129 protein-coding genes and 1 other RNA gene (1 of these 130 only partly in view) are annotated in these 113688 nt (G+C 42.0%); 40 read left to right on the top strand and 90 right to left on the bottom strand.

Annotation, left to right across the window (positions count from 1 at the left end):
- The 6 genes in view from murF to mraZ are tightly spaced (at most 30 nt apart) and all read right to left on the bottom strand, a layout consistent with a single transcriptional unit that may run on beyond the window.
- On the bottom strand, positions 1–239 hold the start of the coding sequence (murF, locus tag MTF66_RS20220) for a UDP-N-acetylmuramoyl-tripeptide--D-alanyl-D-alanine ligase (RefSeq protein ID WP_248528266.1). 1150 nt of this gene lie to the left of the window's left edge; only the first 239 of its 1389 coding nucleotides appear in the window; its start codon is at positions 237–239; its stop codon lies beyond the left edge, outside the window.
- Complete coding sequence (gene murE / locus MTF66_RS20215; protein WP_248528264.1) at positions 236–1714, bottom strand: UDP-N-acetylmuramoyl-L-alanyl-D-glutamate--2,6-diaminopimelate ligase; 1479 nt, start codon at positions 1712–1714, stop codon at positions 236–238. Before murE ends, murF begins: the two co-directional genes overlap by 4 nt.
- Complete coding sequence (locus tag MTF66_RS20210; RefSeq protein WP_054561055.1) at positions 1707–3524, bottom strand: penicillin-binding transpeptidase domain-containing protein; 1818 nt, start codon at positions 3522–3524, stop codon at positions 1707–1709. Before MTF66_RS20210 ends, murE begins: the two co-directional genes overlap by 8 nt.
- Positions 3521–3847, bottom strand: a complete 327-nt coding sequence (ftsL, locus tag MTF66_RS20205) for a cell division protein FtsL (RefSeq protein WP_054561056.1) — start codon at positions 3845–3847, stop codon at positions 3521–3523. The genes MTF66_RS20210 and ftsL overlap by 4 nt, the downstream gene beginning before the upstream one ends.
- Positions 3847–4782 carry a 16S rRNA (cytosine(1402)-N(4))-methyltransferase RsmH gene (rsmH, locus tag MTF66_RS20200; RefSeq protein WP_058585900.1) on the bottom strand — a complete coding sequence of 312 codons (936 nt, stop codon included), beginning with the start codon at positions 4780–4782 and terminating at the stop codon, positions 3847–3849. Before rsmH ends, ftsL begins: the two co-directional genes overlap by 1 nt.
- 30 nt (positions 4783–4812) lie before the next feature.
- Entirely contained in the window at positions 4813–5271 is a 459-nt protein-coding gene (gene mraZ, locus MTF66_RS20195) for a division/cell wall cluster transcriptional repressor MraZ (protein ID WP_054552739.1), read from the bottom strand.
- Positions 5272–5731: 460 nt separating this feature from the next.
- Here mraZ and MTF66_RS20190 point away from each other — a divergent pair, with 460 nt between their 5' ends.
- From MTF66_RS20190 to MTF66_RS20175, 4 genes are all read left to right on the top strand, one after another.
- Positions 5732–6073 (top strand): DUF883 domain-containing protein, encoded by a 342-nt coding sequence (locus tag MTF66_RS20190; RefSeq protein ID WP_248528262.1) that lies wholly within the window; start codon positions 5732–5734, stop codon positions 6071–6073.
- A 5-nt stretch (positions 6074–6078) separates the two neighbouring features.
- The gene (locus MTF66_RS20185) at positions 6079–6528 is read left to right on the top strand and encodes a hypothetical protein (protein WP_248528259.1); all 450 of its coding nucleotides are present in this window, start codon (positions 6079–6081) and stop codon (positions 6526–6528) included.
- A 3-nt stretch (positions 6529–6531) separates the two neighbouring features.
- Positions 6532–6789 (top strand): hypothetical protein, encoded by a 258-nt coding sequence (locus tag MTF66_RS20180; RefSeq protein WP_054561060.1) that lies wholly within the window; start codon positions 6532–6534, stop codon positions 6787–6789.
- 89 nt (positions 6790–6878) lie between these two features.
- Complete coding sequence (locus MTF66_RS20175) at positions 6879–7454, top strand: AAA family ATPase (protein WP_130166196.1); 576 nt, start codon at positions 6879–6881, stop codon at positions 7452–7454.
- Positions 7455–7494: 40 nt separating this feature from the next.
- Here the strand turns inward: MTF66_RS20175 and MTF66_RS20170 are convergent, their stop codons facing one another.
- From MTF66_RS20170 to MTF66_RS20160, 3 genes are all read right to left on the bottom strand, one after another.
- A complete protein-coding gene (locus MTF66_RS20170) occupies positions 7495–8466 on the bottom strand; it encodes a glutathione S-transferase family protein (RefSeq protein ID WP_248528256.1) in 972 nt (323 codons plus the stop codon).
- A gap of 9 nt (positions 8467–8475) precedes the next feature.
- Complete coding sequence (locus MTF66_RS20165; protein WP_054561063.1) at positions 8476–9318, bottom strand: pirin family protein; 843 nt, start codon at positions 9316–9318, stop codon at positions 8476–8478.
- An 88-nt stretch (positions 9319–9406) separates the two neighbouring features.
- A complete protein-coding gene (locus MTF66_RS20160) occupies positions 9407–10369 on the bottom strand; it encodes a YihY/virulence factor BrkB family protein (protein WP_058585905.1) in 963 nt (320 codons plus the stop codon).
- A 122-nt stretch (positions 10370–10491) separates the two neighbouring features.
- On the opposite strand from MTF66_RS20160, the gene MTF66_RS20155 reads away from it, so the two are divergent.
- Positions 10492–11571 carry a mechanosensitive ion channel family protein gene (locus MTF66_RS20155; protein ID WP_248528253.1) on the top strand — a complete coding sequence of 360 codons (1080 nt, stop codon included), beginning with the start codon at positions 10492–10494 and terminating at the stop codon, positions 11569–11571.
- A gap of 12 nt (positions 11572–11583) precedes the next feature.
- Here MTF66_RS20155 and tatA read toward each other — a convergent pair whose 3' ends face one another.
- From tatA to agaR, 3 genes are all read right to left on the bottom strand, one after another.
- Positions 11584–11739, bottom strand: coding sequence for a twin-arginine translocase TatA/TatE family subunit (tatA, locus tag MTF66_RS20150; protein WP_082401550.1), 156 nt, complete (start codon positions 11737–11739; stop codon positions 11584–11586).
- A gap of 70 nt (positions 11740–11809) precedes the next feature.
- A complete protein-coding gene (locus tag MTF66_RS20145; RefSeq protein ID WP_055020779.1) occupies positions 11810–14626 on the bottom strand; it encodes a TonB-dependent receptor in 2817 nt (938 codons plus the stop codon).
- Positions 14627–14941: 315 nt separating this feature from the next.
- Positions 14942–15706: a transcriptional repressor AgaR gene (agaR, locus tag MTF66_RS20140; protein WP_248528251.1), complete on the bottom strand. Its 765-nt coding sequence runs from the start codon at positions 15704–15706 to the stop codon at positions 14942–14944.
- A 160-nt stretch (positions 15707–15866) separates the two neighbouring features.
- Here agaR and MTF66_RS20135 point away from each other — a divergent pair, with 160 nt between their 5' ends.
- Positions 15867–17198, top strand: coding sequence for a sugar MFS transporter (locus MTF66_RS20135; RefSeq protein ID WP_248528248.1), 1332 nt, complete (start codon positions 15867–15869; stop codon positions 17196–17198).
- A 30-nt stretch (positions 17199–17228) separates the two neighbouring features.
- Here MTF66_RS20135 and MTF66_RS20130 read toward each other — a convergent pair whose 3' ends face one another.
- From MTF66_RS20130 to MTF66_RS20105, 6 genes are read right to left on the bottom strand one after another with little or no spacing between them, the layout of a single operon-like run.
- On the bottom strand, positions 17229–17741 hold the full coding sequence (locus MTF66_RS20130; RefSeq protein WP_248528245.1) for a hypothetical protein: 513 nt from the start codon (positions 17739–17741) through the stop codon (positions 17229–17231).
- Entirely contained in the window at positions 17734–19428 is a 1695-nt protein-coding gene (locus MTF66_RS20125) for a GMC oxidoreductase (protein ID WP_248528242.1), read from the bottom strand. Before MTF66_RS20125 ends, MTF66_RS20130 begins: the two co-directional genes overlap by 8 nt.
- A 13-nt stretch (positions 19429–19441) precedes the next feature.
- Positions 19442–20605, bottom strand: a complete 1164-nt coding sequence (gene nagA / locus MTF66_RS20120; protein WP_248528239.1) for an N-acetylglucosamine-6-phosphate deacetylase — start codon at positions 20603–20605, stop codon at positions 19442–19444.
- On the bottom strand, positions 20583–21506 hold the full coding sequence (locus MTF66_RS20115; protein ID WP_248528236.1) for an ROK family protein: 924 nt from the start codon (positions 21504–21506) through the stop codon (positions 20583–20585). Before MTF66_RS20115 ends, nagA begins: the two co-directional genes overlap by 23 nt.
- A 16-nt stretch (positions 21507–21522) precedes the next feature.
- A complete protein-coding gene (locus MTF66_RS20110) occupies positions 21523–22641 on the bottom strand; it encodes an SIS domain-containing protein (RefSeq protein WP_248528233.1) in 1119 nt (372 codons plus the stop codon).
- A 23-nt stretch (positions 22642–22664) separates the two neighbouring features.
- Complete coding sequence (locus MTF66_RS20105) at positions 22665–23930, bottom strand: D-tagatose-bisphosphate aldolase, class II, non-catalytic subunit (protein ID WP_248528230.1); 1266 nt, start codon at positions 23928–23930, stop codon at positions 22665–22667.
- A gap of 274 nt (positions 23931–24204) precedes the next feature.
- On the opposite strand from MTF66_RS20105, the gene MTF66_RS20100 reads away from it, so the two are divergent.
- The gene (locus tag MTF66_RS20100; protein ID WP_248528227.1) at positions 24205–25665 is read left to right on the top strand and encodes a Gfo/Idh/MocA family protein; all 1461 of its coding nucleotides are present in this window, start codon (positions 24205–24207) and stop codon (positions 25663–25665) included.
- Positions 25666–25888: 223 nt separating this feature from the next.
- Here MTF66_RS20100 and MTF66_RS20095 read toward each other — a convergent pair whose 3' ends face one another.
- The 4 genes from MTF66_RS20095 to MTF66_RS20080 all read right to left on the bottom strand — a co-directional run bounded on the left by MTF66_RS20095 (position 25889) and on the right by MTF66_RS20080 (position 33102).
- Positions 25889–27337: an amidohydrolase gene (locus MTF66_RS20095; protein WP_248528224.1), complete on the bottom strand. Its 1449-nt coding sequence runs from the start codon at positions 27335–27337 to the stop codon at positions 25889–25891.
- A 274-nt stretch (positions 27338–27611) separates the two neighbouring features.
- Positions 27612–30290, bottom strand: coding sequence for a M14 family metallopeptidase (locus MTF66_RS20090; RefSeq protein ID WP_248528221.1), 2679 nt, complete (start codon positions 30288–30290; stop codon positions 27612–27614).
- 139 nt (positions 30291–30429) lie between these two features.
- On the bottom strand, positions 30430–32676 hold the full coding sequence (locus tag MTF66_RS20085) for a S46 family peptidase (protein ID WP_248528218.1): 2247 nt from the start codon (positions 32674–32676) through the stop codon (positions 30430–30432).
- 183 nt (positions 32677–32859) lie between these two features.
- A complete protein-coding gene (locus MTF66_RS20080) occupies positions 32860–33102 on the bottom strand; it encodes a YdcH family protein (RefSeq protein WP_055020789.1) in 243 nt (80 codons plus the stop codon).
- Between the two features lie 246 nt (positions 33103–33348).
- Here MTF66_RS20080 and MTF66_RS20075 point away from each other — a divergent pair, with 246 nt between their 5' ends.
- Together MTF66_RS20075 and MTF66_RS20070 are read left to right on the top strand one after the other, a co-directional pair.
- Positions 33349–33978 carry a response regulator transcription factor gene (locus MTF66_RS20075; protein ID WP_248528214.1) on the top strand — a complete coding sequence of 210 codons (630 nt, stop codon included), beginning with the start codon at positions 33349–33351 and terminating at the stop codon, positions 33976–33978.
- Positions 33965–35530 (top strand): MASE1 domain-containing protein, encoded by a 1566-nt coding sequence (locus MTF66_RS20070; protein WP_248528499.1) that lies wholly within the window; start codon positions 33965–33967, stop codon positions 35528–35530. Before MTF66_RS20075 ends, MTF66_RS20070 begins: the two co-directional genes overlap by 14 nt.
- Before the next feature lie 10 nt (positions 35531–35540).
- Here the strand turns inward: MTF66_RS20070 and MTF66_RS20065 are convergent, their stop codons facing one another.
- From MTF66_RS20065 to rsmI, 3 genes are all read right to left on the bottom strand, one after another.
- Positions 35541–36062 (bottom strand): hypothetical protein, encoded by a 522-nt coding sequence (locus MTF66_RS20065; RefSeq protein WP_054561081.1) that lies wholly within the window; start codon positions 36060–36062, stop codon positions 35541–35543.
- A 358-nt stretch (positions 36063–36420) separates the two neighbouring features.
- An RNA gene (gene rnpB, locus MTF66_RS20060) (RNase P RNA component class A) lies at positions 36421–36772 on the bottom strand.
- A 42-nt stretch (positions 36773–36814) separates the two neighbouring features.
- Positions 36815–37672 (bottom strand): 16S rRNA (cytidine(1402)-2'-O)-methyltransferase, encoded by an 858-nt coding sequence (rsmI, locus tag MTF66_RS20055; protein WP_135923454.1) that lies wholly within the window; start codon positions 37670–37672, stop codon positions 36815–36817.
- 61 nt (positions 37673–37733) lie between these two features.
- Between rsmI and MTF66_RS20050 the strand changes: the two genes are divergently transcribed.
- From MTF66_RS20050 to dolP, 4 genes are read left to right on the top strand one after another with little or no spacing between them, the layout of a single operon-like run.
- Positions 37734–39611: a penicillin-binding protein activator gene (locus tag MTF66_RS20050; protein WP_248528211.1), complete on the top strand. Its 1878-nt coding sequence runs from the start codon at positions 37734–37736 to the stop codon at positions 39609–39611.
- 38 nt (positions 39612–39649) lie between these two features.
- A complete protein-coding gene (locus tag MTF66_RS20045; protein WP_063528301.1) occupies positions 39650–40021 on the top strand; it encodes a YraN family protein in 372 nt (123 codons plus the stop codon).
- 32 nt (positions 40022–40053) lie between these two features.
- A complete protein-coding gene (locus MTF66_RS20040; protein ID WP_054561085.1) occupies positions 40054–40641 on the top strand; it encodes an SIS domain-containing protein in 588 nt (195 codons plus the stop codon).
- Positions 40641–41207 (top strand): division/outer membrane stress-associated lipid-binding lipoprotein, encoded by a 567-nt coding sequence (gene dolP, locus MTF66_RS20035; RefSeq protein WP_175078727.1) that lies wholly within the window; start codon positions 40641–40643, stop codon positions 41205–41207. The genes MTF66_RS20040 and dolP overlap by 1 nt, the downstream gene beginning before the upstream one ends.
- 65 nt (positions 41208–41272) lie before the next feature.
- Here the strand turns inward: dolP and MTF66_RS20030 are convergent, their stop codons facing one another.
- The 8 genes from MTF66_RS20030 to zapE all read right to left on the bottom strand — a co-directional run bounded on the left by MTF66_RS20030 (position 41273) and on the right by zapE (position 47954).
- Positions 41273–41713 (bottom strand): ClpXP protease specificity-enhancing factor, encoded by a 441-nt coding sequence (locus MTF66_RS20030; RefSeq protein ID WP_054554182.1) that lies wholly within the window; start codon positions 41711–41713, stop codon positions 41273–41275.
- Positions 41713–42339 (bottom strand): stringent starvation protein SspA, encoded by a 627-nt coding sequence (gene sspA / locus MTF66_RS20025; protein ID WP_054554181.1) that lies wholly within the window; start codon positions 42337–42339, stop codon positions 41713–41715. The genes MTF66_RS20030 and sspA overlap by 1 nt, the downstream gene beginning before the upstream one ends.
- Before the next feature lie 79 nt (positions 42340–42418).
- Positions 42419–43156 carry a cytochrome c1 gene (locus tag MTF66_RS20020; protein ID WP_054554180.1) on the bottom strand — a complete coding sequence of 246 codons (738 nt, stop codon included), beginning with the start codon at positions 43154–43156 and terminating at the stop codon, positions 42419–42421.
- A complete protein-coding gene (locus tag MTF66_RS20015) occupies positions 43153–44418 on the bottom strand; it encodes a cytochrome b N-terminal domain-containing protein (RefSeq protein ID WP_248528209.1) in 1266 nt (421 codons plus the stop codon). The genes MTF66_RS20020 and MTF66_RS20015 overlap by 4 nt, the downstream gene beginning before the upstream one ends.
- Positions 44418–45008, bottom strand: a complete 591-nt coding sequence (gene petA, locus MTF66_RS20010; RefSeq protein ID WP_054554178.1) for a ubiquinol-cytochrome c reductase iron-sulfur subunit — start codon at positions 45006–45008, stop codon at positions 44418–44420. Before petA ends, MTF66_RS20015 begins: the two co-directional genes overlap by 1 nt.
- A gap of 653 nt (positions 45009–45661) precedes the next feature.
- Positions 45662–46054 (bottom strand): 30S ribosomal protein S9, encoded by a 393-nt coding sequence (gene rpsI / locus MTF66_RS20005; protein ID WP_095209788.1) that lies wholly within the window; start codon positions 46052–46054, stop codon positions 45662–45664.
- Between the two features lie 8 nt (positions 46055–46062).
- Positions 46063–46491 carry a 50S ribosomal protein L13 gene (gene rplM / locus MTF66_RS20000; protein ID WP_054561088.1) on the bottom strand — a complete coding sequence of 143 codons (429 nt, stop codon included), beginning with the start codon at positions 46489–46491 and terminating at the stop codon, positions 46063–46065.
- 374 nt (positions 46492–46865) lie between these two features.
- Positions 46866–47954, bottom strand: coding sequence for a cell division protein ZapE (gene zapE / locus MTF66_RS19995; protein WP_054561089.1), 1089 nt, complete (start codon positions 47952–47954; stop codon positions 46866–46868).
- A 178-nt stretch (positions 47955–48132) separates the two neighbouring features.
- Between zapE and MTF66_RS19990 the strand changes: the two genes are divergently transcribed.
- The 3 genes from MTF66_RS19990 (at position 48133) to MTF66_RS19980 (ending at position 51233) form a co-directional block, all read left to right on the top strand.
- Positions 48133–48576, top strand: coding sequence for a YhcB family protein (locus MTF66_RS19990; protein WP_054561090.1), 444 nt, complete (start codon positions 48133–48135; stop codon positions 48574–48576).
- 123 nt (positions 48577–48699) lie between these two features.
- Positions 48700–50052: a Do family serine endopeptidase gene (locus MTF66_RS19985; RefSeq protein WP_054561091.1), complete on the top strand. Its 1353-nt coding sequence runs from the start codon at positions 48700–48702 to the stop codon at positions 50050–50052.
- A 98-nt stretch (positions 50053–50150) separates the two neighbouring features.
- Positions 50151–51233, top strand: a complete 1083-nt coding sequence (locus MTF66_RS19980) for a trypsin-like peptidase domain-containing protein (RefSeq protein ID WP_248528206.1) — start codon at positions 50151–50153, stop codon at positions 51231–51233.
- 68 nt (positions 51234–51301) lie between these two features.
- Here the strand turns inward: MTF66_RS19980 and murA are convergent, their stop codons facing one another.
- The 7 genes from murA to MTF66_RS19945 are packed head-to-tail and all read right to left on the bottom strand — an operon-like array spanning position 51302 to position 55958.
- Positions 51302–52561: a UDP-N-acetylglucosamine 1-carboxyvinyltransferase gene (gene murA / locus MTF66_RS19975; protein WP_055199193.1), complete on the bottom strand. Its 1260-nt coding sequence runs from the start codon at positions 52559–52561 to the stop codon at positions 51302–51304.
- Positions 52562–52576: 15 nt separating this feature from the next.
- A complete protein-coding gene (locus tag MTF66_RS19970) occupies positions 52577–52834 on the bottom strand; it encodes a BolA family protein (RefSeq protein ID WP_054554171.1) in 258 nt (85 codons plus the stop codon).
- A 5-nt stretch (positions 52835–52839) separates the two neighbouring features.
- Entirely contained in the window at positions 52840–53133 is a 294-nt protein-coding gene (locus MTF66_RS19965; protein ID WP_054561094.1) for a lipid asymmetry maintenance protein MlaB, read from the bottom strand.
- Positions 53126–53803: a phospholipid-binding protein MlaC gene (locus MTF66_RS19960; protein WP_248528202.1), complete on the bottom strand. Its 678-nt coding sequence runs from the start codon at positions 53801–53803 to the stop codon at positions 53126–53128. Before MTF66_RS19960 ends, MTF66_RS19965 begins: the two co-directional genes overlap by 8 nt.
- A 2-nt stretch (positions 53804–53805) precedes the next feature.
- Positions 53806–54354 carry an outer membrane lipid asymmetry maintenance protein MlaD gene (mlaD, locus tag MTF66_RS19955; protein WP_054561096.1) on the bottom strand — a complete coding sequence of 183 codons (549 nt, stop codon included), beginning with the start codon at positions 54352–54354 and terminating at the stop codon, positions 53806–53808.
- 13 nt (positions 54355–54367) lie between these two features.
- A complete protein-coding gene (gene mlaE, locus MTF66_RS19950; protein ID WP_054554167.1) occupies positions 54368–55147 on the bottom strand; it encodes a lipid asymmetry maintenance ABC transporter permease subunit MlaE in 780 nt (259 codons plus the stop codon).
- Positions 55140–55958, bottom strand: coding sequence for an ATP-binding cassette domain-containing protein (locus MTF66_RS19945; RefSeq protein WP_082665651.1), 819 nt, complete (start codon positions 55956–55958; stop codon positions 55140–55142). Before MTF66_RS19945 ends, mlaE begins: the two co-directional genes overlap by 8 nt.
- A gap of 248 nt (positions 55959–56206) precedes the next feature.
- On the opposite strand from MTF66_RS19945, the gene MTF66_RS19940 reads away from it, so the two are divergent.
- From MTF66_RS19940 to mgtE, 12 genes are all read left to right on the top strand, one after another.
- Positions 56207–57175: a calcium/sodium antiporter gene (locus MTF66_RS19940; protein ID WP_248528198.1), complete on the top strand. Its 969-nt coding sequence runs from the start codon at positions 56207–56209 to the stop codon at positions 57173–57175.
- A 3-nt stretch (positions 57176–57178) separates the two neighbouring features.
- Positions 57179–58150, top strand: coding sequence for a KpsF/GutQ family sugar-phosphate isomerase (locus MTF66_RS19935; RefSeq protein ID WP_062566529.1), 972 nt, complete (start codon positions 57179–57181; stop codon positions 58148–58150).
- 3 nt (positions 58151–58153) lie between these two features.
- Positions 58154–58705 (top strand): 3-deoxy-manno-octulosonate-8-phosphatase KdsC, encoded by a 552-nt coding sequence (kdsC, locus tag MTF66_RS19930; RefSeq protein ID WP_054561100.1) that lies wholly within the window; start codon positions 58154–58156, stop codon positions 58703–58705.
- Positions 58702–59256, top strand: a complete 555-nt coding sequence (gene lptC, locus MTF66_RS19925; protein WP_058585932.1) for an LPS export ABC transporter periplasmic protein LptC — start codon at positions 58702–58704, stop codon at positions 59254–59256. The genes kdsC and lptC overlap by 4 nt, the downstream gene beginning before the upstream one ends.
- On the top strand, positions 59246–59767 hold the full coding sequence (gene lptA, locus MTF66_RS19920) for a lipopolysaccharide transport periplasmic protein LptA (RefSeq protein WP_217875674.1): 522 nt from the start codon (positions 59246–59248) through the stop codon (positions 59765–59767). The genes lptC and lptA overlap by 11 nt, the downstream gene beginning before the upstream one ends.
- Positions 59764–60489, top strand: a complete 726-nt coding sequence (gene lptB, locus MTF66_RS19915) for an LPS export ABC transporter ATP-binding protein (RefSeq protein ID WP_054561103.1) — start codon at positions 59764–59766, stop codon at positions 60487–60489. Before lptA ends, lptB begins: the two co-directional genes overlap by 4 nt.
- Positions 60490–60604: 115 nt before the next feature.
- The gene (locus MTF66_RS19910; RefSeq protein WP_248528195.1) at positions 60605–62101 is read left to right on the top strand and encodes an RNA polymerase factor sigma-54; all 1497 of its coding nucleotides are present in this window, start codon (positions 60605–60607) and stop codon (positions 62099–62101) included.
- Positions 62102–62128: 27 nt separating this feature from the next.
- On the top strand, positions 62129–62416 hold the full coding sequence (gene hpf, locus MTF66_RS19905) for a ribosome hibernation promoting factor (protein ID WP_058585935.1): 288 nt from the start codon (positions 62129–62131) through the stop codon (positions 62414–62416).
- 3 nt (positions 62417–62419) lie between these two features.
- On the top strand, positions 62420–62872 hold the full coding sequence (gene ptsN, locus MTF66_RS19900) for a PTS IIA-like nitrogen regulatory protein PtsN (RefSeq protein ID WP_054561106.1): 453 nt from the start codon (positions 62420–62422) through the stop codon (positions 62870–62872).
- A complete protein-coding gene (gene rapZ / locus MTF66_RS19895) occupies positions 62873–63718 on the top strand; it encodes an RNase adapter RapZ (RefSeq protein ID WP_054561107.1) in 846 nt (281 codons plus the stop codon).
- 13 nt (positions 63719–63731) lie between these two features.
- Entirely contained in the window at positions 63732–64004 is a 273-nt protein-coding gene (locus tag MTF66_RS19890) for an HPr family phosphocarrier protein (RefSeq protein ID WP_054561108.1), read from the top strand.
- 211 nt (positions 64005–64215) lie between these two features.
- The gene (gene mgtE, locus MTF66_RS19885; protein WP_054561109.1) at positions 64216–65574 is read left to right on the top strand and encodes a magnesium transporter; all 1359 of its coding nucleotides are present in this window, start codon (positions 64216–64218) and stop codon (positions 65572–65574) included.
- Positions 65575–65652: 78 nt separating this feature from the next.
- Here the strand turns inward: mgtE and MTF66_RS19880 are convergent, their stop codons facing one another.
- On the bottom strand, positions 65653–67830 hold the full coding sequence (locus MTF66_RS19880) for a YgiQ family radical SAM protein (RefSeq protein ID WP_248528191.1): 2178 nt from the start codon (positions 67828–67830) through the stop codon (positions 65653–65655).
- 120 nt (positions 67831–67950) lie between these two features.
- Positions 67951–70146, bottom strand: a complete 2196-nt coding sequence (locus MTF66_RS19875; protein WP_248528189.1) for an EAL domain-containing protein — start codon at positions 70144–70146, stop codon at positions 67951–67953.
- A 259-nt stretch (positions 70147–70405) separates the two neighbouring features.
- On the opposite strand from MTF66_RS19875, the gene MTF66_RS19870 reads away from it, so the two are divergent.
- Both MTF66_RS19870 and MTF66_RS19865 read left to right on the top strand, forming a co-directional pair.
- The gene (locus MTF66_RS19870) at positions 70406–70912 is read left to right on the top strand and encodes an SRPBCC family protein (RefSeq protein ID WP_248528187.1); all 507 of its coding nucleotides are present in this window, start codon (positions 70406–70408) and stop codon (positions 70910–70912) included.
- Positions 70881–71768 carry a TIGR03899 family protein gene (locus tag MTF66_RS19865; protein WP_248528185.1) on the top strand — a complete coding sequence of 296 codons (888 nt, stop codon included), beginning with the start codon at positions 70881–70883 and terminating at the stop codon, positions 71766–71768. The genes MTF66_RS19870 and MTF66_RS19865 overlap by 32 nt, the downstream gene beginning before the upstream one ends.
- Positions 71769–71801: 33 nt before the next feature.
- Here MTF66_RS19865 and MTF66_RS19860 read toward each other — a convergent pair whose 3' ends face one another.
- From MTF66_RS19860 to dusA, 7 genes are all read right to left on the bottom strand, one after another.
- Positions 71802–72569 (bottom strand): TIGR04219 family outer membrane beta-barrel protein, encoded by a 768-nt coding sequence (locus MTF66_RS19860; RefSeq protein ID WP_054561114.1) that lies wholly within the window; start codon positions 72567–72569, stop codon positions 71802–71804.
- A 4-nt stretch (positions 72570–72573) separates the two neighbouring features.
- Positions 72574–73560 carry a DUF2333 family protein gene (locus MTF66_RS19855; RefSeq protein WP_054561115.1) on the bottom strand — a complete coding sequence of 329 codons (987 nt, stop codon included), beginning with the start codon at positions 73558–73560 and terminating at the stop codon, positions 72574–72576.
- An 8-nt stretch (positions 73561–73568) separates the two neighbouring features.
- Positions 73569–74075: a copper chaperone PCu(A)C gene (locus tag MTF66_RS19850; RefSeq protein ID WP_248528182.1), complete on the bottom strand. Its 507-nt coding sequence runs from the start codon at positions 74073–74075 to the stop codon at positions 73569–73571.
- Positions 74076–74155: 80 nt separating this feature from the next.
- Positions 74156–74482, bottom strand: a complete 327-nt coding sequence (locus tag MTF66_RS19845; RefSeq protein ID WP_054554146.1) for a hypothetical protein — start codon at positions 74480–74482, stop codon at positions 74156–74158.
- A 9-nt stretch (positions 74483–74491) separates the two neighbouring features.
- Positions 74492–74698 (bottom strand): PspC domain-containing protein, encoded by a 207-nt coding sequence (locus MTF66_RS19840; protein ID WP_054554145.1) that lies wholly within the window; start codon positions 74696–74698, stop codon positions 74492–74494.
- Between the two features lie 10 nt (positions 74699–74708).
- On the bottom strand, positions 74709–75383 hold the full coding sequence (locus MTF66_RS19835; RefSeq protein ID WP_130166183.1) for a PspA/IM30 family protein: 675 nt from the start codon (positions 75381–75383) through the stop codon (positions 74709–74711).
- Positions 75384–75619: 236 nt separating this feature from the next.
- Positions 75620–76633 (bottom strand): tRNA dihydrouridine(20/20a) synthase DusA, encoded by a 1014-nt coding sequence (dusA, locus tag MTF66_RS19830; RefSeq protein ID WP_282454149.1) that lies wholly within the window; start codon positions 76631–76633, stop codon positions 75620–75622.
- 108 nt (positions 76634–76741) lie between these two features.
- Here dusA and MTF66_RS19825 point away from each other — a divergent pair, with 108 nt between their 5' ends.
- Positions 76742–77812: a site-specific integrase gene (locus MTF66_RS19825; protein ID WP_248528179.1), complete on the top strand. Its 1071-nt coding sequence runs from the start codon at positions 76742–76744 to the stop codon at positions 77810–77812.
- On the opposite strand, the gene MTF66_RS19820 is transcribed toward MTF66_RS19825, so the two are convergent.
- From MTF66_RS19820 to MTF66_RS19705, 24 genes are all read right to left on the bottom strand, one after another.
- A complete protein-coding gene (locus MTF66_RS19820; RefSeq protein WP_248528176.1) occupies positions 77805–78011 on the bottom strand; it encodes a hypothetical protein in 207 nt (68 codons plus the stop codon). The two genes, MTF66_RS19825 and MTF66_RS19820, sit on opposite strands and share 8 nt — an antisense overlap.
- Positions 78012–78526: 515 nt before the next feature.
- Complete coding sequence (locus MTF66_RS19815) at positions 78527–79288, bottom strand: hypothetical protein (RefSeq protein WP_130167149.1); 762 nt, start codon at positions 79286–79288, stop codon at positions 78527–78529.
- Between the two features lie 2 nt (positions 79289–79290).
- Entirely contained in the window at positions 79291–79980 is a 690-nt protein-coding gene (locus MTF66_RS19810; RefSeq protein WP_248528174.1) for a hypothetical protein, read from the bottom strand.
- Positions 79980–80471 (bottom strand): adenine glycosylase, encoded by a 492-nt coding sequence (locus tag MTF66_RS19805; protein ID WP_248528171.1) that lies wholly within the window; start codon positions 80469–80471, stop codon positions 79980–79982. The genes MTF66_RS19810 and MTF66_RS19805 overlap by 1 nt, the downstream gene beginning before the upstream one ends.
- 4 nt (positions 80472–80475) lie before the next feature.
- Complete coding sequence (locus tag MTF66_RS19800; RefSeq protein WP_248528169.1) at positions 80476–82803, bottom strand: phage tail protein; 2328 nt, start codon at positions 82801–82803, stop codon at positions 80476–80478.
- A gap of 13 nt (positions 82804–82816) precedes the next feature.
- Positions 82817–83449 (bottom strand): phage tail protein, encoded by a 633-nt coding sequence (locus tag MTF66_RS19795; protein ID WP_248528165.1) that lies wholly within the window; start codon positions 83447–83449, stop codon positions 82817–82819.
- Positions 83446–84642 (bottom strand): baseplate J/gp47 family protein, encoded by a 1197-nt coding sequence (locus MTF66_RS19790; protein WP_248528163.1) that lies wholly within the window; start codon positions 84640–84642, stop codon positions 83446–83448. The genes MTF66_RS19795 and MTF66_RS19790 overlap by 4 nt, the downstream gene beginning before the upstream one ends.
- A gap of 2 nt (positions 84643–84644) precedes the next feature.
- A complete protein-coding gene (locus tag MTF66_RS19785) occupies positions 84645–84977 on the bottom strand; it encodes a DUF2590 family protein (protein WP_248528159.1) in 333 nt (110 codons plus the stop codon).
- Positions 84974–86728, bottom strand: a complete 1755-nt coding sequence (locus MTF66_RS19780; protein WP_248528156.1) for a phage tail tape measure protein — start codon at positions 86726–86728, stop codon at positions 84974–84976. Before MTF66_RS19780 ends, MTF66_RS19785 begins: the two co-directional genes overlap by 4 nt.
- Entirely contained in the window at positions 86725–86874 is a 150-nt protein-coding gene (locus MTF66_RS19775) for a hypothetical protein (protein ID WP_248528153.1), read from the bottom strand. The genes MTF66_RS19780 and MTF66_RS19775 overlap by 4 nt, the downstream gene beginning before the upstream one ends.
- Positions 86875–86915: 41 nt before the next feature.
- Complete coding sequence (locus tag MTF66_RS19770) at positions 86916–87179, bottom strand: putative phage tail assembly chaperone (RefSeq protein ID WP_248528151.1); 264 nt, start codon at positions 87177–87179, stop codon at positions 86916–86918.
- Complete coding sequence (locus MTF66_RS19765) at positions 87176–87430, bottom strand: hypothetical protein (protein WP_065978200.1); 255 nt, start codon at positions 87428–87430, stop codon at positions 87176–87178. Before MTF66_RS19765 ends, MTF66_RS19770 begins: the two co-directional genes overlap by 4 nt.
- Positions 87427–87981, bottom strand: a complete 555-nt coding sequence (locus tag MTF66_RS19760; RefSeq protein WP_248528148.1) for a hypothetical protein — start codon at positions 87979–87981, stop codon at positions 87427–87429. Before MTF66_RS19760 ends, MTF66_RS19765 begins: the two co-directional genes overlap by 4 nt.
- A 10-nt stretch (positions 87982–87991) precedes the next feature.
- Positions 87992–88540 carry a glycoside hydrolase family 108 protein gene (locus MTF66_RS19755; protein WP_248528145.1) on the bottom strand — a complete coding sequence of 183 codons (549 nt, stop codon included), beginning with the start codon at positions 88538–88540 and terminating at the stop codon, positions 87992–87994.
- A 4-nt stretch (positions 88541–88544) separates the two neighbouring features.
- Positions 88545–88745: a TraR/DksA C4-type zinc finger protein gene (locus MTF66_RS19750; protein WP_248528142.1), complete on the bottom strand. Its 201-nt coding sequence runs from the start codon at positions 88743–88745 to the stop codon at positions 88545–88547.
- 12 nt (positions 88746–88757) lie between these two features.
- Positions 88758–89207, bottom strand: coding sequence for a phage protein (locus MTF66_RS19745; protein ID WP_065978204.1), 450 nt, complete (start codon positions 89205–89207; stop codon positions 88758–88760).
- A gap of 11 nt (positions 89208–89218) precedes the next feature.
- Positions 89219–90325, bottom strand: a complete 1107-nt coding sequence (locus MTF66_RS19740; protein ID WP_248528139.1) for a DUF2586 domain-containing protein — start codon at positions 90323–90325, stop codon at positions 89219–89221.
- A 4-nt stretch (positions 90326–90329) separates the two neighbouring features.
- Positions 90330–90986, bottom strand: a complete 657-nt coding sequence (locus MTF66_RS19735) for a phage virion morphogenesis protein (RefSeq protein WP_130167134.1) — start codon at positions 90984–90986, stop codon at positions 90330–90332.
- Positions 90983–91465 (bottom strand): phage tail protein, encoded by a 483-nt coding sequence (locus tag MTF66_RS19730; RefSeq protein WP_065978207.1) that lies wholly within the window; start codon positions 91463–91465, stop codon positions 90983–90985. The genes MTF66_RS19735 and MTF66_RS19730 overlap by 4 nt, the downstream gene beginning before the upstream one ends.
- A complete protein-coding gene (locus MTF66_RS19725; RefSeq protein ID WP_248528135.1) occupies positions 91462–91911 on the bottom strand; it encodes a head completion/stabilization protein in 450 nt (149 codons plus the stop codon). The genes MTF66_RS19730 and MTF66_RS19725 overlap by 4 nt, the downstream gene beginning before the upstream one ends.
- A 108-nt stretch (positions 91912–92019) precedes the next feature.
- Positions 92020–92676 (bottom strand): phage terminase small subunit, encoded by a 657-nt coding sequence (gene gpM / locus MTF66_RS19720; protein WP_248528132.1) that lies wholly within the window; start codon positions 92674–92676, stop codon positions 92020–92022.
- Positions 92677–92678: 2 nt separating this feature from the next.
- Entirely contained in the window at positions 92679–93257 is a 579-nt protein-coding gene (locus MTF66_RS19715) for a hypothetical protein (protein ID WP_248528130.1), read from the bottom strand.
- Positions 93258–93329: 72 nt separating this feature from the next.
- Positions 93330–94358, bottom strand: a complete 1029-nt coding sequence (locus MTF66_RS19710; protein WP_248528129.1) for a phage major capsid protein, P2 family — start codon at positions 94356–94358, stop codon at positions 93330–93332.
- A gap of 44 nt (positions 94359–94402) precedes the next feature.
- Positions 94403–95338, bottom strand: a complete 936-nt coding sequence (locus MTF66_RS19705; RefSeq protein ID WP_248528127.1) for a GPO family capsid scaffolding protein — start codon at positions 95336–95338, stop codon at positions 94403–94405.
- A gap of 197 nt (positions 95339–95535) precedes the next feature.
- On the opposite strand from MTF66_RS19705, the gene MTF66_RS19700 reads away from it, so the two are divergent.
- From MTF66_RS19700 to MTF66_RS19690, 3 genes are all read left to right on the top strand, one after another.
- Positions 95536–97311 (top strand): terminase large subunit domain-containing protein, encoded by a 1776-nt coding sequence (locus tag MTF66_RS19700; protein WP_248528124.1) that lies wholly within the window; start codon positions 95536–95538, stop codon positions 97309–97311.
- A complete protein-coding gene (locus tag MTF66_RS19695; protein ID WP_248528121.1) occupies positions 97290–98324 on the top strand; it encodes a phage portal protein in 1035 nt (344 codons plus the stop codon). The genes MTF66_RS19700 and MTF66_RS19695 overlap by 22 nt, the downstream gene beginning before the upstream one ends.
- Positions 98325–98398: 74 nt before the next feature.
- Positions 98399–98641 (top strand): ogr/Delta-like zinc finger family protein, encoded by a 243-nt coding sequence (locus MTF66_RS19690; protein WP_248528119.1) that lies wholly within the window; start codon positions 98399–98401, stop codon positions 98639–98641.
- Positions 98642–99141: 500 nt separating this feature from the next.
- On the opposite strand, the gene MTF66_RS19685 is transcribed toward MTF66_RS19690, so the two are convergent.
- The 10 genes from MTF66_RS19685 to MTF66_RS19640 are packed head-to-tail and all read right to left on the bottom strand — an operon-like array spanning position 99142 to position 105604.
- A complete protein-coding gene (locus MTF66_RS19685) occupies positions 99142–99396 on the bottom strand; it encodes a hypothetical protein (protein WP_248528116.1) in 255 nt (84 codons plus the stop codon).
- Between the two features lie 2 nt (positions 99397–99398).
- A complete protein-coding gene (locus MTF66_RS19680) occupies positions 99399–99659 on the bottom strand; it encodes a hypothetical protein (RefSeq protein ID WP_138558071.1) in 261 nt (86 codons plus the stop codon).
- Positions 99660–99672: 13 nt separating this feature from the next.
- Entirely contained in the window at positions 99673–102834 is a 3162-nt protein-coding gene (locus MTF66_RS19675; protein WP_248528114.1) for a replication endonuclease, read from the bottom strand.
- The gene (locus MTF66_RS19670; protein WP_248528113.1) at positions 102835–103386 is read right to left on the bottom strand and encodes a 3'-5' exonuclease; all 552 of its coding nucleotides are present in this window, start codon (positions 103384–103386) and stop codon (positions 102835–102837) included.
- A 14-nt stretch (positions 103387–103400) separates the two neighbouring features.
- Complete coding sequence (locus MTF66_RS19665) at positions 103401–103685, bottom strand: hypothetical protein (RefSeq protein WP_248528112.1); 285 nt, start codon at positions 103683–103685, stop codon at positions 103401–103403.
- Positions 103686–103708: 23 nt separating this feature from the next.
- The gene (locus MTF66_RS19660; RefSeq protein WP_248528110.1) at positions 103709–104017 is read right to left on the bottom strand and encodes a hypothetical protein; all 309 of its coding nucleotides are present in this window, start codon (positions 104015–104017) and stop codon (positions 103709–103711) included.
- Positions 104017–104616 (bottom strand): phage N-6-adenine-methyltransferase, encoded by a 600-nt coding sequence (locus MTF66_RS19655; RefSeq protein WP_248528109.1) that lies wholly within the window; start codon positions 104614–104616, stop codon positions 104017–104019. Before MTF66_RS19655 ends, MTF66_RS19660 begins: the two co-directional genes overlap by 1 nt.
- 9 nt (positions 104617–104625) lie before the next feature.
- Positions 104626–105054, bottom strand: a complete 429-nt coding sequence (locus MTF66_RS19650; RefSeq protein WP_248528108.1) for a hypothetical protein — start codon at positions 105052–105054, stop codon at positions 104626–104628.
- A gap of 11 nt (positions 105055–105065) precedes the next feature.
- Positions 105066–105320, bottom strand: coding sequence for a pyocin activator PrtN family protein (locus MTF66_RS19645; protein ID WP_248528105.1), 255 nt, complete (start codon positions 105318–105320; stop codon positions 105066–105068).
- On the bottom strand, positions 105317–105604 hold the full coding sequence (locus MTF66_RS19640) for an AlpA family transcriptional regulator (RefSeq protein ID WP_248528103.1): 288 nt from the start codon (positions 105602–105604) through the stop codon (positions 105317–105319). The genes MTF66_RS19645 and MTF66_RS19640 overlap by 4 nt, the downstream gene beginning before the upstream one ends.
- Before the next feature lie 161 nt (positions 105605–105765).
- Here MTF66_RS19640 and MTF66_RS19635 point away from each other — a divergent pair, with 161 nt between their 5' ends.
- Both MTF66_RS19635 and MTF66_RS19630 read left to right on the top strand, forming a co-directional pair.
- Entirely contained in the window at positions 105766–106224 is a 459-nt protein-coding gene (locus tag MTF66_RS19635; protein WP_248528100.1) for a DNA-binding transcriptional regulator, read from the top strand.
- 407 nt (positions 106225–106631) lie between these two features.
- Entirely contained in the window at positions 106632–107318 is a 687-nt protein-coding gene (locus MTF66_RS19630; RefSeq protein ID WP_248528099.1) for a DUF4760 domain-containing protein, read from the top strand.
- A 22-nt stretch (positions 107319–107340) separates the two neighbouring features.
- On the opposite strand, the gene MTF66_RS19625 is transcribed toward MTF66_RS19630, so the two are convergent.
- Both MTF66_RS19625 and MTF66_RS19620 read right to left on the bottom strand, forming a co-directional pair.
- Positions 107341–107688 carry a hypothetical protein gene (locus MTF66_RS19625; protein WP_248528096.1) on the bottom strand — a complete coding sequence of 116 codons (348 nt, stop codon included), beginning with the start codon at positions 107686–107688 and terminating at the stop codon, positions 107341–107343.
- A complete protein-coding gene (locus MTF66_RS19620) occupies positions 107689–108240 on the bottom strand; it encodes a hypothetical protein (protein ID WP_248528094.1) in 552 nt (183 codons plus the stop codon).
- A gap of 432 nt (positions 108241–108672) precedes the next feature.
- Here MTF66_RS19620 and MTF66_RS19615 point away from each other — a divergent pair, with 432 nt between their 5' ends.
- Positions 108673–109098 carry a helix-turn-helix domain-containing protein gene (locus tag MTF66_RS19615; RefSeq protein WP_248528091.1) on the top strand — a complete coding sequence of 142 codons (426 nt, stop codon included), beginning with the start codon at positions 108673–108675 and terminating at the stop codon, positions 109096–109098.
- On the opposite strand, the gene MTF66_RS19610 is transcribed toward MTF66_RS19615, so the two are convergent.
- From MTF66_RS19610 to MTF66_RS19590, 5 genes are all read right to left on the bottom strand, one after another.
- On the bottom strand, positions 109095–109481 hold the full coding sequence (locus tag MTF66_RS19610) for a hypothetical protein (RefSeq protein ID WP_248528090.1): 387 nt from the start codon (positions 109479–109481) through the stop codon (positions 109095–109097). The two genes, MTF66_RS19615 and MTF66_RS19610, sit on opposite strands and share 4 nt — an antisense overlap.
- Positions 109478–110062, bottom strand: a complete 585-nt coding sequence (locus tag MTF66_RS19605) for a hypothetical protein (RefSeq protein WP_248528089.1) — start codon at positions 110060–110062, stop codon at positions 109478–109480. The genes MTF66_RS19610 and MTF66_RS19605 overlap by 4 nt, the downstream gene beginning before the upstream one ends.
- A gap of 84 nt (positions 110063–110146) precedes the next feature.
- The gene (locus MTF66_RS19600) at positions 110147–110323 is read right to left on the bottom strand and encodes a hypothetical protein (protein WP_248528088.1); all 177 of its coding nucleotides are present in this window, start codon (positions 110321–110323) and stop codon (positions 110147–110149) included.
- Between the two features lie 494 nt (positions 110324–110817).
- On the bottom strand, positions 110818–111240 hold the full coding sequence (locus tag MTF66_RS19595) for a hypothetical protein (RefSeq protein WP_248528085.1): 423 nt from the start codon (positions 111238–111240) through the stop codon (positions 110818–110820).
- A gap of 155 nt (positions 111241–111395) precedes the next feature.
- Positions 111396–112016 (bottom strand): MarC family protein, encoded by a 621-nt coding sequence (locus tag MTF66_RS19590; RefSeq protein WP_055020798.1) that lies wholly within the window; start codon positions 112014–112016, stop codon positions 111396–111398.
- 94 nt (positions 112017–112110) lie between these two features.
- Here MTF66_RS19590 and MTF66_RS19585 point away from each other — a divergent pair, with 94 nt between their 5' ends.
- From MTF66_RS19585 to MTF66_RS19575, 3 genes are all read left to right on the top strand, one after another.
- Complete coding sequence (locus tag MTF66_RS19585; RefSeq protein WP_054554141.1) at positions 112111–112545, top strand: transcriptional repressor; 435 nt, start codon at positions 112111–112113, stop codon at positions 112543–112545.
- 73 nt (positions 112546–112618) lie between these two features.
- Positions 112619–113086, top strand: coding sequence for a chemotaxis protein CheX (locus tag MTF66_RS19580; RefSeq protein WP_054554140.1), 468 nt, complete (start codon positions 112619–112621; stop codon positions 113084–113086).
- The gene (locus tag MTF66_RS19575) at positions 113083–113508 is read left to right on the top strand and encodes a secondary thiamine-phosphate synthase enzyme YjbQ (protein ID WP_217875662.1); all 426 of its coding nucleotides are present in this window, start codon (positions 113083–113085) and stop codon (positions 113506–113508) included. The genes MTF66_RS19580 and MTF66_RS19575 overlap by 4 nt, the downstream gene beginning before the upstream one ends.
- Positions 113509–113688 lie beyond the last annotated feature (180 nt).

Here is a 113688-nt window from a genome sequence, read left to right as displayed (position 1 = left end):
ACCACAAACTGCACAATATCGACATTAACAGGACGCGCTACGATGGCAGCTATCGCGCCTTTTTCTTTAGCTTGCGCAACAAATTTGTGACCATCAAAATTAGGCCCTTGTAGCGCTAAAAACACTTCACCATCGCACAAAGTACGGGTGTCTGTGTTAATATTTTTTACCGTTTGATTACCACCTTGGTAATCGGTTGCTAGAACTTTAGCTAGCCAATCAAAATCCATAGGGATCATAACTGCGCCCCTTGCGATTTTTCATTTAATTGTTGTTGTACATATTGACGATCGCAGAAGTCGATTCGTTGGTCGCCAATAATTTGATAATCTTCGTGGCCTTTACCCGCAATAAGAATGACATCATCAGCACCTGCTTGCGCAATGGCATAACTAATAGCCAGCGCGCGGTCTGCTTCACAATGTGCGCGTTCAGGCTGCTCAAGCCCCGCAACCACATCAGCAATAATTGTGTCAGGGTCTTCACTTCTTGGGTTGTCGCTGGTGACAATAATACGGTCTGCATTAGCTTCAGCAGCTTTTGCCATCATCGGGCGTTTGCCTTTATCACGGTCACCACCACAGCCAAACACACAGCTGACGCCACCTGGGACATGCTTTTGCAATGCTTGTAATGCTAGTGCTAACGCATCAGGTGTATGGGCATAGTCAACAATACAAGTCGGTTGACCTGGCGCACTAAATGCCTGCATGCGCCCAGCAACAGGCTGCAATGATTTACACCCTTCAACGAGTAAATCAAGTGGGTAACCCATACCTAATAAAGTGGCCATTGCAGCGGCTAAATTATATAAGTTGAACTCGCCGAACAGTGTGCAATTAACTTCAGCCTGTCCCCAACTGGTATCGAACTTCGCCGATATACCGGCATTATCATATGTTACATCGCTGAAATAAACAAAACGTGCATTTTTAGGCGTTAGGTTTTTATGGCCGTAACAAATTAGGTTATTGAAGTCGTATTTTTCTAACCATGCTTCAACTTGCGCATCATCTTGATTAAGCACCACAAGCTCAGGCATATGGTCACGCATTAACATCAACTTCGCATCACCGTAGGCATCCATCGTGCCATGATAATCTAAGTGGTCACGCGAAAGGTTAGTAAACACAGCGGCTTTAAATTTACATTGATCAACACGTTGCTGAACTAAGCCATGAGATGAGACTTCCATAGCCACAACATCATGCTGTTCTGTTACAAGTTCAGATAAAATACGCTGTAAATCAACGCTCGATGGTGTAGTGTTTGCAAGCTCAGTCAGGTTATCAGGGTGCCCATAACCGAGCGTACCAATCACAGCCGCACGTTTATGACAGTGCTGTGCTAAATGCGCGATCATCGCTGTGGTCGTTGACTTGCCATTGGTGCCTGTCACACCCACTAAATCCAACAGCTTTGATGGTTGCTGGTAAAAAGCAGCTGCAAGTGCAGGCAGCTTTTTCGCTAAATCGGTAACTAAATAAAGTGGTTCAAACTCACTTTCGAACTCACATAAACGGTCAGCAATAACTGCCACCGCACCATTTTCAATGGCTTTTTCAATAAACTGTCCGCCATCAAGCTGATGACCTTTTATGGCGACAAACACATCGCCAGCTTTTACATCTCGGCTATCAAGACGTAGTTGATTGACCACTAAACTATTGGCCTCAACATCAATATGATTAAGAATCGGTTTTAAATCACGCATCGTTATCTTTGCCTTCTACGTACGCAACCGCATCTTTGTCCGGTGCAACGTTTAGAATTCTTAAGGCATTGGAGACAATCTCTGCAAATGCAGGACCTGCCGTCGCACCGCCGTAATAAACATCTCCACCCGGCTCATTAATCAATACTACTACCGCTAAACGCGGGTTGCTTGCAGGTGCGATACCAGCAAAATAACCAACGTATTCGTCACCGTAACCACCAACAGCGGCTTTTTTAGAGGTACCTGTTTTACCTGCAGCACGATAACCATCAACGTGAACTTTTTGTGCAGTTCCACCTTTCTCAAACACGCTTTCCATCATGTGAACAACAGCTTCAACATCTTTTTGTTGAAAAACGCGTTCACCTTCTGGTACCGACTCTTGTTTAAGTACAGTCAATGGGCGCATAACGCCGCCTGAACCTAACATGGCATAAAAACGTGCCATTTGTGCGGTACTTACTGCTAAGTTGTAACCAAATGATAGTGCCGCAATTTCATGATCAGACCAGCGGCGATTTGGATAAAATAAACCACTGCTTTCACCAACCATGCCCGTGCCACTGTCGCTGCCAAAACCAACTTTTTGATAAAGACCAACAAAGTAATCTTTTGGTAACTCTTGGCTGACCTTAGTCACACCCATATTGCTTGAATATTTTAAGATCTCTCTTAAAGTCATCTCACCATGATTACGAGTATCTTGCACAAGGCTTCCACCTACTCGCATCCAGCCAGGGTAAGTATCAACAATTGAATCCGGTTGAATTACGCCGTAGTCTAAACCAGCTAAAATGGCTAGCGGCTTAACAGTTGAGCCTGGCTCAAATAAATCGGTGATAGCACGGTTACGACGCTTATGCGGCGCAGCATCTGATAAGTTATTTGGGTTAAACGATGGGCTATTTACCATAGCCAACACTTCACCGGTTTTGACATCCACAACCATGGCTGAACCTGAGGTCGCTTTGTACGATAAAACTGCTGATTTCACTGCCTTATAAGCAATTGCTTGAATACGTTGGTCGATACTTAAATGAATACTCTCTGGCTCTACACGCTCGCGCTCATCAAGAACTTCTACTTCACGGCCTTGCGCATCTTTACGAATAGTACGCTGACCTTCAACACCGGTTAACGCCTTTTCATAAAGCTTTTCGATCCCCTCAATACCATGACCATCAATGTTAGTAAAACCAATAACATGAGCTGTCACTTCACCGGCAGGGTAATAACGTTTTGACTCATCAAGTAAGTGGATACCTGGTAAACGAAGATCACCAATATAGTTAGCTACAGCAGGGGTAACCTGACGTTTTAAGTAGACAAAACGACGCTTTGGATTATCACGAAGGCGAGAGTTAACTTTACTTGGGTCAATACGTAATACATCCGCAAGTTCACGCCAGCGAATATCATTATTGTAATAAGCGGCAATACGTTTATCTAACTCAACAGTATTTTCAGCAAGCGCTTGTTGATCTTCACCATTTTTACGTGCTTGACGCAGTACCTTACTGATCAGTGATTTATGTAGTGCTTTAGGATCGGCATACACACTCACCACAGGCACGCTGACTGCCAACTCTTTACCATTGCGATCGAAGATCATGCCTCGCTGCACATGTTGTTTTTCAACTCGAACAGTACGTTTATCACTTTCTGAACGCGCTTTATCTGGCTCAATGACCTGTAAAAAAGCGGCACGCGCAACCAGCGTCATAAAGACTAGCAACACCACTGAGCACACGAGCAAAAAGCGCCATGTTATCAAGGTATTCGTTGGCTTTTTCCCTCTGCTTCTCATTGCAGTACCACCACCTGTTCGTCTTGGCTAGTTGGCCGTTTCATTTCTAATTGCATGGTTGCGACTTCTTCAATACGCGCATGCTGCGAATAAAATTCTTCTTCTACAAGCAAGTAACGCCACTCAAGATCAAGTTCATCGCGCTCTTGCAGTAATTTATCTTGTTCAATCAATTGTTGACGCGCTAGGTGCGTCACTTGAACCACACTTAAGCTCGAAGCAAGGATCACAACCAACAAGGCCAAGGTCAGCTTATTAGCTCCTAGGCCTTTAAAAATCTCTACAAATAAATTGGGTTGGCGATGTGTCGCTTTAGCTTTCATTACAACCTCTGAGCAACCCTTAACACAGAGCTACGTGAACGCGGGTTAGCTTCTATTTCCGCCTTACTCGGCTTAATGGCTTTACCCACTGCCTTTAACGTCAGGTTTTTGTTTATTTGTGCGTCCGTCAAAGGCAGACCTCTGGGTATCGCCTCTCCCTTACTCTGTTTTTTTATAAACTGCTTAACAATGCGATCTTCTAACGAGTGGAACGAAATAACGACTAGACGCCCACCTGGTTTTAAAACGTCAACAGCGGCTTGCAGTGCAGTTTGAATTTCTTCAAGTTCACTGTTGATATAAATACGGATCGCTTGGAATGTACGTGTAGCTGGGTGTTTGTGTTTATCTTTCACTGGCACCGCTTCATCGACTAACTCAGCAAGCTGCTTTGTGCTTGTGATTTCAGTGTGCTCACGTGTTTCAATTATTTTATGAGCTATACGGCGACCAAACTTTTCTTCGCCGTAGGTTTTAATCACATGAGTGATATCTTCAAGTTCAGCTTCAGCGAGCCATTGTGCAGCACTGCGACCACTGGTTGGGTCCATGCGCATATCAAGCGGACCATCTTTCATAAAGCTAAAACCGCGTTCAGCATCATCAAGCTGTGGCGAAGAAACACCGATATCTAACAAAATACCGTCTACTTTACCGATTAAATCGTTATCTTCGGCAACTGTTTTAAGGTTTGAAAAACGAGTGTGGGCAATCGAAAAACGTGCATCATCAGCAAACTTTTCTGCGGCTTTAATAGCTTGTGGATCTTGGTCAATTGCTTGTAAACGACCTTGCTCACTTAAACGCGCAAGAATTTGTCCAGAGTGCCCACCGCGACCAAATGTGCCATCCATGTAAATGCCTTCGGGTTTAATATCCAAAGCATCTATGGTTTCGTCCATCAGTACAGAGACATGTTCAAATTGCGCTGTCATTAGCTATTTTTTGCCTTTTTATTATTGTGGTTAGAGTGAGAAATTATCGAACTCAGGATTCGCCTCAAAATCGCCTAGGCGTTCAATTTCAGTATCTTGGCGCATTTGTTCATGCCAACGATCTTCATCCCAAATTTCAAACTTGTTCATCAAGCCAACCAACATGATTTTTTTTCCAAGTTCTGCATGTGCGCGTAACGACGGCGCCAGCAAAATTCGGCCATTTTTATCTAGTTGATACTCTGTAGCGTTACCGAGCAGCATACGTTGCATACGGCGAGCGCGTGGATTCATGTTCGAAATCTTTAATAATCGTTCTTCAATTTCGAGCCATTCTGCTAGCGGGTATAACCACAAACAAGGTTCATTTAAGGCCACGGTGCAGATAACCGTTCCCTGATCTTCAGACAAGATCGCATCTCGGTACTTAGTTGGTACCGCAAAGCGTCCTTTATCATCCAAACTCAGAGAGCTCGCACCCCGAAACATAACTTGCCTTAAAAATAGGTTGTTAATCGTTAATGATTATTTCCGATCCAGTTTGATCCACTAAAAACCACTTTTTACCACAGTGCTCCAGTTTAGGGCTTGACAAGCCATTTTGTCAAGTAAGCAGATCATCATAAGCGCCTTGTGAAGCCAGAAAAAATAAGGCCTCAAGCAAAGCCTATGAATTACGTGGGAAAAAGTGGAAAACATCGAAAAAAAATATTTTTTCAATTTTCTTGGCGATGTATTAGGGAAAAATGGTTAATGAATAACCAATGAATAATTACAAAATTATCGAATGTTGTAATTTTTACTTAATCACCCTGCAAGAGTTACGAATGTTCTCCCTCCAATGGCTGATTAAAAATTATAACGCATTGAAAAAATTAGTTTTTATTATTTGGTATGAAGGTTGCGATAGGTTAGCTACCAATTAAATGGCAATTTTTAAGGAATGATTATGACTACCGCAACTTCTAAATCGAACTCAAGCACTGAAACTAATAGCAGTGCAAACTCGAACGCGGCTCAAGTAGAGGCGCCATTCACAGAAAAAGCAACTGAAGCAGCACATCACGCTGTTGATGCACTTTCAACTCGTGCAGCAAGTGCTGAACATAATGTTCGCCAAGGTGCATCGAGCTCTGCTCAAACGCTTTCTGAAAAGCAAGCTGTAGCACGCGCTAAAATTAATGAGTACAGTGGTAAAACTCGTAAGCTTGCATCAGAAAACCCACTTGCAACAGCAGGTATTGCCTTTGCTGCAGGCATGTTAGTAACTGCTCTTATTCGTCGTAAGTAATTGTTATGCAGTCTTCTCAATCTACAGATGAGAAAACGCAAGATGCCACTGAACAGCCGTTAAACGCTGATCAGTGGCAAGATCATCTTGCTAAATTATCTGATTACGGCAAACAGCTATACATTGACTACCGTGAACAAACTGGAACTTGTAAAAAGCTTGCAGCTGCTGAGTGGCGCTTATCAACACGCTCACTCGCCTTAACGATCATCCTACTCGTCTGTTTTGCAGGCGGCTTGGTGCTACTTTGGGCTGGTCTACTTGCTACTGTCGGTATCGCAATATTTAGCTTTAGCCAATCATTGTGGTTAGCCGCTATTTCACTGATTGCATTACAACTGCTATGCCTTGCATGGCTTTGGAAAAACATTGGTTATGTAAGTAGTAAGATAGGCTTTGATCACACGCTAAAAAGCGTTCGTCAATTATTTAATATTAATAAGGATGAAGGATGAATGATGTTAATTGATTATTTTATTAATAAACCACAGCACAGAGTGACTGAACTAAGCCAACAAATGGATCTACAAGATGAGCTTAAACGTCAACACCATCAAGCATTCAAATACCGTTTAAAACGCTTTGCAGTAAGTAAAGTAGGTATTGCCAGTGCCTTCACTGCGGGAATGGGCTACGAAGCACTTAATAACTCAGACCACAAAGACGGTAAATTGAAACAAGTCAGCCGCTTCAGCTGGTTACTGCGTTTGTTGTGATCTTTATCATGTAATGTTTGCTTTTTACTTCTCTTTGCCACCTATTTTCATTACCTTAAACACAAACGAGCAATTTGTGAGAATGTAAGGTGAAAAAAAGGATTGTATTAACAGGCGGCCCTGGCGGTGGTAAAACAACAGCCATCGATCTATTAAGACGTGAATTTTCTAATCAAATTGTTGTTGTACCAGAGTCTGCGACCATGCTGTTCAGCGGTGGTATAGAACGTGGTGATGCAACTCACCTCATTAAAGCTCACCAACAAGCTATCTTCAGCTTACAAAAACACCTTGAACATATTCAGCGAACCATGCACCCAGATCGTTTAATGCTTTGCGATCGTGGTAGTTTAGATGGGCTTGCCTATTGGCCCGGTGAGCAAGATGAGTTTTTTCAGTGTTTAAACACCAGCCTAGAAATCGAACTTAACCAATATGATGCGGTGATCTTTTTTGAAACAGCTGCTAAGTCTGGGCAAAGTATTCATTCTAATAACCCTGTAAGAAACGAATCTGATCAGCAAGCTATTTTGCTTGATGACAAACTACAAGCTGTTTGGTCACAGCACCCTAATTTTAATTTAGTGAAAAGTTCAGAGTCATTTATTCAAAAGGTGATGTTTGGCATCGACACTATCCGCAAGGTCATGGATAGTTATAACTAACAGCTTAATCAGTCATTAAACTGTTAGTTATCAGAGTCTATTAACCACGATTATGTGGTCGAGCGTAGTCTATATCAGGCCCTTTTGGCACAACTTGAGTTGGGTTGATCATGGTGTGGCTAAAATAGTAATGACGTTTTATATGATAAAAATCAACGGTCTTACTTACACCTTCAATTTGATATAACTCACGTAAATAGTTGCTGATCGCCGGATAACTCTCAATAGTACGTAAATTACATTTAAAGTGGCCCACATAAACACTGTCGAAGCGAATTAAAGTGGTAAATAAACGCCAGTCGGCCTCAGTCAATGTCTCACCCACTAAATAACGATTAGCTGTTAAACGTTGCTCAATCTTATCTAGAGCGGCAAAAAGATCATCAAAGGCTTCTGAGTAAGCTTCTTGCGTTGTCGCAAAGCCTGCACGATACACCCCATTATTAATGTTGTGATAAACAAACTCATTAACTTCATCAATTTCAGAACGTAACGATTGCGGATAAAAGTCGCGTTCATTACCTGTTAGGGCATTAAACGCGCTATTAAACATTCTGATAATTTCAGCAGATTCGTTGCTAACAATACGCTGCGTTTTTTTATCCCAAAGCACGGGAACCGTAACACGACCTGAATAATCGGCTTTGTTACGCGTATAAATTTGATGCATAAATTCGCTATCGAAAAGTGCATCACCGGTGCTGTGATTGTCTTTATCAAAGGTCCAGCCATGCTCTAGCATGTCAGGACTTACAACCGACACACTTATATAATCTTCAAGGCCTTTTAAATGGCGAAAAATCAAAGTGCGATGAGCCCAAGGGCAAGCTAAAGAGACATAAAGATGGTAACGATCTTTCTCAGCTTTAAAGCCCGCATCACCACTTTGCCCTGCACTGCCATCTTCGGTAACCCAGTTACGCAACTGGGCTGCCTCACGTTTGAACTCACCTTGATTGTTATCGGTGTCGTACCATTTATCTTGCCATTGGCCATTTACTAGTAATCCCACAATAACCTCCTATAGTGTGCCAAATTTACCTAGCTGATAGTCACGCACTGCTTGCTGTAACTCAGCTTGGGTTGTCATTACAAACGGGCCCATATGAGCGATTGGTTGCTTAAGCGGCTCACCGGCTAGGATCAACGCCCCGGCACCAGTTTGCGAGTTAAACTCAATGTTACTGCCTGGCTCTAAAATCAATAAGCTGCCTGCTTTAACTGGGCCGCCCTGTTCAGTATGAATTTCTCCAGTATGGATATAAATCATCACCTTAGTTTGCGCTAATGGTGCATGGTAAAACTGCGTACCAGCCGGTAAAGTTACATCGGCAAGCATGCCATCAGCTGCGAGGTCTTGCAGGCTTGATACCTGCTCTTCACCGGCAAACTGCCAGCTTCCTGCCAACGCTTTAAGCTCAACACCTTGCTCATTTTGAGTCGTTGGTGCTGGCGCTTCAGTGGTATCTTGATAGCGTGGTGCTCTTAGTTTCTCGGCACTTGGCATATTGAGCCAAATCTGAAAACCGTGCATGCCTTCTTTAGCATCTGCTAATGGCATTTCACTGTGGATCACACCAAAACCGGTACTCATCCATTGCACATCACCAGCACGAATCGCTTTTTTGTTACCCATTTGATCTTGGTGCTCAAAGCCACCTTTAATAATATAAGTAAAGGTTTCGATACCACGGTGAGGATGCGCAGGAAAGCCGCCCATAAAATCACTGTGATCATCTGACTTAAGCTCATCGATCATTAAAAAAGGGTCTAAATACTTGCCATCAAAGCCAGGAATACGACTGATGTTTACGCCATCACCATCTTGTGTGGCATGGCTATTTAATTGTTGAATCACTTTCATAACTTTACTCCCGTAAATTGTATGAAATGATTGTAGGCGCTAATTTAACTAACAACCATGAGTAAAATTAGCGCCAATCATTCTATTTTTAAGAATGCTCATTTTGTTGTCTGGTTAACCTATCAGCCACTGTAGCACCCCGCTCTCCAACTTCTTTCTCTGGCCCTATGGTGCTATCGACTAAGGTTTGTTGTTCAGCACTAGCATTAATTGCCGCACCAAAAATGATGATGTATGCGCTGATATAAAGCCACATCAACATGATCACCACACCACCTAATGATCCATAAGTTTCGTTATAACTCGCAAATTGCGATACATAATATGAAAAACCGATTGATGCGATGATCCACAGCAACGTGGCAAGTATTGAGCCAGGGGTGATCCAACGCCATTTGGCGGGCGTTCTGTGCGGTGCATAGCGATATAAAAATGCTAATGCGCAATTAAAAATAATGGCTAATAGCGGCCAAGTAATAAGCTGAATCATTAAATCGATAAGCTCAGTTAAGCCAACTAAGTTAAGCACTATTGGTAAAATACCAATGATCAATAACGCCACCAGCGCAACTACAATAGCACCTAGCGAAAATAAAAAGCGCACCACTAATGCCATAAAAAACTGGCGCTTGTTACGCTGATGGTAGGTAATATTACAGGCAGTGATGAGAGCTTGGCAGCCTTTGCTGCTACTCCAAACAGTCAATAATAAAGTACCTATGGCACTTGCACTCAATACCTTTTGCGATTGCTGAGTGATACCACTAACCTGTAGCAAAATGATGTCACGGCTACTTTCAGGTAAAATGGTAATCACTTTATCAAGCTGATCATAAATATCTGTTGGCGAGGCAAAATATGCATACACAGAGACAATAGCCGCCAGCGCAGGGAAAATAGCCAACAAGGCATAAAATGCCACACCCGCCGCCACAAAAGATAAATTGTCTTGTGATAGGTTGTGATAAACCCGCTTGCAGATATCCCACCAGCCTCGCATTGGGATCTCCATCGGTGAGCGAGCTTGGTAACCTCGATTGTCCTTACTCATAAACGACCTAAAAAATTGCCTTTAACACTCTCAAACTGCAAACAACTTGCCAGTAATAATGGCGTCTGAATTGCATTAAGCTAAGCTTATAAAAACAGTATAAGGGTCCATGGAGCGGTGCGATGAGTTATTATTTACTTATTAAAAATCAATTGGCTAGTTTGTTTACACCGACAGTTTCAGTAACATCGCAAGCAATCCCTGAGAGCTTATCTTGGCAAGACTTAAACTCTCAAATTACGCAGTTTTTACATACTACATGGCAAATGTTACCTGCACTGACACTCGGTATTGTAGCCATCATTGTTTGCTACTTTTTAGCCCGCCCTTTATCGTATTTATTAATCAAACCGCTTGGTTTTGTCAGTGAAAGTAAACTTTTGCATGTGGTGACTAGGCGCTTTTTTAGCATCATTATCATCTTGTTTGGCGTGTACTTATTTTTGCGTCTTGCTGGGCTCACCAGTTTTGCCGTGGCGATTATGAGTGGTACTGGCTTAGTCGGGCTTATTTTAGGTTTTGCTTTTCGAGATATTGCCGAAAACTTTATCTCAAGCATGCTGCTCAGTGTGCAGCGCCCTTTTCGTATTGACGATGTGATAGAAGTTGATGGTCGTTTAGGGGTAGTTAAAAAAGTTACGGCTCGCGCCACCACCTTGGTTGATTTTGATGGTAATCACATTCAAATTCCCAATGCGACCGTCTATAAAAACGTCATTAAAAACCTCACTGCGAACCCAAAAATGCGGGGTCACTTTAATGTTGGCATTGGCTACGATAATGACATTCGCTATGCCCAACAATTAGCAATGAAAGTGGTTAATCAAAACCCTGCTGTTATTAGTGATCCACCAAGCCAAGTATTAATTGATTCATTAGGCTCCGCGACTCTTAATCTAACCATTTATTTTTGGGTAAATAGTAACGAACACAGTACTATTAAAGTGGCCTCACAATTAATGCGAGAGCTGGTCAATACCTATTTAGCAGAGCAAATAAGCATGCCTGATGATGCTCGCGAGCGAATTATTTTAAATAGCGAAAACGATACCGAACAGCCAAAAAATAATGTAAGTGCAGAGCCAAAAACAGCGAAATCACTCGACGACCATAGCCTTGATGACGTTAGCAGTGATGCCGATGATATTCGCGAACAAGCCGATCAATCTCGCGATCCAGAACAAGGTAGCAATATAATTTAAAATACTTATGGGCTAGGCTTCATCATTAGGTTTATCTTGCATAGCGCGTTTAAACCCTTTGACTGACGTCCCTAAATCTCCACCTATTCGGGATAACTTTTTTGTGCCAAATAACAGCACCACAATTGCAGCAATAATGGCTAATTGCCAAACACTAATTCCTGCCATAACAACCTCATTTTAAAATAAAAGCGCCCTTACAGGCGCTTGTTCAACACTAACACTAGGAATACTAAAACTAAAAACTAGCGCGAACACCCAAGGCTACTTGAGTTCCAAAACGCTCAAGATAACTCACTTGGTCAGTACGCTTGGTGTAACCCCAATAACGTTCATTAGTTAAGTTCGTTGCTTCGGCAAACACTGTGAATTGGTCACTGATGTTATAGCTCATGCTGGCATCTAACTGACCATAATCAGAGATCCAATATGGACCACCCCATGCGTCAGGATCCGACAAGAACTTGCTACGCCAGTTATACGCTAAACGTGCTTGGAAACCATATTGCTCATAGTAAACCACGGCGTTATATGAGTTCTTCGACATGCCTCTAAATGGCAAACCTGATTCTTTTAGCTCTGGCTCATCGTAACTACTGTCAACATAGGTGTAGTTAAGCTGAAAGCCTAAGCCATTGAACGGTTCGGGTAGTAAGTTTTCTAGCGACTGCTGATAAGCAAACTCAGCCCCTTTAATAGTTGCACCATATTCACTCTTACCTGGGTAAGATGCAAAGTAACGCACACCTTCGATTTCAACTGGGCTTTCGACGTAATCGATAAATGATTTCAGGTCTTTTACAAACACCCCGCCACTTAACGAGCTACTGTCTTCAAAGTACCACTCTAAAGTCATATCTGCTTGATTAGCTTCTTCAGGTGTTAACGACGAATCACCCATAGAAAGTTGCGGTAAGCCTTCACGATATGTATCAAAGTTTGGCGCAAGCCACGGACGTAAGTAGCTTAAAGATGGGCGGCTAATCACTTGTGCCGCAGAGAAGCGGTAAATTAAATCATCGGTAATACTAAGCTTAAAGTTCATGCTTGGTAAAATGTTGCTGTAATCCCCTTTAAATGATTGCTCAACAGTTTCGCGCCAACCATTTTCAAGTGGTTTACCATCTTCTTGTAAGTCAATTAACGATAGATCATAAACCGACCCTTTAGAGCTCACTTCAGTTTGCGAGCCGCGAATACCAACGTTTAACATATACGGCATATTTGCAAGAGTGCTCTCGAGCGTCACTTGCGCATACGCAGTTAGAACTTCTTCGGTTACCTCATAAGTGCCCGAGGAATTAAGCGATGCAACAATGCTCTTATCGGTTGCTTCAGCATTAATTGAGCGATAATAGGCAAGTAACTTATCGTAATCGAAACTTGGCCATGGCTCAGGTGTAATGCTACTTTCGCCCTCTAAGAAGTTATCGAAATTTGCCTCAACAAACACATCACTTGGGATTTCAAAAAGGTTAAAATCACCAACATTCACTACGGTGCTGTCATCAAATTCATAACCATCGCGCTCTAAATATTGACCACCATTACTAAATTGACTGGCATTTTTAGATGCATATTCAAGCTGGCTTTTAGTTTGTTCAAGGTAAGTTAAACCAAAATCAACACGAGTAACTAAATCGCTTTCTGGCACAAATGTACCGGTAAACTTAAAGTCATTAACCGTGTCTTCAACCCCAGTACCTGTATTACGGCTATAGTGTGCACCGTAAGATTGATCCGCAGTTAAGCCCGGCGATAAGGTCACATCTGGCAACATATTACCTGTGGTGTAATCAATCCCAATCGAGTCAATAAAACCACGCGCAACAATAAAGCGGTTATCACCGCCGTTTTCGTTTTTCGCTTTTGAATGGGCAACATCCACAGCCAGTGTTAGGCCATCCATTGGATACCATTTAGCATTAAGAGCAAACTGATAAGTATCGGTTTTACGTGGGTTGGTTAAGTTGAGTAGCTCCACCATGGTGTTACCGGTTTGCGTCATTGATACTACACGACCTGAGTCATCAAATTCTGCATCAGTAAACACTGGCGTGCCTGGCGTCCAGCTTTCATCATAGTTAACAAAACCAATTTGATAGCGATGACCATCGGTGTTGTAACGTGAATAAAGAGCATCAAAGTTAATATCTAGGGTATCTGTTGGACGCCATTGCATTGCTAACGTCGCACCGACGCGTTCACGCACATCCTGCGCGTTGGCAAAATACATGTAGCTCGGAATTTTTGAGGCAAATATTTCACTTTGCCCATCAATTTCTCCGTTGCCGTTCATGTCGACTGGCACACCTGCGCTGTCTGCCCCCCAACCTTCTTCTTCGTCAAAAAAGCCGCTTGCCGAGTATGTGTCTGCACGTAAGGTTTTCTTAGAATACGCACCCGAGAAAAGCACACCAAAAGTATCATCATTAAAGTTGTCACCTATGATGAATGAAGCATGCGGGTGTACATCGCCTGTTCGCGATTCATAAATCCCTTTTGCTGAAGCGCTCAAGGTAAAGCCATCTTGGTCTAGTGGTTTACGCGTTTCGATATCAACAACCGCACCAATGCCCCCTTCAATTAAGCGTGCTTCTGGTGACTTATACACTTGTAGTGCCCCCACTAACTCTGAAGCAATGGTGTCAAAGTTAAAGTCGCGGCCTGAGTTTTCAGAAGCCAATTTACGACCATTCAACGTGGTAATATTGTAGCCACCACCTAAACCTCGGACTAAAATATTTTGCCCCTCACCGCCATTACGAGTAATGGTGATACCCGGAATACGCTGCAATGCTTCCGCTAAGTTTTCATCGGGGAACTTACCGATGTCATCAGCGACAACGACATCAACAACCGTCGTTGCTTCTTTCTTTCGAAAGTTTGATTCTTTAATACTGCTACGGATCCCTGTAACTTCAATAACCTCAACATCCTCTTCGGCCTTACTATCGTTTTCTTGTTGCTGGGCCGTCGCAGCGAAACTGACTGATGAGGCCAAAATCGAGCTTATCAGCACGCTCAAATATGTTTTTCTAGTTGTTGTTGCCATGATGATTTCCTGTTTTTAAATGTTCAGATTTTTTCACCATAAAAATGGTAATGAGTAAGGCCTTATATTTAATCTATAACAAAATGAAACAAACTAGCAACAATTAATTACCTAGTGAAACTTTCGATAGTTACGAAATAAGTTTCAAAAACAGCATAAATGGCTTCGCATGCCTTTAAAGATGGGGAGTTAATTTCGAAAGTTACGATAATGATTTTTTCTGAATATTTTCTTTTCGGTGGGGAGGTTCGGTTTTTATGAACAATAAAAAAGGCGGCAAAAGCCACCTTTCAATAGTTCTATTTAACTAGAGAGTTAAACAGTAATCACTTCGATACCTAAGCTCGTTAATGATTCAACGAACTCTGCCGGCATATCTTTGTCGGTGACCAGCACATCGATTGATTTAAGCGGCAATACATTATACAAAGCACGCTTACCAAATTTACTTGAATCAGTGACTGCAATGACTTTATCTGCGCGGGTGCACATGGTGCGATTCAGCATTGCCTCGGGCTCATAATGAGTGGTGATCCCCGCTTCTGAGTCGATACCATCAACCCCTAAAATAACCTTTTTGAAGTTATATTTACTAAGTGCTTGCTCGACTTCATTTGAGTAAAAAGACATTGATTTCTTTCGTAATTGCCCACCCAGCATAAACACATTTGCATCTTCAATATCTGCCAGTACATGGGCAATATTAAGGCCGTTTGTCATCACCGTAAGGCCCTGCTTATTGGTTAATGCTTTGGCAACTTCTTCTGTGGTGGTGCCAGAATCAATAATTAAAGAGTCGCCATCATCAACCAAACTTGCCACAGCTTTCGCTAATAACACTTTCACTGCGTAGTTTTCGTTATGCTTGTCTTTTACCGAAAGCTCTTTTGCCAATTTATCGCAGGCAATTGCCCCACCACGAGAACGGACAACTAAGCCACGCTTACCGAGCTCGTTAAGATCATGGCGAATGCTAACCTCCGAAATATCAAAGGTCTTTGCAAGATCTTTAACATTTACTTTGCCATTTTCTTCAGTCATCAGGACGATTTTTTGTCTTCTTTCTATTGTGGTTAGCATAGCTGGCCTGTTGTTTTAATAGCTGCTTTCAAATTTGTAGTTCAATATTACACAATTTACAGTTTTAAAGCCAAATTTAGTTTCGAAATAAAATAAAACTTTCAAAACTTACGAATTTTGTTTTATGATTATTTCACAACAAACTTCTTTGGTGACAAAAATGACAACACAAAGCTCACTGTTAGAGCAAACAGAACACACCAATCGCACGCAATTACTGCCTATGATGATAATAGGTGGCTTGTTTTTCTTATTTGGTTTTATAACCTGGCTTAACGGCTCCTTGATCCCATTTTTACAAATGGTCTGCGATCTCAACCATATTGAAGCTTATATGGTGACACTGGTGTTTTATATCGCCTATACCGTGATGGCACTGCCAAGTGCTAAGATTTTGCAAATATTCAGTTATAAACATGGAATGTCGTTTGGTTTAGGTACCATGGCATTTGGTGCGCTGTTGTTTATTCCTGCGGCACAAATTCAGGCTTACTGGTTATTTTTGGTTGCCTTATTTACTTTAGGTAGTGGCCTCACCTTATTACAAACCGCTGCGAACCCTTACATCGTGCTTATTGGCTCTAAAGACACGGCAGCCGTGCGCATTAGCATTATGGGTATTCTCAATAAGAGTGCTGGTGTGGTGGCTCCATTACTCTTCTCAGCAATTGTGTTTAGCGACATTGCCAGCTTTAGCCCAGAGGCTTTGGCCCAATTGAACAGCATTCAAAAGCAATTACAGTTACAAGAACTGGCTAATCGTTTAATTACTCCTTACTTTGTAATGGCAATCGCATTAGCGATATTAGCGGCGTTAATCATGCTGGCTCCGCTACCAGATATTGAGCAACCAAAAACTAGCAACAACAGCGAGAGTAAATCAGTACTGCAATTTCCACACTTAGTTTTAGGCGTGATAGCTCTATTCTTTTACATAGGTGCAGAAGTCATTGCCGGCGACACCATTGGCCTTTACGGCAAAGAACAGGGGGTATTGCAGTTCGCAGAACTCACCTCTTACACCATGGGCTTTATGGTGCTGGGTTATGTTTTAGGTATCGTGTTAATTCCTCGCTTTTTTAGTCAGCAACAGGCGCTGATATTTTCCGCGTTAAGTGGTTGTGTGTTTTCACTTGGTATCATTTTGATTGAACCGCAACAAACATCAATTGCAAACGTAGTGCTCTTTTGGCTTGCTGATAACAGTTTTCCAGATACCGTGTTATTTGTTGCATTACTTGGCTTATCGAATGCGCTGGTATGGCCGACCATTTGGCCAATGGCCCTTGCAAATCTTGGCGATAAAACCCAAACCGGCGCGGCATTACTGATCATGGGGATTTCAGGTGGCGCGCTATTGCCTTTGGTATACGGTGTATTTGCAGAATATACAGACAATGCACAACAAGCTTACTATCTGTTGATCCCTTGCTATGCGTTTATTCTTTATTACGCACTGATTGGTCACAAACTAACAAGTTGGCGTAAGTAATGACATGGGCAGGCTTAGTTGTTTTACTATTTAACTAGCCTGCAACTTTTCTGATGTGAAATAGCCCAGTAGCAAAAACTCACGCACGGTAAAAATACACTTATAAATTAAGTACTCGTCACGCTTATCAGGGCTCACTTCTAAAAGAGGTAAGGCTTGCTGCGCTATTATGCGCTGTTGCTGCTGCAAAGAGATAGTAAATAAACCTGTGAGTTTATCTGCTAATTGCGACGATGAAAGAGCTCCTTCTGCAATCAGCTCTGCGCCTTTTAAGCATGCCGTACGCTCAGTCGTAGTTAGTGTATTTGCTAGCATTAAATCTGTGAAAGCGACTAAATTAAAATACAGTTGCTCACTTGGCGCTAGCTCTAAAATAACCGCCTGCATGTGCGTGACTACATCCCGATGCGCCGCTGCTTTAAGCACCTCAAAATGATTGTCATCCACTTTATCAAATAGCTGAGTCGCAGCCACTGGCGTAATAGCCGCACCGAATAATGCAGCTAAACATTTAATGGCATTTCGCCTTCGTAGATCAGCCATTGAACACCCCGTTTTGATAATGCCGTACAGCATGATCGGCGGCTCTTGCAGTAAATGCCATATAGGTTAACGAAGGGTTTTGATAACCCGACGAGCACATAAACGAGCCGTCAGTGACATAGACATTACGCACACTGTGAATTTGGTTGTAACAATTAAGCACTGAGGTTGCAGCATCATGCCCCATGCGCGCAGTTCCCATTTCGTGGATGGCCTGCCCCGGCGCTGAGCCTTTATCGTACGCTTGCACATTTTGATAACCAGCTTTGCTGAGCATCTCGACGGCTTGCGCTTTCATATCCTCGCGCATGCGCTGCTCGTTTTCAGCAAATTGGCAATCAAAATTAACTAAAGGTAATCCCCATTGATCTTTTAATACCGGATCTAAGCTCATTTTATTACGATGATAAGGCAGGCATTCACCAAAACCTATCAATGCAACTTGCCAAGGCCCAGGTTTGGCAAGCTCTTCTCGAAAAGCCTTACCAAAGCTAAGTTCTTTAAAGCCCCGTCGCCAATCTTTGCGTGTTGCGTATCCTTGATAGCCATAGCCGCGAATAAAGCTATGCTGCTCGCTATCATCAAGGTTTCGAAAACGCGGGATATGAAAGCCAACGGGTCTGTCGCCATCATTAAAGTCATCAGCAAAACCTTTTGGTTCACCCGTTGCGCCAACCCTAAAATGGTGATCCATGAGGTTATGCCCAAGCTCTCCACTATCGTTCCCTAAGCCATTAGGGAAGCGTGCAGAGGTTGAATTTAATAACAAGGCTGTTGTAGCCACCGTTGATGCGCAGCAAAAAATAATCTTCGCTTGCGCGATACGCTCTTTTTTAGATTCAGCATCAATTACTTTCACACCTGTGGCTTGCCCGCTTTCTGGATTGTAAATAATCTCTTTAGCAATGGAGTGACTCTGAATAGAGAGTCGCCCTGTACGCATCGCTGCAGGTAAGGTCGAGGCTAAACTACTAAAATAACTACCGGTTGGACAACCTCGCATACAGCGGTTGCGCTTGCTGCATGGAGCACGACCTTGCTCAGGCTTTGCCTTAGTTAAATGCGCAACTCGCCCGATGGTGAGGTGCCGATTAGTGTAGTGAGTTAATAAACTTTGTTTAAGCTGCTGCTCTACGGCATTAAGCGCAAAAGGAGGTAAGTAAGGTCCATCTGGTAGCTGAGGTAAGTTCAGCGCTTCGCCAATAACCCCGATGTAGGCTTCGACTTTATCGTACCAAGGCACTATATCTTTGTAGCGCACTGGCCAATCAACGCCGTGACCATCTTGTTTGTTGGCTGCAAAATCAATATCACTGAAGCGTAAGCATTGCCGCCCCCAAGTTAATGAGCGCCCACCCAGGTGATATCCTCGGATCCAATCAAAACGTTGCGATTCTTGGTAAGGGTGCTGCAAATCATTCACAAACCAATGTTTTATTGATTGCTTGGTGGCATAGCCAGTGCGTGCTTGTTTAGCTTGGTTCTGTTTTTCTAGTAGGCTGGGCCTGTCGCGAAATGGCAGTTGCCAATCATCTTTAAAGGCAGTGATATAGTCAGTACCGTGCACAACCTGCCTGCCACGTTCTAGTAGCAGTACATTGAGTCCTTTTTCGGTTAGTTCTTTAGCAGCCCAGCCGCCAGTAATGCCACTGCCAATAACAATGGCATCGAATACTTTTGCCTGCATTCTCACTTAACTTTTAAAAGATTTGCTTACCCGCACAGATCGTTGCTTGAACAGAAAAGTCTTTATCGAGCAGGGCAAAATTAGCCTGTTTACCTACCGCAATACTGCCTATTTGCTCCGCTTTATTTAAAAACTCAGCGGGTACTAAACTGGCCATGTTAGTTGCTTCAACTAGGCTAGCGTCGGTTAGGTTATAAAAACGTTCAACGCCAACTTCCATGGTTAATGTACTGCCCGCTAAAGAACCGCTCTCAGTTCGCGCAACACCTTGCTCAACCACAATAGGAAGCTCACCTAAACGGTAGCGGCCATCTTGTAAGCCTCCGGCGCTCACGCAGTCTGTGATCAGAGCAATTTTATCTGCCCCTTTTAAACGGTAAACCATGTTCATGATGCTCGGATGCAAATGAATACCATCAGGAATAAGCTCAACCATGGCATCGTTGTCCATCAGTAATGCGCCAGTACAGCCGGGATCACGATGATGAATACCGCGCATACCATTAAAAATATGCACACCACCGCAGGCACCATGAGCAAGAGCTTGTGTTGTTTGCTCAAAATTAGCATCTGTATGGCCGAGCATCACACGCACACCTTTATCGGTGATATAGCGGATCATGTCGGGCGATTTAAGTAGTTCTGGCGCCAACGCAAATGAGCTTAAGCAACCTTCACATGCGGCATAAATTTCATCAAATCGCTGTTTAGTAAGCTCTAAAAAAAATGACTCGTTATGCGCGCCTTTATGTGCTTCGGCAAAGAATAAACCTTCGTTATAAGCCCCTAGCAACTGCGCTCCAGCCAAACCCTTTTGATAGGCACTCGCCATATTTTTATAAGCTTGAATTGAGACGTCCCAATCTGCAGTCACCGTTGTGCCAACAAAACCCGTTACGCCGTGCTTTGCTAAAGAACGAGAAATAATCTCTAGTGATTCTGGGGTGCCGTCCATAATATCGCAGCCTTCCCGGCCATGAATATGCAAATCGATAAAGCCCGGAAATAAACTGTGCTCACCTAAATCTATTACCTCGATCTCGGGCGCTATTTGCGTGGTAATGGCAGTAATTTTACCTTGCTCGACCAAGACCACATGATCCAGTAAAACCGCATCAGCAGTCACAACTTTTGCGGCTTTTAAGTAATAACGATTAAGATGCGTTGGAATTAGCATGAACACTTCCTATTATTGCAGCGCCTCTTACGCCGCTAGAATCACCAAATTTTGCGCGCTTCACTTCTGGCACGGCAAAACCTGAAAATAAATGAGTTTGAATCGCGTCAGGGAGTTTTTCTACTATTGCATCAATGAGCGACAATCCGCCCCCAAGCACGATTACTTCTGGGTGCAAACTTTTGCTAATAGCAGCAAAGGTTTCGCCAAGAATATCTAAGTAACAAGCTAGCACCTTTAAGGCTTGCTCATCACCACGTTTGATATCGTTTGCCCATTCAATCGCAGATTTAGGAGATTGCGTAATATGCTGGTACAAGGTTTGTACACCGGGCCCTGCAATATAACTTTCGACACAGCCATTTAAACCACAGCCACATTTTAAAACAGGCAGCTGGTATTTTTGTTGTAAATACGCTGACAGCGGTAAATGGCCGTACTCCCCTGACATGCCCAACCCTTGGTTAAACAAGGTTCCATCAATACACATACCGCCCGCCGCACCAGTGCCAACAATGGCACCGAATACTCGGCTATAACCTTCACCGGCTCCGCCATTTGCTTCTGATAAGGCAAAACACCGGGTGTCATTTAATATCGCAACAGGGCGTTTTAATAATGCTTGAAGATCGTTGGCAATCACTTTGCCTGTGGCACACGGCACATTAGCCGACAGCACTTTACCTGCATCATTAACAATACCTGGCATACCAATGCCCACCGCACCTTGGCAACCCGATAGCTCATCGGCTTTGAGTACCTGCTGGTAAATTGCTTGCAAAAATTGCTGATAATCATCAGTTGGCGTAGTAATACGCCAACTTTGCTGTTGTTCTAAATTATCATTAAAAATGGCGGTCTCTATTTTTGTACCACCAATATCGAGTCCGTAAACAGCCATACTTTACCCACACTACTTAGCGAGAAGTTAATGGGTAAATAGTTACCCCTTTTACAACACGGTTAACTTCGCCCGTAGGACAAGGGTTATCTGGTGTTAAACCGAGTGACATTGATTTATAAAATGCAAAAATCTGACAATAGACAATATAATACAGACCTTGCCAAACATCATCTAGCTCGACCAGTTCAGTATTTAACGCCAGCTTTTTAACCGCTAAACACTGTTGGTCATTTAATAGTTCGTTATATAAATCAGCATCATACAAACTACTATAAAAATCACTTGAGGCCATTAGCATCACTGCGGTTTTATCATTAATAATGGTTTTAGGGCCATGACGAAAGCCAAGTGGGGTTTCAAAGTAACTTATTAAATCGCCATTGGTCAGCTCTAAGCACTTTAAGGCCGCTTCTTTAGCATAGCCGAGCAATGAACCTGCCCCTAAAAATACCAAACGTTCAATGTCAGTTTGCGCAAACCCCTTGATCTCTTCAAGTTGCGTGTCGAGCAGCTGCTCTGTCTGCGTAGCAACTTGTGCAAGCTGATTAACATCAGGGGTAAAAATACATAATGTTGAAAGCAGCATCGAGGTGAAACTACTGGTCATAGCAAAGCTTTCATCCAGGGTTTCTTTTGGCATAAGTACACTAAAGCTGTTTCTTTTAGCTGCTGCTCTTTTCGCTAACTCACCATTTTCATTACAGGTAATAACTAAATGAAAGCACTTTTCAACAACTTGCTCTGCGATATCGACCGCTGCGACACTTTCAGGGCTATTGCCTGAGCGCGCATAAGAAACAAGTAAGGTTGGTGTGCCCTTCTGTAAAAAACCATGTGGGTTAGACACAATGTCGGTGGTGCTAACTGCAAGCACATTTAAATCTGTTTTGGCTGTTAAGTGTGGTGCTAATGCTTCGCCAACATAAGCTGATGTGCCAGCCCCCGTTAATACGATTTGCAGTCCTTTTAATGCCAAAATTGGCGCTAAAAATGCGCTTATTTCTGCTCGATGCGTTTCAATAATAGCGGCGGTATTGCACCATGATTCTGGCTGCTGAGAGATTTCTCTTGCTGTCCAATAAGCGTTTTGTTGCTTAAGCTCTGCTTCGTTTAATGATAAAAACTGCGTCATAATTAATTCTCTCTCAACACCACTTATTGATTACAAGCACGCGAATAGGTATTCGTGACTTCCATTATTTTATTGAGTACTAACTCACGAGGTGATGAGTTAATTTGGCCATTGATCAATGCCTTGTATTGCGCTGGCATAAACTGACTAAGCAAGGTCTGTGGAATAATTTGCCCTTCTAAGTTTTCAAACAGTGTTTCTACAGTTTGTTTTATTTCATCTTCAGGCCAGTAATAACGAATACGGTCGCTATAACTATAAGCTCTAAACAGCTTAGCTTCAGCACCTTGTGTTGGATAAAACTTACTCCAGTAATGTGGCTTTTCTAGCATGATGCGATCACATACATCACGTAAATTAGAACGCTTAGCAACTTCAACTAATTGATCTTCAATATAAGATAATGCAAACAACCCTTCGCGTAGTGCATAAGTAAGCTGTGGACCCACTTTTAATATGGCAAAGTGATCTTGCACCAGCTCGTGGTAGCAATGATCTGGCTGATAGTCGGTAGAGTGAGCCTCATAAACAAGATTATCGACAGTGGTGATAAACTCTTTTAGTTTTTGCGCTTCATTACGTTGGTAATCAAAAACTTGATGGTTATCAAATTCAACTCCTGGCTGCACAACAACAGCAATAACACGCGACCAGACATCGCTTATGTTTAGGTTTGCAAATGCAGCCTGATGTAATTCGATTGTTTGCTGCACTCCCTCAACATGGGATACCTCAATAATTTCATGTTCTTCTGTAGCGCCACCCGGAGGAGGGACCTCAGTACCCACCACATAAAGAATATCGTTATCTTTTGCTACCGACTCAGCGGCTTGGCACATCAACGCTGCACGCTTGGCAATTTCGGCATCTGCTAAACGTTCTCCATCGTCAGCACATGGCATACTGGCATCTAAATGAATTTTCTTAAAACCAGCGCTTGCATAAGCTTTTACTAGGTCAACAGCTTTTACCATTGCAACCTCTGCAGGCTCATTTACCCAGCACACTGGCCCTAAATGATCACCCCCCAAAATAACGCGCTGGGTATCTAACCCTACTTTTTCGGCTATTGCATGAACAAACTCAACGAAGTCATGGGGCTTCATCCCTGTGTAACCACCAAACTGATTAACTTGATTCGCCGTAGCTTCAATTAAAATTTCGGTGTCATCATTAAGAGCTTGCAACATTGCTGCTTCGATAACGAGCGGGTGTGCACAACACACAGAATAAATACCCTGCGCTTGCCCTACTCGATTGTTATTTATAATCGTTTTTAATGCATTCATGGTTTTCTCCAAGCAGCTTACGCCTATGGTTAGATACGTGATTTGAAATTACAGTAGCACAGCGCGAAACGCCGCGCAACAAAACGAAAGATAACGAAAGCCATAAAATAAGTTTAAAACACGCTAACCACACTATTACATAAGGATAAAAATGATAAAACCCAAAGTTACGAAAGAATTTGAAAGCATTTAATTGTAATTGACTTTGAGTTGCGATATAACAGAAACAACTGAAACCCACTATTAAAATAATCTCAGTGATTTAGGTATCGTTATGACAATAGATAGACGTAGTTTTTTAAAATCTGCCGCAGCCATTACCGCCGCGACAGTCGTGACTGGCTGTGCGAAAAGCCAACAAGGTGATAATCAAAGCACACCTCTTGCAGCACAAGGTAAAAGCGTAATGGGCTTAGCTGTGCCAGCAATGGATGTGGTACGTGTTGGTTTTATTGGGGTTGGTCAACGTGGTAGCGGCCATGTAAAACATCTTTGCCATATTGAAGGTGTTGAAATTAAAGCTATTTGCGATACAGATCAGCTAATGCTAGATAAGTCTGTTAATTATGTTGTTGAAAAAGGCTTACCTAAACCAACTGCTTATACGGGTTCTGATAAAGCCTATTTAGACATGCTAGCTCGTGATGACATCGACATTGTGATCATTTCAACCCCTTGGAAATGGCACACACCGATGAGTGTTGAAGCCATGGAAAGTGGTAAACATGCCTTTGTTGAAGTACCTGCAGCAACCACGATGGAAGAGTGTTGGCAACTAGTAAACACCGCTGAGCGCACGCAAAAGAACTGCATGATGATGGAAAACGTTAACTACGGCCGTGACGAGTTAATGGTATTAAACATGGTTCGTAAGGGGATATTTGGCGAGTTACTACATGGTGAAGCCGCTTATATTCATGACCTGCGTTGGCAAATGAAAGAAATTGACCGCAGCACTGGTTCTTGGCGCACTTACTGGCATACAAAAGTAGACGGTAACTTATACCCAACCCATGGTTTAGGCCCTGTTTCTCAGTATATGAACATCAACCGTGGTGACCGCTTTGATTTTGTTACATCAGTCAGCTCACCTGCACTTGGCCGCGCAGCTTACGCAGAGAGTGAATTTCCTGCAGGCCACGAACGTCGCTCACTGAAATTTACTGCTGGCGACATGAACACCAGCATTATTAAGACAGTGAAAGGTCGTAGCATTATGGTTCAGCACGACACCACAAGCCCACGCCCATACAGCCGCCATAACTTAATTCAAGGTACTAATGGCACATTTGCTGGTTTCCCTAATCGTATTGCTCTTGAAGATGTGCCACCTGCCATCGCGAAAATTTACCAACAGCAATATGAAGCTGAGCTCGCTGCGTGGGAAAAAGCAGGTTCACAGGGTCGTAAGCCACATATGCAAAACTTCCATAGCTGGGATCAAGATATGGAAAAGTGGCGTGCTGAGTTTGATCACCCACTATGGAAACGCATGGGTGAAGAAGCGGTCAAGAACGGTGGCCACGGCGGTATGGACTTCATTATGCTTTGGCGCATGATCTACTGCTTACGAAATAATGAACCACTCGATCAAGATGTATACGATGCCGCAGCATGGTCATCAATCTTCCCGCAAAGTATGGCATCAGTTGCAGATAGAAGTAACAGCAAAACGATTCCAGACTTTACCCGTGGCGCTTGGCAAACAGGTAAGCCACTAGGGATTGTGTCTTAGCACTTACTCTCCTTGAAACACTAAAAAGCCCGCCCTTTGCCCTGCGGGCTTTTTTATTGTTTATACCAATTCGCTTAATTGAGTAGTCTATTTTGAGGCAAGAAAACCTTGTTGATAACAAGGCAAAAATTTCGTGATTTAGTTGCTCTAAATGAGAAATTTTTAACGCAGGTAGCGACAGGTTTAATCCCTCAAAATGATTAAGTATTATTGCGGATTGGTATTAATCCTTATTGTTTGCGCGTAAATCTAGCGCTGGCGCTCTATCACCTATCTGAGGGTAATATTTTACGTCCCCTTTACGCTGTTTAAACTCCGCTTTCGCTTTTTCAATTAAACTCGGATTTTGGTACAACTTTACCGCGCTCAAAGCAAGAGTTTCAGCGGCAAGAATCATCCCTTTGTGGCCAATCGAAGTACCACCAGAAGCAACCGCCTGCCAACTATGAAATGCAGTTCCTGGTACCCAGGTTGAAGCAATCAGGCCCGCCGTTGGTACATTCCAACTCACATCGCCAACATCTGATGAGTAAGTGCCTGCGTGCACCTTATCGCTGAGAGGCATTATTTGCTTTTCACGACCTATAATTGATTCAGCTTTTTTACCTAAAGTAGGACGGATCTGCTCTGCAAACGCCTGTTCTTTTTTAGAGTATTCAATACCACCAAACTCACTCATGCTTTCGTGCATAACATGGGCTAACGTCATATTAGGTAAAATATCCCATACTCCCGAGACGACTTCCCACTCTGCTTTGGTGCCAGTACCGAGCGCAGCTGCTTTTGCGGTGTTTTCTAATCGCTGCCAAAGCTCTGCGAGATCTGCGGCTCTCGGCGTTCGAAGATAGTAATAAACCTCTGCAAACTCAGGCACAACATTAGGTGCACCACCACCATTAGTAATCACATAATGAATACGCGTATCAGAAGGCACATGCTCACGCATCATATTAGCCATGTAGTTCATTGCCTCGACACCATCGAGTGCTGAGCGGCCTCTTTCTGGCATCACGGCGGCATGCGCAGCAATCCCTTTAAAACGGAATTTTGCCCCTTTGTTTGCTAATGACGATGTCGCATCTGCATTGTTTTGTGATCCGGCATGCCAATGTAGAGCAATATCAACATCATCAAACAAACCATCACGAACCATATACACTTTACCTGCTCCACCTTCCTCAGCAGGGGTACCATAAACCCTTACTTGCCCTTGCGTACCTGTTTCTTCAAGCCAGCGCTTGATTGCCATTGCAGCTGTCACAGATCCACCAGCAAATAAGTGATGACCACAGGCATGGCCTGCTTGTTTACCTGTAATTGGGGAGTGAGCAGGTTGCGCGTCTTGCGATAGCCCAGGCAAGGCATCCATTTCAGCCAAAATACCAATCACTGGGCCTGAATCACCATAACTTGCTACGAAAGCAGTTGGCATACCTGCAACGCCAGATTGAATTTCAAAACCAGCGTCTTTAAGAGTTTGCTGCATTAACGCGCTACTTTTATGCTCTTGAAATCCAACCTCTGCCCAGTTCCATAAATTATCGGCAATATTAATCGCGGGCTTTTTAAGATCATCAAAATAACCACTAACACGCTGTTGCTCATTACTTGCCTGTGCTGACTGAGAAATTAAAACACCAACAGCTAACATACTTAATGCTAATTTTTTCATCGGATTTCCTATTTATTATTATATGACTTAACACTTCCCCTTCATCCTAAGCGCATTTTTAAGTCGCTACAATCTTACACCTTAAATATTTAGCCCTTTTTGTTTGTATAGATAAGTAATTATGAATTAGGTATGCAATCAATGAACTTTACTGCAGAGTGGCTCTAGCTACTGTTGAGAAACTTTTCGATAATTACCGTTTGATTAATGCTGAATCAACTTTGCCCACAAAAAAGCCCGCAACATCGGCGGGCTTTTTGATTAGACTAAAACCTTACTGAGCATGTGCTGCAGCACGGAAAATCGTGTTAGTTAACAGTACATTCATGCCTTCAAGGTAGGCGCGATAAGTTGGTGATTGTGTAAAGCCTATCACCATACCTTTGCCTTGCGGTTGATGAACAAGCAATGGCTTATACGCAAGCTGTGCTTTATTTTGCTGCCATAGATAACCACTTGCTAGCACATCATCTTTACCTGTAAACCAGGCTAAGTTTTTACCTGAGTTCAGTTTTATTGGCGTGTAAATATCATTACCGTAAGCTACCGCAACAAGGTCTTTATCAACCCCAGCGGTTAACCAATGCTCTTGGTCTACTTCAACATTTGCAAGTACACCAGCGACATAGTCTGGCGATGTATGAGGCTCAATGCTCGCTGCTTTTAAATCATCGCGAGAAGCGAATAACTGCCCTGCCACTTTACTGCTTTTATCATCACTGCTGCTTGCTTTATCTTCTCGGTAAGCTTGCTCGCGTTTAACATCTAACAAACCGTAATCGGCATTAGTGGTAAAGCGGTTAGCATTACCTAAGGCAATCAACACGCCACCCGCTTCAACCCAGCTTTTTAAATTAGCTGCACCCGATTTACCAAGTGCTTGCTCGTAATTACCTTCTGGTAAAATAAGCACTTGGTAATCACTTAAATCAGCCCAAGCAAGCATGGGAGTGCGAATAGCGGTTACCGGGTAGCCAAGCTGCCTTTCGATAACAAAACGAGTGTTACCGGCGCTTAGCTCACGAGTGGCTGCATCCCATGCAATCGCCACTTTAGGTGCAACCATAGGCACTGTTTTGTTACTACCAAAGCTTGGGCCTTCAATCACCCAGCTTGAATCCACACCATCAACTATTGCACCAGTTTGCTCGGCAATTTGGCTAATTTTAGTCAGTAAGTCTTTATCGTTTAGGCGTTTTTCGATTACTAAGCTACCCGCTGGGTAGTTAGTTTTATCACCTAATACAAATGCTTGGTCAGCACTTTTCAGTTTAATGCCAGCTTGCAGTGCTGCTGTTAAAAAGCGTGCTGCGGCTGTATCACCCCACGCAACAATATAAGCCACTGAGGCTTCTGGGTTATTCACTTTGCCAAGCAATGTATCGTCGGCCTGAACCGCTTTGCTATCTGCGCTAACAGCGCGACCACAACTATCGCTATCAACATTAAACATCATCGGCAGCGACCAACCTGTGACATCGTAAATTTCATCACCTAGGTTACGAGCACGGCGTCTTTCTTGCTCTTTTACAAATGCTTCAGCCATATCTACTTGGTCTGTAAATGTGGTACGCACAAATACCCCGCGTGGCTGTGCGGTATCAATAAAATAGCTACCTGCTTTGTACTTAACACCACAGGCTTTGAAGTCTTCAGTTGCTTGTTTAACTTCAACACCATGCTCAGCCATTAAGGTTGCGAGTCTATGAGCGCCTTCACGATTACTTTGCTTAGGTAAGATATAAACTCGCTCTTTGCTATCTTTACCCGAATCAATTGCATCAACTTGATATTGATAAAAGTCACCTAGTAGTTTTTCACGTTGGTTGGCAGCCCCTTCGGCAGTCGAAATTGAGGCCACAAACTGACGCTTTACAGTATTAAAATAGGTGAGTAGTTCACCGGTATTTTTCTCAAACACGTGGCCACGTGCAGAGCCTACTTCGTAAGTTGATGCTGATGCACCATAAAAAACTGGCCAGCTATCACCGTAACCTGGATAAAAGGCATCAAAGATTTCACGGGTAAAGTAATCAAAGCCAAACTCATCAAAATACTTCGCATGATTTTGCCCAATCGCATCCATGTTGGCGATTTGGGTTTTCGTCATATGCGGATTAAATGGCTGAGCAGCCGGTGCAAAGTAGTAAGATTGGTCGCCGCCCATTTCATGAATATCAACCACCACTTGTGGTTTATATTTATTGATTGCAGCCACTCTGCCTTTACTTTCAGGTTGAGTAAGCGCTAACCAATCACGGTTCATATCAAACAAATAATGATTTGTTCGGCCTCTTGGCCACGGCTCATTATGCTCTGCACTTAACCTATCTGCACTGTGCTCAAGACCCACGGTCGCATAATAACGAGTAACAAAACGCTCACGGCCATCAGGGTTTTGTAATGGGTCGATAAACACCACGGTGTTATCTAAAATTTTGCTGTTAACGGCATCATTCGGGGATGCTAATAAGTGATATGCAGTAAATAATGCAGCATCGGTTGAGCTAATTTCATTACCGTGCACTGCATACTGAAGCCACACAGACGTCGGTAAATTTTTAATTAGCGACTTAGCTTCTTTTTCAGAGGTGATACGCGGATCAGCCAAGGCTTGGGTGTTATTGGCGAGAGTTTCTAATGAGCGAATATGCTCCGCAGTGCCAACCACCGCATAAACCAGTTCACGACCTTCCCAGCTGTTTGCGTACTTAAACACTTTAATACGATCAGGCGCTGCTTGCTCTAAAGCGCTTAAATAACGACGCATATCGTTGTAATTGGTGATGCGCTCACCTACATCGTATCCGAGTACTTGTTTAAATGTTGGTATTTGCTGATTATAAGCCGTGCCCGGCCACATTGCTTCGGTATTCGCTGCACTGGCATTAAAGCTTGCCGTTATAGCCACAACACTCACTGAAATGGCTTTTATTATTTGTTTGGCACTCATTATTTTTCCCAAGTAAAAGTATCTGCTTTGTACATTACAAAAGTATTGAAAATAAACAAATTAAAAACGTTAGATTGGCAAAAATTAAAGACATAAAAAAACCGCAGCGATTGCTGCGGTTATTATTAACATAGCGGAGCTATTTAACTAGGGTCATTTCATCAAGTAGGTAACCTGCGTTATCAACTTCTTCCATTAACCAAAGCATGTATCGAATATCAACGTGAATAGCGCGGGTAATTTTGGCGTTAAAGTACCAATCTTTGGTGATTGATTCATAAGTCGAGTCAAAATTAAGACCCACCAATTCACCTTTACCATTCATGACTGGCGAACCTGAGTTACCACCTGTGGTATCAGCGCTACTTAAAAAGTTGACTGGTACTGAGTTAACTTCAAGAGGTTTAGCCGCTTGTGGCTCACAACCAAAGCTGAATAAACTACAGCTTACACCAGGTAAGCCTAAGTCACCGCGATAGTACGCGCCAAACGCTTGCTTTTTGTAAGCTTCAAGTACTTTATCGGTAACAACAAATGGTTTTTCACCTGTGTGTTTAGCCACTAAACCACGTAGAGATGTAAATGGCGTTTTATAAACAGCATCTGCCGCTGGGTAACCATCAACTTGTGCATAGCTTACGCGTAATGTGCCATTTGCATCTGGGTAAACTGGCTTACCTTTAGCGTTATTGAAAGCGATCACGGCTTGCATATACTGCGGGCGAACTTCTGCTAAACGACCCGCCATTTCTTTTTTATCAGCTTCTTGTGCCATGTTGGTATCGTATAGAGCAACAGCTAACTTTATGAATGGATCGTTTGATGCTTCAAACTCTGCGACAGATTTACCAATCCAGTTAACACGTGCTTCTACATCTGTAAGCTCTGTATTAGCATAAAAAGAAGCAATAATCGCATCAAGCTTAGCTTGTGTAGTGGTATCTGTAATACCTAAGCCGTCGTTTAATGCCGCAACTTGCGCTGCTTTATCTTGCGCTAAATAGTTACCTAAGTAGCTTAACCATAAGGCTTTATCGACTTCAGGCGTAAACTGTTTTTGTAAACGCTCTAAACGCGCTTTAAGCATAGGAAGATCGCGCTCTTGATAACCCATTTCGCGCTCTGCATTAGGCTTTTCGCTTTCTTTAGCTAAGCGGTATAAACGAATTGCCGCACTTAATAAGTCTGCGCGTTTTGCGTAATCAAAGTAAAAATGGCTTTGTTGCTGTGCGTGCGCTTCTACTAATAATGACTGTAATGCGTGATATGAGTCTGCGTAAGCTTTACGCTCAGCACTTTGTGCAAACCAAGCTAAGTATTCTTGCTCTTGCGCAGCTTTAATACCCGGAATATCCGTTACTTTAAAGCCATCCTGTAAGCCTTCCAGTTTCTTTAAACGGTTGTTAGTGCTTTTTACACGAGAGGCATATTTAACTTGTGCTTGCTCATCGCCTTCGCTCTGCTTGGCAATCACATCAAGAGTCATGTTGTAAGTATTAAGCAATGTCGGGTAATACCAACTCGCTGAATAATTTACTTCATCTGCTAGTTTATAGCGGCTAGTGCGACCAGGGTAACCTGCCACCAGCACGCCATCACCTAAGCTTACGCCGCTCGCATTCACTTTTAAGAACGACTTTGGCTCATAAGGTACGTTATCTTCGCTGTAATCTGCAGGCTTACCATCTTTACCAACATAACCACGTACAAAAGTAAAATCGGCCGTGTGACGTGGGTATTCAAAGTTATCAATGTCACCACCAAAGTTACCTAGCGCTTCTGCCGGAGCATACACTAAGCGCACATCTTTGATCATCAGTTGTTTGATCATGAAGTACTCTAAGCCATGATGGAAATCACGCACTGTACAACGGTAGTTAGGATCTGACTCACACTCGCTGATCAAGGCTTTGCGGTTTGCCTGAATCGCCTCAAAACGCGCTTTGCCGTGTAGATCTGCTGGTAAGTTACCCAGTACGCGATCTGTTACATCATCCACTTGTTCAGTGACATACAAACGCTCTTGCGGGCCTGCTGGTAGCTCTTTTGACAAATCAGCTGCTAAAAAGCCTTTTTCAATTAAGTTGTTTTCTGGTGTGCTGTTATTTTGAATCGCGCCATAAGCACAGTGATGATTAGTTACCGCTAAGCCTTTTGGTGACACAAATGACGCTGAACAATAGCCTAAACCAACCACTGCATTGAGTGGATATTGGTTAAGATCTGCCACTTGTGAAGCCGGTAACTCAATACCAACGCGGTCAAACTCGCTTTGTAATTGTTTTAATTGATGCGGTTGCCACTGCCCTTCATCAGCGTATGCGCTACCTACAGCGACAACACCCATGAGTGCTAATGAAGTAGTAATAATATTTTTTTTAATCATGTTAATCCCAGTCAGTGCAAAGCACTATTCCATTGTTGCCTTAAAAAATCGCGCTAAGACTACCATAACCTTGATTAAGTAAAGGGATATTGCGATTAAATACGATTGGAGAGTAAAAATAGAGGAGAGAAAAAGCTCCTACCGTAAGAATGCAGTTAGCAGGAGCATTATTCGATTCATTTATTAAGCACTGGCTTTTAAAAAGTCATAAAGTTCATCTTTTAGCACGGCGCGTTGATGCTTCTTTTCATGCATGTCCGCATCTTCTATTGGAGAGTCTTGCAACTCAAGAGAGCGAATTTCTTTATCCATATCATCGTAACGTTGCATGGTTTTCTTGAAGTGAGCATCGTGTTTCGCGAGGCTATGGATTAATTCATTAAACTCTGGGAATTCATTCAATAACGAGTGTTTTTCGCCTAGCATGGGCAACTCCTTTAGCTAGAATTTAAGTTCAATTTCACTGTACCACTGCAACATACAGAGTCAACGCAGTAACCTTGTCCGAGATCAATAATCACAACGATTCAGAAAATATAGCGTTTAAACTAGAAATGTTCCTAAGCTTTAGTCCCATTAAAATCACTGCGTATCAATGTGTATTTAATATAAGAATAATTCCTAGACATAACTTATTGAATTAGGGATATAATAAAAATCTATGGAGGGATTATGCGAATTGGAATCATTGAAGATCATCAACTTGTTAGAGATAGCTTTAAAAAATTATTAGAGCTACAAAACGGGTGGCAAGTTATCATAGAAGCCTGCTCAGTCACTGAGGCAAAACTTGCTGTTAACTTAGAGCAACCGAATGTATTTATTGTTGATATATCAATGCATGACGGTGAAAACGGACTCGCATTTCTTACCTATCTAAACACTCACTTTCCCGACATAAAAACCATTGTTGCTTCTATGTATGACTACGAGCCTTACGTTAGCAACGCCTTAAAGCTCGGTGCTCAAGCTTATGTTTCTAAACGCTCAGCATCAGAAGCTTTAATTGATGCAGTCAATTCAGTTATTAAAGGAGGGCGCTATATCAGTGAAGATGTGAAATTTAATACTACTTCCCCCGTAAGCAAACTTTCTTTTTTAACACCAAGAGAGAAAGAGGCACTTCCCTTATTTGCCAAAGGGCTAAATGCTAAACAAGTTGCGCAACAACTCGATATGATGCCCAAAACAGCCCACGTACATAAAACGAATATATACAACAAACTTGAAGTCACTAATTCATTTGAATTATTAAAAATTGCTATAGATTCCGGGATGATCACACTTGATGAACTGGCATAAGCTCATTTCAACAAAGTATTCTTCACGCAGCTTTATAACTGAAGTATTTAACCAGTTATTAGTGTTTGCGCTTTACTTTTTAGCCTTATATTTATCCTCTTGGGTGAGTAATCATTTAGAAACCGTTGCCCAAAGTAGTGCGATTTACCTGCCAGCAGGAGTGAAGCTTGCATTCTTTGTTATTTTTCCAGTGCGATTTTGGCCAATGCTTTGGATTGCCTCTCGACTTTATGCGTCGTATTTAGGTGTCTATTACAATGGTGAATGGAGCTTTGATTTATTTCATGGTTTCTTTCAAGAATTAACCTATATGGCTATCGTCTACAGCTTTAAGAAAAGCCGCTGGCCACCAAAAATCACCTCTAATTCCGGGGCTTTGTCGTTAATTCTACTTGCCGTTTTTTCAGCTTCTTTTAAATGGTTTTTGTTTTCGAGCGCCTTTGAATTCACAACCTGGTTAGAAGGTAAGCAAGTATTACAATATCAACTTAATATGACATTAGGCGACTTGACGGGAACATTATTAGTGGCCCCAGCATTATTGTTAATCAGCCAAAGCTACAACCTTGTCCCCTCTCGTCATCATGCTGTTATTTTACTAAGCTTATTAGCACTGGCATCTATTTACATTGTTAGTTACCTAGGCCACTCAGATCTTTATCCCTTGCTACGCCTTTGCTCACTTCTACCGGTAATTTGGTTCTCTTATAAATTTGGTATTAAAGGAGCAATAGCAAGCGCCTTGGTAAGTAATACGCTGATCGTTGCACAAGCAGGCTTCACCCAAGATGCGACCAATACTTACATTAGCCAATTATTTATCCTAGCCAATTCAGTAACAGGGTTACTGGTAGGGACCGCCACTAACGAGTTAAAGATCAAAAATAATCAACTACAAGCCAGTAACGAAAAACTCTCGGCGCTGCTTGAGAAAAATAAACAGCTCGCTAAACGCATGGTAACTGTGCAAGAAAATGAGCGAAAGTACTTGTCTCAAGAACTCCATGACGAATTAGGCCAAAATCTAACAGCACTTAAAACTGAACTGACGGTACTTTCGATAGCGCAACGAAATAATGAAAATACCCTCGTTGAAGGCCTAAAAGAAAATGCAAAGGCGATGTATGACTCTGTTTATCAAATTATGCATCACTTAAGACCTAGAGAGCTTGATGAGCTTGGGCTAGAGCAAGCTCTTAAAGAAGGACGCTTTAACTCTCTGCTAAGTAAAGCATCAATCAAATACGTAGCTGAAATAAACTTAAGTTCTGCAATATCAGATGAACATCAAACAGCTATTTACAGAATTTGCCAAGAAGCAGTCACTAACTGCATCAAGCACAGTACAGCCACAGAGCTAAGGCTCAGGTTGTTGGCTCACGAACAGTATATACGCCTTACTATTATGGATAATGGAAAAACCAAGACCACACTGCAAGAGTCTGGTGGCTACGGGTTATCATTTATTGAAGAGCGGGTTATTGCTCTTGGCGGTACATGTACGGTTACTGAAATAGATGGATTTAAAATTGAAGTATACTTTGATATTTAAATACAACTAGTTACCTTAAATAAACCTGCTTGGTAAGATATTTTTTCTTAATATTCGCAAGCTGTATTTCTGCTTGATTGCCTATAAGCTGTAACAACAAGCCATGCGCTATTTCCCTTTCGCCCAACTTCGATTTAACAACAACTTCTTTACCAATTGCACCTTGCAACCTCGGTTTAGGAAAACTCGCTTTAGTAACAGGTTTAAGCCCCTCGTTTTCAACAAACAAATTTAGACAATGCTGCTTAGCGGCACTGATCCAGTCATCATGGGATTTAACAATATCAACGTTATTTAGAAAGTGTATCAAAGCGCTATTTCGACTACTAAATTCGCTCGAAACATCAGACATATTTTTCACTTGTGCCCACTTACGAATAACAACGTACTTGCCTTGCTTGAGCCTAGCTAAACTCGTCGACGCCCCCGTCATCCTGCTATACCATTCAATTCTGTAACAAGAAGAGCCTAAGCTGTGAAGAAGAATAGTCGTATTGCCAAACTCCTTAGTACTTCCCTCAATAACACTCATTTTCAATCCATTAAGCATAAGTAAATTAGATTTAAAGGATATAAAGAACAAGCCGTTATGATAATGAGTGACTTTCTTAGTGAGCCTAAGAAAAATTCCTAGTTTGCAGAGAATGGTTAAACAACTGAAGAGTGCCCTCTTGATAATAAAAAGCAAACAATTTCGATTTGGTTTGAGGGTTTCGAAAACATGGCTTTTTTAGAAAACAAAAAAGCCCCGCATTGCTGCGAGGCTTTTTATATGATTTGGTGAGTCAGCCAATAAGCCGCTGTTTTGTATGCGCGGAGTGGTTTTTCTTAATTTTATGTCCATGCAATAAACAAAAAGCCCACAGTTTTCACTGTGGGCTTTCTTTAATTTGGTGAGTCAGCCAGTAAGCCGGGTTCTGTCGTGGATAATCATTCGTCTAGGCCATAAATTGCTCTATGGCTCAAGCAACCTACCCGGTTCCAACGTGGGCCACGCCATAAGGAACCCTATTTGGTCTTGCTCCGGGTGGAGTTTACCTTGCAACCAACTGTTACCAGTGGCCCGGTGCGCTCTTACCGCACCCTTTCACCCTTACCAACCGAAGTTGGCGGTCTCCTCTCTGCTGCACTTGTCGTAGGCTCGCGCCCCCCAGCCGTTAGCTGGCACCCTGCCCTGTGGAGCCCGGACTTTCCTCCCCCTGCGCATTTTCGTTGCAGGCAGCGATTATCTCGGCTGACTCGGCGCGCAGTATACCTGAGCGCGCTCGTCTATGCAGTAAAGAATTAGTCTTTTTCGTCAATAATTGCTTTATAAAGTGCGTTTTTCTTCAAACCAAAATACTCAGCCACAACACCACAGGCTTTTTTCAGTGGCATTTCGGCTTCGAGTAAACCGAGCATGCGTCGCGCATCTTCTGGAATATCGTCACTTTGCTTTGCTTTACCCGGTAGCATCAATACGATTTCACCACGTTGCTTAGTTGGGTCATCCGTTAAGAACTGTTTTAATTCGGCAACCGTGCCATTGAAAAAGGTTTCGAAAGTTTTGGTAAGTTCTTTGGCAAACACTACTGGCTGCTCTGCACCGAGTGCTGCTTCTAAATCATCAAGGCTCGCCATAATACGGTGGGTACTTTCATACATGATGCTAGTAATACCTGAGTTTACCGCTTCAATGAAAAAGGTCTGCCTTGCTTTACTCTTTGCTGGTGTAAAACCAATAAACTGAAAACGATCTGTTGGTAAACCAGAACAACATACAGCGGTAATTGCAGCACATGCTCCCGGCACTGGCGTAACATGCGCGCCTTGTTCACGGCATAAATTGACCACCGCATAACCTGGGTCGCTAATAAGTGGCGTGCCGGCGTCAGATACCAACGCAATGTTCATTCCTTGCTCTAACCAATCTACAATTTGTTGCGCTTTTTGTTTCTCGTTGTGGTCATGTAAAGCAAAGGTTTTTGCTTTGATATTAAAATGGCTTAACAACTTTCCTGTGTGACGAGTATCTTCAGCGGCTATTAAGTCAACCTCAGATAGGGTTTGGATGGCACGCTGGCTGATGTCATCAAAGTTACCAATAGGCGTGGCAACAATGTAAAGAGTGCCGATTTTATCTGAATTGTCCTCATTTAACATTGAGGTCTCCTGCGTCAGTCAGTAATATAAGCAAATCGCGTTAACGTATCGGGAAATCATTGTGCGACTTAAACTTGTTAGTCTATTAATTGTATTGTCAGGGTTATCGGCTTGTAGCACAACCGAAAAACCTCGAAATAGTGCAGAAAATCAATCGAGCCAATCGAGTATTGCGCTATCACAGCTAACCGACGCACAATCTATGTACCAAGCGGCGCTAAACCGTCAAGGTGCCGATAAAATCCAGCTTTTATATACTGCACGTGATGCGGCTATCAGCGAAGAGCGCTGGGCACTGCTAGAAAAAATCTGCCTCGAACTAGAAGCAACCCCAAGTGTCGACCAAATTCAAAACAAACTTTACATTGCCCTTGCGCAAGAACATCAAGGCAAAAGCGACTTAGCTTTAGCTCAGTTACAACAACTTGAGCCTCAGTTAAGCCAGCCAGAGCATCAAGCATGGCATCAATACCTGACTGCGCGCGTTTACGCTTCGCAAGGTATGCCAAAACAAGCAATGCCTTTCTTTTTTAAGGCATCAACACTTAGCAGTGAAAATAACTTTACCGTTGCCAATTTAAACAAAGATTTATGGCAAAGCCTAACCCAGCTTTCATCGTACGCACTTGAGCGCTTTAACCGAGGCTCTGTGGTGCAACAAGGCTGGGTTAATTTAGCTCTTTATCATCAAGTGTATTTAGGTGCGCCTGTAGAACTTCACCAAGCAATGAATAACTGGCTGCGTCGCTACCCGGGTCACCCAGCTGCTGAGGTACTACCAAAAAAAGTGACTGAGCTAGTACAAATTGAACCTCTAAATGTGAACCGTTTAGCTGTACTTATTCCACAATCAGGTGCTAATGAGCGATTAGGTGATGCCTTAAAAGCCGGTGTGCTTGCGGCCCTAGATGGACAGTCATTAGAGCAAACCCTATTTATTGATGAATCACTATCAGCTGCAGAGATCTCACTCAAGCTAAGCGAATTTAATGCTGATTTTGTTATTGGCCCACTACTAAAAAGCAATATCGAAAAGCTTACTAGCGCACAAACGCTGGTTGATTACCCGGTAATGCATTTAAACACCTTTGATGGTGAGCGCATTTCACAGCAGCACTTTTTCTTTGCACTGAGCCCTGAGCATGAAGTTCAGCAAGCCTTAGAGCGATTTTTAACAGCAGGCTATCAAAAGCCGATGTTGCTAGCCCCTAATAATAGTAACGGTCAGCGTTTAGTTGAGCACTTTAATACGCAGTGGCAACGATACAGCGAAGTTAAACCACAAATAGGGTTTTACTCAGGTAAAGATGATATGCCGAAAACGATCACTGGCTTACTTGAAGTAGACCAAAGTAAAGAGCGTATTAAAGTCGTCAAATCATTATTCAAGCAAGAAGTAGAAAGTGAAACCCGCTCACGCAGCGACATTGACGTGATTTATATTTTAGGTGATGCCACCGAAACACGCTTAATCAAGCCTTATTTAGACGTTAATGTGAGTACCTTTGCAGATCGAATCCCGCTTTATGCCAGCTCAAAAAGCCACAGTAAACAAATTGATAGAACCGATAAAGGCGACTTAGATGGCCTTTATTTTACGGAACTACCTTGGATGCTTGACGGTCAAATTCAGCAACACAATTTACGCCAGCAGTACGAAAGCTTATGGCCTGAAAACGCAGATATAAGCCAGCGCTTATTTGCCATGGCGTTCGATGCAGCCAGTATGCTCGGTGATGTAAAACAACTGAGTATGGTACAAGGCAAACGCTTTAGTGGTATCAGTGGTCAATTAAGCATTGCTAGTAATGGCTATGTTACACGCACCCTAGATTGGGCACAGTACAAGAATAAGAAAATCATTGCGGTTGATTTAGCGACTGAGCAACCAATCCCGCTATTTATGCAATCTGCTATTGGGATCAATGCCGCTGAATAACCCTTTTTAAAACGTATTATTAGCTCAAGGATGAAGCTATGTCGTGGTTTAAGCAATTGTGGCAAAATAGCCGCGAGAAAGGCCTGTATTACGAACATCAGGCAGAACAGTATTTAATACAACATGGCTTAAAAGCCATTGAGCGCAATTACTTATGCAAGTACGGCGAGCTCGATTTAATAATGCGTGACGGGCAAACACTGGTATTTGTAGAAGTAAAATTTAGAAAAAACACCCTGCGTGGTGGTGCAAACTATGCGCTCAGCAAACAAAAGCAGCAACGATTAAGGCGCACGATTAGCCATTATCTTGCCGAGAAAAAGATCTCAAACCAGGCAATGCGAATAGACTATGTCGCTATAACAGGAGAGCTTAACAGCACCCTAAACTGGTTTAAAAATGTTTACTAACGCCGTTTGGCGTCGGCTTAATTTGGTAGGTTATGCAAGAAACGATAAAAAAAATCTTTACCGAAAATATTCAAGTTCAAATAGCGGCAGGTGAAGTACTGCCAAGCGCACTTGAATCGGCAGCGTTCACCATTGCACAAAGTCTTATTAACGGCAATAAATTGCTGTGTTGTGGCACTCCTAGCTGCCACATGTTGGCACAGCATATGGCAGGGCTGTTAATTAACTTTTATGAAACCGAGCGCCCATGCCTACCCGCAGTTGCGCTTGCACAAGATCAAGTTAACTTAGGCTCAGCCGCAAATAATGATGAGCACGAAACCTTTGCACGACAAATTCGTGCATTTGCACAGCAAGGCGACCTTTTACTGGCAATTGCTGTTAATGGTAATGAAAAGCAGATTATCTCAGCCGTTGAAGCGGCACTGACCCGTGATATGAAAGTTATTGTGCTTGTTGGTGATGACGGCGGTGAATTAGTTGGCTTACTTGGTCCAAATGATGTTGAAATTCGCGTGCCATCCAAACGCCCAAGCCGTATTGTTGAGTCACACTTAGTGAATTTACACTGCCTCAGTGAGCTTATCGATTTAACCTTATTCCCACAGGAAGAAAATTAATGTTTAAACAGTCTTTACTAGTATTTGGTACCGTTTTATTGCTGCAAGGCTGTGCAGCTGCCGTTGTCGCCGGTACTGCAGGCGCTGTAACTGCTGCGAATGATCGCCGCACGATTGGTTCACAAATCGACGATAACAACATCGAAATTAAAAGTTCTATTGCTATCAGCGAAAATGAGCGTCTTCACAAATATGCTAACGTTAACGTCATTAGCGTTAATGGTATTGTGCTTATGATTGGTCAAGTTGCTAACGCAGAAATGAAAGACGAAGCACAACGCGCTATTGAGGGCGTTGATGGTATTCGTAAAATCCACAACCAAATTCGCATTGGTTCAAATATTGGCATGAGTACGCAAACGCACGACTCTTGGTTAACTTCTAAAGTGAAAACGCAATTGCTCACCACAGAAAGCATCAGCAGCAATAACATCAAAGTAGTAACAGAGAATGGCGAAGTCTTTTTAATGGGCTTAGTGAGCGATTCTGAAGCGAATTTAGCGGTTGATGTAGCACGTAACGTATCAGGCGTTGAACGTGTTATTAAAGTGTTTGAATATTTATAATATCCAACCGTAAATTGATAATAAAAAACCCGCTAAATAGCGGGTTTTCTTTTGTCTGACTAAAGTTACTTAATCACTCGTAAGTGAGCACCTTTTTTCTTCTCTGGTTTAGCAGGTGGTTCATCATCTGGCGTAATATCGTCAGGTGTTTCAACACTTTCTAATACCGGAGCAAAATCGTCTTCGTCCTCGATGAATTCTTCTGCAGTAAATACAGTCCCTTCACCATTCTCACGTGCATAAATTGCGAGCACAGCACCCATAGGTACGTACACTTGCATTGGTTGACCACCAAAGCGCGCATTGAAGCTCAGCTGTTGGTTGTCCATTGCAAATTGCGTTACCGCTGATGGGCTAATGTTCAAAACGATCTGACCGTCTTGCACAAACTGTGTTGGTACTTGTACAGCAGGAAAATCAGCGTTAACCACTAAGTGTGGTGTGCACTGATTATCAACAATCCAATCAAAGAAAGCGCGTAGTAAATAAGGACGATTAGGCGTCATTATAAACGGATCTCACGCTCTGCTTCAGTTAATGAAGCTTGGAATGATTCACGCTCAAATAAACGCAACATGTATTCTTTAAGCTCTTTCGCGCCTGCACCATTAAGCTCAATGCCAAGCTCAGGTAAACGCCAAAGTAGTGGTGCTAAGTAACAATCAACTAAGCTGAACTCTTCACTCATGAAGTAAGGTGCTTCAGAGAAGATTGGTGCAATTGCAAGTAACGCTTCTGTAAGCTCTTTACGTGCTTGCGCAGCTTCGCTGCTACCGCTAGTGATTTTGTTAGCTAGGCTATACCAATCCGTGTCGATACGATGCATCATCAGACGACTACGGCCACGCATAACCGGATAAACTGGCATTAGTGGAGGATGAGGGAAACGTTCATCAAGGTATTCCATGATGATGTTTGCCTGATATAAACCAAGCTCACGATCGATCAGTGTTGGTACTGTACCGTAAGGGTTAATCTCATGAAGTGCTTCTGGCAGGTTATCCTTTTCAGCCAGGTGAATGTCAACACTTACACCTTTTTCAGCAAGTACGATACGTACTTGATGGCTATACATACAGTTAGCACCAGAAAACAGGGTCATTACAGGGCGCTTATTGGCAGCTACGGCCATGCCTACCTCCATTATATTACAAAAACAGCAATAGGGGCTTAAGCCCCTATCACAAAACTACCTTTCAAAATGCCCAGGATTAGTGAACATCTCTCCAGTATTCTTTCTTCAGCATGAATGCCAAGATAAATAGAATCACTAGGAAACCAATTACCTTCAGACCTAACGCTTCTGACTCTAAACGTGACGGCTCGCCAACGTAAGCTAAGAAGTTAGTTAAGTCACGAGCAGCACGATCGTACTCGTCAACACTCATTTCACCAGAACCATCTGTTTCAACGCCAACAACTTTAGTCACAGTGTGACCATGTTCTTCCACTTCTTCAGTGATTGGTGTTGGTAAACCTTGTAGTTCTTGAAGAACGTGTGGCATACCTACCGATGGGAAAACAACGTTGTTTACGCCAAACGGACGAGACTCGTCTTTATAGAATGACTTCAGATAAGTGTAGATCCAGTCAGTACCACGAACTCGCGCAACAAGCGTAAGATCCGGTGGCGCTGCGCCAAACCATTTAGCTGCGTCATCTTTATCAATCGCATTTTTGATGTGGCTACCTACTTTTGAGCCATCAAAAATTAATTGCTCTTGACCAATCTCAGTAGGAATACCGATATCGCGGAACGTACGCTCATAACGTTGATACTGCATTTGGTGACAACCAAGACAGTAGTTCATGAACAATTTAGCACCGCGCTGTAAAGATGCGTTATCTTTAAGGTCAATGTTCGCATCCATTAAAGGAACCGAAGGACCTGCTGCCATTGTCAACGATGGCAACAATGCGAATAAACCGATAATTAGCTTTTTCATCATTTCGTCAACCTCGTTGGTAATGGCTTAGTTTTCTCATTCTTGCTGTAAACAAATAACAATACGAAGAACATGAAGTATGTCACAGTCGTGATTTGTGATAACAGCGTTTTGAAATCAGTTTGTGGTGTAGCACCAACCCAACCCAAGATAATGAAAGTTACCACGAATTGTGCGATGTTTAACTTGTGTAGACCACAACGATAACGAATAGAGCGAACCGAACCACGGTCAATCCAAGGTAGTAACGCAAGCACTACGATAGATGCACCCATCGCCACAACACCCATTAACTTGTTAGGGATTGCACGTAGGATTGCGTAGAATGGCGTAAAGTACCAAACTGGGAAAATATGCTCTGGTGTTTTCAGCGGGTTAGCTGCTTCGAAGTTTGGCGCTTCTAGGAAGAAACCATTCATCGCAGGCATAAAGAATACAACCCAACAGAATAAGATTAAGAAACCAACCACACCCACAATATCTTTTACTGTGTAGTAAGGGTGGAACGGGATTGCATCAACAATGTCTTTCTTGTTGGTGTAATACTCGTGGAATTTGAATTTAGGCTTATCTTCTTCAGCTACTGAGCCTTTCTTACGCTTGATTTCAACACCATCTGGGTTGTTTGAACCCACTTCGTGTAGTGCAACAATGTGTAAGAATACTAAGATAACGATTACTAAAGGTAATGCAATTACGTGTAGTGCAAAGAAGCGGTTAAGCGTAGCACCAGAAATTACGTAGTCACCACGGATCCAAAGCGTTAAATCATCACCAATAACCGGAATCGCACCGAATAGTGAAATGATTACCTGTGCACCCCAGAAAGACATTTGTCCCCAAGGTAGTAAGTAACCCATGAAAGCTTCAGCCATAAGTGCTAAGAAGATGAACATACCGAATAACCACAGTAATTCACGTGGTTTTTGGTAAGAACCGTAGATCATGCCACGGAACATGTGCAGGTATACAACGATAAAGAACGCTGATGCACCTGTTGAGTGAAGGTAACGAAGTAACCAACCGTATTCAACATCACGCATGATGTATTCTACCGATGCGAAAGCACCTTCAGCAGATGGTACGAAGTTCATTGTTAACCAAATACCAGTTACGATTTGGTTAACAAGTACTAACATGGCTAAAGAGCCAAAGAAGTACCAGAAGTTAAAGTTTTTTGGTGCTGGATACTGTGCAATATGCATGTTCCAAACACGTGTCATTGGAATACGATCGTCGATCCAACCAATAATTTTACCAAACATTACGCCACTCCTTTTTCTTCACCGACTAGAATAGTCGTGTCATCAAGGAAGGTATACGGAGGAATTTCTAGATTTAATGGTGCAGGTACAGATTGGAATACACGACCAGCCATATCAAATTTAGAACCGTGACACGGACAGAAGAAACCGTCGTCTGTGCCCTCTACTTTCTCACCAAAGCCACCTTGTAGGAAGCTAGGAGAACAACCTAAGTGCGTACAAATACCAACAGCAACGAAAATTTCAGGACGTTGCGAACGATATTCATTGGTTGATGATTCAGGTTGTTGAGGCTCTTCAGACGCAGGATCACGAAGTTGACCTTCATGTTCTTTCATCTGTTCAAGCATTCTTGGTGTACGATTAATAACCCAAACAGGTTTTCCTCGCCACTCAACACGTATTAATTGTCCTGGCTCAAGCTTGCTGATATCTACTTCTACAGGCGCACCCGCAGATTTAGCTCGCTCACTTGGATTCCAAGACGCAATAAAAGGAACAGCAGCCCCAGCCGCACCAACACCACCAACAACAGAGGTAGCTATGGTTAAAAAGCGACGTCGGCCATTGTCTACAGGCGCATTGCTCATCCACTTATCTCCACTATGATTCCCAACACTTGCCATATTGAGAACATCAGTTACAGCAGGTTAATTTTTAGAAATTTCAAAATAGACGCGATCATAATTAAAACCCTTGATTAAAACAAGGTTATTCACAGTCTCATGCTCGAATAAACCCTATTTAATGAATTATTAATTTAGGTTAGCTCGAGTATGAAGCCGCTGGTTATGATAACGCATATAAAAAAACAATATACTGACCAAGATCAACCTCACTAAGAGGAAACAGAATTCTGCATTAGCTGTTGTTGAACTCACTCACATTACTTGCCCCCCAATTGTAGCAAAAAATTTCATCAATTAACTGATGGATTTAAGCTAATTTTGCTAAATCTTGAAGTTTTTTTACTGTAATACGTACTAATTATTATCAGTGGTCAAATATCGAACGAAAAAAGGTAGGGTTTTGCGCTTCAGCGAGATGCGAGATGCGAGATGCGAGATGCGAGATGCGAGATGCGAGAAGTATATGGGAATATTAAGCCTTGGCAAGAACTTGTTCATTCAAGCAGTGAGCTCGCCTCTCGTTCTGCTAAAAACCGACGTCTGAAAGCTGACAGCTCCAAGAAACAAAAAACCCAGCCGAAGCTGGGTTTTTGGTATTCTGATAAACGTAAATATTAACGTTTTGAGAATTGTGGACGCTTACGTGCTTTCTTAAGACCCACTTTCTTACGCTCAACTTTACGTGCATCACGTGTAACGAAACCTGCTTTACGAAGTGTAGGACGTAGAGACTCGTCAAACTCCATAAGTGCACGAGTGATACCGTGACGGATAGCACCAGCTTGACCAGTAGTACCACCACCTGAAACAGTGATGTGTAGGTCAAACTTTTCAGTCATTTCTACGTGCTCTAATGCTTGACGAACAACCATGCGAGCAGTCTCACGACCGAAGTACTCTTCTAGAGAGCGCTTGTTGATTACGATGTTACCAGTGCCTGGGCGTAAGAATACGCGAGCACTTGAACTTTTACGACGACCTGTACCGTAGTATTGATTTGCCATGATAGTGCTCCTTAAATGTCTAGAACCTGAGGCTGTTGTGCAGCATGGTTGTGCTCAGTACCTGAGTAAACTTTAAGTTTACGGTACATTGCGCGGCCTAAAGGACCACGTGGCAACATGCCTTTAACAGCTTTTTCGATGATCATTTCAGGCTTTGCAGCTTGAAGCTTGTCGAAAGTAGTAGACTTAAGACCACCTGGGAAACCAGTATGAGCGTAGTACATTTTGTCTTTTGCTTTATTACCAGTAACAGTAACTTTCTCAGCGTTGATAACGATGATGTAATCACCAGTATCTACGTGAGGAGTGTATTCAGCTTTATGCTTACCGCGTAGGCGACGAGCGATTTCAGTAGCGATGCGACCTAAAGTTTTACCTTCAGCGTCAACTACGTACCAGTCACGTTTTACTGTTTCTGGCTTAGCAACAAACGTTTTCATTTATTAAAATCCAATGTTTTTTAATTAAAACCACAGGTAATTATTATTAATTACCGCTCTAAGTTGAATGCTTTAACCCCTTCGAGTTTAAGACTTTGAGCCATCAATTAGAGGCTAAACTAATATCTGGCAATAGAACGCAACGTGGCAGACGCGGGAGTATACCAGCACTTGAACCACATTGCTATATGATGGTTGTTTTTTATTCTAAAAAAACAGAAGTCAGAAGTCAGAAGTCAGAAGTCAGAAGTCAGAAGTCAGACTAAATAAAAACCATTAGGAAATGGATGCAAAGCTATTATTGTTCAAAACACAAATAATTAAGCCATCTTCTCGGTCAGCTAAAAACTAACGACTAAAATCTGACAACTTGACTAAGCTAGATGTTCTTTTGCTAAATACTCTAGCGATTGCATTTCTTGTAGTCGGCTAATACAACGCTTAAATTCAAAATTTAAGTTACCTTCGCTATATAGCTCGGTTATTGGCTTTTCAGCAGAGATAATCAGTGTTACATGACGCTCATAGAATTCATCCACTAACGCGATAAAACGACGTGCGGCATCATCATTGGCTTGGCCTAATGATTTTACGTTAGACAAAATCACCGTGTTATAAAGTCGGCTTATTTCCATGTAATCAACTTGGCTGCGGGCTGTTTCGCATAGTTCACTAAACTCAAACATAGCAATACAGTCAGAAACTTTACGGGTTTTGATCATCCGTCCTTCAATTTCAATTTCTTTATCGAGCACACCCGGCTCAGGTGACAACTTATCGAAGTATTCAAATAAATTATCATCAGCTTGCTTATCAAGCGGACTATGGAAAATTTCGGCTTGCTCAAGGGTACGTAAACGATAATCAACCCCCGAGTCTACATTTACGATTTCGGTGTTGGCTTTTACCAGCTCAATTGCTGGTAAGAAACGTGCACGTTGTAAACCATTTCGATACAGCTCATCAGGCACGATATTTGACGTAGCAACCAGCACAATACCGCGTTCAAATAATGCTTCCATCAAACCACCTAGTAGCATTGCATCAGTGATATCTTGCACAAAAAATTCATCAAAACAGATAATGTCTGTTTCTGATTTAAAGATATCTGCAACCACATTTAATGGATTACTGGTATTTTTTAACTTTTTCAACTCATCATGCACGCGATGCATAAAACGGTGAAAGTGCACACGCATCTTACGATCAGTAGGTAAAGCTTCGTAGAAAGTATCAACTAAATAGGTCTTACCTCTACCTACTCCGCCCCAAAAATACAGCCCTTTTATACTCGGCGTGCTATCTTTAGAGAATAGTTTGGCAAACCACCCCTTCGCGGCCGGTTTGTCTGCCGTTAGGTCATCATAGAGTCTTTGCAAATGGCGCACTGCATTTTCTTGCGCTGCATCATGTACAAAGTCTTCACGTTGTAAATCTTGTTGGTATTTCTGCCAAGGAGTCATAGGTCGTTACAATAAAACACAGTTAAATTTGCACAGTATATTAACACGCATCGTATCTCAGGGTATATTAGCCCGCAGTATGATTTCACAATCAAATTAAGCATATTTTAATAATGATTGGACTATAAATGCTTTTAAAGCATTTGTTTTTGTTATTTTTTCCCAAAGGGGTAGATTTATGGGTACAATTACCTGGATAGGTATTCTAATCATCGTTGCAATTTCAGCATTCTTCATTGGTGCTTTTGCAACCAAAAAACAATTCAAGCAAGACGAACTAGAACAGCAAGTTGAGCAAGCTAACAATGCGCTTGAACAATATCGTCAAGATGTGGCTGATCATCTAGCGAGCACAGGTAAGCTAGTATCTAAAATGAAAGATAACTACGATCAGCTACTGAACCATGTAGAAGAAACAAATAAACTACTACTTGCTGATAAAAAACAACATCCAAATGAGCCGTTCTTTTCTAAAGAAACGACTGAGCAATTACAAAACTCATTACAAGACCGCAGAGGCGATCGTTCAAGTGCCGAAGCACAACCTGCTGACTATGTTGTAGGTGAAACGGGCTTGTTCACTGGCTCAGAGAAAGTTTCAGAACATTCTAAAGCCTCTTGATGAACTTTTTTTTGACCCCATAGTCTTTAGATATAACAGCTTTATATCTAAACCAAGAAAAGGGCTGCTTATGCAGCCCTTTTTAGTTTTTGCTTTATCTCTGAAGTGGAGTAAACCCAGACTATGAAAATGAAATTATCTGTTATCAGTGCTGCTATTTTATCTTCTAGCTTATTATTAAGTCCTGCAATTTCAATGGCAAAACTTCCTGTTGCTGTAAATGGTCAACAATTGCCAACCCTAGCACCTATGCTTGAACAGATCACACCGGGTGTGGTGAGTATTCAAGTCTCAGGCTCTAAAGAAGTTCGCCGCCGTGCGACTCCTTTTGATGACTTTTTTGGTGTTCCTCGTGGTGGCAGTCAAAAGCGTGAATTTAGTGGCCTAGGCTCAGGTGTGATCATTGATGCAGACGAAGGTTACGTGGTAACCAATAACCATGTTATCGAAGACGCCGAAAAAATGGTGGTAACCTTAGAAGATGGTCGCGAATATGAAGCAACTAAAATCGGTAGCGACAAAGAATCAGATATTGCCTTATTGCAAATTGATGCAGAGGACTTAACCGCGCTTAAAATTGCCGATTCGGATCAGCTACGTGTAGGTGATTTTGCAGTTGCCATTGGTAATCCATTTGGTTTAAGTCACACAGTAACATCAGGTATCGTCAGTGCCCTTGGCCGTAGCGGTTTAAATATAGAAGGCTATGAAGACTTTATTCAAACCGATGCAGCTATCAACCAAGGTAACTCAGGCGGTGCGTTAGTTAACCTTAACGGTGAACTGATTGGTATCAACACCGCTATCTTAGGCGCATCTGGCGGTAACGTGGGCATTGGCTTTGCAATTCCATCTACCATGATGAAAAACCTTGTTGACCAAATTATCGAACACGGTGAAGTGCGCCGTGGCTCATTAGGTATTTCCGGTCGCCCACTTGATGCAGGCCTTGCTAAAGCACAACAACTCGACGTGAAGCAAGGCGCTTACGTTATGCAAGTAATGGATGATACCGCAGCAAGTAAAGCGGGCATCAAAGCCGGTGATGTAATTATTAGCGTTGATGGCACTGAAATTAGTGGCTTCCATGAACTACGCAGTAAAATTGCCACACTTGGTGAAGGCAAAAAAGTAAAACTGGGCATTTACCGAGATGGCAAAGTTAAAACTGTTAATGTCACGCTCGATGGTGCATCAGCCACAACTGCCGCAGGCGAAGAGACACACCCAGCTTTCCAAGGTGCAACATTAGAAAACACTCAGAAGAGTGATGGTAAAGGTGTTGAAGTAACCGGCGTGCAAGCACGTTCTCCTGCTGCTCGCGTTGGCCTTGAAGAAGGTGACGTGATCATGCAAGTCAATCGTCAACGCGTTGAAACAATTCGCGACATGAATAAGATCATCGAAAATACCAAAGGTAACATCGTACTAGGTGTTAAACGAGGTAGAGAGCTTATTTTCGTACTGATCCAGTAAACCTAGTTGATAAATCATGAAAAAATAACAGCGGTGCTTGCCGCTGTTATTTTTTTTGTGCCATCATTAAGGGATTGCTCACTGATAATAAGAATACTGTGCTAAAACTTTTTAAATTTATCCTTCCTCCGCTTTTCACCGGTTTAGGCATTGCCTTTTTAGTGGTGTTATTTAGCCCAAGCCTTCGTAGCACACTGTTACCAGATATGAGTTTACCTGCAGCGATATCCTCTGAGCACATGAGCTTTGCTGATGCAGTTCAAAAAGCGGCGCCGTCTGTTGTTACTATTTTTTCAGAAAGCATTTCCAATCAACCGCGCTATAAACGCCAAAACACTGTTCAAGCTCTTGGCTCTGGCGTGATCATGACCCAAGACGGCTATATTCTGACTAACTACCACGTAATCAAAAATGCCGATCTCATTATTGTTACACTCGCTGATGGCCGTCGTTTTTATGATGTACAAGTGATTGGTTTTGATACGCAAACAGATTTAGCGCTATTAAAGATCAGCGCTGAGCATTTACCTAAAATTCCAGTGAACGATAAATTTAAACCACGTGTTGGTGATGTTGTTTTAGCGATTGGTAACCCGCTTAACTTAGGGCAAACCATTACCCAAGGTATTATCAGTGCGACAGGTAAACAAAACTTAATCGATAGCCCTTACAGCAGCCTGTTACAGATGGATGCAGCGATTAACGTGGGTAACTCAGGTGGCGCGTTAGTCAATTCACGAGGTGACTTAGTCGGTATTACCTCGGCACAATTTAAAACTCATGAAAATCTCGATATTCAGGGTATCTTCTTCGCGGTACCTTACTCGATAGCCAAAGATGTGATGGATAAGCTAATCAAACATGGTCGTGTCGTACGTGGCTATTTAGGCTTCAGTGGCACAGGTATTGATAGCACTGGCAAAGATGTAAGCGATAGCTTTACACCTATTGCAGGCATGCGTATTTCTCAACTTGATCCATTTGGCCCTGCTTGGAAAGCAGGCATCAGAGAAACTGACATTGTGATCAAGATTGGCGGTATTCCTGTAGCCAACCCACAACAAGTGCTTGAGAAACTGGCGAATACAGAGCCAGGTAAAGAACTTGAATTTGAGATTTACCGAGATGGTAAGGTCTTAAAAGTGATGGTGACTGTTGCTGAACTCGAAGACGAGCAGTAGTTACTGAAACAACACAGATACAAAAAAGGCCTAACACTTGTTAGGCCTTTTTTATAAGTACTTAGCGATTAGCTTGAACGGCGCTTGATATTAGCACCCAGCGCACTCAACTTATCTTCAATGCGTTGATAACCACGATCTACATGATAGATGCGATCAACAATAGTCTCACCTTGAGCAACGATGCCAGTAAGAATTAGACTTGCAGAGGCACGTAAATCAGTTGCCATTACCTGTGCGCCCGATAAGCTTTCTGTATCCCCACAAATTGCCGTATTACCTTCTAAGCGAATGTTTGCGCCCATACGCTGTAACTCAGGCACGTGCATAAAACGGTTTTCGAAAATCGTTTCTGTGATGGTTGCACTGCCCTTCGCTACCACATTTAAAGCTGTAAATTGCGCTTGCATATCGGTAGGGAAACCCGGGTGTGGCATGGTCTTAATGTTAACCGCTTTTAGTTCGCGGCCACGCATATCAAGATAAATACTGTTATCAGTGACTTCAACCAAGGCATTAGTAGCACGCAACTTTTCAATCACAGGATCAAGACTATGGTGGTCTGTATTTTTACAAAGCACTTCACCGCCAGCCATTGCCGCCGCAACCAAGAAAGTGCCTGTTTCAATGCGATCGGGAAGAATGCTGTACTCACAACCTGATAGTGACTCAACCCCTTCAATTTCGATACGGCTAGTGCCTGCGCCACTGATCTTCGCACCCATCGCAATTAAGCAATTAGCAAGATCGGTAATTTCAGGTTCGCGAGCTGCATTTTCAAGTACTGTTTTACCGTCAGCCAGCGTTGCTGCCATCAATAGATTTTCTGTTGCACCAACACTGACCATCTCCATAAAGATCTCAGCACCTTTTAAGCGACCATCAACCTTGGCATTAATGTAACCATTTTCAACCTTGATGATAGCGCCCATGCGCTCAAGACCTTGAATATGGATATCAACTGGGCGAGCACCAATTGCACAACCACCAGGCAGTGATACTTGCGCTTCACCAAAACGGGCAACTAAAGGGCCTAATGCAAGTACTGAGGCACGCATTTGCTTTACCAGCTCGTACGGTGCAAGCGTTTTATCAACCGTCGCACCATCAATGATTAGTTTGTCTTGCTGCCACTCGACATTTGCACCCAATGTTTTTAATAAGGCCTCTGTGGTGCCGATATCGCGTAAACGAGGAACATTACTAAAGGTACTTTTGCCCTGCCCTAAAAGCGCAGCAAAAAGAATTGGAAGAGCGGCATTTTTAGCGCCAGAAATAGTGACTTCACCTGCCAGCGAGGTGCCACCTTGAATAACAAATTGATCCATTAGGAGGCCCTGCGACTATTGAGGTAAAATAAATTTTTGTTCGCGTTTCCATTCAGTCGGTGTAAACGCTTTGATAGATACAGCGTGGATTGTACCGTCTGAGATTGTTGACATTAACGGAGCATAAACCAACTGTTGCTTCTTCACGCGAGATAAACCATCAAAACACTCACCAACAGCAATCACTTCGTAGTGGCTACCATTTGCTTTAACAATCACTTCATCTAGTTTTAATTCGTCGCGTAATAACGTTTCGACTTGGCTTGTTTCCATAAATCTCACTCAAATAGGTTTGTGACCTGACCCAACTGCATTAAATTTTGCAATTGTTCAGGGCTATTTTGCAGTTCAAGGTGAATACCTTGCTGCTTTAATTCTGCGAAAGAGTGAATTAACCAAGCTAAGCCCGCCGTGTCAACCCTAGATAGCCCAGAAAGGTCAAAATACCATGTTTTATGGCTAGAATCTGGCTTGGCGTTCAGAAGGCGTTCACGGCCGATTGAATTTCGAGTCAGTTCGCCACTGACTCGAAACTGGTTATCTTCAAGTTGAGTAATCTCGACTTTACTCATCGCCACCATCACCTCTAAATTGCACTGGCAGTTGGCTCTTCTGCTCTAGTAAGTCACTTACATAATCTAGACCATGTTGGCGTAAAATACCTTGTAATTCACTTTGTTTAGCATCAAGCAAACTAATACCTTCTGCAATCATATCGTACGCGCCCCAGTCACCAGTGCGGTCTTCACGTACTTTAAAGTCGATTCTGATATCAGGTTTACCGGCTTCAACAATCTTAGTTTTAACAACCACCACATCTTGGCCTTTGAAAGGCTGAGGCGGAGCAAACTCAACGCTTTGGTTAGTGTATTGAGTAAACACACCTGCGTAAGTTGCAATTAAATACTTTTGGAAAACGTCAATGAAGCGTTTTAACTCTTTAATTGCCTTTGCTTTTTCCTCTTTATCTTCGATAGCACGCACCTTTGACACGTGATTACCTAATACGCGCAGTGCAGCATACTTGTAGTCAATGTAAGGCATTAGCTCTTCTTCTACGATAACGCGTAGATGCTCTTTGTCTTTCGCAATAAGAGGTTGGTCTTTAGTAATACGTGCAAAAGTATTATCTGACACTGTACGAACCATTTTGTAAGGGTCTTTTAAATCAACCTTAGGTTCAGCGGCTTGTGCGTTTAGGCTAAACAGCACAGCAATACATAATAAAAACTTCTTAAACATAATTATTCACCACCCTGGTTGAATAAGAACTGACCAATTAATTCTTCTAAAACAAGCGCTGATTTTGTATCAGTAATGTAGTCACCGTCTGCAAGCGCTTTGCTTTCAACACCAAATAAATCATCTAGATCTGTATCATGCTCACTTGCTGTTACATCTTCACCCATACAGCGTTGCTCAGCAGATTCAGGAGCAATAACAGGGTTAATGCCTAAGTACTGCTCACCTAAAATACCTGATGTCAAAATAGAGATTGATGTTGTGTCTGAAAACTTACATAAGTAATTTGCATCAATCGCCATATTAACCACAGGCACAAACTCTTTTGGGTGAATAAAGATTGATTCAACTCGGCCAACAACTACACCACCTACTTTGATAGGCGCACGTGCTTTTAAAGAACCAATGTTTTCAAACTTTGCGTTCAATTGGTAAGTCTCACCACTACCACTAATGCCGGCATTCGCAACTTTAAATGCTAATAATGCAAATGCAGCGATACCAAGGGCTACAAAAAAGCCAACTAATATTTCTAATTTCCGTGAATTCATCTTTATACCCTAATTAGCTGGTAAACATTACCGCTGTTAAAATAAAGTCAAAACCTAATACTGCCAATGACGAGTGCACAACGGTTTCTGTTGTCGCTTTACTGATCCCCTCAGATGTAGGAACACAGTCATAGCCTTTGTAAAGTGCAATCCAAGTCACAATCATGGCGAATACAAAACTCTTAATCATGCCGTTCACAATATCTTGTTGGAACGACACTTGCGCTTGCATGATTGACCAGAAGCTTCCTGAGTCAACACCAAGCCAATCAACACCCACTAAATGAGCGCCGATAATAGCAACCGCAGAAAATATTAATGCAAGTAATGGCATACTGATAAAGCCAGCCCAAAAACGCGGTGCAATAATGCGTTTAAGTGGATCAATAGCCATCATTTCTAAGCTTGATAATTGCTCGGTTGCTTTCATTAAACCGATTTCAGCAGTAAGTGCACTGCCCGCGCGGCCTGCAAACAGTAACGCTGTTACTACAGGGCCTAGCTCCCGTAATAAGCTCAATGCCACTAAAGGCCCTAAGCTATCTTCAGCACCATAGCCTACTAATACGGTGTAACCCTGCAGGGCGAGCACCATACCGATGAATAAGCCTGACACCATAATGATTAAAAGAGATTGCGAGCCCACCATATATAATTGGCGAACAAGTAAAGGCGTGCCTTTTTTGAAGTTCGGCACATTAACGAGTGCACCAAACAGCATCTGAGTAGAACGGCCAAGCGCTGCAAAGCGCCCTAATGTTTTGTGACCTAACTTCTGGAATAGATCAAGCATTATGCACTCCTAGTAATTCATCATCATACGCAGGAGCTGGGAAATGGAATGGTACAGGGCCATCCGATAAACCATTTAAGAACTGTTGCACAAGCTCAGATTCATGGTTTTGCATTTGCTCTGGAGAACCTTCGCCTATCACCCCTTGATCAGCAATAATAATCACGTGATCAGCAATGCTCATAACCTCTGTTACATCATGGGTCACGATAAGTGATGATAAACCTAGCACCTCATTCAGTGATTTTATTAGCTTAACTAACACACCCATAGAGATAGGATCTTGGCCAGCAAATGGTTCATCGTACATGATAAGCTCTGGATCAAGGGCAATTGAACGCGCCAAAGCAGCACGGCGAGCCATACCACCAGAAAGCTCAGACGGCATTAAGTCTTGTGCCCCACGTAAGCCGACAGCTTGTAATTTCATTAAAACGACAAGACGAATTAAGTCTTCGCTGAGTTGAGTATGTTCACGCAAAGGAAAGGCGATATTGTCAAACACTGACATATCGGTAAATAAAGCGCCACTTTGAAACAGCATACTCATTTTGGTGCGGGCAGCATAAAGCTCCTTGCGAGTCATGCCAGGAATGCTATTGCTTTCAAATAAAATGTCACCAGAATCAGGTTTAAGCTGACCGCCGATTAAGCGTAACATGGTGGTTTTACCAATGCCGCTTGGTCCCATGATAGCGGTAATCTTGCCTTTCGGAATGTTAAAACTCATATTTTTATATATGATTCTATCGCCCCGTGAAAAGGTTACATCCTTGATTTCTACTATTGATTGCGACAAGTCGCTCTCCATAACGTTTTTCACTAGTTTTGCCATTTTAAGGGTTTTTTAGTCAAGATGGAAAAAACAAATCGTAAAATTTTGTAATATTTTCTATCAATAAATTCTAAAGCTAGCTGCAAAGAGCTTAACGACACCTGAAATTTAGTTTCCTCGTCAAGCACGCTTTATGCTCGCCAGCCCATTCTTTTACTTATACTTTCAGGTTCGCTTTTGTTACTATTTGCAGTCATCTGTATAAGTAATGTTGGCGTATCACAATGGTGACTTCTTTTGTCATTTTAATTATTGGTTTTGCTGCACTCGTTTGGAGTGCCGATCGATTTGTTTATGGGGCGGCTGCACTCGCAAAAAATATGGGGATCCCCACCCTAATCATTGGTTTAACCGTTGTTGCTATGGGCTCATCAGCCCCTGAAATGATGGTATCTGCATCGGCAGCACTTGCTGATAAAACAGATACTGCAGTAGGTAATGCTATAGGTTCTAACATTACTAATATCCTACTTGTACTTGGTGTCACAGCCTTACTACGCCCTCTTTCAGTATCTTCAATGACACTTAAACGCGAAATGCCGCTGGTATTGTTAATCTCAGTAGCAGCTTGGTATGTGTTCTCAGATAACTATTTTTCATTCGCTGAAGGCATTGCCTTGATGATTGCCTTTGCAGTGTTTATTGGTGGCTTAGTTATTGTATCTCTGCGTGCTAAAAACCAAGATGACCCATTTGTCAGCGAAGCATGTGAAGACGTTCCGAACGATGTAAGCACTAAATCTGCCGTGTTTTGGTTAATCATCGGCATGATTTTATTACCAGTCAGTTCACACTTTTTAGTTGAATCAGCCGTTGATATCGCAAAATATTTTGGTCTATCAGACCTTGTAATAGGTTTAACCATAATTGCTATTGGTACCAGCCTACCAGAGCTGGCAGCCTGTATTGCTGGGGTATTAAAGAACGAAGACGATTTAGCGCTTGGGAATATCGTTGGCTCAAACATTTTCAATTTACTCGCCGTATTACCACTTGCGGGTATTATCAACCCATCAATTATTGACCCATCTGCGGCAAACCGCGATGCACTTATCATGATTGCAGCAACCGTTGTATTGATTGCCATGTCATTGAACTTTAAAGGTGCTCGTCGTATCAATAGAGTAGAAGGTGGCTTCTTGTTAGTCGCATTTATTGCATATCAGGGCTATATTTTCAGCCAAGTAGGATAATTAATGACACAACCTAGCTTTATCGCGCAGGGTAAGCGCGTACTCGAAATTGAAGCACAAGCTTTACAAGAAATTGAGCAATATATAAATCAAGATTTCGATAACGCTTGCCAATTAATGTTCCAATGTACAGGTCGTATTATTGTGATTGGTATGGGCAAGTCTGGCCACGTTGGTAATAAAATTGCGGCGACCCTTGCAAGTACTGGCACACCGGCATTTTTTGTTCACCCTGGCGAAGCAAGCCATGGTGATTTAGGCATGATCACCCGTGATGATGTGGTGATGTGTATTTCGAACTCAGGCGAAACCAGCGAAGTACTTAGCATTATTCCTGTTATCAAGCGCATTGGCGCAAAAATGATTTCACTCACAGGCAACCCAGACTCAACCATGGCAAAACTGTCTGATGTACATGTGTGCATTAAAGTAAGCCAAGAGGCATGCCCGTTAGGCCTTGCGCCAACTGCAAGTACCACAGCAACACTTGTGATGGGTGATGCTATGGCGGTTGCACTACTTGAAACCCGTGGTTTCACAGCCGATGATTTTGCGCTTTCGCACCCGGGTGGCAGCTTAGGTAAACGTTTATTGCTTACATTAGATGATGTGATGCACGCAGGCGACGCAACGCCAATCGTTAGCGAAACCCAAAGCATTAAAGACGCGCTAATCGAAATGTCAGCCAAGGGCCTTGGTATGACCGCGGTGATTGGTGCAGATGAAAAGTTAGCCGGATTATTCACTGATGGTGACTTACGCCGTATTTTAGAACAGCGCATCGATATCCATAACACGGCAATTAGCCAAGTAATGACCCGTTCATGTACAACTGCTCGCCCTGATATGCTTGCAGCTGAAGCTTTAAATATTATGGAACGTAAACGTATCAATGGTTTAATTGTGGTAGATCAAAGTAATACGCCAATTGGTGCCCTTAATATGCAAGACCTATTAAAAGCAGGAGTTCTTTAAGCAATGACATTCGCCGAGCTATACCAGCCTCTTAGCCCTGATGTGAGTCAGCGCGCACAAAAAGTAAAATTGCTAATCTGCGATATAGATGGTGTTTTTTCTGATGGCCGAATTTATTTAGGTAATGATGGCGAAGAGCTTAAAGCATTTAATACTAAAGATGGCTTTGGTATTAAAGCGCTCATTAATAGTGGCTTTGAAGTGGCAGTGATTACTGGCCGCCATTCACAAATAGTTCAGCAGCGAATGACTAGCCTAACTGTTCAGCACATTTATCAGGGACAAGAAGATAAGCTGATTGCTTATCAAGAGTTAAAAGATAAACTGGGGCTGACTGATGAACAAATTGCCTATATTGGTGATGATGGTCCAGACTTACCAGTAATGGAAAAAGTAGGGTTTGCTGTTGCTGTAAACGACGCACACCCACTGATTAAAAAGCTGGCTCATTACACCACACTATTACCAGGTGGCTTTGGAGCTGTGCGTGAATTAACTGATTTACTGATGTTAGAAAACGGTAAGCCGTTGACTAGCGATGGAACCAGCGCATGAATATAGCCCGTATTTTACTGAGTATTGTTTTTGTTTGTTGCATGGTGTGGTTGTGGTACCCGTACTTTAACCAATCAACAGACACAATAACTAGTGAAGACGAGATCATCGCAACACCTGATTACACCGCAGTGGCCTTAAAGCAAACAGCGTATGACGAGCAAGGCAAAATTAGTCATAAAGTGGCTGCTGCTAAAATGGAGTTGTATCAACAATTAGGGTTTACCTTTTTTGAGCAACCTATTTTTACTATTTATGGCGACCAGCAGGTTTGGCAAGTAAAAGCCAAAGAAGCCACATTGTACGAAAACGATCAGCTGATTTTTGAAGGGGATGTAGTTGCTAAAAACTTAACCCACAACGGCATGATTGAAGATATAAAAGCAGAAAACATTAATGTCGACATTGATAAAATGACCATGTTTTCTAAGCAACCTGTGACACTAACAGGACCGAATTTAAAGATTACCGGTAAAGGCTTAAAAGCCGATTTAAAAGCCGAAATTGTTGAGTTAACTAACCATACACGAACTATATACTATGACCAATAAACTGAAGAAATTACTCCTGATCCCAAGCTTATTGATTGCTTTTTCGGGCGCAGCTGCCGAGCAAACAGGCGCTCAAATTAGCATTAGCTCAGATCGCCAAGTAGGTAAACTAAAAGATGGCGTTGGCATATTCGAAGGTAACGTAGAGATCGTGCATGGTAATCGTCGTATTACCGCTGAACGCCTTGAAGCACATGGCGGCGACACCGAAGGTACAGTAGAGTTAATTATTGCTACAGGCACACCAGCTTACTTCGAAGAAAAGCAAACTGATGGCACCGTGATGAGCGCCAGCGCCGAAGAAGTTCGTTATGATGTTGCAAAACGCTTCTTAACCTTAAATGGTGAAGCTGAAGTTACTCAAGCTGGTCAAAAAGTGACAGCTAAAAGCATTACCTATGATATGGCACAGCAGCTGATCAGTGCTGAAAAAGACGAAAATTCAACAGATCGTGTACACACTATTTTAGTGCCTGTTGAAAATAAAAAAGACAATAAAGGCCAACCATGAGTACATTAAAAGCAGAGCTTTTAGCTAAGAGCTACAAAGGCCGCCAAGTGGTTAAAAATGTCGGCCTTGAAGTTGAAGCAGGCAGCATTGTTGGCTTGCTTGGCCCAAATGGTGCAGGTAAAACCACCACCTTCTACATGATTGTAGGCTTAGTACCAAGCGACAAAGGTAAAATCAGCATTGATGATAACGATATTACCCTTTTACCAATGCACAATCGTGCCCGCTTAGGTATCGGCTATCTGCCACAAGAATCGTCAATTTTTCGAAAGTTAACGGTTTACCAAAACTTGATGGCTATTTTAGAAACCCGTAAAGATCTAAACAAAGCAGGTCGCGAAGAAACACTAAATAGCTTGCTCGATGAATTTAGCATCCAACACATTCGCGATAGCCAAGGTATGGCACTGTCAGGTGGTGAACGCCGCCGCGTTGAAATTGCCCGTGCATTAGCCGCTAATCCTAAATTTATCCTTTTAGATGAGCCTTTTGCTGGTGTTGATCCAATTTCAGTGTTAGATATAAAGAAAATAATTGAGCACCTAAAAAATCGTGGTATCGGTGTACTAATTACTGACCATAATGTTCGAGAAACCCTTGATGTTTGTGAAAAAGCCTACATTGTTTCTCATGGGGAGCTAATTGCATCAGGCACACCTGAGCACGTATTAGCAGACCAAACTGTACGCGATGTATATCTAGGCGAGCAATTCAGGCTGTAACCATTACGCCAGCGACTAGAGCATCTGCTAGACTAATAACAATGACAATAAATCGATAATGACTTAACTGTGTTTGCACAGTTATCGATAACTTTAAAAGGATTGTTAGGGATACATGAGGCAATCATTACAGCTGCGCATGGGCCAGCAACTTACAATGACTCCACAACTGCAACAAGCTATTCGTTTGTTGCAGCTCAGTACATTGGATCTCCAGCAAGAAATTCAAGAAGCGCTTGATAGTAATCCTCTACTTGAAGTGGAAGAAGCGGATTACAACGAAGAAAGCACCGGCAAGAATGAGCAAAAAGCTGAATCTGAGGATGTACAAGTCAGCGCGTCTGCCGAAGAAGCACCTAGCGAGTACGAGCAAGAAAGTAGTGACGCTCTCAATAAAGACACCGTAAGCGATGACTTAGCCATGGATGTCACCTGGGATGAGTACATGAGTGCCGCCCCTTCAACATCGTCAGGGCCAATGCCTGAAGATGAATCTATCTATCAAGGTGCATCAACCGAAACCCTTCACGAATACCTAATGTGGCAATTGCAACTCACGCCATTTAGCCCTACCGATGAAGCGATTGCTGTGGCAATTGTAGAAGCTATCGATGAATCAGGTATTTTAACGGTAAGCTGTGAAGATATCGTCGAAAGCTTTAATCAAAATAGCGATGAAGAAGAAATCGAACTTGATGAAGTCGAAGCGGTCTTAAAAAGAATTCAGTTATTTGATCCTGTTGGTATTGGCGCACGCAGTTTACAAGAATGTCTGTGCATTCAGTTACGCCAATTCGATGCTAATACGCCATATTTAGCTGAAACTAAAATGGTTTTATCTGAGCATATCGAATTATTAGCGAGTCGCGACTATCGAACTTTGATGAAAAAGACTAAGCTTAAAGAAAACGAGCTTAAAGAAGTGATGACGCTCATCCACAGCTTAAATCCTAAGCCTGCGGATAGCATAGTACGCGAAGAGTCTGAGTACGTCATACCTGATGTATCAGTAAAAAAAGTAAAAGGTCGCTGGGTAGTCGAGTTAAACCCAGACTGTATGCCAAAGATTAGAGTGAACAGCCAATATGCGGCGATGTCTCGCTCTGTTAAATCAAGTAGCGACAGCCAATTTATTCGCTCTCACTTACAAGAAGCAAAGTGGTTTATTAAGAGCTTAGAAAGCCGTAACGATACGCTATTAAAAGTGACCAACTGTATCGTTCAACAACAACAAGCTTTCTTTGAGCATGGCCCTGAGGCAATGAAGCCGATGGTGCTAAATGATGTTGCTGAAATGGTCGAAATGCATGAATCGACGATTTCACGGGTAACAACGCAAAAATATATGCATACCCCTCGGGGTATTTTTGAGTTGAAATATTTCTTCTCAAGCCATGTCAGCACCGAAAATGGTGGTGAGTGTTCTTCTACAGCAATACGCGCTTTAATCAAGAAGTTAGTCGCTGCAGAAAACTCAGCTAAACCATTGAGTGATAGCAAAATTGCAGATATATTGGCTGAGCAAGGAATTAAAGTAGCTAGACGTACAATTGCAAAATATCGTGAGTCTCTAGCAATACCTCCGTCTAATCAGCGTAAGAGTCTGATTTAGACGTTTTACATAGAAGGAAAAATGCTTATGCAACTAAATTTAACTGGTCGTCATGTAGAAATCACAGATTCATTAAGAGACTATGTAAACACCAAGTTTGCGAAACTAGAAAGGCATTTTGACCATATTAATAATGTTCATGTCATTCTAGATGTAGAAAAATTAAGCCAAAAAGCAGAAGCAACTTTACATGTAAACGGAGGCGAATTGTTCGCTTCTACTCAGCATCAAGATATGTACGCAGCCATTGACTCACTGATCGATAAACTTGATCGCCAAGTCATTAAACACAAAGAGAAATTAGCTCGACATTAAATTATGAAACTAAGTTCACTTACTAACCAGGACTGCAGCAAAGCTGCGGTCCTTTTTAATAGCAAAAAAAGAATTCTTGAATATATCAGCGAACTGGCCCACCAGCAGCTTCCTCATTTATCGCAACAAGATATCCTAGATGCTTTACTCAACCGAGAAAAACTAGGTAGCACCGGCATTGGCCGAGGTATTGCTATTCCACATGGCCGAATGAGCGGCGCAGATGAGCCTCATGCATTTGTGATAGTGAGTGAATCCCCTATTAATTTTGATGCAATTGATAATCGTCCAGTTGATATTTTTGTGGCACTCATCGTACCAGATGGTGACTGTCAGCTTCACCTAAAGACCTTATCAACAATTGCTGATAGACTTAAAGATAAAGAATTTTGTAAACAGCTGCGTAGTGCTACTACCGATCAGCAACTGTTTCAGGTCATATCAGCAGAGGCATAAATGGAATTAATAATTATCAGCGGTCGCTCAGGCTCAGGTAAATCGGTCGCTTTACGAGTACTTGAAGACTTAGGCTATTATTGCGTTGATAATATTCCGGTTAATTTACTGCCTTCGCTCGTACGAAGTGTGTCTGATAACTACGATAAAATAGCGGTCAGCATCGACGTGCGCAACTTACCGAAAGAGCAGCAAGAATTTAATGATATTCTTGAGTACCTGCCAGGTTTCGCAAACCCAACACTATTCTATTTAGACAGTGATGACCAAACTCTGATCAAGCGCTTTTCAGAAACACGCCGCTTGCATCCACTATCTATTGATTCTTTGCCGCTTGATCTGGCCATTAAACAAGAAAAAATCCTGCTTGATGTGTTGATCACTCGCGCTGACTTTATGATTGATACTACTGATCTGAGTGTTCATCAGTTAGCAGAATCAATTCGCGAAAAGATTTTAGGTAAAAAAGATAAAAAACTAATTATTACTTTTATGTCGTTTGGCTTTAAGCATGGTATTCCTAAAGAAGCTGACTACGTTTTTGACGCACGCTTTTTACCTAACCCACACTGGGAACCTGATTTAAAGCCACTAACCGGCCTTGATCAACCAGTAAAAGATTACCTAGCTAGCCACAGCATAGTGCAAAAGTTCACGTGGCAAATACAAACCTTTGTGCAAACTTGGTTGCCACATTTAGAGCGCAATAACCGCAGTTATCTGACCATTGCTATTGGTTGTACCGGCGGCCAGCATCGCTCTGTTTACTTAGCGCAAACAATTGGTGAGAGCTTTGCCAAAAGCCATGCTAATGTAAAAATTCGCCACCGCGAACAAGACATTTAATTAGGCACCAACAATGCACGCTGAAGATACCTTTTTAATTCAAAACAAACTTGGCTTACATGCTCGTGCTGCTACTGTTTTAGCGCAATTAGCACTGCAATTTGATGCCAAAATTACGCTTTATCAAGATGATAAAGAAGCTGAAGGCGACAGCGTGTTAGCATTAATGCTACTTGAAAGTAGTCAGGGTAAAGAAGTTCGCGTTGTGTGCGAAGGCCCTGACGCCGATGCTGCATTAACGGCAATCGGCGAATTAATTGCACAACGCTTCCACGAGCAAGAATAGCATTTGCTAAGACTTCAAGGTTTACGGTAAACTTAATTCGGATATTTAAAATTCCCTTTAAATATCCTACTTTTATATCGCTCGCTTTTCTAAATTACAAAACTCTTAATAAATTTATCGCAGTGCGACGATATCTCTGCAAATACACTACAAAGCAACTATGCTGTATTTGCTTAACCTATTTAAACTTTTTTCAGTTGTAAGGACGCCAATGCCAGAAGCCTTTGAACAAGATTACCCACTACAACAACTCAAACAAGTGACCAAGTCACTCAATAGTGGTCAATTTGTTCAAGTGCGCGGTATGTTAGCCAAAACGGCACCTTGTGATACAGCCCTTTTACTTGAATCTTCTCCCCATAAAATTCGTCGTATGCTTTGGCAGCTGGTTGATCCAGATGTCCGTGGTGATGTTCTAGAAGAACTCTCTGAAGACGTACGTCTTGGCATTATTGCCCAGATGGAGCCTGAGCACATTGCTGCTGCCACTGAAGATATGGACGACGATGACTTAGGTGAGGTTTTACGTAGTCTTCCTGATACCGTATATCAAGACGTTGTCAGTGCCATGGACTCGCAAGATAGAGAGAGAGCAACTCAAGCACTTTCTTATCAAGAGCGCTCAGCCGGTGCCTTGATGAACAGCGATACGGTCACCATTCGTCCTGACGTTACCCTCGATGTTGTACTACGCTATTTACGCTTACGAGGGGAGCTACCAGAGGGTACCGATGACTTATATGTAGTTGATAAGCATAACTGCTTTTTAGGCGCGCTTTCATTAACTACATTGCTGACCAGTCCTTCAGATAAAATTGTTCGTGATTTAATGGATGAAGACTGTGAGTCAATCCTAATCTCTATGGATGAAAGTGATGTAGCGCAACTGTTCGAGCGTCACAACTGGATTTCAGCCCCTGTTGTGGATGATAACGCTCACTTGCTTGGTCGTATTACCATCGATGATATCGTTGACGTAATCCGTGAAGATGCAGAGCACAGCATGCTAAGCCTCGCTGGTCTTGACGACGAAGAAGATACCTTTGCGCCAGTGCTAAAAAGTTCGCAGCGTCGCTCTATTTGGCTTGGGGTTAACTTATTAACCGCATTGTTAGCAGCAATTGTGGCAAGCTTTTTCGAAAACACCTTAGCAATCTTGCCTATTTTAGCGGTACTCAATGGTATCGTACCTTCAATGGGAGGTGTTGCGGGTAGCCAAACCTTAACCCTGGTTATTCGTGGTATAGCGGTAGGTCATATCAACCAAACCAACCAACGCTTCTTATTACTTAAGGAGCTTGCGATTGGCGCACTGAATGGCATTATTTGGTCGATATTAATTGCTGGTGTGGTTGCCCTATGGCAGTGGGACTTTAAACTCGGCGCAGTACTGGCCTTTGCAATGTTTATGAATCTTGTTGCCGCTGGTATTGCGGGTGCGAGCATTCCACTAATTCTTAAGAAAATGAAAATAGACCCAGCCCTTGCAGGGAGCGTGGTGCTGACAACCGTGACCGATATTGTTGGTATCTTTGCCTTTTTAGGCACTGCAACCTGGTTATTAATCTGATACCAATTCGCAATAATACTTAGTTAAGCGAATTGGTATAAATAAAAACGGCCCTTAAAGGGCCGTATTTATATCTATTTACTTTGCGCGCTGCTTATTTTTACCTACTCGAGGTTTGGTATTGGCCTTTTTAAACTGGCTAAAACCGGTGTGACGAGTCAATGCCGCACGGCCTTTACCGCCCTTTCCTCTAGCAGCTTTCTCGTTACGACCTTCTTCAGGTACCAAACAGTTCGGTCCTTTACCGATTAGATTCGCTTTGCCCATTTTTCTTAGTGCTTCACGGATCATCGGCCAACCAGCCGGATCGTGGTAACGTAAAATCGCTTTGTGTAAGCGACGCTGACGTGCGCCTTTTGGAACAGGCACTTGCTCAGTATTGTTCTTAATATTGCGCAGCGAGTTCATTTCAGTGTGATAAATCGTGGTTGCATTAGCCATCGGTGATGGATAAAAGTTTTGCACTTGATCAAGCTTAAAGTCATTAGACTTTAACCACAACGCCATGTTCACCATATCTTCGTCTTTCGTTCCTGGGTGAGCAGAAATAAAATACGGGATCAAATACTGCTTTTTACCCGCTTCTTTTGAGTATTTATCAAATAGCTCTTTAAACTTATCGTAAGCTCCCATGCCCGGCTTCATCATCTTAGACAATGGGCCATCTTCAGTATGCTCAGGGGCAATTTTTAAGTACCCGCCTACGTGATGGGTAACCAACTCTTTTACATAGCGAGGGTCTTCAACGGCTAAGTCATAACGTACGCCAGACGCTATCAGGATTTTCTTAACACCTTTTACATCACGGGCTTTTTTATAAAGCTCAATAGTTGGGGTGTGATCCGTGTCCATGTGCTTACAGATATCAGGATAAACACATGATAAACGTCGGCACGTACTCTCTGCTTTTTTACTCTTACAGCGTAACTTATACATATTCGCTGTTGGTCCGCCTAAGTCAGAAATAACCCCTGTAAATCCTGGCACTCTGTCACGAATTTGCTCAATTTCATCAATAATTGATTGCTCAGAACGGCTTTGAATAATACGTCCTTCGTGCTCTGTAATCGAACAGAAAGAACAACCACCAAAGCAACCACGCATGATGTTCACCGAAGTTTTAATCATTTCATAAGCTGGGATTTTTTCATCGCCGTAGCTTGGGTGCGGAATACGCTGATATGGCAAACCAAATACGCCATCCATTTCTTCAGTTTCAAGCGGAAATGCAGGCGGATTAACCCAAATAGAACGGTCGCCATGGCGTTGAAATAACGCACGTGCACAACCTGGGTTTGTTTCTTGGTGCAAAATACGCGAGGCATGGGCATAAAGCGGTTTATTCACGCTTACTTGCTCATACGCTGGTAGCTTAACGTAGGTCTTTTCCCAAGGCTTAGGGCGAGCTGGCTGGATAGTGATTGGCTTAGCCGCCTCGGCACTTAAATCAATACCTGCTTTTTTAAATTCTGATTTACTACAACCCACATCATCTGCGCCATACGGGTTTGGAATTGGATCAATCTTACCGATTTTATCAATTGCAGTTGAGTCACTACCACGCCAACCCGGTAATGGTTCCTTACGAATAACCGCAGTACCACGAATATCTTGAATTGTGTCAACCGACTCACCCGCGGCAATACGGTGGGCAACTTCAACAAGTGGGCGCTCAGCATTACCGTAAATTAGAATGTCAGCTTTGGCATCAAACAATACGCTACGGCGTACTTTTTCTTGCCAATAATCATAATGAGCAATACGGCGTAAACTCGCCTCAATACCACCAATGATCAGCGGCACATCTTTATAAGCTTCGCGACAGCGTTGGCTGTATACAACTACCGCACGGTCAGGACGTTTACCGCCTATGTTACCCGGCGTATAAGCATCATCATGACGCATACGCTTTTCAGCAGTATAACGGTTGATCATCGAGTCCATATTACCCGCTGTAACACCAAAGAATAAGTTAGGCTTACCTAACGCCATAAAGGCATCTTTTGAGTTCCAATCAGGCTGCGCAATAATACCAACACGAAAACCCTGTGACTCAAGCATACGCCCTATCACAGCCATACCGAAACTTGGGTGATCTACATACGCATCACCACTGACAATGATCACGTCACAACTATCCCAGCCTAACGCGTCCATTTCTGCACGAGTGGTTGGTAAAAATGGCGCCGTGCCATAGCATTCAGCCCAATACTTAGGGTAAGAAAACAGGCCTCGCTCGGCTTTTAATGCGCTCATAAAGTGTACTCTGCTAACAAAAGGGGCGAATTATACCTCAGTCTTATAGATTATTATAGAAAACAAAACGCCCTCACATGGGAGGGCGCTGTTTAATTAATATGCTTTTGTTGAAACTTTCTATTGTTTAGCTTGCAGGTAGGTAATTAACTCTTTTTCTGGCATAGGCTTAGCATACATGAAGCCTTGCACTTCATCACAGCCAAGCTGGGCTAAATAATCTGCTTGCGCTTGTGTTTCGACCCCCTCTGCAATGGTTTTTAAGCCTAACCTTGCACCAAGAGAAATAATTAACGCAGCAATCGCCTGACAATCTTGACCTGGTAAATCTTTAATAAAGGCGCGATCTATTTTAAGTCTGTCTAGCGGCAGTTTTTGCAAGTAACTTAACGATGAGAACCCTGTACCGAAGTCGTCAATCGCAATCTCGATACCAAACTCTTTAAGCTCTTTTAATGTGGTGATCACATTAGCTAGCTCATCCATTACCACGCTTTCGGTCACTTCGAGTTCAATAAACTGCGGTTTTACATCGTACTTAATTAAAGTGTCTTTAACCTGCTGCGCATAGCCTTTAACTTTAAATTGCGGCACTGAAACATTTACAGCAATGCTAATTGCAAAGCCCATTGCTTCGAGGCGCTTTTGCTGCATACATGCTTGCTCTAGCACCCATTGCCCTATTTCAACAATTAAACCGGCATCTTCTGCCATAGGAACGAAAATCGCCGGCGAAATATACTGACCATTACCTGACGGCCAACGCAGTAGCGCTTCACAGCCAATGATTTCAAGTGTATTTAAATCAAGTTGTGGCTGAAACCAAACCTCTAATTTACGCTGCTCGAAATCTTGACGAAGTTGTCTGATGATCCCTAAACGCCAAGCCATTTTCTCTTCCATGTCTGGGGTATACGTCACCACCATTTCAGAAGATTGTTTTTTAGCTTGGTTAAGCGCAATGTAGCCCAACTTTAAGGTCTCGATCCCTGCTTGTAAGAAATCACCTTGATAACATAGGCCAATATTAAAGTTGATTGGTAAAATGTGTTCACCGGCATTAAACGGCAAACTTAAATGCTCGCGTAGTAGCTCAACATCACATTCACCAACGGGTAACAGTAAGCCAAACACATCTGCACCAATACGCGAAAGCAGCTTTGCATTTGGGTATTCTTGATGCAGTCTATCAACAATGGCATTTAGTAATAAGTTACCAATCTCTTGGCCTAAGCCATTATTAATATCTGAGAATTGCGCAACATCAATTAATAAAAAGACATAGTCACTTTTACCCGGCTGGTAGTAACGCTCCACTTTATTCATGAAATCGTTACGATTCGATAAGCCAGTTAAAACATCTTTATAAGCTGCATCACGTAAACGGTTGAACAACCTAACATTATCAAGACCAACACTGACATTGGTTAAAAATATCTCTGCAAATTGTAGTTGTGAAGGACTTGGTGTGTGCTCGGTTTCTAAGTAAATAGCAGCTTGGCGGTTTTTGCTTTTTAATAAATACGTACTGTCTACACCGGTGTGCTGATGCTCACCTTGGGCTAGGCAGTTATTAACTTGCATGATAATACGGCCATCATCAAGCTGCTCAATACCCTGGCCAATAAACTCATTATATTCAGCACAACCACCTAAAACATAAACCTGGTTATCATCTTCGATAGAACCACAAAGTAAACCTTGCGGTTCGCAATCTAAAATAATTGAGAGCTGCTTAATCACTGCCATCGAAAAAGCTTTGATATCAGTAAAACCAAGAATAGCCTTAGATGCATACAAAATATTATTTAACGCGCGGCTTTGAAATTCGAGCTGACATACTTGCTCATAAGAGCGAATAGCCGTTACAAGAGCGGTAATAAGTTTACTACGTGTTAGTTCTGTTTTTGTTTTGTAGTCGTTAATATCGTATTCGCGGATCACTTTTTCTTCAGGTGCATAGCCTGGTTGTCCGGTACGTAAAATAATGCGCACATTGTGATTATTAAGGCACTCTCTAACCTGCTTTACAACTTGCAAGCCAGCATCATCTGACTCCATAACCACATCAAGGAGTATTACCGAAATCGAATGATCATTTTTAAGTAGTTCGAGCGCTTCTGCACCTGAGTAGGCATGATGGAATCGCAGCCCTTTATCCCAGAACTCAACGCCTGAAAGAGCAAGCTTAGTAACTGAATGTATTTCTGGATCATCATCGACAATTAATACGTCCCAAAAATCAGAGACAGTTTCATCCACTAACTGTTCGTCATCTTGGTCACTAAACAAAAAGTCGTTACTCTCTGATGCCATTAATAATTCCTTAGAGTGATCCCCGTAATACTGTAACTATGGCGCCACTCCATTTTACAGCGATGCTCAAAATTCTATCACTTATTTAACTATGATACATTAGTGATAGCTTATATAGTATCAAACAGATTATAGTCTATGTTACGTATAATGTTATGAAAGTTATAAAACAATTGCCTGAGGTGAGATTATTAAAATACTCATTTTTACCCTAAAAGCGATTTTTATCAGCATTCTGATCTCACTTGTGATTGGGCTCATGCTTTCACCGCAATATACCGTTCACAAATCAATTAAAGTGAATGCGAGCAGTGCTGAGGTTGCGAGCCTTGTTGGCGACTTTAATCAATGGCACAAATGGCAACCATGGCAAGCTGTCGACCCGAGTATTGAATTTACCATTGCAGAACCTAGCCAAGGTGTGGGTGCACATCAATTTTGGCAAAGTCGCTTTGGCGAAGGTGAAATGACCATCACCCAACTCGACAACAGCCAACTTTCATTTAATATCTTATTTAATAAAGAACACATTGCCCAGGGCACAATCCGCTACTTACCTGAAGGCGATAACGTTAACATTGAGTGTTCACTAAAAGGTGAGGTCAACACCCCTATTATTGGTGGCTACCTTGCTTTACTAAGCCAGTATATTCTCAATAACACGGTAAAACTGGCGCTCAATAACATCAAAACTCATGCGCAGTTAGCAACAACAGGCAAGGACAGTGTGACCGATGACAGTGAAAGCAGCTCAGGCGAGAGTTAATCTTGCTAATATCATAGAAAACCAGCTTGGCTACCCGATTCATAAGGCATCATCGGCTAGGATCAACCATGCTGGTGATGACAGCTATTCAGCACAAGGTCAACAGCAGTTAGCTTATCAAATTAAAGCGCAAGCAAGCCTTTTAGAGCGCGCTCAAACTCGCCAAGAAATTCAATTTATAAAACGCCAAGAAAATATCGAAACCATTATGGCGATGGCCATGGCGTTTTGCCCCGATGTCACAGGCCAACATCAGCCAGATTTTGATTGGATAGAGCGCTTTATTAGTTTATGTGAAGACACAGCTAATTCTTCAATGCAAAAGCTATGGGCAAAAATACTCGCAGGTGAGACCGTGTCACCGGGCACCTTTTCGATTAAAAGCCTACAAACACTTAAACACATGACACAGCGCGAAGCAGATGCCCTTCAGCGCTGTACATCACTGTGTGGCTTCAATGAAAAAGATAACAGCCACTTAATTTTACTCGGCTTTTACAAAAAACCTTCGCTGTTTGATTTACTTAGAAAAGGTAACAAAGTGTCATTTAATTTAGGGAAAACCCCTGTTAGCTTTCCTGACATTCTTACCCTGATGGATATTAACTTGCTGTATCGAAAAGAAATCGAGTCAGCGGTTTTAAAAGCAGGCCAAGAACTAGTACTGAGCTTTATGAATCAACGCTTGGTTTTAAAAGCAAAAAGTAATGACTTAGTACTCAGTTATTATAAATTTACACAAACGGGCGACGAGTTAAGAAAGCTAATCGCATCGCCAATAAATAAGGCTTATAAGCAAATACTTTCAACATCATTAGAAGATGAATTTGAAGTTAGCTGGCAAGCTTTAAAATAAAACTGCCAGCTAAATATAAACCGAAAAACTCGATTAGAAGTGGATTTGAATACCCGCAAATGGGCCTGATGCATCTAAATCTGTGTAGATATCATCGATATCATCAAGCTCTAAAGTCATTGAGCGGTAACCCGCTTTAATGTCCATATCAATTGCTAAGTTATCAAGTAAAGCGTATGCAACACCCGCTTGGTAGTCTTGAATTTTGCTATCGTCGATAGCCAGTAAGCTACCTTCAAAGAATACGCTTAAACCTGTTAACGGCAAACCAACTTCAGCACGACCATACACTAAAGGTACGAAACCAGAAAAATCAACGCGCTCAGTCGTGTTTTGGCCACCATCTTGCGATGTACCCGTTACCGTAATTTCACCGTCAAATTGTTTAGCGTTTACACCTAAATCAATTGAAACCAAATCATTATCAAAGATTTCGTAATATAGGATGTAGTCAACATGTGATAAATCACTCACTGTGCCTACTTGTGTGCCTACAACGTAATCAGAACCACCAAAACTAAATGTTTCATCAAGTGTTGTATCACCATTTAACTCAAGTTCAGTGTATTTTAGTTTAATGTTTGGTACTAACGGCACTGGGTGCTCAAGTGCTGCGTAGTAGCTCGTAAACGTTTCATCATCAAATTTAAAGCTTTGTAGATTTCCGTCTTGAGCAAAACTACCGCTGTTATCTGATTGCCAGCCATCAACACCTAGGTATAAACCTAATAATGTATCAGCTTGCGCTGTTGGAGCTAAACAGGCCATTGAAAGGGCAGCTGCTAAACAGTACTTTTTCATCATTTTATCCTTGCGCTAAAAGTTCGCTAAGTTCAATTAGAGCCGCATTGGCTCGAGAAATATAATTCGCCATGACCAGTGAGTGGTTAGCAACAAAACCAAAACCACTGCCATTTAAGATCATTGGGCTCCACACAGTTTCTTGCGTGGCCTCTAATTCACGAATAATTTGTTGCAGACTAACACGAGCATTTTTCTTTTCTAAGACATCAGCAAAATCATATTCAACCGCTTGTAAAAAGTGCAGTAATGCCCACGTTGCACCACGCGATTCATAAAATACATCATCAATTTGCCACCAAGATGTTTTTACTTGGCTTTGCAAAGGGGTGTATGTTGCTTGATGAGCCGCAGTATCGCCAGCTAAATCAGTATTTAAACGATCTTGGCCAACACTTGCGCTTAGACGCTGACTTAAACTACCTAAGCGCTTTTCAGCTTCTTTTAACCAGCCACGTAAGTTATCGGCACGGGCATAAAACTGGCTATCTCGATCGTTCTGATCCGCAATTTGAGTGCGGTACACAACCAGTAAATCAATACCCTTTTGATATTCAGTTTCTGCGCTAGGCCATGCCCATGCTACCGAGCTTATATTAAATTGCGGCTGTGCTTTTTTAAGCGCTTCGTGCTCAGTTGATTGAGACTGTGAACGACTGAAGTCTTTACGCATCGACAACACTAAATCTCGGGTCATCTCAAGCGCGCCATATTCCCACGCCGGCATGTTATCCATCATTACACTTGGTGGCATCATATCGTTAGATAAATAACCGCCAGGCTTATTTAATAATGTACTTGCCACATTGATCAATGTAGTTGTTGTTGTGTAGCCGGTGACAAACTTTTCACCGCGCATTTGCGCTTCCTGTTTTGCCTTGCTAACAACATCCATACGAGCCGGTTCACTACTCCAGTAAACAGCAATCGCGTAAAAAATAATTAGTATAATAAGTAATGCACTGGCTATTTTTCCTTTATGCTCAGACATAATACCTCCTAGTGATGTGAGTGCTCTTTACTTTTTTTTGATGCCTGCTCAGACATTTCTTGTAAAGACACAACCTTGGCTTGAGTAAAAACTCGATTGCCATCATTAAAATATAGCGTGAGTTTTCGTTCTTGCCCTGCTTTTAGTTGATCTTCAGGTTCAAAGACCATTAAGTGATAACCACCCGGTTTAAACTCAACACTGCTGTGACCATCAATCTTTAATGATAAAACCTGTTCCATTTTCATCATGCCATCAACATGAATATGCTGATGAATTTCAACGCGTCCTAAACCATCAAGCTCAGCTTTAGTTAATACCGTTGCATGCTCGCTTGGGTTAGTAATAGTTAAATAAGCCACGCTGGCTTTACTGGCTGGTAAAAATTCACGAACCTGCGCGTTGCTTACGGTTACTTCGGCAACATCGCTATGATCATGGCCACTATGGGCAGATGAAAAAGTACTAAAGAATAAACTTGCGGTAAGAAAAGAGAGTGCGGGCCACAGTTTCATTATGTTTTAATCCTTGTTAAGACATTAACTTACCCGCTAAATTTAGCATATTTTATGTATTAAGGCAGTTTATTAGTACCTTAAGCTGGCGATTTTTTGTTATCGGCAATCAACCAGCATAATGCTGCGATTAGTAAAAGTGGCCATGCAATCATTACTGAGCCAAATAAAAACGCAAGCACAACACCAATCAAAGCAACAACACCTGCGCCTAGCAGCCCAATAGTGAATAGCGCAACACCTGCAACGACGGCAATGACTGCCACTATTGCACCGATGACCTCAAGCCCAGCCCAACTCATATCAGCAATTGATAAAGGTAATTGCCATGAGTCAAACGATACAAATGAAACCGCATCAGTGCATAGTAATAACATTGCCAAAATGATGATAGCTAACGTTTTCATATCCTACTCCTAGTAACCTTTCACTGGTAAAGTGCAATGAGCCACTAAATAACCCACGCCTATTAACAGCGGCATTTGAATAAGTAATATGATCATGACCAAACGTGTTGACCATACAGGGAAGCCCAAGCGCGCAGCGAGTCCGCTACACACACCCGAGATCTTTTTATTACTCAGATCACGGTACCAACGTGTCGATGTGTGATAAGTATTCATTATTAACCTCCTAAGCCGACTGCTTCATCGTTGCTTTCAAGTCAGCAAGCTCTTTATCGATTGCTTCATCTTTCTCAAGGGCAGCGAATTGTGCTGCTGTTGAATTTGCAGCATCACTTTGTGTCAGTTCATACGCTTCAACTTGCGACTCAATGTTTTCAACGCGCTGCTCTAAGTAGTCAAAACGCGCTAATGCATCTTCAACTTTACTGCTATGCAGCTGCTCTTTTACTTTTAAGCGTGCTGTAACAACGCGTTCTTTTTGCATGTAAGTCAGCTGTTTGGCTTTTGCATCTGCAAGCTTGTTTTGTAAACGCTGACAATCTTCTGTCAATTTAGCGAGTGACTCTGCCACTTTATCCATTTCAGCTTGTTGCGCTTCGATTTCTGTCGTTAAGCGCTGCTTTTCAACTAATGCTGCTTTGGCAAGATCATCGCGATCTTTACTCAGCGCTTTTTCTGCTTTCGCTTGCCAGTCAGCTACTTTTGCTTCTTTTGCAGCAATTTCACGCTTCATTTGCTTTTCTTGCGTTAAGAATGTCGCAGCAGTTGCACGGCATTCAGTCAGTGCATCCTGCATTTCTTGCACGAGTAGATTAAGTAACTTTTCAGGATCTTCAGCTTTGTCTAGTGCTGCAGAAAGGTTTGCCTGAATAATGTCATTTACGCGATTTAATACACCCATGTGACTCTCCTGTTGATTATTGGGTTAATATAGCTAGGAGATTCCAATTCTTGTGCCAACTAACAAATAAATTAAATTTGTTATTTAGATACAATAAGTTGAGTCAATTAAATTTAGATTTAGGCTGACTAGTGACTGAATGAAAAATAACTAATTTGACTAAAAAATTAACTTTTTCACCAAATTTTAGGATCAAAAAAAGCCACAAAATGTGGCTTTTTTAATAGGCTTTGTGATTAGGCTTCTGGGACAAAACTTAAGGCTTTATCCATAACAGATAAATCGGCCGCTTTACCATGGCCTTTTTCTGAAAGGTGGCGTCTAAAACCACGCGCACCAGGTTGCCCTTGAAAAATTCCCAACATATGGCGAGCAATATGCCAAAAGTTAGCGCCTTTGCTCATTTCATCTTCAATATAGTCATACATCGAGCGCACAACCTGATGACGACTTAGCGTAAAGGCTTCATCACCATAAATGTTTTCGTCGACCTCAGACAAAATAAACGGATTACTATACGCTTCACGACCAATCATAATGCCATCAACATACTCAAGGTGAGCTACGCTATCAGCAATTGTTTTCACGCCACCATTTAAGCTTAAGTGAAGTTGCGGATAATCTTTTTTCAACTGGTAAACGCGCGGGTAATCAAGAGGTGGGATCTCTCGGTTTTCTTTTGGACTTAAGCCATTTAACCACGCTTTACGCGCATGAATAATAAAGTCATCACAGCCAACATCATGACTTGCTTCAATTAAAGCACATAAAAACTCATACGAGTCTTGCTCATCAATACCAATGCGCGTTTTAACTGTAACAGGAATAGTCACTTCGGCCTTCATTGCAGCAACGCAGTCAGCAACCAGTTTAGGCTCAGCCATTAAACAAGCACCAAAACGACCATTTTGCACGCGATCAGACGGACAGCCGACATTTAAGTTTACTTCATGATAGCCGCGCTCTGCCGCTAACTTTGCACACTTAGCCAACGCTTCAGGATCTGAGCCACCAAGTTGCAGTGCCACTGGCCCTTCATGCTCATTAAAGTGTAAGTAATCGCCTTTACCAAATAAAATAGCGCCGGTTGTCACCATCTCAGTGTAAAGCACAGCATGCTTAGTCATTTTGCGGTGAAAGGTTCGACAGTGACGATCAGTCCAATCCAGCATAGGTGCCACGCTAAACCGCCTAAACCCTGTATTACCTGCTATTGCTGGGCTAGAGCCCTTATTTAGTGTGTTACTCATATAATTCGAATTGCCTTGAATTGCCTTGAATTGCCGCGAGTTTCGATATACAGTCACCCTATAGTCACCCCAGCGGGGTAGGACTGATCAATAACTTAGGGTTACTCAATGGCTTCTTACACTGTCGAAAAACGCCGTCTTGCTTCAGGCGAATACCGCTATAAATGCGTAGTTCGCGAGAAATCTAAGGGCAAGATTATACACAATGAAAGCAAAACATTCAGTAAAAGAGTGTTGGCTGATAGTTGGGGCAAGAAACAAGTTAACGCTATTGAGCAATCTAGGGTGACTGAAACAAAAGAAGCGGTCACCCTGGGCACCCTTTTAATGATGTATTACGAAAATCACGAACTTTGGAATGCTACAGGCCGCTCAAAACAGTTTGTGATAAAGATGCTGATTGATTGCGATATTGCCAAAGTAGAATCTAACGAACTTAAAACCAGTGATTTAATCGAGCATTGTAAAAACCGCAGAAGTGCAGGAGCTGGACCCGCAACCATTTATCATGACATTGCCTATTTACGCAGTGTTATGAAAAAAGCGGGGCCAGTATGGAACATCGACGCTAACTATAAAATATTCGAAGATGCAGTTCCGGTATTAATTGAAATGGGTTTAGTCGGTAAAAGCCAAAAGAGAACTAGACGGCCTACTGAAAACGAACTAGATAAATTGCGCGATGGTTTGCAAGAACGTATGAGCTTTAGGCCTAACGGCAAAGTAAGAATACCTTTTTTAGATATTTTAGATTTTAGTATTTTAACGTGTATGCGGATTGGCGAAGTGTGTAAGTTGCGTTGGGATGATCTGAACGAAGAACATAAAACTATTTTAGTTCGAGACAGAAAAGACCCACGTAAAAAAGAAGGCAATCACATGGTTGTTCCGTTGCTTGCAGGCTCTTTTGATATAGTTCTTAAACAACCAAAAGATGATGAATTGATTTTTCCTTATAACCCTAAGTCTGTCTCATCTGGTTTTCAACGTGTACGCAATGCTTTGGGTATTGAGGATTTACGCTATCACGATTTACGCCGTGAAGGTGCTAGCCGTTTATTTGAAAAAGGCTATTCAATTGAAGAAGTGGCCCAAGTTACAGGCCACCGTAATTTAAATATTTTATGGCAAGTTTATACGCAATTATTCCCGCATAAATTGCATGATAAGTTTATCTAGCTTTAAATATAGCCAAGTTATTTTTATTTATTTCTAAAAAATCAGCCGATAGTGCATCTTCTAATTTACTAATCACCTGTTGATCTGCACCTGAATTTAACTCTACGGCGATAACTTCTTCATGGTATTCAAAATTCCCTTTTTTTCTGGGAAGTATCTTGCCATCTAAATTTTCATTGTATCCGTATAATACGCTCATGCTGAACCCTCTGTATGAAATTAGTACTATTCTACTATCTTTTGATTATTTTTCCCATTCAACTAATTTCAGTTTTGTTTTTAATTAAATTGTTGTTTTATATTTGTTTTTTATCATTCACAAAATGTACTTTGGTCTTTGAATCCTCACGTAAACTAGTTAAGTTGTTGATTAACAATCTTATTATTTTTAATTCCTTATTAATTACATGCATTTCAACTGAAAAACACTGAAATAAATTTCGATCTTTTCAGATCTTTGATCCGCTAAGAACTATATATACTGCGCTGGCTGGCGGTATGAACTGTAGTACTCAAAAACTGAAAAAAAACTGCACCAAAAAGCCCGCAGGAGGGTAAGGAAGAGTCCGGATTTCGTGAGAAAGTTTTTGCGTGGTGCTGAATTACGTGACCAGAATGCTTATGGCCAACATAGACGGTGATAACTTTACTGCAGTGTATTGCAGGCACTAAAAAGCCCAGCGGGTAACTGGGCTTGGTTATTGGGCTGTGGTGCTATTTGGTTATTGGGTCTAGCCTTCCCTTTTGTTCTTCGGCTTCGGATGCTTGACCACTAAATTCACCAGCTTGTTCTGGTGCTTCTGTCTTGCCAGTGCCAGTGGCAACCCCCTTATGTGTATGTGTTGCACATGTATTTGCTAATGCTCGAACTGTTGCCATTAATTCTGACAATAATTTAAGTACATTCTCACTTTCACTGCCTATCCATGTTTTGGGGCTTTTATGTGTTTGCTCTTCTGTGGCAATTACTTGCCGAGCCTTGCACTCAAGCTTCGCTAGTTCACCAATAATGTCTTTTAATGACTTATCAGTTTTATTCTCAAAGTTTCCTTGCTCATCAATATGATGATACACACCCTCACGAACCTGTGTTCTCACTTCACCTTCTTTGATTGCGGGTAAGTCCCAACCAAAAGGTAAAACGGTTCTAATAAATGGTTTATCAGCACGGCCATAAGCAAAGCCTAATTCGACTATGCTATCTGGTGCAGGTGGTTCTAATCGGCCTGCTTTATCTCCTGCGCCTGGTAAAGGTAGCGGCACGGCCTGTAAAACTTTTGATTTGGTTTCAGTTCCGTTCTCATCTAATAATTGAACATCAACCGCATAACGTGGGTAAAACGGGTCACTCCCTCTTTCCCCTTCTTCAGTCGGTAGTTCCGGCAATGCAACGACCTTTCCCCAGCGTGGTAAATGTAACTGATTAGTTAGTTCTGGAAATAGCCGGCGCACGATACGATGAATTACTTTTTCCATAGTTACCAACTTAGCGTCATGTTTGTTTCTTTGAATTCAACTTTACTCAGGCGCTCATTATTCGCCATTACATGCGGGCGAACCATGGGTGCAGCTGGCATCATGGCCGACTTACCCGCTTGATGCTCTGTCATTAAAGATGTGGCAATTGTGACGGGCTTATCTGACCAAAACGAATCGGCATAACTGCCAACGAATACTTTGCCATTACCCTGTTGATACCAAATAAAGTCACTGATTTTATATATTCGACCAATGTTATCGAGCATAGACAACCCTGATCCGTCGCTATAAAAGCACGGTGCGGCTGACTCTGAATATGGTTTATCGGGTATCACAAACTCGATACCCGTTTGATTGCTTATCTCATTTAATACTTGGCGCATTGTCGCATGGCGTAACATCACACTTAAATTGAACATGAGCGCGGATGACCATTCGCGACAAAATAACGTGAACCAGCCATTTACACTGGGTAAAACACGCTCAACATAGCCATTAAACACGCGGTCCACCATATCACCCCAACCAAGATCGACTTTTACAGTGTCGAGCTTTGTTGCTGGTTGCCTTACATTTATCTGGCACGTACCAGGGGCTGAGTGATTTAGCACAATCCAGTGGTCTTTTAATTCCACTTTCTGATCGTTTACATACGCGCGTGAAATAAACCTGGCATTTGGACTTGCCATTATACAGTCCTCAAGGTAGCTAAGTTTTCTTTTAAGTGCTGTTGTAAATTAGCGTATCGAATATTGCTAGCACCGCCCTGCTCTAAGGCGGTAGGTTCAGCGGTTCGTTCCTCTACTTTTTGCGGTACAGAACGATACTCAGCAAGGGTAAAGGTGACCATCCATTGGCGTGTTGTTTCTTGCTCGACTGCTTCAATCTTGCTACTAAAGCGTACTTGCTTAATACCAATTGCTTCAGCAGTAATATTATTTATTCTGTAAATTACACGGGCGCCAGCTTCTGTCGCTTCTGCCATGTTGTATAAATCAGTGAGTGTTTGTGCGTTTTTAAAAGGGATTAGTCCTGACACTGTCAGCATTTTCGCTTTCATGCCCGTCTCAGCGCTGTCCGTGTTTGAGGTTTGCCCGCTTGCATCTTCGCTGGCAAGCTCTTGGCTTGCCGTGATGCGAAGTGATTTAAGATCGATTGATAGCGAGTTAAGAGCTAGCATTTATCTATCTCCAAGTACCTTCGACAGACATTCTCATTTCAATACACTTAATTGCCATATTTTGCCCGTCACCGCTTAATTCTACACCTTCATTTTTCACCTTAAATTCATTTGTATTGGGTACCAGGCGATGCCAGCTTGAAACCGCAACTCTATAACCTCCAGCATCAACTTGGGTTCTACCAACAACTGATATTTCAACATTATTTATATTTAAAAATGGATGTGGCAAATCAGGAAGTTGTAATTGCCCACTCCACTGCTCTGGCCCTAAATCTAAATTGATTACATTTGTTGTCCAAATTTTTAATTGTCCATTTGATTTTTTCTCAAATTTGCCAAGTTCATTTTCACCAATTTCAAATGTTCCTACTCCATCATTGAAAATGATGCAGCCTCGTTCAAAAAATGCGTTTAAGTATTTAGCATTAGAGGACTGAATTATTATCTCTTCACCTGTCACACCATCTATTGCTGTTCCTGCATTCACCCAAATTTGACCACCATTTAGGTTTATTGTTGCCTGTGGTGCGCTTGGCCTCGACAATTTAGCCGCGTAAGCGCAAATTACTCCACCTGCTGCTGCATAAATAGCTGAAGATGATCCGCAATTCAGTGCGTTCCCATTTGAGAATGAAACATTTGCTCCCTGTGATTCTGCAAATATGCCACCTTTTGCAGCGCCACTTACATCAGCATCATCTGCATTAACAAGTGATCTTCTAGCTATTAAACCAAAACCACCCGAGTTTTTTGCTGAACCACCTCTAAACTCTAGAATACACCCACGTGATGCATAAATTGATGAATTAGTTTGCTCAAGTGTTTTACAACAATTATCAAATATTGCACTTCTAGCGTTACAACTAGAGGCTTGTTGCATTCTTAAACCTATACCAGATGAACCACTAAAGTTTGCGCCATAAATGTTTGCTCGCCCATGAACTTGAATTCCTCTAAAGCCCGCATTAATAATCCCTTTACCTTGACTAACAACACACTCGGCTTCAGCCATTTGAATACCAGTACCGTGATTATTTTCCATATCAATGATGCAGTCTAATGTTGGTAATTTCGTTCTATATCCAAAGATTAATGGTGCCCTAGGCGTCTCACCAAGAATCCCTGAAGGTACATTACTAGTATCTGCACCAACAAAATCATTATCTAGATACACAATTTCATCATCCGATACTATTCTGACATCAGAAAAATCTCTGCCATGTTGACTGATCCCTTTAGTCAGCCTATGACCACTTTCTATTTTGATAACAATCTCAGTTTTACCTGATGTTGAAACACCGCTCAAACTATTGAGGGCTTCATTCAAGTCGCTAAAATCTGTTGGTATCTTAATATTAATCGTTTTTTCATAAACCATTGCTGCGCGTTGAAGATCATCTAATGAATCACCAATTCTATAGCCGATTGAATTTGCGCTATGTTTGCCATCACTAATATGATTATCTATTTCGTTTTTAATTGCTTCTGTACTTGTAGGTTTTTTTCTCAAATCTTGAACATTGTTATATTGATTAATTTCAGCAATTTTTGTTATGTAGTGTTTTTTATCGTTCTCATCGGTGAATTCATCAAGGTTATTTGAAATATTTATATTAAACCTAGGTTGCCACACACTACTTGCATCACCATCAAACCACGCTTCTAGATAAACTCCCATAGGGTAGTCTTCGACTGCAATAATATGATCTTCCAGTAATTCTACTCTTAGCCCATTCACATAACCTGTGCCAGCAAGTACTTTGAATGAATTCAAAGTTGTTCTTTCCACAACTTTAAAACCATCACCAATGAACCAATTCTTACCATTAATATCTGAAGCTAAATTCTGAATTAGCTTATCTACTCCGCTTAACCTAGAAGTAAAATCTAACTGCCAAGTTTCCGGTGCAACATCAATACCTGTAAGATCCGCAATACCTGAGTACTCAATACCAAAGTTACGGTTTAAGGTATTACCCGCAACACCATCAGCCGTCACGGTTTTTGGCGTAGTCGGAATGTGATTGATAGCAACCAATGTGTCGTTAATTGATGAATACAAACCTACCCAGTTAAATTCAAACGGGCCTGTCACACTATCAAGAACCGTCGAATACACCACTACATTGTCATTTATACGGCCAACTTGCTGAACGATTTGTTGATGAACTATATAGTCGCTTGGTAAACCCTCCTCACGGCTGATCGGTGCTGTTGCATCTTGCCCAGGTACATTTGCAAAAATAAACGTATCTATATCTAACTGCTCATTAGCTTGTGCTTTAGCAGCAAAAAGTTTTTCACCTGCGATTGTAATAATTGAAGCCATGTTAATTCCTCTTTTAGCTAATAAGCTGCTTATTTGTTGCAATAATAAAATGTGATTCGTTGTCCATTACCGCTAGCCCTAATTTGGGGCTCATGTCGTCACTTAACTTTGCAAACCCCGTTAAATTTTCATGTGAAAAATCATTAGGGGGTGCGACAAGCGGCATGCTTGCAATAGTGCTGTATTCATAGCGGCGAGTCGTTCTACCGTATTGCCTGCAAATATTGTCAATTAAGTGGTTTCGCTCTGCTAAATCTGAATCCAACAATTGCAAGCTGACTACGTCCCAATCGACTTCACTAACACGCTCATCGATGGTGATCCACGGTGTGCCTAATTTCTCAAACATGAAATACCAGCCGCTTTGCGTTCCTGCCCCTTTAGCAAATTGCAGCGCGTACTTAACGCGAATTCGGTAGGTCTGCTCAGTTTCATTTGGGATTTGCGTAATATCTCGCTCCCATGCAAGCAAATGAACAAGGGCCAGTTCTGCGGTCATCGGGTCTTGCTGCTTTGCAGGCCATGCCAGTATGTCACTAACACGCTGCCAAAATCGCACAGCACCTTTACGTAACTTATCGAGCTCACTTGCTGGCCGTGCTAGCCAATACGGCATTTTGGTGATGGTTTTCCAATCTATGCTCATGACACATTACCATCTGTTACTGTTAATGATGCCAAGCGCGGAACGTCATTTTCACTGGTAATATCACCTTGCCCCCAACTCAATGAGTCGATTCCCTCAAACTCCCTATGCAGTTCTTGGCCTAAACGACTAAAGCTAAATCTGCTTTGTGGTTTTGTTCGTGTGACTGAGTAATCAGTGTTTTCTCTAAACGCACTACGGATAAAGTTTTCAACATCGTTGAGTAATGTTGTTACTTCGCTATCAAGTAAATAGGTATGCGGGTAAATAGTGACTGCAACATTCACATCAACACCAGGCATCGGCAACACCAGTAAGTCATCACCATGGCCGTGGTAACCTTTTGCCATGACATAGTTATTTAAGTCATCAATAAGTACTTGGCTTGGCTCACCCGTATCTAACAAAATAAACGCATTCGCCGTACCTGGGCCGCGTGGCGCATCATGCTCAAAATAAATATTGTCAGTGTCCAGACCGCTTCGTTCTGTCAATATAGCGCGGTATACCGCATCAATATGCCAAGGTGCAGCCGCTGTAAATGCGTTGCGGGTTCTTAGTTTTAACTCTTCGTTTGTTTCAGCATCAGCGCCTAAAACATCAAGCCATTGATCATCATTAAGTGCGTTACTAATTCCGGTGACCGACTCAGGTAATATGTGGTAATACCCTGCGCCTAAGTTATACGCCGCACCTGCAAACTCAGCGATCACCGGCACTAAAATACTGCCTTGATTTTCAGGCAGAATTACATCGTCAATTGTTAGCACGCGATACACCGTACCGTTAATTGCATCGGTCTGTATTACGGTTCCTGCGCTTATAAGTAAGCTTGGGCCAGCTTGAGCTGCACGATAAAAACGCACTTTACCTTGTGCACGTTCTTCACTTTTACGTGTTAGGTCATGCTCCCAAGCTTTCGCTTCTATAAACGCGCTGTCAGTGGCGGTTTTTAAAAACAGGTTTGGTAGTATCTTTTCAATCAGTACCTTGTTGACTATCCAATTAGCCGGCTTTGCTACAATTGCGGTGATCACACGCCAAAACGGTGAGAACGGCGAGTCATTTGCAATAATGCTGCCCTCGGCTTCAACGTCTGCTTTAAATAAGGCTTTCCAGCCCTCTTCAGTGGTTGGAATACCCGCATTTTCTACAATGCGCTTAAAATCAATGTTCGCTGTTTCACCAGCCATCACTACGCCCCTATGATCAACGATGAAATATCACCAAACTCAATGGTTTTTGCATGCACCCACCATTGCCCTTTTTTAATTTCGTTTTCGGTCACTTGTACTGTGCCTGGCATGATCCGTTCGTCATCTTCAACCAGCAGATTGATGCGTGTTTTCGTGTCGTTCGTCACACTCGTTCCTCTGTCACTTACCAGTAAATTGGCGAGGCCTGTATCTAAAATGGCATGCACAATATCTTGTGCTATCACATCACGAGCACTTAAATAACGCGGGTTTTGGCCTGCATCTAACACCACATCACCACTTTCAATGTGCAGATCACGATAAAGACTCATGAATGCATCTCCACAAAGTTCATGTAACTGCTATCACCTTTTGCAGGGTACACATTCACAGTGCCAACAGAGGTTGATTTTTGTTGGTTGGCGTTACTGATCTGTTGGGTTATTCCGCCTTTTACGGTTTTACCTTCAAGGGGAGCAATCGCTTCTACGCCTATCATTTTTTTCATACCCTCAAAGCTGGTATCAAGCTCAATTCCTGCTAGGTCGGCTAACTCTTCAATCGCCCACAGTAGTGGAGCAAATAACACTTCAACCGCCTTCCATGCGTATTCAAGACCAGTTAGTAAAACGTTGATCCAGCTAATATCCGCAAAGCTAGCTTTTAAGTCGTCCCAGTAATAAATCAACGCCCCCACTGCTACAATCGCCGCAGCAATAGCCGCTACAATTAAGCCAATCGGGTTTGCATACATCACAATATTTAAAGCAAACATCACACTGCGTAAGGTGCTTAGGCCTGCACTTAATGCGGTGGTGATCCCTGTCCATGTCATTGCCGCAACACCCCATGCAACCATAGCCATTTTGCTCGCGCCCATGATCACCGTGAATAAACCGCCTGCCGCAACAAGCCCCAATACTGCAACCGCTGCATAGCCAATCCACCGCGTTAAGGTTGGGAACTGCTCCGTAAACCACACAACATTGGTGCCCATATCAGCTATAAGCCCCACAAAATCATTAAAGGCGGGTAAGATAGCAGCGCCCCATGCAGCACGTATCACATACCAGCTTTGTGCTAGTCGTTCGCTTTGGTCAGTCATGGCCATTGCCATTTCTTCGGCTTTTTGCATGCCGTTTACTTGCCCGAGTGAATTAATCGAGTCATTCAAGCCGTTAATGTCTGTCAGTAATAACTTGATGGTTGATACAGCGTTCTTTGAACCAAAGGCTTTGGCAAGTTGATCGCCTTCGGCAACATCGATTACATCACCATATTTGCTACGAATTTCCGTTAAAATATCAACCATAGGCAACATGCGCCCTTGGCTGTCAGTAAAGGTCAGTCCTAAAGCAGATTGTGCTTTACCTACCCCCGCTAAAAACGCTGAATATTTAGTCCCTGCTTCGCTGCCCGACATTGTCGCTTGTAATGTGCCAAGAATTGCCATTTGTTCATTCACAGCAATGCCTGCACTATTTGCATCAGCGCCAAGAGAAGTAAACGCCGCCGACATCTCACTACCTGTGGTTTTAAATGCTTGAACTGATTGCGCCGTCATTCCTGTTATTTGTTCAACCCATGCACTTTTACCCATGGTTTCGGCTTGGTTTTTAAAAATGCCGTACATGGTGCCCATGTAATTTGTGATGGTAGCTGCATCTGATTTAGTCGCCGCAGCAAGAACGTTGCTCGACATCGTAAACGCTGATAAATCAGCATCATTAAGCCCCGCTATCGCACTTTGAATGTCATAACTTGAACTCACAAACTCAGTGGCAGATTTGCCATATTTAAGGGCGTACTGATAAGAGGTATCCGTTAATTGTTTTAATGCAGATTCACGCACACCGAGAGATTTAACTTCACCCAGTACCCGATCCATTTCAATGGCGGGCATAAGTGCGTTTTGTAATGCGTAACCGCTGGCCGCAATGCCTGCCACACCAGACGCCATTTTCATGGTGCCCGTTTGGTAGTCACTTGATAGACCATTTAAGCTATGGCTTATTTTTGCAATGGGTTTAGTGATTTGGTCAATCAACCCCACTGTAAACATAAGTGGCTGCGGTAAACTCATTTACTTCCCCCAAAGGCTTTGCCTACGGCATTAATGACAATGGCTTCTAAATCTTCACGCTGGCGTTTTATCAGCCATGCTGCCCTTGCTAAGTTATGTTCGCTGTCATCTTGATGCGGTAAAAGATGACGGCGAAACGTCAACATTTGCTCAAGCGGGTTATTGCTAATGGCTTCAACCAGCGCGTCTATTTTTTTACGCTGATCTCAAGCGCTGGCGCGAACTCCTGTTGCAATAAGCCTGCAATTTGCAGCACTGCACCTGGTGATTTATCAACTAACTCGCGCAACTCATTTTTGTTGCTTTCATCGACTGTGCGCATCACTAGATTGTGTGCTGGTGCAACCTTGTTATTCGGCATAATGTCGTTGATATAACCGTTGTAATCATTAGTGCTTACATTGAACGTAAAGTCTTTACTGCCAATGGTTAGGGTAATGGTCTGGTTCATGCTGTATTCCTGCTATTAAGTAATTCTTTAAGTTGTTCGAATCCCTGTTTCATTTGCCGCTCCATGCGGTCACCAAGATCCTTTACATCATCCTTGGTCGCGTAGTATTCCGCGACATGGGTTTTGTGTTGCGCCAGCTCTTGGCGCGTCGCTGCATTACTGCTAAATAGGTAAACGATAATCGGTATGACGACTGTTAGAATTAAACTTACAATGCCGATGATCACTAAAATCCAATTCGTTAAGGTCATTTAACTGCTCCTTGACTGGCTGTTTTTTGCATTAGGCTCATCAACTTGTCTTTATCTTTCGACCCCTTTGTCGAGCTCAACCAAAAGGCCGTACCGCTGGCTACAAGCGCAAACAAGTTACCAACCAAGTACACGATCAGGTCTCTGTTTTTTTCAATGTCAGGACCAAAGAACAGCGCTGCTAACACGGCTGCAAATAATGCAAACAGTAATAAAGTGAGCGTTGCTGGCATCCAATGATCTTTATGCTCTGTACGGGCGTTTTGTCTGTCTTGCAATTCGGCTTTGTATTCTTCCAATGCAATTTTTTGCAGCTCAATATTCGCTTGGCGAATTTGCTCTCGCTCAGCATGCGCCCACTCTTGCAACGTCAAAGCAGCATCAGGATTATTCTTTAACTCTGCTGCAACGGCTTCTGGTGTGTTTTCCGTGCCTAAAGCGCCCGCAATTTGGCTACCAATACTGACAGCTAAACCAACTGGGCCACTCAATAACGGAGCTACAGCGCCAGCGATACCACCAACCGTGTTTGCGATTTTTTGCCATTCCATACCTTGCCCCTTACAAGTTCACAATTCTGTCTAACCAACCAAACTGGTACTTCTCTTGGCTTTCATCGTTGGCCGCTATGTCAATGCAAAAGCTAATACGTTGTCCCCGAATGGCTTCGGCCAACACATCAAGGCCCCTATTTTTTCGCACTGCAGCATAGTCAGTTAAGGCACTGATTGTTCTGCTACCAGGTATGCCATCAACCACCAAATCTGGGTAAAGTGATTGGCATTTGTTAAGCACATTTAGCACTTTTTGTAATGCCTTAGCCGATGTGCTCACACCTGAATGAACAGCAAAGTCAAATAACTGCTCGGCAAGTGATTCACTTAACACGCTTACCTTGCTCAATTTCAGCGGTGACCAGTAGCGCTGATCTTGTATTAAAAATGCAGTCTGATATGGCATGTCTTGCATTTCACCTGTGTAGCCAAAGTCACGTGCTACGGCTTTGGTAATGCCATACATAGTTTCACCACCACGATCTGTTGGGTCATTGACATAACCCCCTTCACGGTCAATGAGCTCTTTAATCAGTCTGATTTTTAATGTATTCATATTGCTACTCGCTCAACTCTTGGCACGGAACACAGCGCTGCACACCTGGTACTGCTTTTTGCCGTGCTTTTGGTATTGGGTCACCACACTCAATGCATTCCGTTGCACTGAGTTTGTGGCTGTTGTTAAGTCCTTTTAATCGCTGATCAACAAAGCGTTGTTCAGCGCGTTCCTGTGCAATGACTAGGCGATCAATAAAATCCATTCACGCTTACCTTTACTGCACAATGTTTTCAATTTCGTCTGGGCGTAAGTACGGCACACCATTGATATGAACAAAGTCAGGGCTCGTTACATCAAACGGGATCTTAAATAAGCTTGCTTGCCCGCCTTTTTTATCAATGTCTAAAATGTCACTGAGCTTGATGCGGCAACCAAATGCTTCAACCTTCATTTCATCTTTTGAGGTCTTGCCGTAAAACATGATGTCGAACGTTTCCATACCACGCCAAGAACCGGCGCTCTTTGCTGCATCTGAGATAAGTGCAAAGTTACTCGCATTAACTGACAGCTCACCATTTGCCGATACATCACCATCAACCGCACCATCAGGCACACCCCCAGTTTGTGATACCGCACTGTTATCGGTGATCGATAACGTGGCCGTGTCCACATGCACCATAATGTCACCTAAGTTGACGTTAAAATTCATTCCAGATAAACGCATGATGACTGCTCCTAGTTGCTGCTTAAATCAAGCATGATGTTGACGGTAATTTCTTTCGGGCTGTTGTATGGACGCAAAATAAGGTAAATAACCACGCTTTTATTACTGGTCCATTCAATGGTAATGTCCCCTTCAATAGGTGGTGTGATTTCACCCGGGAACGCCGTCCCGTTGATAGTTGTGCTTTTGCTCATTTCGCGTAGCGGCTTCATAAAATACGCTTTGTTTAACTCAATGCTGTTCGGTGTTGAGTTAAGCGAACGGTTAGCAACACGACGGATCGCTAATACGCGCACTTGTCGGCTGGCTTTGTGTACTGGGCGCAAGTGTTCAATGTATTGATAGTCACCACCCGTTGCATCGAGAGTTTGTGCATCACTCCAATACATACCTTCAAAGTCGCTGTACCACTGCGGCACACTCATGCGGTTATTGGCTAGTGTTTCTAATGTGGCAAGTGATAACGGCTCGCCGTCTGTATCAACCGGTGCATCGCCTAGCCCTAACACACTGCCTGTTGCCACACGCATTGGGCTATCTGCAATGCTTACGCTGCGGTCACATAATCGGCCAGCTAATACACCCACGTTATTGCCGTGCAGCTGTGGCACCGGCACCACTAAATGCGCAGCAATGCCATTTTGAATAGCAATGGTTGCGGCTTCATACGCTGCCCATGCTTGTGTTGCTACATCAATACCTGGTAACGCAACTAAGCAAGAAACAAAACGACCTAATTTGGCTTGTAATGATGTTAGGTGGTCGTGAATATCTGTAAGACCTGCGCTAGTGTTCTGCTCGTCACACACCACCACCATTTCAAAGCTTTGTACCTCGTTTGCGCGATCAATCGCATCAATGATGCTTTCACCCTCTGCAAGCGGGTAAACCGCTGCGGTCCAGTTTTGGCCTGCGTTAAGTTGTGCAGCTTTAACTTGCGTTCTTAACGCGCTATCTGCAAACGCATCATCTAAATCTGTTTGTGCACCAACACTAAATAGCTGGCTCTCTTCATCTACTGAACCGGCACGGCCAACAAACAAGAAGTGTCGTTCGACACCTTCAATGTCACCTTGCCCTAAATTCAAATTGTTAACTTGCACTTTACCGAGTGGCATTGGCTTATCCTCGTTTATTGAGTTGGTTTAATATCTGCGCGAGTTCGCGCTGAACGTTTATGGTGGTGTCACCTAAAAATGGGCGAGCATCAACAGGGATATCCCAGCTTTTACGCTGTTTTTCGTCACGTAATATGCTTAGCATCAAGGTTGCTTTACCGTGATTTAAACTCGCTTGAATCTCTTTAACACTGGCGCGGCGGTAACCTTTGCCCTTGCTCTTTGGTACTTTGAACCCTTCAGCTGACAGCGCTTTAGCTTGGCCGCGAGTACACGGCGCTTTGTAATCTGGCTTTCCGTGAATTCGTGCCATTCGGCTTGCAGTCATTCGCTCGGTGCCACCTTCTTGGTGCATGGCAGCAATTCGCCCAGTTAAACCTGCTTTGTGCTTTAGCTCTAAGCGGTTGCTACTTTTCACATACGGTTCAAGTGTTCGGCCCATGCGTTTAAGTAACTTGCCTTTTTTGCCGCTTTTGCTCGGCGTAAACTTCTCACCATCTACCGTGGTTTGAGTGCGAATACGCTTACGAGCAAGCGCTCGTTCGTGACGACCGAGTGTTTTTAAAACACGCACTCGTTTACCCGCTGGTAAGGCTAAAAGCTGTAGTTGGTGCTTAGCACTGAGTGCTTGGCGTTTGTTTGGGGTGATCACAATGCTCATGCGCGCCCCACAACATCAACATCGACATTTTCAGCCACGTTAATTGGTGCAAGCGACACATAGTAACGACCACCATTAAACTGCACTGGCCCGTTGTCATCAGGGATAAGCTCAATGTCATCCATCAGTTCTAATTCAATCAGTACCGTGGCGTTGTCATCACTAATTAAATCAATGTCTATTTCGGGATCATCTAAACCGAATTCGTCGCGCTGCCACTCGCTATCAATTAAAAACGCACATACCATGGCAAACAGGTTGTAAGGGTTAACCTTTTTATGTGGGAATTTTTCAATCGCAATAATGGCCGTGTGTTTCCACCTCGCCACTAAGTAACCGTCTTGGCCTTGATCTGAATTGCAAATGATTAACTTGCCGCGTTCTTGCCAAGCATCAATGTTGTTCTTACGAATTGCACCATTTAAGCTGGCAACTAAAAATTCGCAGACTTGCTGTAACTGGCTAATAGTTTGGCTCATAGCGAATGCACTCCTGCACGGCCAAGACCAAGCAATAAGCGAATACTGCGGTTTGATTGCGCTAGAATTTGATTTTGCTGTTCAACGTCTTCAGCTTTGTTATTGCCCGTCTCTTTTTGATCAACTGCCGAAAAGTACCCCATAAGATCACTGTGTGAACGGGCATAAACGGCGCCACGGTAAACACTTTCTTGGCTTTGGCTAAACTGCGGCACACCATCAATCAGGGTGAAAGAAACATCCGTGTTACCTTTCGCAATATAATTATTAATTTGCTGCTGAACCTCTAACACACTGCGGTTGAGCGAATCAGCAATTACCGTTTCTTCATAATATTCAGGTATGCGGCGATGATTACGGAACTCTTCTGTGCTAAGCACAGGCCAGCCGCTATCAGCATCAATTTCAATGCTGTCATCTGCTGTATGTTCAAATCCGAATGTCATGCCATTTACCTTTGCATAGGGTCAGTGCAGTTAGCGTCACAGTGATTATTTAAAAGTCGCCTTTTAAAACACTCAGCTAATGCACTGGAGGGTTTGGAGACGGTTTGCTTACTGTGCGTTAAGCTCAGCAAGCGCTCTAATTCTCATCGCTATTTTGTTTCTTACGGTTTTAACTTGTGCGTGCTTATGCAGTTCCTGCGCTTTAGCTAAATAGCCATCGGCTTGCTGTAAGCGCTGCAAGTCGCCAACGTGCGATGGCGTAACTTCGCCATTTTTCGTGCGCAATAACGCAAGGCCCGCAAATTTGTAATATTTAGACGTAACTTGCTCTGGTAATTTCCAATGCTCCGCAACAAGCTTGAACACTTGCCCGAAGTAAGGCTCAATGCTGTGACCTTTTTCGGCTTGCGTCTGCGCCCAATCAAAAACAGTGTCGGCAATAAAACCAGTCCACTGGCGGCGAATGCTTTTAACCATGGGCTGGTTAAGCTCAATGGCGCGTAGTCCAAGCTCGATGCCGCGACTGAGGTTGCCAATATCAAACAGCCATACAGTGCAATACGAGAAAATCGGGTTGTCTTCATTTTGTTTGCCTTCTTTTGTTAAGTAGTCTTCAACAATCGGTAACCACTTAGGCAGTAATACACCGCGTTTATGAGCTATTTTGTCAGCTCGGCGCACAAAGCCTTTTAGTCGTTTTAAGTCTTCGTCTAATTCAATTAGCTGTAGGTGTAGGCTAGGTGCATATTCACCACTGCCCGACACGCTTACTTTTGCGAGTTGCTTTTTTGCTGCGTTTTGCTCTTTGAATTGGAGGATTTTTGCTCCTCCGACGGCTTTTTTAACTCGTCAACCGCTTCCTTTAACTCGCTGTTCGTTTGGTTAATATCATCGGCGCTGTAAGCTAGGTCGCTTGCTGCATCGCTGGCTTTATCGGCGGCACTTTCAATGTTGCTGGCCGCACTACTTGCTTGCTCAGCACTATCAGCTAATGACTCTGCAGCATCGTCAGCATTGGCTATGCTTGTATCAGTTGTAGTTTCAACGTGCTTTACTTCAACGCTTTCAACATTGTTTTCATCATCAAGCGTTACTTCTGCAAACACGGTTTGTTCTTCACCGTTGGCAGGGTCAAATTCCTTTTCAAAAAATGTGATGTTCTGATCAACATATTCTTGAGCGGTTTCAATCGCTTTTGACTCGTCACAACCCAATAACTTCGCTAGCAATTTAAGTGCAGTGTTATCTTGAGCAATGGTAATTTGCGAATTACCCGTTGTAGCTTTGTTTTCGCCTTTAGCTTTTGCAGCAAGGCGGCGTTTTTTAAAATCAGCAATGGCACTCATGGCATTTACCTACTTTTAATTGGTATGCGTTGCTAGGCGGTTAATGGCCTAGCAACAGGTTTTAATTAACGATTAAGCTGCTGGGGCAGGACCAATGTTCATGGCTGCTTCGTCAACGGCGGCGTACACTTCAAACTCTTCAATTGCGTAGCCTTCGTTACGCCAGTAAGAATTTTCAAACTGCTTGCGGTCTTCTTCGTCTTTGGCTTTGCGGTGTGCAGTGCCTTTTTGCGTATAGATATGCAAGTTGCTTAAAATCGTTACGGCAATACGTTTACCCGGGAAGAACGGCGGCGTATAAGCGCGCATACCACCAATGTTTTTATCCATCTGTTGGGCAGCGACTTTTTCGCTTGGCTTGTCTGCCTGGTTCATCAATTTTGTTTGTGCTGTGGCTGTTAGGTCTGCACCTACTAGCACGACTAAACGCGGGTCATTGCGTAATGATGGGTGAATAAACGTATTTTTAAGCTCAGTAACAATGGCATCTAGCGTTTTGTACTCGCCATCTTTTAGCTCAGCGCTTGCATCAGGATTAAAGTAAATAGGGTCTGTCATGATTTGATCAGGCGCTTTTTCTTTAACGATTTGATGCCAGCCTTTGTTAACGTCTTCACCATTCGGGTTTGCAACTGGGTCTGTTGTCGCTTCTGCTGACACACCATTAAAGCCAACGCGCAGCATATCGAGTGCAAAACGTAGCGTGGCATTTTGGTTAATGAGCTTCATAAACTCATTTAAGTTACCGGCATTGGCCCAAGTAGATAACAGCGCCCATGTTGTTGCCGAACATGAATCGGTTTCAACCAATTCATAGGTATGACCATCAACGCCTTGCTCTGATGTAAAACGGCCACCCGCTTTACGACCTGTCGCAATACCGTAATTACCTACTTTTACAACTTGGCCTTTAATTTGGTCCACCTGCATGGTGGTGATCATGCGTAAGAACTCGACCGACTCTAATAGCGCGGCACGAAGCTTTGTTTCCATTGGGTCAGAAATGGCAAACTTATGTGATGCGTCCTCTACACCAAATGATTTTGCTAGATTCACTGAGTATTTTTGTAAGAACCCAGCGGCTGTTTGATTTAAGTGCATGCTTTATCTCGCTCTGTTATGCATTAATAAAAAGAAGATCTGGGTTAAACCAGGCCTATGCTTTCGTCGCCTACTGGGTCAGGTTCTTGGTCTTCTTGCTCTTGGCTAAGCGCTTTAAATTTGGTTTCTAGGCCGGATACCTTTTGACTAACGCCATCCATCTTTTCTAAAAGCTGACTGAATTGCTCAGAGGTGACACCTGCTGCGCCTTTATCAGCTTCTGGCTCTGCGGCTGGCGGGGTTTCTTCGGCCTTTGGTGGCTTTTCTTCGCCTGTTGGCTGTTTGCTGAATTTGTTTTCAAGGTCGGTTACCTTGCTTTCTAATCCTTCAAACTTGCCCATTACGGCATCAAACTGTTCTTTGTTCATAGGTTCGTCCTCGGTGGAATCGTGTTGTTCATCAACACTCGGCTGTTCAGAAGTAAATAGGCTTGCCATTTGTGCAAGTAAATTCATGAATTTAGATTGCTTGTCTTTGGCTAAAGGTGTAGCTGGCTCTTCTTTGCTGAACACAAAGTCACTCATGTGAAGTTCTTCAAGCTGGCTATATTCATGGCTTTTTTCAGTTTCGCCCATTGAGAACTTTAAGCGTGTGGTGCCAGTGCTTGCAGGCGAATCGGTAACAGCTAAGCCTTGTAGATAGCAACGACCTTGATTCTGGTAATCTGGATTTGGCTCAATAGACATAAACAGCTTTTGGCCGTCTTTGTTAGCATCTAATAAGTATTGATTTGCTGTTAGTTTTACAAAAAGACGAAGCTTACCTTTATGTTTGGCCGCTTTTACTTCGTCAACTGTTCCCCAATTTTTACCCTCAGATGGGCCCCAAAATGAGCGAAAATGTTCAGGCCAAATCATCGCAGTGTATTCATCAACCGAGTAAAGCTCGGCCATATCATTGATCCACTCTTTTGAAATAGCGCGGCCGTCAACCGTTGCACCTTCAGTTGCTGCAATTACCCAACCTGTCTGTTTACTCATTACGCTGCCGTGTTGCTTAAAACCAATATTTAAGCGCAGCATAGCCCTAAAAAATGGGCGTTTCATTCGGTTTGATTTTTAGAAATTCCTAGATTGAAGTTCTAGGAAAAGGTAGGTTTTTTAGTCAGTTATAAGCTTATTATAAATGAATACACTGTCGCTAGTTATCAATTTTTACATGAGTAATTAGCACCTAAATGGCTTATTCACCGGAAATACGCGAAGCAGCAAAGCGGCTTTATTTACGACACTACACACCAAGTGAAATTCGTAGCGAATTAGACTTGCCTAATGATCGTGTTGTTTATTACTGGGCTGATAAATATAGCTGGCGCGACTTACTGCGTGAAGAAGAAGTCGACGAAGCCATTGCAAGGCGCATTGTTTGTTTAACTGATATTAGCGATAAGACAGGTAATCAAATAAAAGAACTCGACATGCTTATTGAAAAGCATGTAAAGCTTAAAAAACAACGTGCGCAAGAAGAAGCGGCAAAAAATCCACAACCTCAAAACACTCAGGCCAACTCAAATCAACCAAGCGGCAAAAGCAACTCAAAGCCAAAAGGCCGCAAACGTAAAAATGATGTAAGCCATTTAACCGAAGAAGATTTTGCCACCTGGTACGACTCACTTTTTGAATACCAAAAAACGATGCATGCAAACTTGCATCAACGTATTCGAAACATTCTTAAAAGCCGTCAAATTGGTGCGACCTATTACTTTGCCGGTGAAGCATTTAAAGATGCGGTGTTAAGTGGCGACCCACAAATATTCTTATCGGCCAGTCGTGCGCAAGCTGAGGTTTTCCGCAGTTACATTGTGGCTATTGCTCAAGAGTTCTTTGAGATTGAGTTAACCGGTAACCCAATTAACTTACATACAAAACACGGTGATGCTGAGCTACGGTTCTTAAGTACCAATAGCAAAACGGCGCAAAGTTACCACGGCCATGTTTATATAGATGAGTATTTTTGGATAGGTAAGTTTAACGAGCTCAATAAACTTGCCAGTGCCATGGCAACCCATAAAAAGTGGCGTAAAACTTACTTTTCAACGCCGTCAACAAAAGCACACCCCGCTTATACCTTTTGGACGGGTGATCACTGGCGACAAGGCCGTGCTGAACGTGAAGAAATCGAGTTTCCTAGTTTTGATGAATTACGCGATGGCGGCAGGCTCTGCCCAGACAAACAATGGCGCTATGTAGTAACCATTGTTGATGCGCAAAACGGGGGTTGTGACCTCTTTGACATTGACGAACTGCGCGATGAATACAATGCCGATGACTTTAACAACCTGTTTATGTGCATCTTTGTTGATGATGCAGACAGTATATTTAAATTCAGCGACCTTGAAAAATGCATGGTCGATGCATCCCGTTGGCAAGATCACAAACCAAGTGCAGCACAGCCATTTGGTAACCGTGAGGTATGGCTAGGTTACGACCCTTCACGCACTCGCGATAACGCCACATTAGTTGTGGTAGCGCCACCTAAAAAAGACGGTGAAAAATTCCGTGTGCTCGAAAAACACTATTGGCGCGGGATGAATTTCGCTCACCATGTAAGTGAGATTCAAAAAATATACGCAAAGTATCGCGTCACTTATATTGGTGTTGATACCACAGGCATTGGTGCAGGTGTATTTGATTCAATAGAAACCCTCTACCCGCGCGAAGCCCAAGCTATTCATTACAGCGTAACCAGCAAAACTCGCTTAGTGCTTAAAATGATCGACTTAGTAGAAGCAAACCGGATTGAATGGGATGCATCACACAAAGACATTGCTATGAGCTGCCTAGCCATTCGTAAAACCAGCACAGAGACAGGTGGCGCAATTACCTTTAAAGCCAGCCGCGATAACACCACAGGTCATGCAGACGTATTTTTTGCAATAAGTCATGCCGTGATCAACGAACCGATTAACCACGCATTTAAGAGAAAATCACGATGGACCATGCAGAACAACTAACTGACCAGCCAAACGATCAACAAGACGATCAACAAGGTAAACAAAATGCGCCCGTTGTGTTTAGCTTACCCGAACAAGTTATGCCAGATATGTGGCTAACCGATTATGACTCGCTGTTTTATAACGATATGGATGGTTATTGGGAGCCGCCCGTAGACCGTCATTTATTAGCAAACCTTACTCGCCGCAATGCTCAACACGGTGGCATTGTTGTGAGCCGTGCCAATATGGCAGCTGGCCGTTATATATCGGGTGGTATGAGTGCCCAACAAGTACAGGCTGCATTTTTAAATCTAGTGCAATTTGGTGATGTGGCCTTGCTTAAAATTCGCAACGGCTTTAAGCAACCAGTGCGATTATTCCCGTTGCCAAGTTATCGCACTCGAGCGGCTGGTGATGGTGGCGCCGTAGTGCTTGAGCGTAACAATCAAGTAAGAAAGTATAAAGCCCGCGATATCATTTGGATTAAACAGTATGATCCTGTTCAACAAGTATATGGTTGCCCTGATTACTTAGGCGGTTTACAAGCGACGCTTTTAAATGAAGATGCAACCCTGTTTCGCCGTAAATACTACATCAACGGCGCACATATGGGGTTTATCATGTATGCAACTGATCCTAACTTAGACCCTGAAGTTGAAGACGATATCAAAGAGAAAATTCAGGATAGTAAGGGCGTGGGAAATTTCCGCTCGTTGTTCGTGAATATTCCCAACGGTAAAGAAAAAGGCTTACAGATAATCCCTGTCGGTAACTTTGAAAGTAAAGATGAGTTTATGAACGTGAAAAACGTATCAGCACAAGATGTGCTAAACGCTCACCGTTTTCCGCCTGGCTTATCTGGCATTATTCCATCTAACACGGCTGGCCTTGGCGACCCAACAAAATACGATGCCATGTATTTTAAAAATGAGACTAAACCGTTAATCAAAAACATGGTCGATGCGGTTGAGCAAGATCCTGAAATAGGCAGCAAGTTAAAACTTAAGTTTGATTTAGAGCCAGCAGCTTAATACACCTTATTTGTTATAGATAGATACACTGTATATAATCACAGTGTATCTAAATTATTTATATGGGTAATGCTATGCGGGTAACATGTCCAAACTGTGGAAGTAAAGCGACTATTTCATCAAGAGAAAACCAATCAACCCATGTAGCTGATCTCTATATTTCGTGTACTGATGTTAAAAACTGTGGAGCAACGTTTGTTAGTACACTAGCATTTAAGCATTATCTAAACCCACCACGCCAAACAACGGCAGAACTTGCTGCTTCTTTACTTAAAAACCTACCTCGTGAACAACAATTAGAGTTACTTGGAATCTGACTTGCGAGAAATTTTAAGAATCACAAATTAAAAACAATGCTATTTAACTAGTTTTAGAAATTAAAAACAGAATTTGATACTAAGAATTTAGAAATTTAAAGTGGTATAATTAACCGTCCGGAGAAAATAGGAGAGAAGTGTATGAATCAATTAATTATTTTTTAACTAAGGAAATGCAATTATGCAGAACCTAAAAAGAGTACTTGAACTCTTTAAATTCAAGAAAAACAAAAAGACAACTTTAAAGCTGGAACCTTTAAAAATTGTCTTTAAGTCTTTTATTACCTGCTTTCTAGGCATGTTAGGTAAACAGTTAGCGATAATGTGTTTTGGGTTAATACAATTATATTACCCTTACCTATTGAATTTATAGGAGATATAAACTGACAATACCGTCACTACTGCTTAAATATAACACTATATGTAACGCCATGTGGTCTGACCAGTTGTGACGGTATTTATATAAATATCGTAAATATCTAAATTATTGAATAGAGTTACTACCCTTTTGGCTCTGGTCTGTTGCATACATCAAATACATCGGTGTTAGGTTCTTGCTCATAGCCGGTGCAAATTTCGGTAGCGAATACGCTACTTTTAGTTTTTTCGCACTTTCCGTATTGGGTTTTAGGCATTGGTTTGTTAAATGGTTTTTCGAAAGGACTGTATTCATCCTTGGCAAACCCCTTTAGACAAAATTTCTGGCAGCTGATACATGCTTTAGGCATTTCTACTTTCGAAATTTGAATAGTCATATTCATTCCGCCTTCTTGAATCGTTCAACTAAATACAGATCGCCATGGGCACGACCACCAACGGGTAATTGCCAACTCCAATGGCCTACAGGTTTGGCACCACGTTTAAGAACTAGCCCCCTCTTTTTTGCAGTTGTTCTTGTCATCACCGGCACGGGCACAAAATCAATTTCACTATCACTGATATGGAATGGCCGTCCCTCAAGCATGCATTGAGAAATATGTATCGATTTTTCTAAGTGTCTTTTTAACTTTTGGTTCATAACTCACTTTCTCCTACGCCATTAAATCTAATGCCCACCAGTCATTGTCACTGACTGCTGTTGCTTCACCTGCTAGAACGAGCCTAGCTAAATCAAGATCACCAATTACATCTGCATGACCTTTTTTAAACTGGGTATCTGATGGCATAGTTCTGCCATCTAATTTTGCGTATGAGGCCGCTAAGTCGTAGAGCTCACGCGCATATTGATAATGCTTTTCTGATGGGGTTGTATTACCAGCTGGGCGCTGCTTATTAAGATCTAGTTTTTCAAAGCTATGCAGCTCATGCCCTTGCATGTAGTAAACACGGTTACCAATAACCACATTGCCGCCGTTCTTAAGCTGCTTTACTTGCTCGGGGGCAAAGTCATATAGGCTGGCTTTTGAAATTTCAGAGTGTTGATCGCCTGCTAATTTCTGCTGTTTTTGCATTTCAGTAAGCGCGATTGAGTCAACCGCTTGCTTGCGGTGTTCAATTAACTGCTTTTCTTCATCTAATATGAGTAAATTACCGTCTCGAATTAGGTAAATTTGGCCGTTCCGCCTGATCCTTTTACCTGCTAACAGATCCTTTTTAACCTTAACGATCTGTTTTTTGGTAAACCCGATCATATCTAGCAATAACTCGTCTCTATCGCCCACGGTGCAAGGCGTACAGTTATTCCCACTAGACCAAGATAGGTCGGCTGCGCCGACGTTGTTAGCATCCTGCCCGCCATTTACAGCGGTGTTGTCGTTAGCTGCAGCAGTACCAATAACTTGTTTTTGCCAAGAATGAACACGGGTAATCAAAGTGCATGGTTCGTGTAGGTCTTCAATGCCTTTAATTCGCTTAACGCATTCAGTATATTGATTGCCATACTCGGTATATTCATAAACAGGTTTAAAACGTGCATTGCGGCCAATACCAAAGCCACCCATTAAAGTTACAAAGGTTTTAAAGTCGCCTTGGTCGGCGGCTTTGCGAACTTGTTCTAGTTCTTCATTGCCTTGTATTTCTTCACGCACTCGTCGCAGCTCACGCCAAATAGTAATGGCGGGTGACTTTTGAAATTGAAATTGGCGAATGCCCCATGTACTGGCCCATGCTTTAACCGGGTTAACAAGTGCTGATTGGGTAAACTTCTCGCCTGTTTCGGCATCGTATTCGTTGGCAAGACCAAAGCCGTCAATATTCTTACTGACGTACTTAGCAATATAGGCAGCTGCACCACCAATGCGTATACCATCTTTGCCAATTTTTGCTGGCTCCATTTTCATGGCGGTATAACGTGGGCTGCTTGGGAAATAGTTTTTAACCGGCGCTTTGGTGTAAATGCCTTTTGATTTATTTAGGCCCCAAATTTTACGGTTGTGCTTGTACTTCCTGCGGTAATGATTACGGTTTTTAAAGCGCTGAAAAAATACCTCACGGTCATCGCGGGTAAAATATCTGCGTAAAAGGTGGTTAACTTTGTCGTAGTATCTGGCGGGCATCCATAAAAGCATGTGCCAGTGGGTGCAACCATCTGCATGAGGTTCGGCTACGCGCACCCCAAAATAGGGTATTTCTAGACGGTCTAATTTAGCCCGTGCTTGTGAATACAGCTTGTTTAAATAATTGCTTGCATCCTTTGGTGTTGAACCGTCCCACTTTGGCGAGTTTGCATGAAAACGACTAGGCGCCGTAATATTGTAAAAACCGCCTACATAGCCCATTTCGTCGGCCAGTTCTTCGGTTTCACGTATGCGAAGCATTAACTCGTTACGCATATTTTCAGGGTTAGCAATGCCTGCCTCAACCGCTTTCATTAACGAAATAACATCGTTTTGTTCGTTAACTAACTCAAGGCTTTCAAGGTATCGTTTACCACGTTCACGATCGGCTTTATATTCATTAAGCGCTTGGTATGAGCAATAAGCATTAATGCCTTTTCGAACTGTTTTAGTGCCTTTCTTTTTGTCGTACTTTGCAAATAAGTCTTTACCTACTTCACCTGTGGCTATTTCTAAATGCTCTAGGTAACGGCGGCGAATATTCTTTAATTTACGCGCCCACCACTTATGGCACTGCGCTTTTAACAAACTTACTTCGGCATCTGGCTCTGTTAAGTAAATACCTTTTTCAGCAGCAAAAAGAGTCACGCCAAAGTTTTCAGCATACTGGCTGATCACATCAAACTTATCTAACGCACCCCAGCTTGGGTTTTCAATGCGTAAGTCATTCAGTATCTCGGTTACTTCACGGGCCAGTACTTCAGCATGTTTTTTGGTTTTATCTACATTTGCTAAAATATGCCAAGGTAAAGGCATGCTGTCGGTGATCTGTTTAAGAATGGTAAGGCGCGGCTTAAGCGTTTTAATAGTGCGTAATAGCCACTGGTTAGCATTGCGATGATCACGAATGCTATCGAATATATTCGTATTTGTTGGCTTATTAGTTGTACCGTCAAATTGGTATAACTCAGCTGATTGCAAAGCAATTCTATCGGTGTATTGCTCTGTGGTTTCATTGCGCTTTTGCTTGTAGCGCTTAATGCTTGGTTCGTACTTATCAATGAAACGTTTAGCCACACGCATTTGTAATGGCTTTGGCACTTTGCTTAAGCATTTATATACAAATTCTTTTTCTGCAGTATCGTCAATTGCATCTATGATCGAGCGCACAGAACTTGTTACTTCACCACCTACTAGTTTTTGTAAAAATGCGGTTTCATCACTAGCTGGTTGTAACCTCTTTTGTGCTAATACTTCACGCTGCTTTTCTGTAAAGCTAAGTGTTTCAGCTGTTCTACGCACAAAGCTAGCTTGAATACTCGCTTTGCGGTTAGAGCTAATAATGTCACGCACAATGTAATTATGGTGATTGTTGTTATGCACTTTCTTAAGTGCTGACTTGGCAGGTTTGCTTAGTTTAAAAAAGCTTACATCGATGCGATATTCTGCATTTTTAAGCACATCATAAAACCAAGCGTTTGCTTCATCGCTTGGGTTTATGGGCTCGTCTTTATACCAAACATCATTATGCTGCTGTACTTTAGCCAAGTATTGCTTAGCCATTTTGTACTGCATATAAGGGGTAAAACGGCTTAGGCCGCTTAGTAAGGTTTCTTTATGCTCAACGTTATCAACGGTTTCAACCATGGTTGAAACCGCTGTAATAACGTCAAAACTTAGAGTTGGCCAAAGAGTCATTTAGTTAGCTAAAGCTTTATAAATAGCTGAAACATATTTGGCTTGATGAATTGCATCATCTAGTGCGTTGTGTGCCGTACCTTTGAATCGCATGTAACGTTTAGGATCGAAGCCCTTAAGTGTACGGCCTAACTCAACAACGGTTCTAACATCGCGGTCATTCCAATATCGCCATGGCTTTTCATAGCCTACCGCTTCAAATGCATTACCTAAAATTACGTTATCAAAACTTGCTCCATTCCCCCAGACTACGCGACTGTTAACGCGCTCAATTTGCCCTACCCAAGCGCTAAAATCATCAATAGCATATTGAAGATCCATTGTGTCATTGCTAGTAATTTCAGCACGAGCTTCATCGCTTTGTTTTAACCACCAAAGCACTGTATTAGGGTCAATCTCGCCATATTTTGCAGCGCTTTCTAAGCCAACTTTTTGATAAAAGCTCGCGCCTATTTCACCTGTGGTTGGTTCAAAAAATACCGCGCCAATGGCAACAATTGCAGCATTATTGCCCTGTCCCATAGTTTCTAGATCAAGCATTACGTGGTTCATGGTTTTTCTCCGTTTTATAGTTCAAGTTCAATTAGGTCAAAATCGGCACCGCGCTGAACTGCGTCGAGCGTTTCGCTTAGGCGGTCGTAAAAGGGGGCGTATTCAATGTGGTCATTTGCAATTAATTGCACTACTGGCATTAGATCAGTAAGGCAGTTTTCACACTCCATAAGCATGGTAACCGTCGGACGCTTGGCTAAATTTTTAATAGTAAAATTGGCTTGGTCTAAAACGTGAACAACAATGTTTTTAACTAATTGCTGATTTTTAGATAGATCTTGGTCTTTGATAGAGGTCATTTTATTAGTCCTTTAGGGGGTGGTTAAAACGGAATGTCGGTTAGTTCGTTGTAAATTTTTTCTTTGTGAAAAACATTTACATGCTTAAAATTTAAGCGCTCTTGAATCATGTATTCTTGGTATGAGTAGTCAAACCAAGCATCTGTACGCTCAGCCTCTTCTATTGTTTGTGAGTTAATGCAATCAAACCGCGCTGATATTTCTGGCGCGTATTTCTCTAGCTGCTCACCTGCTTTCTCGTTATCAACAGAAAATATCTTGTAAACGTCGTGTGATTTTTCACAATCAATTAAATACCGAAGTGCTGCTTTTGCTTTTGGGTGTAGTTTCATTACTTAACTACTCCAAGAGTGGAAAAGATGGATTTAAATTCTTCGGTTCGGTGGCCTAAGTAGGTAATGAAACAGCCTTTTGTAGCGCCTTTTTTCACATTGCCTTGCGGGTCTTTAAAGTGAGTTCGGCCATCAATAAAGCAGCTAACACCCGCATTTAATAACTTTTGGCACCATGCTTCTGAGCTATTAACAAAGGTGATATTCATCGCCTCTTTAAAGTTGCCTAAAGCAAACTGATTTAAGTAGTAATCAACCCAATCACCATTGCTTGCAATATCTTCGGTAATACAATGACCTCGGTACTTATGATAATTAGGATCATTGCATATTTTCTTAACACACTTAGGCTTGCAAGCTAGTTCACCTTTATTGAATGGGTGATTAAGCCAAACAGTGTCAGCAATCCAGTCTAACGTTAAAGCGTCATCTTCTTTGGTAAAAAATCGCTTAGCTTTCACTGACTGATTAGCAATTTCATTACTTGCTGGATCTAAATCAATAACAGGAAACATTAAGTGAACACGCTCTAACACTTCATCTGGCGTGTAATATTCAACATTGCCGCTATCTTGATTAATTAACTGATCTGGCGTCATGATCAATCCTTAATGTGTCTGAGTATTAGTTTGCTGCTCTGCAACCAAGTGCGGAACTACTTCAAACTTAGGCTGAGTGCGTTCAAACTTTTCAGGCATAAGAACGTTCGCATCAGTAAACGCAGCTAGTAACCCTTGCAATTGAACAAGCGCTCTGTGTACGGCTTTTCGTTCTTGAACATCAAACTTGTAGAAGCTCATATTTAAACAATGTGGTTTTAAGCCAGCTGAAAAGCAGACAATTGCACGCTGCTGCTTTGTTAAAACGGCATCAAAAATATAACCTGGTGTACGCTTTGTATTGTTTCTAAGCGCTCTAATATCTGCTAACCCTTTAGGTATTTTCTTACCTTCAACAGCTTTTAGCTGTGTCGTGTTAGTTTTGCTTTCAGTTTCGGTAGTGCGATTTTCTATAATTTGCTGTACAGGGGTTGCCATGATTATTTCTCCTAGCTATTTACGCTTTGCCACTCGGTGCGGCCTTTTTCGTATTGGCTTTGTAGGTATTCGCCCAGATCAGTGATATTCACCATGGTTGGTGCACGTTCTGAATCGCGAACTTTGAACGTAGGAAATGGTAATGTGCCTGCTTTTGCTTTTTGCTCAGCAGTTTTAGGTAATAAACCTAAATACTCTTGGCATACCTCTTTAAGTGGTACTGCTGGTTTTTGAAAACAGGCTAAAAGTGCAAAGGTCATATTCATGCTGCTGCGCCTTCACCAAGCTGTTGAGCTTTTATTTGCTCCCCATATTCTGCGAAGAATGCATCTCTATTCATTGAGCGCCACAAGTTAATATCTGACTCAAGCCAAACAGCACTGCGGTAAGATATCCGGTGGGATTTAGGAAACTTTCCCTTATTCATTAAGTAATACAAGTGAGAAATTGAAATTCCACACAACTCTAATACTTGTTTACGTTTTAGGAATTTTTCATCAGGGCCAACAACCTCTCCCTGTAAGTTTTTCCGGTATTTTTCTGGTTTCATATTTACCTCAAACTGTGTTGACTGGTTCCTATATTGTCCATTTGTGTGCTAACCTATTTAATTAGGTCAGCTTGTTATCCCAAACCACAACAAAAGAACACTATAAGACCTTCAATGGTCACTATTGTATCTGAAATAAATATTAGGATCTTATAAGAACCATGTCAAACAATATCGGGCAAAAAATAAAAGTTATTCGTGAGTCTTTAAATTTAAGCCAAGCTAAATTTTGTGAGTTATTGGATATTGGCTTAAGTGGTTATAAGAAATATGAGACAGGGATTTCAGAGCCTGGTGCAGGAAATTTAGAAAAAATTGCCAACCATCCACAAACTAAAATGTACTTTTTATGGTTATTTACTGGAGAGACAAACCCTGCATTAGGTCAAATAGCACCTGGTGATATCATTCCTGAAGGTAAATTGTCTGAAGAACAGTTCGAAGAAAAGTTTATAGATACAACTATCAATTCCCTCATGATGTTTTGCCACCTTGGCTGGTTTACTCCAAACAAAGATGAAAATGTTTTTAACGATTGTAGTAAGCTGCTCCTTAAAGATTTACGCCCGGTAATTGATGCTAGAGTTAGCAACTCAGCAAACAACCAAAAAATGGCTTAATAAAGTCATTTTTTGGTAAAAAAACAATTACCCTATCAATTCTGCGTTTATAAAATAAAAAGACCTATTTTCCCTAGTTGTCCTCTCTATATAACAAAATATTATATACGCCGCTTTTATTGAGATTCATCGCGATTCAAGGCAATTCAAGGCAATTCAAGACATCTGATGTCTTGTAACTATCCAACCTGTCAGTTAGTATTATTTTTAGTTGTAAAGTTATTTTACAAATTAAATTTACAAAATAGCTTTACATAAATCAGAAAATCTCATGTAACGTCAAACCACGCCAAAGGTGAATATCATGAATGTTTATCGCGAAGAAGATTGGGGCTTTTAATTTTAGCCTAAAAATATGGATTTCAAGAAAGAGCCTTTTGGGCTCTTTTTTTATGGAGTAATAAGAAGTGATAACAAAAATACCTTATAAACTGATACTAATAATACCTACAATTCTTATCGGAATCTTAATTTACTGCGTATCAGATCTAGAAGACCCTGTATCTTTTTATGGCCCAACCTGCATTTTGATTTCTGCAATTGCAGCGATAACTGTTGCTACTGTCACTATAAAATCTAACCGGCATACCTTTATGCAGACTAACTCGCTAGCATTCCAACAAGCATTGCAAGGTGATGAGCATTATAAAAAAGCACTGAAAGGGATTTCTAAGGCAATGTCCAACCGCCTAGACAAACCACTTATCTTTTATGCGAATAGCGAAAACATAAAAACAGATGAAGACAAACAGACTCTTGAAGACATTCGTTATGTTCTTAATATATGGGAAAGAGCGGCAACTGCTTGTGTGAATGATATATATGATGAATTCTATCTGTACAAAACATATAAAAGCATGGTGTTAGATATAGGTATACAATTTAGATGGTTTATCCAAGAAGTCCAAGATAATAGAGATAATCCTGACATCTATAAATACTTCTCTAACCTTGTGTTTCTTTGGACTATTCGCAGAGGTGATTTTACGAGTGATCAAACACAGGAAAGCCTAAAATCAGTCTATAAGCAACTGAAAACTATAGAGACTGGTAAGCTACCTAAACGTAGGCATAAACTTAAAAACTTTAGATAAATAAAAACCCGCCTTCGCGGGTTTACTTAACGATCTTTAAACTTGGTTTTTGTATTGGTTCTGTTGGTAGCTCTACTGGTGCTTGTAAGTGCCTTACACGATAACTAATCGCCTGCGAGTTAATTACTTTTAACTTTTCATAAGCGCCAATATCTCTTTTGTTGTGTAGCGTTTCACCTAAGTTCATCACGATATTATGCGCGATACCTTTGTCATCTTCGTTTCTGAATAGCTCGTCTGGCAAGTTTACTTTTAATTTATGTTTTAGATTTGTTTCTAAACTAAATGTATTGCTGCCAAAAACAATACTTACACAGGCTATCGCTAAAGCAATAGTCAGTAAAATGATCATGATGAATAATAGCGTCACTTATGCAACCTCTTCATTCTTTGTAGTAATTAATTTTTTAATTGGATAGATACTAATAACAGCAAGCGATATAACATTTAGAGTAACAACGCTGATCTTATACGCTGGCGATAAACTGCTGTTATCTAACATACCACGCATAACAAATTGTGTAAGTTGGACCAAAGCTTGAATGATAGCTAAGTAAAGGCAGACCCTTGCTGCTGGTGAGAACGTACAGCGTCTAAGTGCATGTAATGCGAATAAAGTAACAACAAATACTATTGAACAACTAAACATGGTGAAATAAAAAAACTGACGTAACATCATTTTTTCCATTTCTAGAGTGATGATGTGATCGGCCAGTGACGAACTCACTGCATGAAATACCATAACGGTAAATGCAGCGATAAAACTTGAATGAAGCAAATGATCGCTTTTTGATTTTAAGTTTTGCTTACCACCAAAGAACAAAGCTAAACGATGTTGGCTAAAAGTGATAACGATAAATAGTACAGCAACTAATTCTAGTGCTCGAATTGTCCAGTCTGTGGCGGTAATGAAGCTGATCATTGGTATTCCTTGATGATGATATTAACCAGCCAAGTGGCTGGTTAATGTGCGTTTTAAAGAAGTTTACTTTTCTTTAGGTGGTTCATCACCGCCGCCACCGCCGCCGTTTCCACCTTCCAAATTGGTCATTTTGATTGAAGTGTGTAACTTATTCATGCTCAGTTCCTTGTTTTGTTTAAATAAACACCATTTAATGGTGGAAATTTAATTGTAATGATTAAATCCTGAATATCAATTAAATACTGTATAAACATACAGTAAAATCTTAAGTTATTGATATTTATGTAAGCTTGTAATGCTTAATAGTTACAAATGTAAAATACACAGGTTTATTTTTTTAATCAACAAAAACTAACAATTTGTTAGGTTTCTATCTAATGAATTGGGAAAAAGAATCGGTTACAATTTAAAATCTTGTGTTAGGATGATTGTATGTTTAAAAAGAAACCATCAACAGAACAAATACATGTACGCACTATATTTGAGCGTCTATGTGCTGTTTATCAAGTTAAAAACAATGCCTCGCTTGAAAGGCTTTTAAACTTGAGCGATGCTTTCTGTACAACTCGTATTAAACGCGCTTCTATTCCATATGAATTAATTGACCAAGCGGCCAAAGCAACAGGTGCTAGTTATGACCACATTTTATATGGCACACCAGTGAAACACATTTCCCTAGATGATTTAGATGTTATTCAGAATGGCCTAATTAAAGGCTTTTTAGAGTTACAGGCCGTTGGGGTAATTGATAGGTCTCATTCAATTGATGATTTAAAGAAGATTGCCAAAGTGCCAATGACTAATATTGAAAATGAATTAAGTCTTTATTTAAGTGAAGACGAAAAAGACAGCGCTTAGCTGTCTTTGTCTTCTCTGTTGAATTTGGCATAAATTACTGAGCTGTTATTTTTTTCACTATAGTGACGCATTAGTTCACCTAAACCCATTTCTTGTAGCGGTTCTTCTTTTCTATCTGCTGGCAATTCAACGCTAACACGCTCCATTTTTGGATATTTCCCGATAAGAAGCTCTATTTTATCTTTAACCTCTTCGGCTTTTGCATGAATGGCCAAAGCTTTATCTAGGTCCTTTTCTTTTTTAACTTCTATTGATAGTCGAGTATAGACTTCAGATAAATTTCGTACTTGATTTTCAAAGTATCGATTTTTCATTGTGTAGAGCGTACTGATCACTAACAATACAAAACATACTACGATAGCAATAATAAATAACTCGGTCATTCTCGCCCCCTTGGCAAACTTAGGCCAATTATACACCCGAAACGATTTAGAAGAATATTAGGAAAAAGCATTGCTACAGCTAACATAGCGCTTAAACATAAAACAACAAAACTATAAGTATAATGAACCCAAGGATAAGGTTCTTGAATATTCAACACTACAAATTTAAACCACAATATAAAATGAGATAACGCTAACGCCGCTGTAATTCTAAGAACGGCAAAAAATAGCCCCCCAAATTTATAGCTTAACCTGGCATGTAGTAAGTACACGACAAACATACTCAGTATGTTGATTGCGAATAATGCCAAGTAAACGTTTTGTGCTGCCTGCCAATTACCTGTAGTTTCAATATAGATTAACACTCGCTCCATCAGCAAAGAGGTAAGCAAGTATTTAACTACAACTACAGCAATTGATAGAAAGTCACTAAACCTTTCTCTGTTGAAATGTGCACGGTAGATTGAAAGTATCAACGCTAATAGATATGAAAACGCAATAATACTCTGCCAAGAAAAAACCTTGTGTGTTGCTCTAACAACTAATAATTCGCTATATAGTTCAGCAAGATACTCAAACATGCACACTCCTTGAAAGAGCGAATAGAATATATCTTCGGGCATAAAAAAACCAGCTATTAAGCTGGCTTTCAGAACAACATATTTTTAGTTTTCTTTTTTTGGTGGCAAAATCACAATGCCGCCTGATCCTTGAAGGTTCTTTTTCTTTGGTGGCAAAATTACAATGCCGCCTGAACCTTGTAGGTTATTTGTATTTACTTGTTCTGTTGGTAGTGCGCCTAACGATACGCCAGTGCTTAAAAGTAGTGCTGTTAAAGTCATGAATAACCTCCTTATAAAATTAGCTCCTTGCTATAGCAAATTGCTTGCCATTTTATTTTGACGCTACACATTTTTTACTGGCACAAAAAAACCCGCTTAAAGCAGGTCTATTTATTTGAGGGTGACTGGGAACCCTCAATTATTAGCGGTGCCCCTATAGTCACCCTAGCATCATTTAAAGCCTTTATTTTATTGATTGTCAGTCCAATCCAGCATGGGTGCCACGGAAAAACGGCGGTTTAATGTCGTTGTGCTCATAACATGGCCCCTTTAAAGATCAATGCATTTACTTGCAACTTAAATTACCTAATACGATTAACGCTTAATATAGCGATGACACATACCCTTTAGGTATGCACCGAAATGAAAAATTGCGACCATTATACCACCGAAGCTGGCTCGCGGCATGGCTTAATCAAAGATCAGATGATGAAAAGAGGCGAAGAAGTGTACTGCAATCTCACTTCTTTGATGAATAAGGTAAAATGCTAAGACTACATTTTTACTTTACTAAGAAGGTGCTCAAGGTTTTGGCCCGTAAGTTCCAAAACCGTAATTTCAAGCTCTTTGTAGTCCTCGTTTTTCAGGTTAACTAATTTAGCGCCCACTGCAATTCGTGCTACTTTCTCAACAGGGTCTATTTCTACAATTTCAATTGATGCACGCGTATCATGATCTTTAGACTGCACATAATATTCACTAAAGAAGGTACCATCAGCACGTACATTGGGATTACTGTCAGACACAGATTGTAAAAGCGTGCCTTTCTTTAAATCACTTTTACGAAGTGAGAAGCTGTATTCCGCCACATTGGCATGACCAACAATTACGGTAACTGCGCTTTCACCATTAATTTTAAAATCATGATCTGTTACTTCGATAACTTTTAGCTTACCACTATCATAGGTCGGCTCCATGCAAGCACCTAAACTAAAAATCAGAAAAACAGATAAGACGACATTTTTGATTAGCATTCTTTGTTCCTTAAATTGTATATTGCCTTCTTTAAAGTTAGATAAAAGAAGGCAATTATTCAAAGTTTAAATCACTGAAAATGCACTTTAAATTAAAACTAGCCGACAACACTCAAACCGAAGTAGTGAGCGATACCGCCTAAGATATTAGTCACCGCCACTGACGATAAAATTAAGCCCATCACCCGGCTGATAATACTCGCGCCACTATCACCAATTAACTTATGTACATGCGTGGCAAGCAGTAATAAAACCAATACGATTACTAGTACAGAAAGCATAATTGATGAGGTTATAAGTTGCTCATACCAAGTGTATTCGGTATTTCGAGTCATCAGTACTGCACCAAGCATGGCACCGGGGCTGGCAATAGAAGGAATCGCCAAAGGGAAAATAGCGGTTTCGGTGCTATCTCGAACACTTTTGATTTCTGTTTCTGGTTTACTTTCACCGAAGATCATCGACAGAGCAAAAAGTAATAATACGATACCTCCGGCAATCTGAAATGCCGAAAGTGGAATATTGATCGCGTTTAAAAGTAACTCGCCCGCAACAACAAAAAATAATAGCACCAGTGCCGAAACGCCAACCGCTTTTAATGCAACTTTGCGCTTAAATTTGGCGTCATCCCAACGTGTAACAGCAATAAAAACAGGCACGGTCCCGATAGGATCAATGACGGCAAAAAAGAAAATGAATGCAGCTAGCAATTCACTCATTAAGAAAACTCCCTGAAAACGTGTTAGCGAATAAAAACACTGCAACTACAATACAGTATGTTAGTATATCACGGTAGCGTAAGGATAAGAGAAGATGAATATAGAATCACTCGTCAGTAAAGCAAAACAAGTATGCGATAATCGTGGCGCACGTTTCACACCTATCCGTGAAAAAGTATTCCGCCTTTTAGCTAGTGCGCAAGGTGGTGTGGGTGCTTATGACTTATTAGAACAACTCAAATTAACTGAGTCAGGCGCAAAACCGGCCACTATTTATCGAGCGCTCGATTTCTTATCGGAACTTGGCTTTATTCATAAAATTGAAAGCACCAACTCATTTATGTTGTGCCATCATTTTGATCACATTCACCCTGTACAGTTATTAATTTGTGACAGCTGTGGTTATGTAAAAGAATTACATTCAACAGTAATTTCTCATGAACTTAATAACTTAGCGGCAGAAAGTGGATTTATTGTCTCAGGACAAACAATTGAAGCGCACGGTAAATGCGAAAAATGCAAAGAATAAGTGCGGTGTTTGAAACAACCACTACACTTAAAGTATGATTAACAGCATTTCGAAACCTAAGGGAAAATAAATAATGAATGTGGAGTTCATCAACCCTTTTTTATCATCATTATTAAATGTTTTGAGCACTATGGCTCAAACAGAATTAAAGCCGGGCAAACCTAGTTTAAAGAAAGACGAACTAGCCCGTGGCGATGTATCTGGTTTGATTGGTATGGTTGGCCCACAAACTAAAGGTTCACTTTCAATCACCTTTGATGAAAATCTAGCTCTGACCATTATGGAAAGAATGCTAGGTGAACGCCCTGATACGGTGAACGAAGAAGTAACCGACATGGTAGGTGAAATTACTAACATGGTAACAGGTGGCGCTAAAAACCTACTTGGCGAAAAGGGCTATGAGTTTGATATGGCAACGCCAGTTGTAGTGTCTGGTAAGGGACATACAATTGCACATAAATGTGAAGGCGCTAAGGTGTTAATTCCATTCACGTCTGCTGATGGTAACGCCAATATTGAAGTTAGCTTTGATAAACTATGAGCTGGCAGCAAAAAACCATTCAATTGAAGCCTCGCTCACGAGGCTTTCACATCATTGATGACGAGCTACTTCGTCAACTTCCTGAAATAGCACAATACAAAGTCGGCTTATTACACCTATTCATACAACATACTTCTGCAAGCTTAACTATTAACGAAAATGCAGATCCTACAGTAAGAATGGATATGGAAAGTCACTTCAATCATTTTGTGCCAGAACGACAAAGTTATTACCGCCATGATTATGAAGGTGATGACGACATGCCAGCCCACATAAAAAGCAGTACATTAGGTGCTGAACTCACTATTCCAATTAACCAAGGCCGTTTAATGCTAGGTACTTGGCAAGGTATCTATTTAGGTGAACACCGAGATCATGGTGGCGCTAGACGTATTGTCGCGACGGTTCAAGGCCAGATCTAAAACTAGCTGTAAGCTGTAAGCTGTAAGCTGTAAGCTGTAAGCTGTAAGCAAATCTTGGTATTAACTAAATTATTTAAGAAAGTGTTTTTGGGATTTTTTAGAGATTGGAGCGGCACACGAGGCTCGAACTCGTGACCTCAACCTTGGCAAGGTTGCGCTCTACCAACTGAGCTAGTGCCG

The organism is Pseudoalteromonas sp. 2CM39R, from assembly GCF_023161845.1.
Note: the sequence above shows the minus strand (reverse complement) of the source record. Positions and strands in the feature narration are given on the sequence as shown.

Bases quoted from the DNA above. Each gene is read 5' to 3' on its own strand.
- murE (WP_248528264.1), bottom strand. From the start codon at position 1,714: ATGCGTGATTTAAAACCGATTCTTAATCATATTGATGTTGAGGCCAAT.
- MTF66_RS20210 (WP_054561055.1), bottom strand. From the start codon at position 3,524: ATGAGAAGCAGAGGGAAAAAGCCAACGAATACCTTGATAACATGGCGC.
- ftsL (WP_054561056.1), bottom strand. From the start codon at position 3,847: ATGAAAGCTAAAGCGACACATCGCCAACCCAATTTATTTGTAGAGATT.
- rsmH (WP_058585900.1), bottom strand. From the start codon at position 4,782: ATGACAGCGCAATTTGAACATGTCTCTGTACTGATGGACGAAACCATA.
- mraZ (WP_054552739.1), bottom strand. From the start codon at position 5,271: ATGTTTCGGGGTGCGAGCTCTCTGAGTTTGGATGATAAAGGACGCTTT.
- MTF66_RS20190 (WP_248528262.1), top strand. From the start codon at position 5,732: ATGACTACCGCAACTTCTAAATCGAACTCAAGCACTGAAACTAATAGC.
- MTF66_RS20185 (WP_248528259.1), top strand. From the start codon at position 6,079: ATGCAGTCTTCTCAATCTACAGATGAGAAAACGCAAGATGCCACTGAA.
- MTF66_RS20180 (WP_054561060.1), top strand. From the start codon at position 6,532: ATGTTAATTGATTATTTTATTAATAAACCACAGCACAGAGTGACTGAA.
- MTF66_RS20165 (WP_054561063.1), bottom strand. From the start codon at position 9,318: ATGAAAGTGATTCAACAATTAAATAGCCATGCCACACAAGATGGTGAT.
- MTF66_RS20160 (WP_058585905.1), bottom strand. From the start codon at position 10,369: ATGAGTAAGGACAATCGAGGTTACCAAGCTCGCTCACCGATGGAGATC.
- MTF66_RS20155 (WP_248528253.1), top strand. From the start codon at position 10,492: ATGAGTTATTATTTACTTATTAAAAATCAATTGGCTAGTTTGTTTACA.
- tatA (WP_082401550.1), bottom strand. From the start codon at position 11,739: ATGGCAGGAATTAGTGTTTGGCAATTAGCCATTATTGCTGCAATTGTG.
- MTF66_RS20145 (WP_055020779.1), bottom strand. From the start codon at position 14,626: ATGGCAACAACAACTAGAAAAACATATTTGAGCGTGCTGATAAGCTCG.
- agaR (WP_248528251.1), bottom strand. From the start codon at position 15,706: ATGCTAACCACAATAGAAAGAAGACAAAAAATCGTCCTGATGACTGAA.
- MTF66_RS20135 (WP_248528248.1), top strand. From the start codon at position 15,867: ATGACAACACAAAGCTCACTGTTAGAGCAAACAGAACACACCAATCGC.
- MTF66_RS20130 (WP_248528245.1), bottom strand. From the start codon at position 17,741: ATGGCTGATCTACGAAGGCGAAATGCCATTAAATGTTTAGCTGCATTA.
- MTF66_RS20125 (WP_248528242.1), bottom strand. From the start codon at position 19,428: ATGCAGGCAAAAGTATTCGATGCCATTGTTATTGGCAGTGGCATTACT.
- nagA (WP_248528239.1), bottom strand. From the start codon at position 20,605: ATGCTAATTCCAACGCATCTTAATCGTTATTACTTAAAAGCCGCAAAA.
- MTF66_RS20115 (WP_248528236.1), bottom strand. From the start codon at position 21,506: ATGGCTGTTTACGGACTCGATATTGGTGGTACAAAAATAGAGACCGCC.
- MTF66_RS20110 (WP_248528233.1), bottom strand. From the start codon at position 22,641: ATGACGCAGTTTTTATCATTAAACGAAGCAGAGCTTAAGCAACAAAAC.
- MTF66_RS20105 (WP_248528230.1), bottom strand. From the start codon at position 23,930: ATGAATGCATTAAAAACGATTATAAATAACAATCGAGTAGGGCAAGCG.
- MTF66_RS20100 (WP_248528227.1), top strand. From the start codon at position 24,205: ATGACAATAGATAGACGTAGTTTTTTAAAATCTGCCGCAGCCATTACC.
- MTF66_RS20095 (WP_248528224.1), bottom strand. From the start codon at position 27,337: ATGAAAAAATTAGCATTAAGTATGTTAGCTGTTGGTGTTTTAATTTCT.
- MTF66_RS20090 (WP_248528221.1), bottom strand. From the start codon at position 30,290: ATGAGTGCCAAACAAATAATAAAAGCCATTTCAGTGAGTGTTGTGGCT.
- MTF66_RS20085 (WP_248528218.1), bottom strand. From the start codon at position 32,676: ATGATTAAAAAAAATATTATTACTACTTCATTAGCACTCATGGGTGTT.
- MTF66_RS20080 (WP_055020789.1), bottom strand. From the start codon at position 33,102: ATGCTAGGCGAAAAACACTCGTTATTGAATGAATTCCCAGAGTTTAAT.
- MTF66_RS20075 (WP_248528214.1), top strand. From the start codon at position 33,349: ATGCGAATTGGAATCATTGAAGATCATCAACTTGTTAGAGATAGCTTT.
- MTF66_RS20070 (WP_248528499.1), top strand. From the start codon at position 33,965: ATGAACTGGCATAAGCTCATTTCAACAAAGTATTCTTCACGCAGCTTT.
- MTF66_RS20065 (WP_054561081.1), bottom strand. From the start codon at position 36,062: ATGAGTGTTATTGAGGGAAGTACTAAGGAGTTTGGCAATACGACTATT.
- rsmI (WP_135923454.1), bottom strand. From the start codon at position 37,672: ATGTTAAATGAGGACAATTCAGATAAAATCGGCACTCTTTACATTGTT.
- MTF66_RS20045 (WP_063528301.1), top strand. From the start codon at position 39,650: ATGTCGTGGTTTAAGCAATTGTGGCAAAATAGCCGCGAGAAAGGCCTG.
- MTF66_RS20040 (WP_054561085.1), top strand. From the start codon at position 40,054: ATGCAAGAAACGATAAAAAAAATCTTTACCGAAAATATTCAAGTTCAA.
- dolP (WP_175078727.1), top strand. From the start codon at position 40,641: ATGTTTAAACAGTCTTTACTAGTATTTGGTACCGTTTTATTGCTGCAA.
- MTF66_RS20030 (WP_054554182.1), bottom strand. From the start codon at position 41,713: ATGACGCCTAATCGTCCTTATTTACTACGCGCTTTCTTTGATTGGATT.
- sspA (WP_054554181.1), bottom strand. From the start codon at position 42,339: ATGGCCGTAGCTGCCAATAAGCGCCCTGTAATGACCCTGTTTTCTGGT.
- MTF66_RS20020 (WP_054554180.1), bottom strand. From the start codon at position 43,156: ATGATGAAAAAGCTAATTATCGGTTTATTCGCATTGTTGCCATCGTTG.
- MTF66_RS20015 (WP_248528209.1), bottom strand. From the start codon at position 44,418: ATGTTTGGTAAAATTATTGGTTGGATCGACGATCGTATTCCAATGACA.
- petA (WP_054554178.1), bottom strand. From the start codon at position 45,008: ATGAGCAATGCGCCTGTAGACAATGGCCGACGTCGCTTTTTAACCATA.
- rplM (WP_054561088.1), bottom strand. From the start codon at position 46,491: ATGAAAACGTTTGTTGCTAAGCCAGAAACAGTAAAACGTGACTGGTAC.
- zapE (WP_054561089.1), bottom strand. From the start codon at position 47,954: ATGACTCCTTGGCAGAAATACCAACAAGATTTACAACGTGAAGACTTT.
- MTF66_RS19990 (WP_054561090.1), top strand. From the start codon at position 48,133: ATGGGTACAATTACCTGGATAGGTATTCTAATCATCGTTGCAATTTCA.
- MTF66_RS19985 (WP_054561091.1), top strand. From the start codon at position 48,700: ATGAAAATGAAATTATCTGTTATCAGTGCTGCTATTTTATCTTCTAGC.
- murA (WP_055199193.1), bottom strand. From the start codon at position 52,561: ATGGATCAATTTGTTATTCAAGGTGGCACCTCGCTGGCAGGTGAAGTC.
- MTF66_RS19970 (WP_054554171.1), bottom strand. From the start codon at position 52,834: ATGGAAACAAGCCAAGTCGAAACGTTATTACGCGACGAATTAAAACTA.
- MTF66_RS19965 (WP_054561094.1), bottom strand. From the start codon at position 53,133: ATGAGTAAAGTCGAGATTACTCAACTTGAAGATAACCAGTTTCGAGTC.
- MTF66_RS19960 (WP_248528202.1), bottom strand. From the start codon at position 53,803: ATGTTTAAGAAGTTTTTATTATGTATTGCTGTGCTGTTTAGCCTAAAC.
- mlaD (WP_054561096.1), bottom strand. From the start codon at position 54,354: ATGAATTCACGGAAATTAGAAATATTAGTTGGCTTTTTTGTAGCCCTT.
- mlaE (WP_054554167.1), bottom strand. From the start codon at position 55,147: ATGCTTGATCTATTCCAGAAGTTAGGTCACAAAACATTAGGGCGCTTT.
- MTF66_RS19945 (WP_082665651.1), bottom strand. From the start codon at position 55,958: ATGGAGAGCGACTTGTCGCAATCAATAGTAGAAATCAAGGATGTAACC.
- MTF66_RS19940 (WP_248528198.1), top strand. From the start codon at position 56,207: ATGGTGACTTCTTTTGTCATTTTAATTATTGGTTTTGCTGCACTCGTT.
- MTF66_RS19935 (WP_062566529.1), top strand. From the start codon at position 57,179: ATGACACAACCTAGCTTTATCGCGCAGGGTAAGCGCGTACTCGAAATT.
- kdsC (WP_054561100.1), top strand. From the start codon at position 58,154: ATGACATTCGCCGAGCTATACCAGCCTCTTAGCCCTGATGTGAGTCAG.
- lptC (WP_058585932.1), top strand. From the start codon at position 58,702: ATGAATATAGCCCGTATTTTACTGAGTATTGTTTTTGTTTGTTGCATG.
- lptA (WP_217875674.1), top strand. From the start codon at position 59,246: ATGACCAATAAACTGAAGAAATTACTCCTGATCCCAAGCTTATTGATT.
- lptB (WP_054561103.1), top strand. From the start codon at position 59,764: ATGAGTACATTAAAAGCAGAGCTTTTAGCTAAGAGCTACAAAGGCCGC.
- MTF66_RS19910 (WP_248528195.1), top strand. From the start codon at position 60,605: ATGAGGCAATCATTACAGCTGCGCATGGGCCAGCAACTTACAATGACT.
- hpf (WP_058585935.1), top strand. From the start codon at position 62,129: ATGCAACTAAATTTAACTGGTCGTCATGTAGAAATCACAGATTCATTA.
- ptsN (WP_054561106.1), top strand. From the start codon at position 62,420: ATGAAACTAAGTTCACTTACTAACCAGGACTGCAGCAAAGCTGCGGTC.
- rapZ (WP_054561107.1), top strand. From the start codon at position 62,873: ATGGAATTAATAATTATCAGCGGTCGCTCAGGCTCAGGTAAATCGGTC.
- MTF66_RS19890 (WP_054561108.1), top strand. From the start codon at position 63,732: ATGCACGCTGAAGATACCTTTTTAATTCAAAACAAACTTGGCTTACAT.
- mgtE (WP_054561109.1), top strand. From the start codon at position 64,216: ATGCCAGAAGCCTTTGAACAAGATTACCCACTACAACAACTCAAACAA.
- MTF66_RS19880 (WP_248528191.1), bottom strand. From the start codon at position 67,830: ATGAGCGCATTAAAAGCCGAGCGAGGCCTGTTTTCTTACCCTAAGTAT.
- MTF66_RS19875 (WP_248528189.1), bottom strand. From the start codon at position 70,146: ATGGCATCAGAGAGTAACGACTTTTTGTTTAGTGACCAAGATGACGAA.
- MTF66_RS19870 (WP_248528187.1), top strand. From the start codon at position 70,406: ATGCTTTCACCGCAATATACCGTTCACAAATCAATTAAAGTGAATGCG.
- MTF66_RS19865 (WP_248528185.1), top strand. From the start codon at position 70,881: ATGACAGTGAAAGCAGCTCAGGCGAGAGTTAATCTTGCTAATATCATA.
- MTF66_RS19860 (WP_054561114.1), bottom strand. From the start codon at position 72,569: ATGAAAAAGTACTGTTTAGCAGCTGCCCTTTCAATGGCCTGTTTAGCT.
- MTF66_RS19855 (WP_054561115.1), bottom strand. From the start codon at position 73,560: ATGTCTGAGCATAAAGGAAAAATAGCCAGTGCATTACTTATTATACTA.
- MTF66_RS19850 (WP_248528182.1), bottom strand. From the start codon at position 74,075: ATGAAACTGTGGCCCGCACTCTCTTTTCTTACCGCAAGTTTATTCTTT.
- MTF66_RS19845 (WP_054554146.1), bottom strand. From the start codon at position 74,482: ATGAAAACGTTAGCTATCATCATTTTGGCAATGTTATTACTATGCACT.
- MTF66_RS19840 (WP_054554145.1), bottom strand. From the start codon at position 74,698: ATGAATACTTATCACACATCGACACGTTGGTACCGTGATCTGAGTAAT.
- MTF66_RS19835 (WP_130166183.1), bottom strand. From the start codon at position 75,383: ATGGGTGTATTAAATCGCGTAAATGACATTATTCAGGCAAACCTTTCT.
- dusA (WP_282454149.1), bottom strand. From the start codon at position 76,633: ATGAGTAACACACTAAATAAGGGCTCTAGCCCAGCAATAGCAGGTAAT.
- MTF66_RS19825 (WP_248528179.1), top strand. From the start codon at position 76,742: ATGGCTTCTTACACTGTCGAAAAACGCCGTCTTGCTTCAGGCGAATAC.
- MTF66_RS19820 (WP_248528176.1), bottom strand. From the start codon at position 78,011: ATGAGCGTATTATACGGATACAATGAAAATTTAGATGGCAAGATACTT.
- MTF66_RS19815 (WP_130167149.1), bottom strand. From the start codon at position 79,288: ATGGAAAAAGTAATTCATCGTATCGTGCGCCGGCTATTTCCAGAACTA.
- MTF66_RS19810 (WP_248528174.1), bottom strand. From the start codon at position 79,980: ATGGCAAGTCCAAATGCCAGGTTTATTTCACGCGCGTATGTAAACGAT.
- MTF66_RS19805 (WP_248528171.1), bottom strand. From the start codon at position 80,471: ATGCTAGCTCTTAACTCGCTATCAATCGATCTTAAATCACTTCGCATC.
- MTF66_RS19800 (WP_248528169.1), bottom strand. From the start codon at position 82,803: ATGGCTTCAATTATTACAATCGCAGGTGAAAAACTTTTTGCTGCTAAA.
- MTF66_RS19795 (WP_248528165.1), bottom strand. From the start codon at position 83,449: ATGAGCATAGATTGGAAAACCATCACCAAAATGCCGTATTGGCTAGCA.
- MTF66_RS19790 (WP_248528163.1), bottom strand. From the start codon at position 84,642: ATGGCTGGTGAAACAGCGAACATTGATTTTAAGCGCATTGTAGAAAAT.
- MTF66_RS19785 (WP_248528159.1), bottom strand. From the start codon at position 84,977: ATGAGTCTTTATCGTGATCTGCACATTGAAAGTGGTGATGTGGTGTTA.
- MTF66_RS19780 (WP_248528156.1), bottom strand. From the start codon at position 86,728: ATGAGTTTACCGCAGCCACTTATGTTTACAGTGGGGTTGATTGACCAA.
- MTF66_RS19775 (WP_248528153.1), bottom strand. From the start codon at position 86,874: ATGTTGACGTTTCGCCGTCATCTTTTACCGCATCAAGATGACAGCGAA.
- MTF66_RS19770 (WP_248528151.1), bottom strand. From the start codon at position 87,179: ATGAACCAGACCATTACCCTAACCATTGGCAGTAAAGACTTTACGTTC.
- MTF66_RS19765 (WP_065978200.1), bottom strand. From the start codon at position 87,430: ATGACCTTAACGAATTGGATTTTAGTGATCATCGGCATTGTAAGTTTA.
- MTF66_RS19760 (WP_248528148.1), bottom strand. From the start codon at position 87,981: ATGGAATGGCAAAAAATCGCAAACACGGTTGGTGGTATCGCTGGCGCT.
- MTF66_RS19755 (WP_248528145.1), bottom strand. From the start codon at position 88,540: ATGAATACATTAAAAATCAGACTGATTAAAGAGCTCATTGACCGTGAA.
- MTF66_RS19750 (WP_248528142.1), bottom strand. From the start codon at position 88,745: ATGGATTTTATTGATCGCCTAGTCATTGCACAGGAACGCGCTGAACAA.
- MTF66_RS19745 (WP_065978204.1), bottom strand. From the start codon at position 89,207: ATGCGTTTATCTGGAATGAATTTTAACGTCAACTTAGGTGACATTATG.
- MTF66_RS19740 (WP_248528139.1), bottom strand. From the start codon at position 90,325: ATGCCACTCGGTAAAGTGCAAGTTAACAATTTGAATTTAGGGCAAGGT.
- MTF66_RS19735 (WP_130167134.1), bottom strand. From the start codon at position 90,986: ATGAGCATTGTGATCACCCCAAACAAACGCCAAGCACTCAGTGCTAAG.
- MTF66_RS19730 (WP_065978207.1), bottom strand. From the start codon at position 91,465: ATGAGCCAAACTATTAGCCAGTTACAGCAAGTCTGCGAATTTTTAGTT.
- MTF66_RS19725 (WP_248528135.1), bottom strand. From the start codon at position 91,911: ATGACATTCGGATTTGAACATACAGCAGATGACAGCATTGAAATTGAT.
- MTF66_RS19715 (WP_248528130.1), bottom strand. From the start codon at position 93,257: ATGAGTGCCATTGCTGATTTTAAAAAACGCCGCCTTGCTGCAAAAGCT.
- MTF66_RS19710 (WP_248528129.1), bottom strand. From the start codon at position 94,358: ATGCACTTAAATCAAACAGCCGCTGGGTTCTTACAAAAATACTCAGTG.
- MTF66_RS19705 (WP_248528127.1), bottom strand. From the start codon at position 95,338: ATGAGTAAACAGACAGGTTGGGTAATTGCAGCAACTGAAGGTGCAACG.
- MTF66_RS19700 (WP_248528124.1), top strand. From the start codon at position 95,536: ATGGCTTATTCACCGGAAATACGCGAAGCAGCAAAGCGGCTTTATTTA.
- MTF66_RS19695 (WP_248528121.1), top strand. From the start codon at position 97,290: ATGGACCATGCAGAACAACTAACTGACCAGCCAAACGATCAACAAGAC.
- MTF66_RS19690 (WP_248528119.1), top strand. From the start codon at position 98,399: ATGCGGGTAACATGTCCAAACTGTGGAAGTAAAGCGACTATTTCATCA.
- MTF66_RS19685 (WP_248528116.1), bottom strand. From the start codon at position 99,396: ATGACTATTCAAATTTCGAAAGTAGAAATGCCTAAAGCATGTATCAGC.
- MTF66_RS19680 (WP_138558071.1), bottom strand. From the start codon at position 99,659: ATGAACCAAAAGTTAAAAAGACACTTAGAAAAATCGATACATATTTCT.
- MTF66_RS19675 (WP_248528114.1), bottom strand. From the start codon at position 102,834: ATGACTCTTTGGCCAACTCTAAGTTTTGACGTTATTACAGCGGTTTCA.
- MTF66_RS19670 (WP_248528113.1), bottom strand. From the start codon at position 103,386: ATGAACCACGTAATGCTTGATCTAGAAACTATGGGACAGGGCAATAAT.
- MTF66_RS19665 (WP_248528112.1), bottom strand. From the start codon at position 103,685: ATGACCTCTATCAAAGACCAAGATCTATCTAAAAATCAGCAATTAGTT.
- MTF66_RS19660 (WP_248528110.1), bottom strand. From the start codon at position 104,017: ATGAAACTACACCCAAAAGCAAAAGCAGCACTTCGGTATTTAATTGAT.
- MTF66_RS19655 (WP_248528109.1), bottom strand. From the start codon at position 104,616: ATGACGCCAGATCAGTTAATTAATCAAGATAGCGGCAATGTTGAATAT.
- MTF66_RS19650 (WP_248528108.1), bottom strand. From the start codon at position 105,054: ATGGCAACCCCTGTACAGCAAATTATAGAAAATCGCACTACCGAAACT.
- MTF66_RS19645 (WP_248528105.1), bottom strand. From the start codon at position 105,320: ATGAATATGACCTTTGCACTTTTAGCCTGTTTTCAAAAACCAGCAGTA.
- MTF66_RS19640 (WP_248528103.1), bottom strand. From the start codon at position 105,604: ATGAAACCAGAAAAATACCGGAAAAACTTACAGGGAGAGGTTGTTGGC.
- MTF66_RS19635 (WP_248528100.1), top strand. From the start codon at position 105,766: ATGTCAAACAATATCGGGCAAAAAATAAAAGTTATTCGTGAGTCTTTA.
- MTF66_RS19620 (WP_248528094.1), bottom strand. From the start codon at position 108,240: ATGATCAGCTTCATTACCGCCACAGACTGGACAATTCGAGCACTAGAA.
- MTF66_RS19615 (WP_248528091.1), top strand. From the start codon at position 108,673: ATGTTTAAAAAGAAACCATCAACAGAACAAATACATGTACGCACTATA.
- MTF66_RS19610 (WP_248528090.1), bottom strand. From the start codon at position 109,481: ATGACCGAGTTATTTATTATTGCTATCGTAGTATGTTTTGTATTGTTA.
- MTF66_RS19605 (WP_248528089.1), bottom strand. From the start codon at position 110,062: ATGTTTGAGTATCTTGCTGAACTATATAGCGAATTATTAGTTGTTAGA.
- MTF66_RS19600 (WP_248528088.1), bottom strand. From the start codon at position 110,323: ATGACTTTAACAGCACTACTTTTAAGCACTGGCGTATCGTTAGGCGCA.
- MTF66_RS19595 (WP_248528085.1), bottom strand. From the start codon at position 111,240: ATGGAGCCGACCTATGATAGTGGTAAGCTAAAAGTTATCGAAGTAACA.
- MTF66_RS19590 (WP_055020798.1), bottom strand. From the start codon at position 112,016: ATGAGTGAATTGCTAGCTGCATTCATTTTCTTTTTTGCCGTCATTGAT.
- MTF66_RS19585 (WP_054554141.1), top strand. From the start codon at position 112,111: ATGAATATAGAATCACTCGTCAGTAAAGCAAAACAAGTATGCGATAAT.
- MTF66_RS19580 (WP_054554140.1), top strand. From the start codon at position 112,619: ATGAATGTGGAGTTCATCAACCCTTTTTTATCATCATTATTAAATGTT.
- MTF66_RS19575 (WP_217875662.1), top strand. From the start codon at position 113,083: ATGAGCTGGCAGCAAAAAACCATTCAATTGAAGCCTCGCTCACGAGGC.